Here is a 115,343-nt window from a genome sequence, read left to right as displayed (position 1 = left end):
CTTTCGCAGTCATCGCTTGGGGAGAGCGGCTGGCTGTTGTCCTCACTGCAATAACGCCAATTGAGAACTGCCCCGGAACTTCCCAGGGCATCGGCTTGACCTGATAAGTATTCCTCTCCACTGAATGGATCGAGTGCGGCAAACTTCAGTGAGGAGCTGCCACAGTTCAGAATTAGTACTAAGCCGGGGTTGGGCATAGGATGGGTGTCCCTGCGTATATACCCTAAGGCTAGCCAAGTTGGCGCAAAAGTCTTTTGAAAACATGGCTGGGGGTGAGAATAAAAAAGGGCCGCGATTGCGGCCCAAATTTAAAATGCAGAGATTAAAGCGCAGTTTGCTTCAACTGTACTTCTTCAGCAGAAACTTAACTCTCAGGCTGAGAGAAATCGTCAGCTTTTATCAGAAGAAGGCGGCTGGCGCCGCCTTAAACATACCTTTTGGGTATATAAAGAGGGCTTAGCCGAACTGGTTCATGGTGTTGTCTTTACCAGCAGCCTTCAGGGCAGCTTCACCAGCGAAGTACTCTTTGTGGTCGTCACCGATGTCAGAACCTGCCATGTTCTGGTGCTTAACACAGGCAATGCCCTGACGGATTTCTTTACGCTGAACGCCTTTCACGTAGCCCAGCATGCCTTGCTCACCGAAGTACTCCTTGGCCAGGTTGTCGGTAGACAGGGCTGCAGTGTGGTAAGTTGGCAGGGTGATCAGATGGTGGAAGATCCCTGCTTCGCGAGCCGCGTCGGCTTGGAAAGTACGGATCTTCTCATCAGCTGCTGCAGAAAGGTCAGAGTCGTCGTACTCGGCGCTCATCAGGTTGGCGCGGTCGTAAGCGGATACATCTTTGCCTTCTTCACTCCAGGTATCAAAAACCTGCTGACGGAAGTTCAGTGTCCAGTTAAAGGACGGGCTGTTGTTGTAAACCAGTTTCGCATCGGGAACGACTTTACGGATTTCATCCATCATGCCGCCAATCTGGCCGATATGGGGCTTCTCGGTTTCGATCCAAATCAGGTCAGCACCATTTTGCAAGGAAGTGATGCTGTCCAGGATGCAGCGAGCTTCGCCGGTACCTTTGCGGAACTGGAAAAGGTTGGAAGCCAGGCGCTTAGGACGCAAAAGTTTGCCTTCGCGGTTGATTACAACGTCACCGTTAGCCAGTTCAGAAGCGTCGATTTCTTCGCAGTCCAGGAAAGCGTTGTACTGATCGCCCAGGTCGCCAGGCTCTTTGGTCACAGCGATCTGCTTGGTAAGGCCGGCACCCAGGGAGTCGGTACGGGCAACAATAACTCCGTTATCTACGCCCAACTCCAGGAACGCGTAACGAACAGCCCGGATCTTGGCCAGGAAGTCCTCGTGAGGAACGGTCACTTTACCGTCCTGGTGGCCACATTGCTTTTCGTCGGAAACCTGGTTCTCGATCTGGATACAGCAAGCACCCGCTTCGATCATTTGCTTGGCCATCAGGTAAGTGGCTTCCGCGTTACCAAAACCGGCATCGATGTCAGCGATGATTGGTACAACGTGGGTTTTATGGTTGTCGATCTTGTCCTGTACAGCCTTCTCGGCAGCCTTGTTACCGGCCTCGCGGGCAGCATCCAATTCGCGAAACAGGTCGTTCAGCTCGCGAGCATCTGCTTGACGCAGGAAGGTGTACAGCTCATTGATCAGGTGTGCAACAGAGGTTTTCTCGTGCATGGACTGGTCGGGCAGCGGACCAAATTCACTGCGCAGTGCAGCTACCATCCAGCCGGACAGGTACAGATAGCGGCGGTCAGTATTGCCTTCGAAGTGCTTCTTTATAGAAATCATCTTCTGCTGGCCGATGAAACCGTGCCAGCAACCCAGAGACTGAGTGTACTTGGAGGTGTCCTTGTCGTAATTCTCCATGTCAGCGCGCATGATATTGGCAGTGTACTTGGCAATATCCAGGCCGTTCTTGAATTTGTTCTGGGCGCGCATACGGGCAACAGATTCGGGATTGATAGCGTCCCAAGTGCCGCTTTTGCTGTCACGGAGCTTAGCTACCGCGTCGATGTCTTGAGTGTAGGTGGACATGACAGTGTTTCCTTAAAACGGTGACTGCGATTAGGTGTTGAGTATCTTAGGAGGAGTGGCATAATTTGCCTAATTTATTGATTTTATTTTCACTATCGATCTGGCGAATGATGTATGCAACTGGAAAGAGCTGACCTGAACCTGCTGGTGTATCTTGATGTACTGCTGCGAGAACGTAATGTAACCCGTGCGGCAAACTATCTAGGCCTATCCCAGCCAGCTATGAGTAACGGCCTTAAGCGTCTGCGAGAGCTGTTCGATGACCCCCTTCTGGTACGCACTCGCGAGGGCATGATGCCCACCGAGCGTGCCCTGGAGTTGCAGCCGATGGTGCGAGAAGCCCTGTCCAGTATCGATCGGGTGATTCAGCCTAATCGGGATTTTGATCCGGCGAATACACGCCGAACATTTCGAATCATGGCCAGTGACTATGCAGAATCCACTTTGATTCCGCCGCTACTCAAGCAGCTGCGTGATGATGCTCCTGGAATCAGCCTGGATATCATGACCCCCAGTGATGTGAGTTTCGTTGATGTGGAGCAGGGCAAAGTGGATATGGTAATCAACCGCTTTGACAGCATGCCGCAGAGCTTCCATCAGGCTACTGTGTGGCGAGACAGTTTCTCCTGTGTGATGCGGGCAGATAACCCCATGCTTGAAGACTACAATCTGCAAAGCTATTTGAAGGCCCAGCACATCTGGGTCAGTAAAACGGGCATGGGGGTTGGGGTAGGGGTAAACCCAGAGGATGTTCAGAGGCTCGGCTGGGTGGATGAGGCTATTGGGCGCTTGGGGGAAAAGCGCGATATTTCCGTGTTTACACGCCACTATCAGGTAGCCATGCTATTGGCAGAACAGAGCGATTTGATAGTGACAGTTCCCACCCGGCTGGCGCAGCTGGCCAGCGATAATCCGAGGGTTGTGCGAAGGGATCCCCCCTGGATATTCCACCTCTGGAACTGAAAATGGCTTGGAGCCCCCTATTGCAGCAGAGTGCGCCGCACCGCTGGTTACGCCGCCTGATCTTGGATATCGGTCGGGCTCTGTAAGTGACTGGTGAGTAAGGAAGCATGCGCCTTGTAGGTGAATGCGTAGTTTTACTGGTAAGGTTTCACGCGCCAACCGCATTCATAAAAATTTGATCTATGAATAGTGGAAATTGCGCCTATAAATTAGCGGTATGTCGAAATGGCTGTTTAGAATGCCGTAATTCCAACAATTAGCGAGAGGCCCAGGGTATGACGGAACGAGTCCAAATCGGTAATCTGCAAATCGCACCGGAACTATACAATCTGGTTAGCGAGGAGGTGATTCCAGGAACCGGGGTCGATGCCGATAAATTCTGGGGTGGGCTCGATGCCATCGTCCGTGATCTGGCGCCAGTTAACCGCGAATTACTGCAAAAGCGTGATGAACTCCAGGAAACCCTGGATCGTTGGTACACAGAGAACCCCGAGGGTGTTCGCGACCTGGAAGGGTATCGTGAATACTTGCGTGAAATTGGCTACCTGGTAGATGAGCCTGCTGATTTTGCCGCTACTACCGAGAATGTCGACGAAGAGATTGCCACTCTTGCGGGGCCACAGTTGGTGGTGCCGGTGATGAATGCCCGTTACGCACTCAATGCAGCCAATGCCCGCTGGGGCAGCCTGTATGATGCCCTGTACGGAACTGACGTGATCAGCGAAGAGGGCGGTGCGGAAAAAGGCACCGAATACAACCCTGTACGGGGTGCCAAAGTTATTGAGTTTGCTCGCAACTTCCTGGATCAGTCTGCTCCACTTACCTGCGGCAGCCACAAAGATGCTGTGCAGTACCGCGTAAATGGCTCCCTGCTGGAAGTGGTACTGGCGAATGGTGATATCGCCACCGTCAAAGATGGTAAACAGTTTGTCGGTTATCGCGGTGACAGCGAAGAGCCCAGTTGTATTCTGCTTAAACAGCACGGCTTGCACTTTGAAGTTCAGGTAGATCGGGAAAGCCCTGTCGGTAAGACTGACGATGCTGGTGTAAAAGATGTGCTGCTGGAATCTGCTTTGACCACCATTATGGACTGCGAAGATTCCGTTGCCGCGGTCGATGCCGAGGATAAGGTTGTCGTTTATCGTAACTGGCTCGGCCTTATGCGAGGAGACCTGAAAGAAACCATTAATAAAGGTGGCAAGACCTTTGAGCGTAATTTGAATGCCGACCGTGAGTACACTACTCCAAATGGCAATCAGTTAACTTTGCCAGGTCGCAGCCTCATGTTTGTACGCAATGTCGGCCACCTGATGACTAATGATGCTGTTTTATTTGGTGATGGCCAGGAGATTCCTGAAGGCATCCTTGATGGCATGATTACCAGCCTGATCGCGCTACACGATCTACGCGGCGATGGAGAGATTAAGAACTCCCGTACCGGTAGTATCTATATCGTGAAACCAAAGATGCATGGTCCGGAAGAAGTGGCTTTTGCCAACATCCTGTTCAACCGTATTGAAGATGTCCTTGGCCTACCGCGTTTCACTGTAAAAATGGGCATTATGGATGAGGAGCGTCGTACCACGGTAAACCTGAAATCCTGTATTGCCGAAGCTAAAGAGCGTGTGGTATTTATCAATACCGGCTTCCTCGATCGCACTGGCGATGAAATCCATACCTCAATGCTTGCTGGTCCGATGATTCGTAAAGGCGATATGAAACAGTCTACCTGGATCAATGCCTATGAAGAGTGGAATGTAGATGTTGGTTTAAACTGCGGCTTAAAGGGCCGGGCTCAAATCGGTAAGGGAATGTGGCCAATACCTGACCAAATGTCAGCTATGATGCACGCCAAGCTTGCCCATCCCATGGCCGGTGCCAATACTGCCTGGGTTCCCTCTCCAACTGCCGCGACACTGCACGCATTGCATTACCACAAGGTAGATGTAAACCGCCGTCAAGAAGAAATCCAGCATCGCCATCACGCCAAGCTGGAAGATATCCTTACCGTACCCGTGGCTAATAATACCAATTGGAGCGCCAAAGAGATTCAGCTAGAGCTGGATAATAACGCCCAGGGGATACTTGGTTATGTTGTACGTTGGGTAGAACAGGGTGTAGGTTGTTCCAAAGTACCGGATATCAACGATGTTGGCCTGATGGAAGACCGCGCAACTCTGCGTATTTCCTCCCAACATATTGCCAACTGGTTGAAACATGGCATCGTGAGTGAGAAGCAGGTGCGAGAAACCATGGAGCGTATGGCAGCGATAGTAGATCGCCAAAATGCGGGTGATTCCAACTACAATAATATGGCCCCTGACTTCGATAAAAGCATTGCCTTTCAAGCTGCTTGTGAATTGGTTTTCGAGGGTTGTGCGCAGCCTAATGGTTATACTGAGCCGGTTCTGCATCGTCGCAGACGGGAATTTAAGGCTCTAAATGCATGATGATTTTGCTGCAGGACCCCTTAAGGGGTCTTTTTACTGGTCAAATCATTATGAAATCAAATCTAGCGCATACTTTAACGAGCTAAGGCGGTCGTCAGTACCCTCCTCTCTATGGGGAAGTTGATAAGAAATACCTACTAGACAAGGAAAGGGGTGCAGAGGTAACTGACGTAAGATTGTATATCCCGGGAATCTAGCAATTAGCCTTCCGGGAGACATTTACTAAAATACTGAATGAATTAGTATTTAATTTGACATATATAGATCTTGGAGACAGTGATTATAAGTTGGGAAAGATATAGTTATTCTATAATTTTGGGATAAAAACAGTTCCGTAATTTAAAAACACCCAAATAATAAGAGAGCCTTCAACTTATTTATTTGTAATATGTACATATAGAATACCTGCTAACCGAAAAAATCACATTTCATTAAGGTCAGCTGAATTCGAGTTACGAAATAGTTTCCAACAATATCAGTTTAAAAAATGATATCTATCAAAGTTGGTGTGTTGTTCAAGACACCAAGTAATCTTTAATGAAATGCTTTAAGCTATCAAGTATTATGAAAAGCTTAAGGAGCTACTTGTAGAGAATAATAACCAGGACTATATAATCTTTCACGTTGAATTCAGGTAGTTTTCTTTATAGTATATTTCAGTTTCTGTTGCAAAAAGAGGGGCGCCTCTATAAGTTGCACTTTCCTTAAATATAGTTTCCTCGTAATATTGGTTAGAGGATGCTCAAGCAATATTTTGTAGAGAAGCCAAGCCTTAAGGAAAGCTTTCGGAGTTCTTAGTGTTTTATTTTCCCTGCTTTATAGTTAGGTGTTTAATTAAACATGGAGGATGTTTTGATGATTCCTGGATTGATTCGGTGCTTAAGAACTGTATTTTTATTTAATTTTTTTCTGCATCTATTTTTTTCAATGTAGCAATTGCGGAGTCGATTATTGATCCACCGAAGAACCCATTCTTGGCTGATTCTCCCTGGCCCATGAGCCATAGAAATCCCTACAACCAGGGGTCTTCATATTTAAAAGGTATAGAGTTAGATGATATTGCAAGCCTTCAAAAGGAGCTCTCTGAAACAATACCTGTTCCAATTATCCTTGCTTACTCTCCAATCTATGAAGTAAATGGTAAGAGAGTGGTTTGGGGAAGTACACTTGGATCTGTTTTTAAAATGGACATGAGTGGAAACCAGATAAATAGGATTGATACAAAGTTAAAAGATGAAATGACAGGAGGGCTCTCTGGTGCTTATGTCCTTGTGGATAAAGATTACAAATTTTATGTGCCGGATGGCTCAAGTTTGTTGGTTTATGGGGATGCAATAAAGGGCGACCCAGGATCGGGTATAAATCTATATAAAAAGTTTGATATACCTGAGGAGCTTTTGACTGCTGAGAGTGAAGTAATTGTTGGGATGAATATGACTTACGATGGTTATATTTGTCTCGCAACCTCCAAAGGGTTGGTATTGGTAATCAATAGAAGTCTAGATAAGTTCTATCATACAAAGGTTGATGAAGGTGAGGAGGTATCAAACTCAATCTCTATAGATGAAGAAGGAGGTATCTATGTGGTTTCCAGTAAAAAGATGTATCGATTTCAGTGGTATGGAGATAGGGTGAGCGCCGACGAAGGAAAAGGAGCCTGGAAGGCAGCCTATGAAGCTGGGGGAGAGACACCTTGGCCGGGTCGACTGGGAATTGGTTCCGGCTCCACGCCCACATTAATGAATGCGGGTAATGATAAGCTGGTAGTGTTTACTGATGGTCAGGAGCTTATGAATCTGGTGGTGATGTGGCGAGACCAGATTCCGATGGATTGGAAACCGATTTCTGAAGAGAAAGATAGAAGAATTGCAGCGGAAATTCCTATTACTTTTGGTAATCCCAATGCGACAAGGAGTATATCTGAGCAATCGGTCTTGGTTCGAGGTGATCGAGCAGTTGTTGTTAATAATGACTATGGCTGGGATTTTTCGCGATTGCCGGGTGTTCCCCAAAGGCTTACGGTGTTGTTTTCTAATTTCCCTGAGAATGCCCCCTATGGTATCGAGCAATTTCATTGGAATTCTTACAGTCGCAGTTTGAGTAGTCTTTGGGCGAATAAAGAAATAAGCTGTCCTAATGGCGTGCCGACCATGAGCGAATCCTCTAATTTAGTTTACTGTTGGGGGCAGCGACAGGGTATGTGGACACTTGAAGCTGTGAATTGGGATACGGGTGACAGTGTGTTTCATATTCCGTTAGGATATCGAGAGAAATATAATAGTGTTTATTCGGCTGCTCAAATTGGGGGTAAGGGCGAAATAGTATCGGGTACTTTTGGAGGTGTAGTTCGTCTGCAAACTTCTAAATATTAAAGTGCTGATCAGCCCCACTTCCTCTTAAAATAAGTAGGGTTGATCTTATCTCGTAAATACACATTTATGTAAATAAAGCTGGCCTTAATATCATATTCCCATTAGGTATAGTGGTTTAGAGTTGATCTGACATTTATCGGTTTTTCAGGAAGTGCTCTGTCAGGCCAAATTCAGTTTACAGCCCTCTCCCCAGATGCTTTTCCACCTTCAAGTGTGGCTATCGGTATGCGGCCATTACACTTTTTACTCTGGTAGTGCAATCATTATAGTAATGTACTAGAGGCTGCTTCATAACTAGCAATCGACTATTCTCGCACACTCTCGGAGTAAAAAGACGAGTAGTTGTGAGCCGGTTCAAGTCAGAGTTGGCCCGACGATCAGTGGAAAGTGATTCATCCTTATTTAGCACTGCATCACCTATGGTGCTAAAAGTAGATGCAATCCCCAACGGTGCTAAATTGGCCTCTTTACACTTGCTAAATGAAGGGGATGTAGAAAGTGAAATACATTTAGATAAATTAATTAAGCTCCTATTATTAGAAGAACAAACACCTGAAGGCCAGCTTCGTGTAGTCGCAAGTATATATGAGTATCAAGAAAGTAATGGCTATTTGAATTTGGCGACTCCTACACTAATTACCGCTTATGATGGCCCGGCAGAAGTTAAGTTTATTGATTCTAGTGGCATGCCATTTAAGGTGGTGATTACGCCGGAGATCTGAGCTGAAAAAGGGGAATATATATTTTGAATGGGTTTAGTCGTCATTGTATTTTAATTTCTCTCATCCCATTGCCTAAGAGTTATATATCCAGTGCTTGCTCTCAGGATTGCATGTCATTATTTATATTGGCATACCTTTTCGCCAAGCGATCATGGAGTATTGGAGTATTGGAGTATTGGAGTATTGGAGTATTGGAGTATTGGAGTATAAAATTCTGACGTTCTTTGATGACAATCAACCCCCATTGACACTTTATAATACAGTCCATACTTACCATATCTATTTATAAATCCCTGATTTTATTGCTTCCTTATATGCCATACTTCTTCCTGTCAAATAAACAATCCCGTAGTTAATTAGTATTTTGGCGTCATTGAATAAAAAGACGTAACCGCTATATCGTGAAAATTCTCGGAGATAAAGTTGCACCTGTCTCGTAATGCGAAAGAGTCGATAAAAATTGCGCTGGCTCTGGTAATTGTTTATGCCATTGCAATGGGTATTAATTGGGAGAAACCTTTTTGGGGTGGATTTGCAGTTATTGTGTGTAGCCAAGCAAATCTCGGACAATCCTTAAATCGCGCCATTTTGTGGATCTTGGGGACTCTTTTTGCGCTATTAGGCGGCTGGATAATCGTTGCGTTGTTTCCCCAGGATCGCTGGCTCTTTATGATTGCCCTTTCTACTTGGGTTGCAAGCTGCGTATATTTTCTGCAGAGATCAAAGCATCAATATTTTTGGATGACTTGTGGCTATGTCATCTTATTGTTATGGGATGCGACAGGAGGTGACTTATCAATTTCCTATGAGGAAGGCATTTTACGTATCCAGGAGTCATTGCTTGGTATTATCGTCTATGGCCTAGTCGCTGTGCTGATATGGCCGAATTGTAGCCGTGAAGAACTACATCAAGCCGCGGTTTCCCTACTAGATGCTCACCGCGCATTTGCAGATAGGTGTTTTACAAGGATTCTAGATCGAAAAAAGGTGAAAATTCGTAGAGAAAAGAGAGTTGAACTGTTAAAAGCAGATGCACGCTTACGTACTGCAATTAATGATGCCAGTTCTGACAGTTACGAAATCTGGGAATGCCGTAGGCAGTGGAATCATTTGGGATGTCGTGCAACAGCGGTTACCCAGTCGTTGCTTAAATTAGAAGAAGGTCTGGCTCTATCCAGTGATCTGGGAATAATGAAGTTTCTTCTGGGAATGAAAGACTATTTGGAGGATATGAAGAGCCGATTTAAGAGGTTGCGCTTCGCCATTGCTGAAGACCAGTTAGCAGGCAGTGCTCAGGAGAGAGTGATTAGAGGAAATATTGATAAGGTAAAGGAGCTATCAACCTCAGAGACCGCGGCAATAGCCGTGACACGACGTTCATTAAATGATCTAGAGGTTGAAACTCGAGCACTAATAAGCTCTGTCAATGATATTAAAAGTTTAGGGAGTTCGTATTTGAAATTCCCTGGTGAAGAGGGCGCATATTGGTTTGGTTTGCTGATGCCTGATCCGGATAGGCTTGCCAATGTTGTTCGTGTGCTTGTTGGTATATGGATTTCCTATCTGGCCTATTTGTTTGTTCCGGATATGATTGGCGGATTGCTAGTTGTATTGTTGATTACAATCATAGCAATCATTGCTGCTGTTAGTCCACAAATTAGATTGTTTGAAACTTGTGCCTACACGATTCTAGTTTGTTTAATGTCTGCGCCATTGTACTTTTTTTAATGCCCAAGCTTCCTGGGTATTATGCTTTGGGGTCGATGATCTTTGTCTGGACTTTTGTTATCTCTTACTTTGCGAATAAGTATTTTGGCGCTCAATCTATGATAAGGACTTTGGTTCTTATTTTTCCGCAGATCATATTCAATTTTAATAATGATCAAGTTTATAGTTTTGTTGTATATACAAACTATATATTTGTCTTGGCGATAATTTTTTGCATACTAGCTATATCAAGAAATATTCCCTTTTCCTCACACCCAGAAAGAAACTTCAAGAAAAATATAGATAGGCTTCTTGATAGTGCTGCTCGTCTCGTGGTTGAGGGCGATATACAACGTTTAAAAGATCGGTCGATATTCCATCGGCTATATGTCTTATATCATCTTAATATCGTTATGATTTCACATAAGAATATCCTCTATTGGAAAGAGGGAATCAATGAAAAGGCTATTAAGGGTATGTCTACTGATCAAATGCGGAGGATTATTGATTTGCTTATGCTGGTCGCCAATCAAGTAAAAATTTTATATGGAATTGATAGGTCAAAAATGAATTTAGTGGCGACAAAAAGAATGCTCCGAGAAGCATTCATATGGCGGTGTCTAGCAGGAAAAATATTTTTTTATTTGTCAGGTAGAAAACGAAGGATTCATATCGACTCATTAAAGAGAGGGTATAGGCGGATATTTGATAGGGCCAACGTCGATGTCGGCGAACTAATGGAGCTTAGAGAGTGTAGCGAACAGTCAAAAGAAGGAGTGTCTAATTTCTTGTATTTTTTGGGTGTTACGCATTGTATTAATAACTATCTGGCTGAATTTTTTCGTTTGTCAGAATCAGTGGACTGGAAATACTTCTGTGAAGAGAGATGCCTCTGAACCGAATAGGTAAAAGTATGGAAAAGGTACCTCACGATGTATCTATAGGTGGGTTTTTTATTTCTCCTGTTCTGGTTGCAGGCGTACTTGGAGTTATGGCGGCATTACTTACTGCTAGGGTTCTGGATCGTTATCGTCTCTCTAGATACTTTGCAAATCCGCCAATTGTAGTTATTTCGTTAAGCATAATTTACTCAGTCTTTATTGGGTCGGTATTTGTGGGTATATGAGGGTGAAAAAGCATAGAAAATACATACTGACGGGAGGTATGGTTTTCCTTGCTCTATTTTCGTTGGTTCTCCAGTTCTGGAAATACGTTAATAATCCGTGGACAAGAGATGGGAAAGTCCAAGCGGATATAATTCAGGTTACTCCCAGAGTTTCTGGTCAAGTAGTAGAATTACCAATTCGAGATAACCAGTTTGTCAATGCAGGCGAGCTCCTATTCCAAATAGATCCAAGAATCTATGAGGCTGCCTTGGCGGAAGCCCGGGCTCAATATGAAGAGGCAATTGATACCTATAACGCACAAAGGGAAAATATTCTGGCTTATGAAGCCAGACTGCGGGAATCCTCTGCAGCAATAGACCTGGCTCAGAGTAATATCAATGCTCTGGATGCGGAAATCATGAAATCCAGAGCAGAGTTTGAGCGTCAACAGGAATTACTTCCTCAACGTGCCACTTCAGTGCGGTCCCTTCAGGCTGCGCAAGCTGATTATGAATCCTCTGTGGAGTATCGTGCGGGTGCAGAGGCCAGCCTCGCTGAGTCCTTAGCTGTTTTAGAGCAGTCACAGGCAGATTTGGCGAGAGTCCGGGCGCAACTTGGTGCTCTTGGAGCGGATAATCCAGGTGTGCGTGCAGCTCTTGCGATGGTGCGACAAGCTGAACTCAATCTTGAGTACACAACTGTTACTGCGCCAGTTTCAGGTTATGTAACAAATCTGGACTTTCGCTATGGTGATCAAGCTGTAGCGAACCAACCGGCACTATCAATAGTAGATGTTAGTACTTACCGAATAGAGGGCTATTTTCGAGAGACCTTTATCCGTCGAATTTCGCCAGGGGATAAGGCAATTGTAACATTGATGGCTTATCCCCATAGGCCCCTCAAGGGTTATGTAGAGAGTATTGGCTGGGGGATAGCGCAGGATGATGGAACTGCTGGTAATGACTTGCTGCCAAGGGTAAACCCAACATTTGAATGGATTCGTCTAGCACAGCGGATTCCTGTGAGAGTTCACTTAACGGAAAGGCCTGAGTCTGTTGATCTTCGTGTTGGGTTTACCAGTTCAGTGCTCATATTGAGCGATACTGCGAGCGCCGAACAAGATGAAGCGGCGCACTCTCCATAACTCCAGCTATATAAGCTCTATAGGCCAACGATTGGCTTTGGGCATTATTCATCTATTTATTGGCAGCGGCTGTATGCTGGGCCCAGACTATGTACCACCTCCCGTGACCATTGAGGATTCATGGGTTTACCAAAATGATAAACGCCTAGATATCCTGGAGGCGGTCAATCCCTTTTGGTGGCAATCGGCTTTCTCTGACCCGGTACTGGATGAGCTTGTAGCCCAAGCAATAGAAAATAATCTGGAGTTAAGATCTGCTGCTCTCAGGGCACTGCAAGCGCAACAGCTTTTGGCTATCGCAATTGGAGATCAATATCCACAAATACAGCAAATTGAAGGGCTTGTGGATCGTTCAAAATACGTTCGCTCGGGAATAACTGGAAACCTACAAAGTGAATATTATCTTAACTTTAATTTAACTTGGGAATTGGATATGTGGGGGCAGCTGAGGCGTTTGGTGAACTCGGCTGCAGCGGATCTTGAAGCTAGTATGGCTGAATATGATGGGCTACTCATTTCTATCATTGCGCAAGTAGCTCAGACATATATCAATATACGCACCGTCAAGCGTCGAATTGAAGTAGCAAGAGAAAATATTCGTATACAGAGAGAAGGTTTAAGAATTGCGGAAGTGAAATTTCAAGCAGGTGAAGTTAGTGCATTGGATGCTGAACAAGCACAAACTTTACTGAGTAATACAGAAGCTACTGTTCCCGGATTGGAAATTATTCTCCAGCAACTAAAAAATACCTTGGCAATACTGCTTGGTATGCCTCCGCATAGTCTGAACGATATACTTTCCGTATCGCCAACGGTACCTCATGTACCCGCAATCACAGCTATTGGTATGCCTCAAGATCTCTTAAGGCAGCGCCCGGATATCCGACAGGCAGAGCGCCTACTTGCTGCTCAGGGGGAACTGATTGGGGTTGCGAGAGCTGAGCTTTACCCAAACTTTTCGATTGGGGGGTTGATCGGAGCGATCGATATCAGAGGGGGCAGCTTAATGGTAGTAGCGATGCATGGGATATATTTTTGGAATTTGATTGGAATATCTTTAATTATGGACGACTGCGTAATAATGTCCGCTTACAGGATGCAACCTTCCAACAGCTTGTTTCAGACTACCAACAAGTTGTTTTACAAGCGCAGGTGGATGTAGAAAATGCAATAGTTGCTTATCTTAAATCACAAGAGCAACAGGTTTTCTATGAAACGGCTGCTCAGGCATCGAGGGAATCTGTAGACCTCTCATTTACACAATATATAGGTGGAGAAATAGAATTTAATACGGTCATTACAACCTTGGTTTCCAACCTTAATCAGCAGGATATACTTGTTGTCGCACAGGGTGCAGTGGCAACAAGTCTGGTGCAGGTATATTTGTCTCTTGGGGGAGGGTGGCAAATAAATGATGGACTTATGCCTTTAGAATTACTACCAGAGGAAACTATAGAGGATATGCTTAGACGTACTCATTACTGGGATAAGCTTTTAGATTAACTCATTACTATTAATCCAGATTCAGTTGTTTGATTATTCAATTGAGAATGGGCTCACTAACTTTAAAATATAAGATATGTATTCTTGATTATTAATTTAGAAATTTTTAAGCTTGGCTTTTCCGGGTAGTTCTGAGATTTTTTTTGCTCCGACCTGTTGCATTATCTGTGTTAGCTGTGCTTTCAATAGGTAAATTGCATGATCTGCTCCCTCTTTACCTAGTGCACAAACACTGTACATAAAAAAACGACCCAGAAAGCTGAATTGTGCTCCAAGAGAAAGGGCACTTGCTACATCTGCGCCCGACCTAAGCCCACTGTCTATAAGAAGTGGAATCTTACTCTGGTATGTCGTTTTAAGCTCCTGAACTAAGGGTAATGTAGCTTCTCCTTGGTCTAGTTGACGTGCGCCATGATTCGAAATAATCACTCCATCGGCACCTAATGCGATTGCTTTATCAACATCGGGTTTGCTCATAATACCTTTGATGATTAGTTTGTGTGGCCAACGATCTCGAATACTTTTTAAACTGTCAAAATCCAGTGGCCCCATAGTAGCTGTATTCATAAACTCAGTGAGTTCCAATTTCTTGCTCTCTTTGCTCATATATGGAGTAAGGTTCTTGAACTGGGGCAGCCCGTGCACGAGAGTGGCTAAACTCCAATGAGGCCGGATGGCTGCTTGATAGATGTTTTTTAGTGTAAGCTTTGGAGGCATAGCAAGACCATTGTAGAAGTCCCGCGGCCTTAAACCGAAGGTGGGTACATCAACGGTAATTGCTAGATTTTGATATTGAGCTCTCTCCAAGCGCTTGAGAAGATCGGTTAGGATGGAAGGTTCAGTGGGATTATATAGTTGGTACCACGCCATTCCCTGGGTTACTTCCGCTATGCGTTCTAGTGATTCAGAGGATACGGTACTGAGAATGTAAGGAATTTCATGTCTATAGGCAGCATCTGCCAGTATGACAGGAGCATCTGGCCACATTAGTCCCTGGAGACCTACGGGTGCAATTCCAAATGGTGCGCTGTAATGGTAATCAAACAGTTTGCAGCTTATATCCGGCTCAGTCGGCCGCTTGATGTATTGCGGTGTGAATTCGACAGATTTAAAGGGAATTCGATTTCGGCTAAGGCCTATATCATCCATACAGCCTTCAGTGAGGTAGTCATAGGCAAACTTCGGAATTTTCTTTTTAGCTTTCTTCCTTAATCTTTGGCTGCTTGCGAAGTGCCGATTAAATAGTTCATTGATTTGTACCATTTGGTATTTCCTGCCCGGTTATTTCCTTCAGGTTAGCAGTTGAAGTGTGAAGTATTAGTTCTTATTGAATTGCAGGAATCTTGGAGAGTATTAATTGTATCCAGGCTTCCTGTTCTGCTTTCGGTGAAAACATAGAGCATAACTTTAAATGTGCGACCTCAGTTTTCCAGTTTTATCTAACTCGAACCGTTTAAAGTCAGAAGCTAGCTGTAGATTGCCTCTGTATACAGATTGAGCTTCGAGGTATATGTCATTAATTGAGGGAGTTATATCAGCTCTTGATTGGTATCGCGGACTGAAATGGGTCAAAATCAGGTTGGGTACAGTTGCTTGCTCTGCAAAAGATGCCACCTGCTTGGCACAGCTGTGTCCGACCTTTACAGCTTTTTCAGCCATATCATCAGTAAAAGTAGACTCATGAACGAGAAGGTCACACTCTACGCAGGCTTTTTTTAACAATTCTGGGCTGTCATTATCTCCACAGATCACAATTTTTCTTGGCTTTTGCTTTCGGTGAAGAAACTCTGTAGAAGAGTATTCCCGGCCATTATAGATAATATTAATTCCGGCTCTCAGTTTGCCCCATAAGGGCCCTTGGGGGATGCCTGCTAGACACAATTTTTCGATATCTAAGGAAGCCCGTATTTTTCTCTCGGTAAAACTGTAAGCGTACGAGGGCACCCTGTGGGAAAGTTTAGTCAGGGAAATCATAAACTGTCCTTGGTCCAAGGTAGGTAATTTCTCCGAAGGAAAAAATTCAACTCAAATGGTAGGTAGAGTTCAGTGCATGCCTGCGTAGATATAAGCCAGTCACGTATAGCCTTTGGTGCTACTACAGTCAGTGGTTTAGCTCTGCCTTGCATCCCCGCACTTGCCAATAGTCCTGGTAGTCCATAGCAATGATCACCATGGACATGGGTGATGAAAATTGCGCTTAGAGAGTTTAAGGACAGGGGAGTATGAAGGATTTGATGTTGAGTTCCCTCACCGCAGTCGATCAGGTACCAGCTTTTACCTTGACTTTCTATTAATGCGACAGCGCTTACGTTTCTGTCCTTTGTGGGAGTACCGGACGATGTACCCAAAAACAATAGTTCCAATGAGCATTTACCTCTGTTGTTGCCCCCCAATCATACACACGATGTCAAGTCGGGAAGAGGGAATCATAGTTAGTATATTTGGCGATATCACAGTAACCAAGAAGCTGGGTAATCGGTGTTGACCTAAAGTAAAGTTGAGGTATTAAACTACTTTGCAAAATTGATTGGCAAAGAGGAAATGAGACAAATGACCGCAGAAACACAAAGAATCAACTTGCGAGGTTACTTGGAGCGTATCGGCTATAACCGCATGCCTGCTGTTGATTTACCGACGCTCAAGGGTCTCTTATCCCATCATGTGCGGACAATTCCTTTTGAGAATGTGACATCTTTTTTAGGGGGGCAGTAGATATTGAAATTTCCGCTATCGAGGATAAGCTCGTACGCCACTTGAGGGGGGATACTGTTTCGAGCAGAATGCTCTCTTGCGCGCTGCTTTGCAGCAGATAGGCTTTGCAGTTATCGGCCTTGCCGCGCGTGTCCTTTGGCAAACCCCAGTGGGACATCAACCTGCACAATCACACATGATACTGTTGGTAGAAGTAGATGAAGTCCCTTACTTGTTGGATGCAGGGTTTGGCAGTAATACACTCACTGCGCCGATGCGTTTGGATTCCACAGATCTCCAGACTACTCCCCACGGCACTTATCGTTTGACCCGAACAGATAATAGAGATTACCTGTTACAGGTAAAGGTCGAGGGGGTTTGGCAAGCTATGTATAGCTTTGATTTGAGTCCCCGTACGGCTGGTGATTATAAAATCGCCAATTGGTATTGCTGCACCCACCCGGAATCCCGCTTTGTAGAACACTTGATTGCAGCGCGGGCATTTTCCGAGGGGCGACATGCTTTGATCAATCGTCAATTGAGCTACCAGCCGATTATTGGCCCCAAAAGCGTAATAATGCTCGCCAATGTTAAGGAGCTTCGCCGAACTTTGTTGGATGTATTTGGTATTGAGGTGCCGACAGGTGCCGAAGTTGATCGGAGGCTGGCCAGTATTTTTCAGGGGCAGTCTTTCCATCAAGGTACAAAAAACGTCGGTGCAACAATCAGCAGAGTAGCCTCATGATTAAGGTGGGAGTTGTTTACCATTCAGTTTGCGGCACTACCAAGGCACTCGCAGAAGCTGTTGTAAAGGGGGTTAATAATCTAACCGGGTGTGAGGGGATAGCCTTGGCTGTTGAGGGACAGCATATACGGGCAGGGCGCTTCGATAACCAAAGAATAATGGCTCAGTTGGACGAGTGTGAGGCGATTGTGCTGGGTTCGCCAACTTTTATGGGGAATGTTTCAGCGCAATTTAAGTCATTTATAGATGCTGCCAGTGATCGTTACAGTGAGCTTAAATGGGCGGACAAGTTGGCTGCGGGATTTACTATTGGCAGCAACTACAGTGGAGATCAGCTTAATACCATCCAGGCCCTGCAGATATTTTCCTCCCAAATGGGAATGCTCTGGGTCCCTCTCGATATCTTACCTAGTCGGGATATACAGGGGAGAAATCGAGGTGGTTGCCAGTTGGGTTTGATTGCCGTAGAGGAGAGTGGGGGTGGTATTCATGAGCTGGATCGGCTAACTGCAGTATATTTGGGAGAGCGGGTCGGGCGTGTTGTCTCTAGAGGAAATTATACCGCCAGTATTTCTACGGTCGCTACCCTGCAAAGAGAGGAGGTGGAGAGAGTTTAGAGCCAATTAATTTGGCAGTCTTCTCCTGGGAGTAGTGCTTGAATTTTGGCTACTTGTTACTCATCTATCGACCTACCAAGTGCGAAGGGTTCGTAAATACCTGTGGCGCCATATGCAATTGCAAGTGAACAGCAACCTTTCGCTGCGGGATGCTTCTCCCGCAGCGAAAGGGCTGGGAATCGATTGACCCACCAATAGCATTAGCATCAAGTCTTTTATCTTTTGAATACAGCTTGGGGACTGCATATTTAGCCAACAGTAAATGTAAAAACTATACACTTACAAAGTCGTTATCATATATTTTAACTAATTAATTTAAAGATCCGAGTATTCGGTAATCAGAAGGTAAGGTTGAAGTTATATAGCGAACAAAGGGCGACTATTTGCGCTAGCAGCGGCTAAAAGAAGGGTTTGGACTTAACTTAGTAATAGCTAGCTTTGCGCGATAGAAATGATGCAACACAAGTCCTTTTTGTCTAGTCGTATCAATGCACTCAGTGATGGCGTTTTTGCTATCGCCATGACCCTGCTGGTGTTTAACATTCAAATTCCTGACTTGGTAGATATTAAGCCGGGCGAGGATTTTCAAACCAAAATGCAGCAACAGATTCCTCATATATTTTCCTGGCTATTGAGTGTTGCAATCCTTTGTCGTTTATGGCTCAACCACAATCACTTGATGGCTGATCATGAGTCTAAGTCTGTGGGCTTTACCAGCCTTAACTTTCTATTACTTGGTGCGGTTGCTTTTATTCCTTTTCCATCGGCTTTGTTGGGAGAGTATCCAGATCAAGCCTGGTCGGTAATTTTATTGTCCATCAGTTACGCAGTTGCTGCGCTGGCAATTGCAGGAATGTGGTTTATTGCTCCAAATAGAGCGAGTGTGAGTGGGAAAAGGGTGCTATTAGTGAGCATGGTCATGTTGCTGACCAGCATTTTGGCATGTCTCTTAACAATCTTTAATCCCTATTGGGGATTGGCGCTTTGGATAACGTACGTTGTGGGTATAGCTCCATTAGCTTACCTAATGGAGCGTTATGTCTTTGTCGAGGCTGATTAGTCTCTGATGGGAAAGGCCTGTACAGTGTAATACTACGGTTAACTCTTTTGTAAGGGGCAGCCGAACTCTTGCAACATTTTAATATGAGGGATTCCGGCTTCATAAAAAACAGGCCCCTCCGTTGTAAAACCAGCTTTAGCATAAAAGCCTTTGGCATGTTGTTGGGCGTGAAGGTAGACTTTGCGATAACCATGCTGTTTAGCATGATTACAGATTGCTATTAGTAGTTGAGCACCGAGTCCCAGGCCACGGGCAGCTTTGCTAATCGCCATGCGGCCAATCTTACCATCTGTTGTCAACCGACCAGTGCCAACTGGAATGCCTGTACGAAAAACCAGGAAGTGTTGTGCGCTTTCTTCTTGATCATCCCACTCCAATTCCATGGGAACATTTTGTTCTCGCACAAATACGGCTTCTCGAATTGCCCGAATTCTCTCCCTTTCACTATTCCATTCAGCTGGGCGAATGAGAGTGTCCATTTCAGAAGTCCTCAGGTGGATAGATCAATGTGCCCTGTGCAACCAGTTGATCGAGAAGGCCGCTGACTTCGGCTATTTCCGGGAAAGCTTCGATATCATTCCAGGTTACTTCATGGGAGTCAGCGAACTGTTCGGCAAATACCAGTGGGCAGGGGAAGGCCTCACCATCAACAAACAAAGTGGCTGGTTCGCGGCAAAAGGCAGCGCGGGAGGCGGGGTTTAATACCAGTTGTACTCCCTTGGGCATCTGCTCGCGCCAATCTACTGCGTCATCTGCATCCAATGCCACTGTGTCCGGGTATTTTGCTTCAGTCATAACCGCGCCAAACCACTGGGCGATTTTTTCCGGTTGCTGCAGCCACTCGCCGAGCTGTTGTTGCAGGCGGGCAACAGAGGCGGGATCAATTTCCGCTGGGTTTTTCGCCACTTCAGCACCGGCATCGGTGTAGCGCTGGCTGTCCGGTAAATCCATAGCGATTTCAGCGGCGAGATCTTCGAGGATCGCGGCGGCGGAAGGGGCGCGGAAACCAATGGAGATTGTGGTGCATCCGCCTTCGGCTATTCCCCAGTGGCTGTATTGGGGCGGCAAGTAAAGCATATCGCCGGGCTCTAGTACCCAGCTGTTTTCTGCTTCGAATTCTTTCAGGATATTGAGGGACGTTCCTTCAAGGCGAGGATTGCTTTCATCCACCTTGGGGCCTTGTTGCCACAAACGCTTGCCTTCGGCCTGGAGAAGAAACACATCGTAGTGATCGTAGTGGGGACCAACGCTGCCCTTATCGGCGGCATAACTGATCATCACATCATCCAGGCGCCAGTCGGGGATAAAGCGGAAGAAATCTTTCAGTTCAGCAATTTCTGACATCCACTGATCGACAGCTTGTACCAGCAGGGTCCAGTGGGTTTTAGGGAGGGAAAGAAAATCTTCTTCAGTGAATGGACCTGTGCGCAGCTCCCAGGGACTGCTCTTGCCATTCTCCAATACCAAGCGAGATTCGACCGCTTCCTCCAGGGCCATACCTGCGAGTTCTTCCCCGGAAATGGGCGACTCAAAATTGGCGAAAGCATTGCGTATCAGCAGGGGTTTCTGCTGCCAATAGTCACGCATAAAAACTTCGATGGGCATGTCGCCAAGATGGGTAAGGGGGCTGGCCACGGTAACTCTCACTGTCAGAAGGCTGGGGTTTGTGTCTGGATATTCTGAGGCTCGGAAACTATCCAGCGTACTGTTGTATTTTTTAAAGATGACCAGCCGCACCAGGTGCGGCTGGTAGCCGGACTCGTTTAAATTTTACGAGCCTGTTCCACGGCGTTACCGATATAGGATGCCGGAGTCATTTCCAGCAGATCGCTCTTGGCCTCTGCGGGAATCTCCAGGTTCTCGATAAATACTTTCAGGGTTTCACGGGTGATACCCTGGCCACGGGTGAGGGCCTTCAGTTTCTCGTAAGGCTCTTCAATGTTGTAGCGACGCATAACCGTTTGGATCGGCTCTGCCAATACTTCCCATGAATTATCCAGGTCTTCCGCCAGGCGCTCGCGGTTGATTTCCAGTTTGCTCAGGCCTTTCATGGTGGCGGCATAGGCAATGGCGGAATAGCCCGCACCCACCCCCATATTGCGCAGTACGGTGGAGTCTGTCAGGTCGCGCTGCCAGCGGGATACTGGAAGTTTGGCTGCCAGGTGCTGGAATACGGCGTTGGCGATACCCAGGTTGCCTTCGGAGTTTTCGAAGTCAATGGGGTTAACTTTGTGCGGCATGGTGGAGGAGCCAACTTCACCGGCAACGACTTTTTGCTTGAAGTAACCCAGGGAGATATAGCCCCACACATCGCGGTCAAAATCGATCAGGATGGTGTTAAAGCGGGCAACAGCGTCGAACAGCTCAGCAATGTAGTCGTGGGGCTCGATCTGGGTGGTGTAGGGGTTCCAGGTAAGGCCCAGGGAAGAAATGAATTCTTCAGCATTTTGCTCCCAATCAATATTGGGATAGGCGGACAGGTGAGCGTTGTAATTACCTACCGCGCCGTTAATTTTACCCAGTAGCGGTACCGCTTTAATCTGTGCTACCTGGCGGCGCAAGCGCGCGGCCACGTTGGCAAGTTCTTTACCAACAGTAGACGGGCTGGCTGTCTGGCCGTGAGTACGGGACAGCATGGGTACGTCGGCAAAGTCCTGGGCCAGGTCTACGATAGCGTCAATCAGGGCTTCCATCGCAGGCAACATGACGTTGTCGCGACCGGCGCGAAGCATCAGGGCGTGGGACAGGTTGTTGATGTCCTCAGAGGTGCAGGCAAAGTGTACGAATTCGCTCACTGTTGCCAGCTGGGCATTGCTGCTGATTTTATCCTTGAGGAAGTATTCAACCGCTTTTACATCGTGGTTGGTGGTGCGCTCGATTTCCTTGATGCGCTCAGCATCTTCCAGGGAGAAGTCGGCCACAATGCTATCGAGCAGCATGTTGGCAGCTTCGTCAAACTGCTCAACTTCGGCGATCTCTTTATGTGCGGAAAGTTTTTGCAGCCAGCGTACTTCCACTTCAACGCGGGCGCGGATCAGGCCGTATTCACTGAAAATTTCACGCAGGGGGGCAGTCTTGCTCTCGTAGCGACCATCAATTGGGGATACCGCTGTGAGTGCGGAAAGCTCAACTGTCATAGTAAATCTCCGGGATTAGTGTTCTATAGATTCGATATGTGCGATCCATTCGTCGGTCGCACGCAAAAGCTTTTTGCGTTGGAACAACAGGTGCAGGCGACGCCCACCCAGCTGTCGCCATAGTGTCGCCGAGCGAACACCGGCAAACAGCATTGAGCGAATTTGATTGGCGATACGTTGCTGTTGCAGGTAGTTAAAATCGCCGAGAACCTGAATACGAAAGCGGAAGGTGCCGAGGGTGTCACTATAGGTGCTGGCCAGATTGGAAAAGATATTTTCGTGCGTCAGTGAAAAGTGTTCGGCTTGACCCTTGGCTTTCTCCAGGCGGCTGCCGATAACGGAAAGCAGGTCCTTTTTCTTGCTCAATTGTCGTTGCAAGTAGAGGACGGAGAGTGTGTAGCGCAGGCAATCTGTGTACTCGGGATGTTGCCGGGACTGCAATATTTGTTTGGAGACCTTAAGGCCGGGCAGCAGGTGCTTTGCCCCTGCAAAAATATCCTCAGTGCGGTCGGGGTTAATCTGGAAGAGGCTGTACACCCCCGTTTCCAGTTGCGCCTGGGGCGCCGTGCCAGTTTTGGCAAGGCGCTCCACCAGAGTTGCGGATTGAAAAATTCCGGCCAGTGCCAATGCCTGATCCCGCCAGTTATTCAAAATTGCTCCTTAGTGCTTCTTGTATTTTTCCAGTATGGCGGAGCCGATGCCTGTGGCTCGCTCAATAACCGCGCCACCGAGGCAAACCTCGCCATCATACAGTACCAGGGATTGGCCTGGCGTGATGGCACGCTGTGGCTCATCAAACGCTACGACCAAGCTCCCATTTTCCTGTACATGCACTGTGCAGTCCTGGTCTGGTTGGCGGTAGCGGGTTTTAGCCTGGCAGCGGAATGTTTCACCTGGTGCGGCTGCGTTAATCCAGTGCGTCTGGCTAGCCTCTAAGCCAGTTGCGTATAGCAGGGGATGATGTGCGCCTTGTGCGACAATTAATACATTGCGCTCCAGGTCCTTACCCACAACATACCAGGGTTCTTCACCGGCGCCTTTTACGCCGCCGATACCCAGGCCTTGGCGCTGGCCAATGGTGTGGTACATCAGGCCCGCATGACGCCCCATTGTTTCACCTTCCGGCGTTTCCATATCCCCGGGTTGTGCGGGCAGATATTGCTCAAGAAAGTCCTTGAAGCGACGCTCACCGATAAAACAGATACCGGTGCTGTCCTTTTTATTGTGAGTAATAAAGCCATTTTCCTCGGCAATACGTCGGACTTCCGGTTTCTCCAGCTCCCCCAGCGGAAAAAGGGAGCGGGCAAACTCTTCTTCTCCAACGGCGTGCAGGAAATAGCTTTGATCCTTATTGCCATCGAGTCCTTTGAGTAGATAGGTGCGGCCATCTATATCACGGCGGCGAGTGTAGTGCCCGGTAGCAATCGCATCAGCCCCGAGAACCTCGGCATATTCAAGGAAAACCTTAAATTTGATCTCCCGGTTACAAAGGATATCCGGGTTGGGGGTGCGTCCTTCTTTATACTCTGCCAGGAAATATTCGAATACGTGGTCCCAGTACTCTGCGGCAAAGTTAGCGGTATGTAATTTGATACCAAGCTTTTCACAGACTGCCTGGGCATCCGCCAGGTCAGCCTTGGCGGTGCAGTATTCTGTGCCGTCATCTTCATCCCAGTTTTTCATGAACAGGCCTTCCACCTGGTAGCCCTGCTGGATCAGCAGGTGTGCGGCTACAGAGGAATCCACACCGCCGGACATACCGACGATGATGCGCTTTGGCTGTTTGTTGAGGGTGGAATCAGGCATAAGAAGAACAGTCACTACTTCACTGGCATGAAAGGGGGCGAATTTTACCTGCGAACGCCCCATTTGACCAAGACCGCTTTGATCTTCCGTTATAGATTATCGCTTTCGGCGCGGTCGATTGCGGTTGAGTGCTGGTTTTGTTCGGGGTTTGGGGGCGCCAAAAACCTCTTCTGTTCGATACTCGCCAGGCTTTAATGAGTCGAGCTTCCAGCGGCCTATCGCCACCCGGATTAGCCGCAGGGTAGGGAAGCCGACCGCTGCAGTCATCCGCCTTACCTGGCGATTCCGCCCCTCGGAAATAGTCAGCTCCAGCCAGCTGGTTGGAATCGACTTGCGTTCGCGAATTGGCGGTGTGCGGGGCCAGGGCTCCCTATCAGGCAGGCGCCTGGCCTTGGCCGGTGCGGTTCGGCCATCCTTCAGGTCTACCCCTTGCCTGAGCATATAAAGAGCATCATCAGTAATTTCACCCTCCACCTGGGCCCAATAGGTCTTGGGCATCTTCCGCTTGGGGTGGCTGATTTGATGTTGTAGCGCTCCATCATCAGTCAGCAGTAGTAAACCTTCAGAATCGTAGTCCAGGCGGCCCGCCGCATAGAATCCCTTGTGCTGGATATAGTTAGCCAGAGTGGCGCGATCCTGATCATCTGTAAATTGGCTTAATACGCCAAAAGGCTTGTTGAGGAGAATAATCTTTGCCATAAGAAAAATTGAGTATTGTAATCCAACTACAAAAATTAACCGAGGCTGCTATAATCCCGCCGTTTTTTATCCCCGCCCAATGGTCCCGGGGGAGCGGTGCAAGCAACGCTGGACCTAAAAAGTCATAGAATTTTGGGAGTTTACGCAATATGGGTCATATCCAAGTGCCGGCAGACGGCGAAAAAGTTACAGTCAATTCCGACGGTTCGCTGAATGTTCCGAATCGCCCGGTTATTCCTTTCATCGAGGGTGACGGCATCGGTGTGGATATCACCCCGGTAATGCGCAAGGTGATCGACGCGTCTGTAGAAAAAGCTTTCGGCGGCGAAAAGAAAATCGAGTGGATGGAAATCTACTGCGGTGAGAAAGCGGCAGAGACTTACGCTGGCGACTGGTTCCCGGCTGAAACCCTCGAAGCGATCAAAGACTACGTTGTTAGCATTAAAGGCCCTCTGACCACTCCAGTAGGTGGAGGTTTCCGTTCCCTGAACGTTGCCCTGCGTCAGGAGCTGGATCTGTACGTATGTCAGCGCCCGGTGCGCTGGTTCAGCGGTGTACCTTCTCCGGTTAAAGAGCCGAACAAGGTAGACATGGTTATCTTCCGTGAAAACTCCGAAGATATCTACGCTGGTATCGAGTGGAAAGCTGACACTGACGAAGCTAAGAAAGTTATCAAGTTCCTGCAGGACGAGATGGGTGTTAAGAAGATCCGTTTCCCTGAGAACTGTGGTATCGGTGTTAAGCCGGTTTCTGCAGAAGGTACCAAGCGTCTCGTGCGCAAGGCTATCCAGTACGCTGTGGACCAGGATCGCGATTCTGTAACCCTGGTACACAAAGGCAACATCATGAAGTTCACCGAAGGTGCCTTCGCTGATTGGGGTTACGAGCTGGCTCGCGACGAGTTTGGCGCTCAGCCGCTGGACGGCGGCCCCTGGCACAGCTTCAAGAATCCGAAGACTGGCAAGGAAATCGTTGTTAAGGACGTAATTGCTGACGCTATGCTGCAGCAGATCCTGCTGCGCCCGGCGGAGTATGACGTAATTGCTACCCTGAACCTGAACGGCGACTACTTGTCTGACGCACTGGCTGCACAGGTTGGTGGTATCGGTATCGCTCCGGGCGCAAACCTGTCCGACGACGTTGCCCTGTTCGAAGCAACCCACGGTACTGCGCCCAAGTACGCTGGCCAGGACAAGGTTAACCCGGGCTCCCTGATTCTTTCCGCTGAGATGATGCTGCGTCACCTGGGCTGGAACGAAGCTGCTGACTTAGTAATCAAAGGTATGGAAGGTGCTATCGAAGCCAAAACCGTAACCTACGATTTCGAGCGTCTGATGGACGGTGCTGAGCTGAAGTCCTGTTCTGCGTTTGGTGACGAAGTTATCAAGCACATGGCATAAGGTGCCAAATTGGATGCCGGGCTGTGAGGCTCGGCTCCGATAGTAAAAAGGCCCTTCACTGTGCTGTGAAGGGCCTTTTTTTGCGTGCGAACTTGCCGCAATAAGGCTAGTCGAGAGCCTCCGCTTCCTTTTCTCTCGCGCTCTCGGCATAGGCCGGTTCGGAGTTTGGAATGGAAGGTTTGCTGGCAGTGGGCATATCGCCCGAGGGCACAGTAGAAATATTGGCGGCGTGGTAGCCTTTATCGCCCCTGACGATATCAAAGGTGACTTGCTGACCAGCTTTCAGGGTTCGGTAGCCTTCCATCTGAATGGCGGAATAGTGCGCGAACAGATCCTCCCCTCCTTCATCTGCAAGAATAAACCCATATCCCTTTGCGTTGTTGAACCACTTCACGGTACCGGTAGGCATAACGAATTCCCTCTAATTGCCTGAGTGACCAGTTGGCCACCTTACAGAGTTTTTATATTTATTTGACCTGCGGATTAATCGACTGCGATCCTATCTGCGATTAACGGCTGTGAACGTGCAGGCACTAACTCTTGTAGTCAACTGGTATGGGAATGTCAAGAAACGCAGGTGGACTCTGTGATGTCTCTGTGTCGTTGGTCAAATAAGGTTACAATGGCAGGTTGTTGATGGTTGCGCAGGTTGCAACATCGAGGCTTTAAAAAATTCATTGATAATTGTTATGAGTATTCCGCAGATCATTACACTAAGCTCCGATATGTCAGAGGGAGACAGTTACGACTTGGAGGATTCCGATGGCGGGCTTGCACTGGAGGAGGCGCCACCCAAGTTAAAGCAGCCTCCCATGTATAAGGTCATTATGCTCAACGATGACTACACCCCCATGGACTTTGTTGTAGAGACTTTGGAACTGTTTTTTTCAGTCAACCGGGAGCGCGCCACGCAGTTGATGCTGCAAGTACACACGCGGGGAAAAGCAGTGTGCGGTGTCTATACTCGGGATATAGCGGAGACAAAGGCCGCGCAGGTCAATCAATTCGCCCAGGAGAATGAGCACCCCCTGTTATGCGAAATTGAGGCGGATGAAAGTAAAGAAGATTGATCTTGAATAGAGCTGCTTTTAAACAAGGGTCCCGTCACCTGAAGGGAATCAGCCAGGATATAGACGCCGGCAAAGGGTGCGCGCCTACCAGCGGAGTCGGCGGGAAATATTGGCGATTAGGGTTTGAGGTTTAGATGCTCAGCAAGGACTTAGAGGTAACGCTTAATCTGGCGTTCAAGGGTGCGCGCGCTAAACGGCACGAATTCATGACCGTAGAGCACCTATTGCTGGCGCTTTTGGACAATGAATCTGCGGCTGATGTGTTGCATGCCTGTGGAGCCGATCTAAGCGCGTTGCGACGTGAGTTGCTGGAGTTCGTAGACTCCACAACGCCATTAATCCCAGAGGCTGATACAGACCGTGAGACTCAGCCCACACTCGGGTTCCAGAGGGTCCTGCAAAGGGCCGTTTTCCATGTCCAGTCATCCGGTAAAAAGGAAGTCACAGGGGCTAATGTCCTCGTTGCTATTTTTTGTGAGCAGGAAAGTCAGGCTGTTTACTATCTGAAACAGCAGAGTGTTGCTCGTATTGATGTGGTGAATTACATCACCCATGGCATTTCCCGCGTAGGATCCAGTGGTAATAATCACCACCATGGCTCCGATACGACGCCTGAACAGGTTGATGAAGAGATCAGCGGGGGTGCAGAGCCAGGTGGCTCCGATCCACTGGAAAGTTATGCGACCAACCTGAACCAAGAGGCTATCCTCGGCCGCATTGACCCCCTGGTAGGGCGTGGGCCCGAAGTGGAACGGGTAACCCAGGTTCTGGCCAGGCGCCGCAAAAACAATCCGCTGCTTGTTGGTGAGTCTGGTGTTGGTAAGACCGCCATTGCTGAGGGGCTTGCTCGCCGTATAGTGGACGAAGATATTCCTGAACCGCTCAAAGACAGCACTATTTATTCCCTTGATCTTGGCTCCCTTCTGGCCGGGACAAAATACCGGGGAGATTTTGAAAAGCGCTTTAAAGCATTGTTGGCTGAATTAAAAAAGCGCGAGCACGCAGTACTGTTTATTGACGAAATTCACACGATTATCGGTGCGGGTGCGGCTTCCGGTGGAGTGATGGATGCCTCCAATCTGCTTAAGCCACTGCTTTCCAGTGGCCAGCTGCGCTGTATAGGCTCAACGACATTTACTGAGTACCGTGGGATTTTCGAAAAAGATCGGGCACTTTCCAGGCGCTTCCAGAAAATTGATGTCAGTGAGCCTTCGGTTGAAGAAACCATCCAAATCCTGCAGGGGTTACGGAGTTGTTTCGAAGACCACCACAAGGTGCGTTTTACCGATGCGGCCCTGGATGCCGCGGCACAGCTTTCCAGTCGCCATATCACCGAGCGATTCCTGCCGGATAAAGCAATTGACGTTATTGATGAGGCCGGCGCCTACCAATCCCTGCTACCTGCGGAGACTCGGAAGGAAGTAATTGGAGTTGGTGAAATTGAGTCCGTGATTGCGAAAATGGCCCGGATTCCAGCCAAGAGCGTATCGGCATCGGATAAGGAACAGTTATCCAAATTGGACGACAACCTGAAGATGGTTGTGTTTGGCCAGGATAGTGCCATTGAGGCGCTGAGTACGGCGATCAAGCTTAGCAGGGCGGGTCTCGGTGCGGAGGAGAAGCCCATAGGTTCCTTCCTCTTCTCTGGCCCAACCGGTGTCGGGAAGACTGAGCTGTGTCGCCAGTTGGCTAAAGTGATGGGAATCGAGTTGATTCGTTTCGATATGTCCGAGTATATGGAGCGCCATACGGTTTCCCGTCTGATTGGTGCTCCGCCGGGCTATGTCGGTTTTGATCAGGGCGGACTGCTGACTGATTCTGTGACCAAGCATCCCCACAGTGTTGTGTTACTGGATGAAATTGAGAAAGCACATCCAGAGGTGTTTAACCTGTTATTGCAGGTGATGGATCACGGTACTCTGACTGACAATAACGGCCGCAAGGCTGATTTCCGCAACGTTATTCTCATCATGACCACCAATGCAGGTGCTGAGCTGATGAGTCGGCGTTCTATTGGCTTTTCAAATCAGGATCACTCCACCGACGGCATGGAGGAGATCAAGAAAATGTTCACGCCGGAATTCCGCAATCGCTTGGATAGCATTATCCAGTTCGGGTCATTGCCGCTGGATGTGGTGAAGACGGTGGTGGACAAGTTTATTGTTGAGCTGCAGGCGCAACTTGATGATTCCCGCGTAACCTTGGCTGTAGATGATGAGGCCCGCGAGTGGCTGGCAATTCGTGGTTATGATGAAAAAATGGGTGCGCGTCCAATGTCGCGCCTGATTCGTGACAAGCTGCGCAAGCCCCTGGCCGAAGCTGTGTTGTTCGGTGAATTGGCAGAAGAGGGTGGGCGTGTTGCGGTCACTATCGAGGGTGATGAGCTGGCGATAAAAACTGCGGTTCCAGCCTGACTTTACCTCAGGTTCAACCGAAAAAAGCCACCTTGCGGTGGCTTTTTTTGTCTGGACAAGCGGCCCTTAAGGCACTTCCCCAGGCGAGCAGTTTAACGGGCGCGGTAGGTAATGCGGCCCTTGCTCAGGTCGTAAGGGGTGAGTTCCACCTTGACCTTATCGCCAGTGAGGATACGAATGTAGTTTTTGCGCATTTTTCCAGAGATGTGCGCAATTACCACGTGTCCGTTTTCCAGCTTTACGCGGAAAGTGGTATTTGGCAGGGTGTCAATCACCTCGCCTTCCATTTCAATATAATCGTCTTTTGCCATGCGGCAGCAACCTTCAAATAACTTGATCAGACCATTTACCCCGGTGGCGCTTTGGCCTAGCCGCGGCTTGACGGGCGAGCATTTTGCACGAAAAGGCTGAATAGAGCAAAGGGCGTGTGCTAGTGCTTTAGAGAGACTTCAGGCTCCAGCGGTTTTCCTTAAGCATTTCAATCGGTCGAAACTGGCTTTTGTAGGCCATTTTGTGGCACTGCTCTATCCAGTAACCCAGGTAGAGATTGGGGAGTCCGAGTCGCCTGGCCCATTCAATCTGGTAGAGAATGCAGTAACTGCCCAAGCTGCGCTTGTCCTCATCCGGGTCGAAGAAAGTATAGATGGCAGAGAGGCCAGCGGTGAGCAGGTCAGTAACAGCTACTGCAACCAGCTTGCCTCTAGCGCGCAACTCAATATAGCGGGTGGCTCCCCAAGCCTGGCTCAGGAAACTTCGGTATTGTTCCCGGCTGGGTGGATACATCTCTCCGTCGGCATGGCGTTGCTCAATGTAGCGAGCATACAACTCGTAGTGCTCGTCAGTATCAATAGACTCGATGTGGAAGATATCCAGGTCTCGATTGCGTTTCCAGCAGCGGCGCTGGTTGCGATCTGGTACAAACAGGTTCACCGGCACCCTTGCCGGAATGCAAGCCCTACATGTGGCACATTGTGGGCGGTATAGGTAGGCGCCACTGCGGCGGAAACCCAGCTCGGACAGACGGTTGTACAGGCGTTGGTCCACCTCTGTCTGGGGGTCCACAAAAACCGTGGTGGCCTCCCGGTCCGGCAGGTAGCCGCAGGGGTGGGGCAGCGTGGCCAGCAAGCGTACAGAATCCAGTTGCGAATATTTACCCATAAGTCCAACAAAGCTTCCAAGGCTGTGGAAATGCGGGCTGTCTAATTCCGCTTTCCAGCAATTGTTCGAAATCCCTACGGCACAATTCAATGGCCCCCAGGCTGGTCAGGTGCGGGTTACTAACCTGGCAGTCGACGAGCGGGCAGCCCCACAATTCTAATTGCCGAATGAGGTGGACAAAAGCGACTTTGGAAGCGTCTGTTTCTCTGTGAAACATCGACTCGCCAAAGAACACTTTGCCAATGGCCAGTCCATAGAGTCCTCCAACAAGCTTGCCCTCTCGCCACACCTCTACAGAGTGGGCATGGCCGAGATGATGCATATCTACGTAGGCCTGGCACATCTCATCAGTGATCCAGGTGCCATCTTCGCCGGACCTGGGCGCGCGGCAGGCATCGATGACCTCCTCGAATGCCTGGTCAAATGTAACCTGAAAGGCTCCGCGGCGCAGTACTTTGCGAAGGCTTCGCCCGATCTTAAAGTCGTGGGGAATAACTACACAGCGTGGTGAGGGGCTCCACCAGAGAATGGGTTGCTCGTCGGAGTACCAGGGGAATATCCCGCGTCGGTACGCTGCGAGCAGCCAGTCTGGTGATAGGTCACCGCCAACTGCGAGCAAACCGTTGGGATCATCCAATGCCGCTCTAGTAGGGGGAAGTCGATATGGTTTTCATCGAGCCACATCAAGCGGCTTTGGGTATTCCTTGCCACAAGCTGACTCCTGTCCGAGGAGATGGCGGGGGTCCGGGCGGAGAGATTCCACCCGGAGTGGGAGGGTGTTACTGGGCGTCCAGGAAGCGCTCGGCGTCCAGGGCCGCCATACAGCCGGTGCCGGCAGAAGTTACAGCCTGACGGTAGATATGATCAGAGACGTCACCGGCTGCAAATACGCCGGGAATGGATGTTTGGGTGGCATTACCCTCCAGGCCGCTTTGAACGATGATATAGCCACCATTCATTTCCAGCTGACCTTCAAAGATGCCGGTATTTGGCTTATGGCCAATGGCGATAAATACACCGGACACATCCAGCTCTTTGGTGGAGTCGTCCTGGGTGCTACGAACCCGCAGTCCCGTTACGCCGTTGTCATCGCCCAAAACCTCGTCCAGAGTGTGGTGCCAGCAAACCTTGATGTTGCCGTTTTCCACTTTTTCCATCAGGCGGTCCTGCAGAATTTTCTCCGCACGCAGTTCATTGCGGCGGTGAATCAGGGTTACTTCACCGGCGATATTGGACAGGTAAAGCGCCTCTTCAACGGCGGTGTTACCACCACCTACAACTGCTACTTTTTGATCGCGGTAGAAGAAACCATCGCAAGTTGCACAGGCGCTCACACCGCGCCCCTGAAAGGCTTCCTCGGACGGAAGACCTAAGTACTGGGCTGAGGCGCCAGTAGCGATGATCAGTGAGTCACAAGTGTAAGTCTCATTGCCCTTGAGGGTGAATGGGCGCTGGTTGAGGTCAACAGATTCAATGTGATCGAAAATGACCTGGGTGTCGAAACGCTCTGCGTGTTGCTGCATTTGTACCATCAAATCTGGGCCCTGCAGATCAGGGATGCCGCCCGGCCAGTTTTCAACTTCGGTTGTGGTGGTCAGCTGCCCACCTTGCTGCATACCGGTGATAACTACAGGATTCAGGTTAGCGCGGGCAGCGTAAATGGCGGCAGTGTAGCCTGCGGGGCCCGAGCCGAGAATGATCAGTCGATGATGATTGTTGCTCATGAAATTCTCTTTAAGACTGTCGGTGTGCAAAGTTTCCCCGGCGAACCGGGTTTCACAAGTCTGGCTACTTTTTGATCAGCCGGGACTATCAAGTTGGCGGATATAATAGGCGATAGTTACAAATGGGCGAAATAGTTTGCCTTAATTTGTTCCATTGGAAAGTGCTATCTGTGAGAGAGGTGTGTGACAGAGGCTCCCCCGACAATGGTTAAATGATGACAGATCATATGAATAAATTACCTTAGTAAGATAAGCTAATTGATTGATATATATGAAATTATACTTAATTAAAATTAATTCTTGGGACGGAACAAGGTTGTGCCTAAAGGTTAGGCGCCAGTCAGTTTTATGTTGGTTCAGATGTTGCCCTTGGATTTTAGATGGGAGGTAGGTGGAGGACCTGAGACTGTCAGCAGCAGGATAGGGCATCCCGCCCTTATTTCAGTTTGAATGAGGCAGTCCAGACCTTCGCAACAGAGATAGTGGATGGCGTTTTTTCTATCCGGCCACTTTTTGTTTTGAAGCCCCGTGGACATCATCGTGCAAGCCAGCACGACCTACCGGACTTGGCGGAGACCTTCGTATCGCTCAGCCGTAAAGCCAGGTGCGATATTGTTGCGGATGGGTACAATGTCCGCACTGTGGATGTTCTTGGCGCCACAAAGATTTCCCCGGAAGTATTGAAGTCTTCGTTAAAGACGCCAGGCATTGCCTTCCAAAAGGAATCTTTTGATGCGGTGGTGCACAAAATGGGTTTGCACTAGGTGATTAGTGTCGGTCAACCAATAGTCATTCAGGGGGCTTATTGAGATTGAAGCCTGGAGGACGGCTCATAGTTTGGGGGTTATTGCCTGGTACTGGCATTCTGCAGGCTGCTTTTATAGATTTTGTGCAAAAATTCAGCATGCCAGTTCATTGTGAGTCCCAGGCGTTTGATCGCTAATTTCTCTGAGAGGATCAGTTGCTATGGCACTTCAAGAGTGCTGATTTTGATGAAGTAGTACAAGTTTCTGTACTGTCTATCGTTTTAGTATGGAAGCCATACTGGGTGCTGAATTGGCCGAAGACCGCAGTAAACTGGTTGCTTTGAACCGGTTTGCGCGAAATAGGATACCGGTGAGCTTAAGACATGGGGCATCCTGGAAGGAAAGTGGGGAGGATCCATCTATCAAGGTATCTGACTGCTTCTTTCGCGCATATAAGCCAAGTTGGCGAAAAACAAATGTGCACAATCCGCGAGCGAACTAACTGAATGTTACTCATAAAAAGACTAGGGTAGAGAGCTGGATAGAAAACTGGGTCAAAGTTAGATGGTAAGGCTGGCCCCAGCTGAGCTGAAAAGCTTTATATTTAGCCAATCTTCAAAAAATCGGCATAAATTTTAGACAGGTGCCGGTTTTGCTAATCATTCTACAAACAACAAATTAGTATTGAGGTAAGCCATTGAAGGCCGAAAGTGCTACTGAAGAGACCTCTGACAAGAGCGGTGCTTTGCCGGATTCACTGATCGCCCGTTTGATTCGCGAAGGCGCATTGATCAGTTTACTAGCTGGGGCGTTATTACTCGCGATCAGTCTGCTGAGTTACGATTCTCAGGATCCCGGTTGGTCCCATACCGGGCAGTCCAGTCAAATTCACAATGCTATCGGCCCAGCTGGCGCTTGGCTTGCGGATGTATGTTTGTCACTGCTTGGTTGGATGGCTTACATATTTCCATTGCTGATCGGCTTGCGCGCATATCGTATTTTGCGTGACCGCAATGCTCGCTTCCATGGTCCTCTCTTTGCCCTCAGGGTTTTTGGATTAATCCTGGTGTTGGTCAGTGGCGCAGCGTTGGCGACATTATGTTTTGCTCCAGCGGACAACCCGTTACCGTTTTCCAATGGTGGAATTATAGGTGCAGCGCTTTCCAGTGCTACCGGTGCAAGCCTTGGTTATGTGGGAGCCACAATTTTATTACTGGCGATATTTGCTATTGGCATTACCGTGTTTACAGGCTTGTCCTGGCTAAAATTGGCGGAATCTATTGGGCGCAACGTGCTGGGATTGTTTGCTCTGCTCATTAGTTTTTATAAGCGCTGGCGCCAAAAACGAACCGAGGTGCGGGTAGCGCGTGAGGCCATAGTGGTGCGCAAAGCTGCGGTAGAAGAAGAAAAGCAACGTACAGCGAAGCGAATCCCGCCGAAGATTGAAGCCACAGCACCCAAGCCCAAGCAAAGCCCGCGTGCAGCCAAAGAGAAACAGGGAGAGCTTTTTAAAAGTGGTCCTGTTACCGGTACTTTGCCGCCTCTGGGATTATTGGACCCTGCCGACCAAAACAAGAAAGCAGGCTTCTCACGAGAGTCTTTGGAGGCCTTATCCCGGCTGCTTGAGTTAAAGCTAAAGGATTTCGGAGTGGTCGCTGAGGTGGTATCTGTTCTACCCGGTCCGGTGGTAACTCGCTTTGAAATCCAGCCAGCTCCAGGAGTGAAAGTCAGTAAAATTTCCAACCTGGCCAAAGACTTGGCGCGCTCCCTGGCGGTGATTAGTGTGCGCGTTGTGGAGGTAATTCCTGGCAAGTCAGTGGTGGGAATTGAGATTCCTAATGAGAATCGCCAGATGGTGCGTCTTAGTGAGGTGTTATCGGCAGATGTTTACGATAATGCCAAGTCGCCATTAACCCTGGCCCTGGGCCACGATATTTCCGGGCAGCCTGTAGTGGCTGATCTTGCGAAGATGCCACACCTTCTTGTAGCCGGGACTACCGGCTCCGGTAAGTCGGTCGGCATCAATGTAATGTTGCTCAGTCTGCTCTACAAGTCGACTCCTGAAGAGGTCCGCCTGATTTTGGTAGATCCAAAGATGTTGGAGTTGTCTGTTTATGAGGGCATCCCCCACCTTCTTACACCGGTTATTACTGATATGAATGATGCAGCCAATGGTCTGCGCTGGTGTGTTGGTGAAATGGAGCGCCGCTATAAGCTGATGGCTGCGATGGGTGTGCGCAACCTGGCAGGTTTTAACCGCAAGTTGAAGGAGGCGGAAGAAGCTGGGGAGCCACTTCTCGACCCATTGTGGCAACCGGATCCTGCTCTGAGCGTGCCCGAAGAGGATCAGACCGCTCCAGCGCTGAAATCGCTTCCCGCTATCGTGGTGGTTATCGATGAATTTGCCGACATGATGATGATCGTCGGTAAAAAAGTGGAGCAGTTGATTGCGCGCATCGCACAGAAGGCCCGTGCCGCAGGAATTCACTTGCTACTCGCGACCCAGCGCCCCTCAGTAGATGTGATTACTGGTTTGATCAAGGCAAATGTGCCTACCCGTATTGCTTTCCAGGTTTCTTCTAAAGTGGATTCTCGGACTATTCTCGATCAGGGTGGTGCTGAGCAGCTACTCGGGCACGGTGACATGTTGTACCTGCCCCCCGGCAGTGGTGTGCCTGTGCGGGTACATGGTGCTTTCGTGGATGACCATGAGGTGCATAAGGTAGTTGCAGATTGGGGGCGTCGCGGACAGCCAGATTATATTGATGGCATCATTGATGACAGCAATAACAGTATCCCAGTACCCGGCCTGCAATCTGAGGGAGGGGAGGATGAAGACCCAGAGGCTGATGCCCTCTATGATGAGGCAGTAGCCTTTGTAACAAAATCCCGGAAAGCCTCTATTTCTTCTGTGCAGCGCCAATTGCGTATCGGCTACAATCGGGCCGCGCGAATTATCGATGCCATGGAGGCTGCTGGTGTTGTTTCCCCTGCGGGGCATAATGGCAACCGCGAGGTATTGGCACCGCCTCCCGCTTAAGCTGAAGAGTCCGAAAAGGGGAGGTGGGGGTTAAGCTACAGTTCACTTGGCTGCGGCTAACCTTTAAGGAAATCAACACACTGGAATTCAATTATGAAAAGTGTTCTGCGCAACTTATTACTAAGTTTGACCGTTGCGACCAGTGCCGCCTGGGCCGATGCTACCGATGATCTCAGCAAACAGTTGCAACCACTGGCGGCGCTGTCTGGAAACTTCAAGCAGACCCTTATTGATGAGCGCGGGAAGGTAACCCAGGAGAGCAACGGTAACTTCTCTGTGCAACGGCCGGGAAAGCTCCGCTGGAAAACAGGGGAACCCTATGCGCAATTGTTGGTTACCAACAATAAAACCCTGTGGCTTTACGACCCGGACCTGGAGCAGGTAACCGTGCGGCCGGTTGACACCCGCATTAAGGAAACTCCGGCGTTGTTGCTTGGAGGCAAAGTAGAAGAGATCCGTAAATCCTTTGATGTAAATCTCAAAGATGGTGTTTATCACCTGACTCCCAAAAACCCCAAAGCCCCTTTTAAGGCAATGGAAATCCACTTTGCTAAGGATGGCTTGCCTGATTCCATGACTGTGCGTGATGGAATGGGGCAGACCACCAAAATTAAATTTAGCGGTATGAAGGCAAACCCGAAATTGTCCGACTCTATATTTAACTTTAAACCGCCCGCTGGTACCGACATTATCAAAGATGAGTGATCTGTTTCATTCCCCTCAAAGACACCAACCCCTGGCTGCTCGTATGCGGCCTAACTCTCTGGCCTCTTATGTGGGCCAGTCGCATTTATTGGGGGAGGGAAAACCGTTGCGCGAGGCGGTGGAGCGTGGTCAGCTGCACTCAATGATTCTTTGGGGGCCACCGGGAGTGGGTAAAACTACTTTCGCCCGATTACTCGCCCAGGAGTGTGATGCTCGCTTTGCCACACTTTCTGCCGTACTGGCTGGAGTAAAGGATATTCGCCAGGCAGTAGCGGAGGCCGAGCAACACAGGATGCAATCCAGCCGCGGCACTATCCTTTTTGTGGATGAGGTTCATCGTTTCAATAAGGCCCAGCAGGATGCGTTTCTTCCCTATGTGGAGGAGGGCACTGTAACTTTCGTTGGCGCCACCACCGAGAACCCCGCTTTCGAGTTAAATAATGCGCTCCTATCGAGGTGCCGAGTTTATCTGTTACGCAGCATTCCCGAAGATGATCTAGCGGGCCTTTTGCAGCGTGCATTGAGAACCGATCAACAGTTGCTCGACCGCAATACCTGTGTACCAGATGAGGTGTTGCTCAAGATTGCGCGTGCGGCCGATGGCGATGCGCGCAGTGCGCTCAATCTACTCGAGGTGGCCTGTGACCTCGCCAAAGAGCAGTCGGGACAGTTGGTTGTCGATGAAAGTGTACTTGCTGAAGTGCTCAGCGCTGATGTGCGTCGTTTCGATAAAGGTGGTGATTATTTTTACGATCAGATTTCTGCCATGCATAAGTCTGTACGTGGTTCCGATCCAGATGCTGCACTTTATTGGTTTGTACGGATGCTGGATGGTGGTTGTGATCCACTTTACGTCGCCCGCAGAGTGGTGCGTATGGCCAGTGAGGACATAGGCAACGCAGACCCGCGCGCATTACAGTTAGCTCTCAACGCCTGGGATGTGCAGGAGAGACTTGGCAGCCCAGAGGGGGAATTGGCAATCGCCCAGGCGATTACGTATCTCGCTGTGGCAGCGAAAAGCAATGCAGTCTATTCGGCTTATAAGCGCGCAGTTGCAGATGTACGTCGCGAGCCTAGCTACGATGTGCCGGTCCACTTGCGCAACGCGCCCACCAAGCTGGCAAAAAGCTTGTCCCATGGAGCTGAGTATCGCTATGCACATGACGAGCCCGATGCCTTTGCCGCGGGAGAAAACTATTTTCCAGAAGAAATTGCGGATCGCCAGTATTACCAGCCTGTCCCGCGGGGGCTGGAATTGAAGATCGCTGAAAAATTGCAGATGCTGCGCCGTCTCAATAGCGAGAGTGGCCAGCAGCGCTACAAATTCAAGCCATAGGTATTAGGGGAAGCAGTAATGCAGTGGCTGGCTATTGCCGTTGGCGGTGCTCTCGGGGCAATCTTTCGCCACTTGGTTACTATATGGTGCTATCCGGTATTCAACGGTAAATTCCCCCTGGGTACCTTGGTGGTTAACATTGTCGGTTCATTTTTAATCGGAATTGCCTATATATTGATCACTCACCGTGCAATGCTCGGGGAGGAATGGCGACTCCTGTTAATGACCGGGTTGTTTGGTGCCCTAACTACCTTTTCCACTTTCTCCCTAGAAAGCTTGATACTGTGGCACAATGGCCAGCCATTGGTGGCAATTGGCTATGTTGTCGGCAGCCTGGTGAGTTGTCTGTTAGCCACTGGAGCCGCTGTCGCCTTGGCGACACGCTATTTTTAACCCAAGTTTATTTAATTTTAAGTTGTAGGAGCCTGATAGCAGGCGAACTGGAAACGATGCTCGATCCCAAACTGATTCGCACGGATATGGACCAAGTGGCCGCAGCTCTAAAAAAGCGTGGTGTAGAACTGGATACTGCCAAACTGGAAGCCCTTGAGGAGCGCCGCAAAGAATTGCAGGTGCGCACTGAGAGCTTGCAAAGCGAGCGCAATAGTAAATCGAAAAATATTGGCCGTGCTAAGGCCAATGGTGAAGATATTGCGCCCTTGCTGAAAGAAGTGGAGTCCCTTGGGGGTGAGCTGCAAAATGCCAAGCATGCATTGACTGAGTTACAGGAAGAACTCGATGCGATCCTGTCGGCAATCCCGAACCTGCCAGATGCATCTGTGCCTGAGGGCGAGAACGAAGATGATAACGTTGAGGTTCGTCGCTGGGGGCAGCCACGCGCATTCGGCTTCGAAGTTAAGGATCATGTGGATCTTGGAACCCAGTTGGGTGGCTTAGATTTCGAAATGGCCGCAAAGCTGACAGGCTCACGTTTTGCCGTAATGTCTGGCGAGGTCGCACGTCTGCACCGAGCCTTGGCGCAATTCATGCTGGATACCCATATCGAAGAGCATGGTTACCAGGAAACTAATGTACCGGTAGTTGTGAACAGTGACTCCCTCTACGGTACTTCTCAGCTACCCAAGTTTGAAGAAGACCTGTTCAAGCTTAAAGATGAACGTGGTTTCTACCTGATTCCAACTGCGGAAGTCCCACTAACCAATATGTACAGAGATCATATTGTTGAGGATGCAGAAACCCTGCCGCACAAACTGGTTGCTCACACGACTTGTTTTCGGTCTGAAGCAGGCTCCCACGGTCGTGACACCCGCGGCATGATTCGCCAGCACCAGTTTGAAAAAGTGGAACTGGTTTGGGTAACACGTCCGGAACAATCTGAAGAGGCTCTGGAAACCCTTACACAGAATGCAGAAACCATTCTGCAAAAACTCAATCTGCCATATCGCACTGTAGTGTTGTGCGGTGGCGATATTGGCTTCGCCGCCCGCAAGACCTACGATATCGAAGTTTGGATACCTTCCCAGGATAAATACCGCGAGATTTCCTCCTGTTCTCTAGTAGGTGATTTTCAGGCCCGCCGTATGAAAGCCCGCTGGCGCAATCCGGAAACTGGTAAACCGGAGCTGGTGCATACCCTGAATGGATCAGGGCTCGCAGTGGGACGAACCCTGATCGCGGTTTTGGAAAACTACCAGCGCGAGGATGGCAGCATTGAGATTCCTGAAGTGCTGCGTCCCTATATGCGCGGCCAGGAAGTTATCTCAGCTTCCTAAGGGCAGTTATCTGAAAGGGTGGGCTTTGTGCTTGCCCTTTTTTGTTGCCGGAACTTATTTTGCTCCGCCTGCTATTTGATGGAATAAAAAGTTGCGCTATTTACCCCTCGCATTTGATGTCAGACAACGCCCCTGCCTAATAGTTGGCGGTGGTTCTATTGCCACCCGTAAAGCGCGTTTGCTCAGTAAAGCTGGTGCGCGCTTGCTAGTGGTTTCCCCGGATATTACCGATGAGCTTCGTCAACTGGTGACAGATTCAGCTGGGGAATGGTTTGAAGCTGGTTATTCTGCTGAATATTTGCAGCGAACAGAACTGGTTGTGGCGGCATCTGACAGTACGGAAGTCAATGCGCAGGTTTCTGCCGATGCGCAGGCCGTACGCTTACCCGTTAATGCAGTGGATGCTCCGGATCTGTGTACTTTCACTTTCCCGGCAATTGTGGAGCGCGGGGATCTATCTATAGGGATCAGCAGCGGAGGAGCTGCCCCGGTCCTGGCACGAAGAATTCGTGCCCAGCTTGAGGCCTTGCTATCGCCGAGTGTCGCGTCCTTGGTGGACTTAGCTTCCCGGATGCGCGCTAAAGTTAAAGCGGCACTGCCAGAAAGCCGGCGTAAGAATTTCTGGGAGTGGGTATTTGCCGGGCCCGTCGCCAGTCGAATGGAAGCAGGCCAGCTGGCAGATGCGGAGAGAGAGCTACTTGAAGCGTTACAAGAGTGGCAAGGCAGCCCCAACCCAGTAGGGGAAGTTTACTTAGTGGGTGGGGGACCAGGAGATCCCGATCTTCTTACTTTTCGTGCATTGCGCCTGATGCAGCAGGCGGATGTTGTACTTTACGATCGTTTAGTATCTCCAGAGGTACTTGAGTTGGTACGTCGGGACGCCGAACGCATTTACGTTGGAAAAAGGAAGGCGTTTCACTCGGTGCCCCAGGATGATATCAACCAGCTACTGGTTGACTTGGCGAGTAAGGGGAAAAAGGTGTTGCGCCTGAAAGGCGGGGACCCCTTTATCTTTGGTCGCGGCGGCGAAGAGATCGATAGGCTGGCTGGAGCGGGAATCCCATTCCAGGTAGTACCGGGTATTACTGCGGCTGCGGGTTGTGCGAGCTATGCGGGTATTCCCTTGACGCATCGAGATCATGCCCAGTCGGTACGATTTGTCACCGGACATTTAAAGGAGGGCAATCTCGACCTGCCTTGGAGTGATCTGGCGTCGCCAGGCCAAACATTGGTTTTCTACATGGGCCTGACAGGGCTGCAGACAATTTGTACCGAGCTGACCCGTCATGGGTTGCCACCTGAAACACCTGCAGCTCTGATTGAAAAGGGGACTACGCGGGCGCAGAGAGTGACTGTGGGAGACCTCTCCACATTGCCAGCGCTGGCAGAAGAAAAAGCTGTGCGCGCCCCAACCCTGACCATTATCGGTGGAGTCGTCAGTTTGCATGAGAAGCTGAACTGGTACCAGCCTGGCTGAGAAAGTAGCCTGGAAGACCTGCGTGGGTTAGGGTCCAGCTGAGTTTGGCACAGAACCTATACTGAGAGTAATTTTTCAGTGGGGTTTGTGGCATGCTGCTGGCGATCCTTTGCTTTTATTGCACTAATATTGTGCGCTTTTTCCTTCCGCAACAGCGGGAGTTTCCATTAGTTGATCCAGCTGACTACTATTCCCGCCGTTACACTTATCATTACCGGCAAAAGAAAGAGTTGGTGAAATGGTTGTGGATAGGGGTTTCACTGGTGATGCTATGTTTCCCACTATTGCCTTTGGTGCTTGGGCTCAGCTTCTTCACCCTTTTCCTGTCTTTTGCCATTCTCGATGAAACGGCGTGACACCCCTGTAAGAGGTGTCCTTGCAATTTTTACTTTAGTGAAGTGTGAGCTTGTAGTGGGTTTCCTGTTCAATCAGGGGGAAGGGTTTCCCTCTACCCAGTCACGATGTCCGCTGTCGAAAAATGGGGAGAGGGGATGGCCACTCTGCCCGGTTGCCATATGGAATATTCCCAAGTCCTCACGTCCAGGTGAAATCACCATGCGCTCAGATGCCCCATGAGTGGGCGACTGGAACCGGGGCATATGTGTATCCCCCGCCAGTGCATCGCTGGGCATTGCAGCAAACCAGTTTATGGCAGGGATAGCTCTTGCAAGTGGGTGGCGAATAGTAGCCGTATTTTGAGCGCCCCAGGTTTGCTGCTGTAAAGGGCTTCCTGTTGCAGCCATTTTATCCAAGACCTGGTTCAGTGCTGCGAGTTTGAGGGCTGTCCAGGATTCAAAATCTGGATTAAGCAATTGCTGTGGTTCCTGCTGAGCCAGTGCCCAGATAGGATACTCAAATTGTCTTTTTAATTGGCCAAAAGAAAACTTGGGGTCAAACTTGCGCATGTAGGCCAGGATAGGAGCAGTGCTAAGTTCCATAAATTTAAGGCGGTAATTGCGCACAATTCGGTAGCCCACTGAATCGGCACTGGCGCGAGCGCCCCAATCCTGAACCTGCTGGTAAACTTCGCTATAGCCCTCCTGATTTTTAAAAAACCAGCCAGGTGCTCTTGCCACCGTTGCAGGAATATAGCGCGGTCATCGAGTTGGATATTTAGTAAGCTTTGTTCGTCGAACTGCTCAAGAGCGAGCAACCCATCGCGAATTTGCTGCTGGCGGGCACCGAGGGCATAGCCGTGGTCACCCATCAATTTCAACCAGTCTCCGTCGGTTGTGCGGGCATTGGCGGTCCAGATACGGTGAGTGGGTGGATTGTAAATGCGTGGCTGCTCTTCGGTTGAAAGGTATCCATTCCAGTAGGCTTCTCCATCAGCCCAGCTGACTGAGCGACTACCATCAAAGCCAACACGACGGGGGATAGCCCCAGCCACAGTCCAGCCGATATTGCCATCCCGGTCACCGACAACAAAATTCTGGTGGGGAATGCCAATTTCTGGTCCAAGATCCAGAGCCTGTTGTGTGGTGGTGGCTGACTCAATGCGCAACAGGTTCATGTTGCCACCTCGAATATCATGGGCTATCCAGCGGTAGGCCAGCGGGACTCCACGATAGTTTTGGCCGATGACCGGCCCCCAGATTGTTTTGCGGACCTCTAGTGTCTCATCCTCTTTACCCTTAATTGCAATAGTTTCTTTCTCGAAGGTGAAGTCCCGCCAGCCATCCGGGGTTCGATATTTGGTAGCGCCCTCATTTAACTCCAGTGGGATAAGATCGCCCCAGTCACCGCCGGTATTGGTGAACCCCCAGGCTACCGCACCGTTACTGCCAGCCACAATAATTGGGCCGCCGGGTAGGGTGACGCCGCGTATTTTTCTATCGCTCCCGGGAATATTCCAACCGGCGCGATACCAGATGTTCGGAACACTTAACCCTAGATGCATATCATTGGCTAAGATGGCACTGCCATGCTCGGTCAATTTTCCACCAACTACCCAATTGTTACTGCCGTAAACTTTATCGTCGCTCTCCATCTCCTGATAAACAATAGGATCGTCCGCTTTCAGCAGTGTAGATATGGGGGTTTGGGGAACAGGGATCTCGGCTTCATTTGGGCCGAAAAGAGGGGCATCCCAAGTCCCGCCTGCAGGGAAAAAGAAAGCGTATAGGTCTTCAGGCAGGAGTTCGGCTAGCGCAGTATCGCGACGTTCAAAATTTCCTTCCTCACTTTGTAACGTCAAGTACATACTGTAAGTTGCCAGCAAGCTGTCGGCGGCATTCCAAGGGCGGGGTTCTTGTCCCAGTAATAAATACTCCCAAGGTTTTGCTCCGAGTTGAGTCAAGCCGAAATTGACCCCTTGTACATAGTGATCGAGCAACTCACGTTGATCAGAGGGCATGACAGCAATATTTCGCTCTGCCCGCTTGCGAAATTGGTGCCTTCTCACCTTTTTATCTTTTTTCAAGGCGGCTTGGCCCAGTAACTCGGATAGTTCACCTGCGGAGTTGCGGCGCAACAAGTCCATCTGGAAAAAGCGCTCCTGTGCATGCAGAAAACCCAGGGCGAAGGCGGAGCTGTTTCGGTCCTTGGACTGAATCATGACCACCCCTTGGGCATCGCGCTGGATTACGACGGGCTCCTCAAGTGAGCCAGTTTCAATTTCGCCACTCAGAATTGGCAGGCTTGATCGCCACCAGGCCCAAATGGAAACTGCAGCCAGAACAAAAATGACTGCCAAAATAATTGGTAAGCGGAACTTCCAGCTTTTTAGATAGGACGTGCGCGCCATAATTCTTCCTGCAAAATATTATTTTATTGGGTCTTGGCCATATCGGGTTAGATTACCATTCGACTTGTGCGAGTTACTACAGAACACACATTGGTAACTTTTCGTGACGTTACTTTGTACACAATTTCCCACATTAACCTGTCTTTTCGCACATTCCTTCGCAAAACTGACCAGTCACCAGAAAAAGGTCATATCGGGGTTTTAAATCCGAAAATGCGATCGTAAGATGGCGTGGAATAACAAAAATAATAAACCGAGATCATCACGCTGTATAACAATAAACGCGAGGACGCGATGATGCACGATGTTGGTAGAACCGCAAAAACCCGTCAATTTAATCTATCTATCCTCTCTGGAGCCGTTGCCTTCATTACCGCTGTCAGTGGTAATGTGCAGGCTGCTGAAATTGAAGAGGTAGTAGTTACTGCCCAGAAGCGCGCGGAAAATCTACAGGAAGTTCCAATCGCGATTACCGCTTTTACTGGAGATAATATAAAAGAGTCAGGTGTCAAAAATCTGACTGACCTGGGGAGATATACGCCAGGCGTTGAAATGCACAATGATACTGCGCTGCAGCCTACTTACAGTGTGCGTGGCATCCAAACCAATGACTGGACCGTGGGATCAGATCCCGCTGTTGCTGTTTATGTGGACGGAGTTTATACCGGTCGTGGAGCTGGTGCCGAAATACCCCTAACCGATATCGAGAGGGTTGAAGTACTTAAAGGGCCACAGGGTACTTTATTTGGTCGCAATGCAACCGGCGGTGCGATCCATATCATCACCACTAAGCCGCAGGCAGATGACTCCACACAATTGAGTCTCACTGCAGGTAATTATGGGCGCCAGTCATCGGACTTACTGGTGAACCGCCAATTTACAGATAATCTGTATGGGCGCTTTTCTGCGTCGACCAATCGCCGAGATCCTTTTGCAGACAACTTAGCTGGCGGCTTCTCCGTAGGTGACCAGGATACCCAGACCTACCGGGCTTCTGTGTTATGGGAGCCTACTCAAGATACTGAAGTGTTGTGGCGTGCTGACTATGGCGTGATGGATCAGGGCAGTGCTTTACGTACGACTATAGTGCCCAGTCTACAGGGTGAAACAGACGTATTTGGCGATTTTGCCCTGGATACACCAACTATTGAGGATCGTGACTCTTTTGGTACCTCGCTGACAGTCACAAGCGATTTCGACAACTTCACTTTTACTTCGATCACAGCATATCGTGAATTCGATGCGCACCTCCAGCAGGACGAAGATGGCACTGCAAACCCGGATTATATGTTTGGCTCGGCCAATACGGACGATCAGAGCCAGTTCTCCCAGGAATTCAGGTTGAATGGAGCCACAGACAACATTAAGTGGACTTTGGGTGCTTCTTATTCCCAGGAGGAGGTAGACCATACAACTTATGCTTACTTCACCACCGGTTCAGTAGAATCCTTTGCTGTGTATGAGGGCGTTAAGGCCGCTTATCCTGACCTCACTCAAACAGAGCAAGAGGATATGGCGGTTATTACACGTCAACTTCTTCAGCAAGCTGGTCGTGAAGGTGTTGCCAGTGCCACTTTTGTGTATGACTTGATGCTCCAAACTGGGCAAGTAGATGCTTTACTTGCCGCCCTAGGGGCACCGAGTACGGTAACGGGAAGTATGCTGCAGGCTGATGCCGTAGTGGCGCAAATGATGGCTGGCTTTCAGCCTTGGGTTGCTTCAGATACGCCATGGAATGAGAGTGTTCGTAACACGGGGGATTATCGCTCAAGTGCCATATATGGAGATATGACTTGGAGTATCACCGACAAAATGGACCTTACGGTAGGTGCACGTTATACCTACGATCAAAAGGATTTCACGATTGAAACAGCCTATGGCAACAGTATTCCACTGTCACTTTCTGGTGGGCCAGTGCCCCTAGTCGATGGTGATGGAAATGTTATCGATGTAATCACGTTCCCAGAAATAGACCTGGGGTCTCAGCTATTTGGTATCGCCTTCTTTAATAATGGCCAGCCAGTTCTAGACTCCAAGTTGAGTGATAGCTGGAGTGATATTTCCGGGCGTATCGTGCTGGATTATCGTTGGACTGAGGAGATGATGACCTATATCTCTCTGGCTGATGGCTTTAAGGCCGGTGGGTTTAACAGCCTCAATTTTGGACCGGGCGTTGAACCCTCTTTTGATCAGGAGGATGTTGTTAACCTGGAGGTGGGTCTTAAGAGCAGCCTGTTTGACAATCGGGTACGCCTGAATGCCTCACTGTATAGCTATGAATACAAAAACTTACAGGAACTGGACCTGGTCGGCACTCCCATTCCCAGTTATAACCTGAGGAACTCCGATGCGGAGGGTACAGGTGCTGAGATAGAAGTGCAGTGGGCTGCGACAGACAACCTGTTCATTGCCGGTAATTACTCTTACTTGGATACCGAATTCACTGATTATCAAATCATCGAGGCTATTGGTGAAACGGAAGAAGACTCAAAAGTGGGTCAGGCAAGGGTTTCCACTCCAGAGAATAAATTTAATCTAATGGCAGAGTACACCGTAAACCTTGCCAGCGGAGGAGAATTTATTTTCCGTGGTGATTACAACTGGACCGATGAGCGGATTGGTTCGATTACTGATCGCACTCGTATCGTTGATGATTACCAGTTGTTTAACTTGCGAGCCGCCTGGAATAGTGCTTCCGATAATTATTCTGTAGCTCTCTGGGTACAGAACCTTACTGATGAGGAGATTGCTGGAGGCTATGGCGGCACAGGTGCGGCCATTGGCGCCAGTCCAGCGTGGCGATTTATGCCGAGAATGTATGGGGCTGATTTCACTGCACGATTTTAATTGAATATTTAATGTTAACATGATGAGAGTGCGGGCCGGTTTTACCGGCCCTTTTTTTGCATAGTTCTGTTTCTGTAAACAAACTGGCGTGATTTTATTCATGTAGGCCTGCAAGCTCGTGGGAATGCACCTAAAACTGCGTATGATGATTTCAATAGAACAGAAATGTGGTGTAACCGATTATTGATATGGCAATTTTTGCAGGCGAAGTATCTTTAGAAGAAGTACAGCAGCAAATTCTTACAGCATATCGAAGAGTTCGGGGGAGACAGAGCGTCTTGCTGAGCCTTTGTCCGCTGAGGATATGCAGCTCCAATCCATGCCGGATGCCAGCCCTACAAAGTGGCATTTGGCCCATACCAGTTGGTTTTTTGAGACCTTTGTGCTTAATTCCCGCCTACCGGGATACAGGACTTTCGATCAACACTTTCATCATCTTTTTAACTCCTATTACAACAGCTTGGGAACACCATTCACGCGATCGCAGCGCGGCTTGATTTCCCGTCCGGATATTGATCGAGTTTACGCCTATCGCAAGTCTGTAGATACTGGGATTGAGAAGCTGTTAAAAGATTCCCCGTGCTCATCAAACTTGGCGTCACTCATAGCTCTGGGCCTCAATCATGAGCAGCAGCATCAGGAGCTTTTACTAACAGATATTAAGCACGCTCTGTCGCTGAATCCTTTGGCTCCTGCTTATAGTGATGGGATACCGGAAGAGGAATCTGCAACTGCTGAGCCACTGCGCTGGTTGGAGATTCCAGGTGGCTGCTATGGCATTGGTAGTGAGGGTGAGGACTTTTTCTTTGATAACGAGGGTCCTGCCCATCAGCAGCTTGTACAGGAATTTTCCATAGCATCCCGCCTGGTAACTAATGGAGAATACCTCGCATTTATTGAAGATGGTGGTTATCAGCAACATCGCTTGTGGTTGTCGGACGGCTGGGCTTTGGTTCAACAAAATCAGCACAGACATCCTTTGTATTGGAGGGAAACTGAGAACGGTTGGCAACAGTTTAGCTTACACGGATTACAGCCGTTGAATGAGGCAGAGCCTGTACATCATTTGTCGTTCTATGAGGCTGATGCTTTTGCCACATGGGCCGGTAAGCGCCTACCCACAGAATTTGAGTGGGAGGCTGCTGCTTGTCACTTGCGCCAGCTTGATCAACTGGCTACTGCCAATCTGCTGGAAAAACGCTTCCTCAAACCTCTGCCTGCCCGTCGAGGGCAAACCCAATTCCTGGGGGATCTATGGGAGTGGACTTCCAGCTCCTACCTGCCGTATCACGGTTTTAAGGCTCGTGAAGATGCTGTAGGTGAATATAACGGCAAGTTTATGTGTAATCAGAAAGTTCTTCGAGGCGGTTCATTTGCTACGCCATCGGATCATATCAGAATCAGCTATAGAAATTTCTTTTATCCACATCAAGCGTGGCAATTTACCGGGGTCCGTTTAGCAGGAGACTAAATGTGAAAGCAGCCTTATCGTCCGTTCCAGAAAAGCAGCAACAGGATAGCGAATTTCTCAGGGATGTTCTGGAGGGGTTGGGAGGAAAAAGAAAAACATTGCCCTGTAAGTATTTGTATGACGAAGTAGGCTCTCGCCTTTTCGAGGAGATCTGTGAGGTTTCGGATTATTACCTGACCCGTACAGAGGCAAGTATATTTGCCACTAATCTTAAGGATATAGCCGATAAAATTGGACCTGAAGCGCTGCTAATCGAACCCGGTGCAGGTAATTGTGAAAAAATCGAAGCACTACTTGCTCAATTGGAATCCCCAAAAGGTTACTACCCGATTGATATATCCCCAGAGATACTTCTAAATGCTGAGCGTAGAATCAAGGCGAATCAACCCGAGATGCAAGTCTGGAGTGCGGTTGGTGATTTCACTCAGCCGGATGTATGGGACCAGTTAACCCAGCTTCCCTCTCGCAAGAGAGTCGTCTTCTTCCCTGGGTCAACAATTGGTAACTTCGAGCCGGATAAGGCTGAGCAGCTACTGGAACTATTTGCTGCGAACTTAGGAGCCGGTGATGGGTTGCTTATTGGTACTGATTTGGTCAAGGATTCGGTGAGGCTTGAGCGAGCCTACCATGACAGCGAACATGTTACCGAGAGGTTCAATAAAAACCTTCTAAATCGTATCAATACAGAGCTTGAGGCAGATTTTGACCTTTCCCTGTTTGCCCACCGTGCTTTCTACCACCAACTTCGCAAACGGGTTGAAATGCACTTAGTTAGCCTGAAGGATCACAGTGTATCAGTAGCTGGAACGCGTGTGGACTTTTCCGAGGGGGAAACAATACATACGGAAAATAGCCACAAGTATTCCATCAGTGATTTTAACCAGCTGCTTGCCAGGGGTGGATTCAGGCCAATCTGTCACTGGAAAGATGCTGCTGCATCTTATGCGATTCACTATGCCCAGGCCATTTAACGTTCTGGTAAAGGTTTTTTCATTATTTGTAGTAACAGCCCTCTTTGTCAGTGCTGCTATCGCTGAGCAGGACGATGATAAAATCATCGTCTATAAGCATCCGCTCTGCTTTTGCTGCAAAAAGTGGGTTAGCCATCTGAGAGAGAATCAATTGCAGGCATCATCTGTCTTCAAAGTAGATATGCAAGCAGTAAAAAAGCAATGGGGAGTACCCAAAGGTATGGAGGGGTGTCATACGGCTGTGTGGCAAGGGCGGTATGTATTCGAGGGGCATGTGCCCGCGCAATTCATACAAAAGTTCCTGGCATCGCCCCCTAAAGATAGTGTTGGCCTGATGGTGCCGGGGATGCCGATAGGCAGCCCCGGTATGGAAGCCAAAGATAAATTTGAGCCTTACAACATCTACTTGTTGTTGCAAGATGGGGATTATCGGCTCTATGCGCGCATAGAGGACCCGAGAGCTATTCAGTTAATGGATAGTAAACCTGCAGAATAAATGTCTAGATGTTTTTCCTTGGTTGTTTAAAGCCTTTCCAGATATTTAATATAATTATTTTATTGCAGCTTACTTTATTTGGATGCGTACCATAGAATCCAAAAATAGCTAATCAGTACACTGGAAATGCTCACCGGCAGCATTAAGAAGAAGAACTGCCAAAAGTTAAATGCCTTGATGCCAAATTTCTCAGCCTGTTGCAGCACAATAATATTACTTGCGGCACTGATGATAAATAGATTGCCAGCTACAGTGGAAATTGCAGAAAGTATCATTAGTGTTTGGGTTTCATGTTTGTGCAATAAATTGAGGTATATCTCAACTACAGGTACATTGGAAAACAATTGGCTGGCAAAAAAGCAAACAAAAGCAACAGTTTCTGGTTCAGCCAGATTGATGCCGCTTTCTTTAAGGAAAAACTGTAGTGACCCTGATTTTAAAAGAGAGCCTGTAACCACAAACATCGAAATAAAGAAGAAGAGGGTGGGCCAGTCGACTTCGCGTAAGATTTGCCGTCTTTTCCTGCTGGTTATGTAAATAGGTAGGCATGCAGCCAATCCGATCTGGCCTATAGAGGGGTGGTAAATGCCTTCCACATTATGCAGTACACTTCCCAAAATAATAAATACTAATAGCAGCACAGCAGATAATAGAGCGGGCCACTTTTGAGTGATCTTATTCTCCTCCCGGTATTTCCTGCTTGCCTCATAGTTGGCGATATCACTGGTTCTAAGAAAGCGTTTAAGCCATAGCATAGAGGTTAACAGGGTTATAACTGCAGGGATCAATATCCATTGGGCAAAGACAATAAACATATTGTCGAAATTACCCGCACCGGCAATCAGTATATTTTGTGGATTTCCTACTGGCGAGATCATACTGCCAATCGTTACCGTAGCACATAGAATAATAAGCAGTGGAATCAACCCCCAGTTCATATTGCGTGCCAGCATAATTGCAATAGGAACACCGATCACTGCGGCTGCGTCGTTAGTGAGTATTGCTGCACATATCGCCATGGTGATGACATAAGCTGCTAGCACCATATTGGGACTCTGAAAAGACAGGATACGCTTGCTGATTTGGGTGGATATTCCGGTGTCGTACAAAGCGGAGGCAATTGAAAAAACTGAAAACAGGTAAAGAATAAGATCCCAATCTATGGCAAAAAAAGCTTCCCGTAAGGTGATTTGCCGCATCAATAGCAGTGCTACAGCGCCAAGGGTCATGATATGCCAAATGCGAATAATAGATGGAAGCCACTGACGTGCGGCAATCAATAGAAAAATGATTGCTGAGACAAAGAGGCTTATCGACATGAGTACGGGTCCGGGCTTAGCCCCTTATAGTTGCTACGCTGGAGTCGATGCTCGCCATTTCCGACAGTTCCAAAGCACCAGTCCAGGCGAAAGATTTATAAATAAGACTTAATTATGAGTTTAAACAAACCTCTTCTCTTTACGAATTTCTTCGCAGGAGATGTGGTTGCTGGTTATTTGCTTTCTGCCATACATTGGAAGGCTGATGAAACAGGTATTGTCCTAGAGATAGGCGGGATTACCATTGTACTTCTACAAACACCTGCTGGTGCTTTTATTGATAGCACTCGTTTCAAGTGTGGACTGATTGCTAGTTGCGGCATAATTATTACTGCTGTGTCAGTTTTAATTGTCATGTTGATCAGCCGTAAACCGATTATTTACACGTCCCAGATTTTGATGGGAGTCGCGATAGCTTTTGTTGCGCGCTCAACTGTGGCGATTACTTTGGGGGTTTGCACAGAAAAGACATTTGCCCTGCAAACCAGGCGGCCAATCATGCTGGTAATATTTGCGCTGCTGCAACTGCAGCTGTATAGGCATCGCCGCTGGCGCAGCTATTTTTTTGTAATTTTTGTTCCAGAAACCATGCGCAAATCAGCTAAGTGCTAGTGGGTGAATGACAGCCTTAACCTCATAGATTGTCTCAATGGTAGCCGAGTCTTGACGCGCAACACCACTCCTCAAGCAGTCGTCGGTAGTTATATACTGAAAGTACCCGTATAACCTTTGTACGATACCCAAGGCGCTCAAGGCCTGATCTGATGTCGGAGGCGGTGAATTCCCGCCAGGGCCAGGGTTAGCCACTATGGATAGTGAGTTAAAAGTGTGTGGGGGATTCATTCCGCCAGTTGGACCTGATGTATGACTGAAAAGTTTACGCCTGCAACAGGCCTTGGGAACTGCCACCTTCAAACTGTATTTGGCCGCCTGCACCGGCCTTCCCCGTGGATTAATACCAGCCGTCGCTGGTATGAAACCCCTGATGGCGACTGCCTCGCTATGCACTATCCTCGTCCACTGGTGGATGATCCAGATCTTCCTTTGGTTCTGATACTCCACGGCCTGGAGGGGTCAGTAGCCTCTCCTTATGTGCAGGGGCTGATGCAATCTTTGTTGGAGCGGCACTACCAGGTAGCGGTAATGCACTTTCGCGGTTGTGGAGGTATTCCTAATCGATTGCCTCGAGCCTATCACAGTGGTGATAGTGAAGATCCTCGTTGGATGGTAGAGCAGCTGAGAGGGCAGTTGCCATCTACCCCGATTCTTGTGGTCGGTTATTCACTTGGTGGTAATGTGTTGCTGAAGATGCTGGGGGAGGACGGTATCTGCAGTCCGGTGGTAGGTGCAGTAGCTGTATCTTCCCCAATGGATCTACATGCGTGTAGCCGCAGAATCAACACTGGCCTATCCAAGCTCTACCAGCGGCACTTGCTCAGTTGTCTGCGCCTCACTCTTAAGCAAAAGGCGGAAGACCCTGGTATGGCAGCTGCTTTACCCAATTTGGACGATGCTACTTACTTTGTGAACTTTCGCCGGTTTGACAATACATTTACCGCACCCCTACATGGCTTCCGTGATGTCGATGACTATTACACCCGAGCTTCCAGCAAACGGCTGCTCAAAGAAATCCGGGTGCCAACAATGATTATTAATGCTGTAGACGACCCATTTGTGTGTCCGACTGCAATCCCACAGCAGGGTGAAGTCAGTGCGATGGTCAATCTTGAAATCAGTGAGCACGGTGGGCATGTAGGGTTTGTCGGTGGGACACTATGGAATCCGAATTATTGGCTGGAGCAAAAAATTCCCGCCTTTTTGGACTCTGCCCTAGGGCGTGGCAGATCTGGCTAAGGTTGCCGGCCCCTATTCATTTTTAGATGTTTAGGAATACCGGCCAAATTCGGATTAGCGAATTAAGTACCCCTAGCAGCATTGTCCCTTGTTTTCGTTGCTTTGCAGCGCACGAGTAGAAAATGGCATCTCACGGCCACAGCCGGGAAATAGGCCGAAATGTTGGGAAAAGTCGCCAATATACTCAAAGTGGGGTGCCATTCGCGTCTCTGCCAGCATTCTCCATGTATTTCCACAGACAGGGAAAACACGGCCTTTCTCAATTACGTGATGCCCATCCAAGATAAATTCGTGTGGGCAACTTGGGATGGTGCCTTTGTATACAACTGCTTGGCCATAGTCTTCACAATCCTTTTCCAGCTGCGCCAGCTTGAACAGACGGTAGGTTGCGGAATAAAAGCGCACAGAACCACAGCGTGCGGAGAGGGTCGTATTTGTAACCTCCAGCGGGCGGCTTTCCATCAAGCGACTATCGCGAAATCCACTGCTTTGTGCCAGTTCCAGGAAGTCATTCCAGTAGAGGGCGCCACCGAGACACTCTCCCACTAGCTCGGGATCGGTGCGCAGGGTGTCTGGTACACGGCGGTCTGCGTAGACGTCGGAAAAATAAAACTCCCCGCCATCCTTGAGTAGCCGGTGGAGGCCGCGCAGTACGGCTCCTTTATCAGTGGACAGGTTCACAACACAGTTCGACACAATCACATCAAAACTGCCGGGCTCCAGATTAAGGTTTTCTAACTGCTCAATGTAACCATGCAGGAAGGTGACGTTGTCATAGCCAAATTTCTCCGAGTGGTAACTCTGGTGTTCGCGGGCAATTTGTAGTTGCTCATCAGTCATATCGACACCGACTACTTCGCCGCTTGGTCCAACCAATTGAGATAGTAGGTAGATATCGCGGCCGGAACCGCAGCCCAGGTCCAGCACCCGGCATCCCTCCAGCAGGGGTGGGCACACAAGCCCACAACCGTAATAGCGGGATAGGACCTCCGGGTGAATATTGGCCAGCAAAGGCTTCAACCACTCCGGGACAGCGCTGGCATCGCAGCAGGCATCAGTCTTCAAGTCCGATGAGCTTTTCAGTTGACGTCCGTAGTAGTCCTGTACAATGTCGTGCATCGGTTTTTTACCTTTCGCAGAGTTGCTTTCCTATATGGCACCAAAGCGCCTTCGCTGGGATCTTTTTACCTGTGTAAGAAGTCTGTAACAAGTGCAGGATTCGCGCGACCAAGTATTAGTAACTGGCAAACGGTTAAAGTTGCCTTTTGATGTCAGTGGGAGCTGGTTGTTAGATAATCTCTGCTTTTTGGTTAATATCCCCAGTTTCCGCGTTGACATTATGAGGGAACGTAATTGAGCGATTACCTTGTCCCGGGCGCCTCCACAGAAGAAGGTGCTGAAGACTCCCTGCAAAATTCACAGTTTCTTGTGGATTTGCGCCAGCAAATGCTTCGTTTTGCCAGTTTGCAGCTGCAGGATACCCAGCTAGCTGAAGATGCTGTACAGGAGGCCCTGATGGGGGCCCTGAAAAACTCTCGCAGTTTTAATGGCCGTTCAGCACTCAAGACCTGGGTTTTTGCCATCTTGAAAAACAAGATCGCCGATGTACTACGCCAGCGTCAGCGCTTTGTGGATGCAGACCAGCTTGTGCACGGCGACAGGGAGGAACATGATCATGATGAGTTATTCGATCAGACAGGTCACTGGCAGAAGGATGAGCGCCCCAAGAAGTGGGCTGATCCCGAGTCGGCGATTCACGATAAGCATTTCTGGCGAATCTTTGAAGCCTGCCTTAATTACCTGCCATCCCGCCAGGCCCAGCTATTTATGATGCGCGAGTTCATAGAGCTGGAAAGCCACGAGATTTGTGCCGCTGCCGAAGTGTCGGTGAGCAACTTGAATGTGACATTGCACCGAGCGCGCCTGCGCTTGCGTGAATGTCTGGAAGATCACTGGTTTGGCGTGGAGGGGTGAGCTGATGAAATCGTGCCGGGAAGCTACACGCCTGATGTCCGAATCCCAAGAGCGAAACCTGAATTTACGCGAGCAGGCGAGCCTAAAATTACACTTGGCAATGTGTGCGCCTTGCAGGAATTTTGGCAAGCAAATGCAAGTTCTTCGTCGTATTAGCAAATCTTATGCTGAAGGCGGGCCGGAGAAATCGGAAGATTAGCCCCACCATATGTTTATGGTGGGGCCCTTCCAAACTACCTGACAATTGCCCGCCTTGGGGGTGGTACATGTCGGTAGGCTATATGACCAGCCACAAAATGGGGCTGATACCAGTAGGCCCCGCAGTGCTCATAGGTCACATTACCAATTGTCACCCTTACACAGCTGGGTGGTAATGTGTACAGCCAGCCGCCTACTCCAACCGCAGTCACACCCCAATATGCCGGCCCTGGGTAGGGCCAGTGACGTGGCCGCCAGGGTGGAGGATAGGGCCGGTGATGAGGGTGTATCGGGCGTACTGGGTGAAATGGTGGATGATTGGGAAACCTGCGCTCAAATTCCCCGGCCCTGAAATCGCCGTGAAAGCGACCTTCAGGCATTGGTCTAAAGGCATTGAAATGCCCACCTACATTAAAATGAGCCCCAGCCCCACCATAGTGACCGCGCGCCTCTACTGGGGTGCTGAGTACCGACATGAACAACCCGCCCGATAGGAGTAGCAGTGCCGCCAGCCTCGCAAAGTTAACACTGATCATTGTGCACCCTCCATTTGCTTATTTGTCTCCGCCTTCTTCAGTGGGATCTTCTTAAGTTTCTCCGTAGCTGGCTTATACTTGCCTGTTGCCCCAGGCTTGGCCTCCATCCACTTTAAAGTGGCGAGGAAACGGGGCTTGGATGGGTCCCGGGTATTCACTGTGGAGATACGCAGGGGTAGAGGCTGATCTCCAACCTTTATCCAGATTTCCCAATCGAGGTTCTCCGACCGAAAAGCCCAGTGTTTGGTGCGCTGGCCATTTACCATAGGTGAGTTCACCAGAAATCCCTCTTTGATTCCGGCCCAGGCATCTGGCTTGCGTCCCCACTCAAGTAAATCGGCGAATGGTATTTCAATGCCGTAGTCCTTGGCTGCCTGGGTGAGCACCTCCGGTGTCGGTTGGGAGGCCTCTATTTCGGCAAAATAGCCATTACGAGGAGCCAGCATCGTGAACTTATTGTCGCTATGGAAGAATTGACGGGTTATTGAATCGGTGGTCAGGTCGACACGTAACTGATCGGGAGGTGTCGCCATATACATGACTTTACCGCCAATTAAGAGCTTCTGCTTATTATCCAGTACCACTTCAGTGAATATGCGGGCATTGAACATCAGCGTTTTCATACTTGCCAGGTATTTCCCCATTTGCTGCAAAGCCTCCATGGCTTTGGGGTCAATCGATTGGTTGGACTCGGCACTCTCCATTTGATTGGTTGGTGTCTGTGGCGAGTCTTTCTGACCTGGTGGCGGAGAGGGCTTGGGCACCGAGCCATTGGGTTCGGTTGTTTGGCTCTGGCTCTCTGCAGTTTCTGATGGCGGGGGGAGAGGGCTGGGCGGTTGCGGCAGGAACAGATATTACCAGCACTGCAAGGATCAGGGCACGAGTTAGGCCACCTAAAGGTTTCGGAGCGAGCATTTACCGGTACCTCTCAAGTCATACTCATGGCATTTAAATCAGTGTAGAGGACTTACCGGGTGGCGCAGAAAGGTGTGCTATGAGGCTGACAGGTGCAGGAGTAGCAGTGGCCTAATATGAAAAAACGTACCAGTCAGTTTGATGGGCAGCTTTAATAAAGTGACCCATTAGGCATTTTATCCTTAAAAATGAATAGCTTGGGACGAGCCTATTTGAGCTATCCTGACTTGTTTGCTAGAGTCGAGCGTAAGATTATCCAGTTTCTTTATGTCCATGAATGTTGTTCGACTGTCTTTTTTGCTGATTGCACTGCTGGTCTTCCAGACCGCAGGTGCTTTCTATGACAGTCACGATGAACTCCAGGATATCGCCAGTCACCTGCCTCTTCATCATAATGTGGACCATGAAGAGGCCTCAGGGAAGATTCCATTTCCCAGTGCTCCAAGCAACCCCGCTCTTGATAGAGATACCCTGGTATCTCAAGCTGGGGAAGAGCCTGACCAATCTGCTCCGCTGCTGGATTTTTGTAATCACTGTTGCCACTGCCATGGGAGCTCTATCACCGGGCTACTTGGCCAGGCATTCCAATCAATTTTAACGGGCAGTATCACATACCGGGAGTTGGCAAGCGCCGCGGTTCCCAGTGGTTACTTCTCACCTTTACTACGCCCACCTATAACCCAAGTCTGACCTTTCTATTGCTGCGCGAGTAAAGAGAGTCGAAAGACCCAACTCGCGTGTACGAGATGTGACTTGGGAGATATCCATGGATTTGTTTCACACGCTCATTGCGAGTGTGGTTTGTCGCCGTGCCGCCTGGCCATTGGCGGTGGCGATATTGTGTTTACCTACGCAGTCAGTATTTGCGCAGAAGGGGGAGTTGCTGACACTACCAAATGCGGTTGGGCTTACGCTCGCGCAGAACCCAGAACTTGCAATTTTTCCATTACAAAAAAGAGGGCTGGACGGTGCCGGGCAGACCGCAGCCCTAAAACCGGAGATGGAGCTGGGTGTCGAGACTGAGTACAAGCACTTCAATAATGGTGACTCGGATAATGCCCCAGATCCGGAAGACGATGCTGACAATGAGTTTGAACTGACGGTAACTCTCTCTTCTGTTGTGGAGCTGGGGAATAAGCGGCAGGCTCGAATAGATGTTGTCAATGCGCAGCGGGACCTGCTCATCGCTGATGAGCAGGCGATGGCCTTAGATCTGCTGGCGGAAGTTATCCGCCGCTATGCCCAGGTATTGGCTGCTCAGGAACTGGTGGTATTGGCGGAAGAGAAAGTCTCGCTTGCACGTGAGGCATTGAGTGCCGTTAGTGCGCGGGTCAGCGCTGCGGCCAGTCCTGTGTCAGAGCGAATGCGTGCGGAGTCCTCCCTGGAAAAAGCCATCCTCGCCGAACAGACCGATCAAAGCATGTTGGTGTATTACAAACATGCACTCTCGGCGCTATGGGGGCAGCCGACCCAGAACTATTGGGTGGATTCCGCCGAGCTTTATCGCTTTGAGCCGGGTGCCAGTTTTGAAGTGTTGTATGAAAGAGCCCAGGAAAACCCTGCGATTGCGCGCTTTGCCTCTGAAGAGCGTTTGCAGGCTTCAAGGCTACGGTTGACCCAGACTAACTCAAGGCCGGATGTTGGTTGGTATGCTGGCCTTCGTGTGAATCCGGCAGTGAACGAAACTGCTGTCCTGGCAGGCTTCAACGTTCCACTTTTAACAGCCAAGCGCAACCGTGGTGCCGAACTAGAGGCAGTGGCAGAGCTAGATCAAGTCATGCTGCGCCGTGAGGCTGCCCTGTTGCAGCTCTATCCTCAGCTTTTTCTTGCCGTGACCAGCCGTGAACAGGCTCTCGGCACTGTCTCCACATTGCAGGACTTTATTATTCCCAAACTTCGCCAGGCTTTGAATGAAGTGGATCGCGCTTACCGTCGCGGTAGGGATTCTTATGTAGACCTTATTTCCGCAAGAGAAGAATTGCTAAATGCCAAGCGTGCGCGAATTGAAGCAGCGCGATCTGTACTTCTTTTTGGCGCAGAGATCGAACAATTGACCGCCAGGCCCCTGGGGCCCATGGGCGCCGATAGCAGTAAATAATTTTGGATTGAGAAATGAGTAAATCAACTTATGTGATTCGGTTGGCAATACTATTCTTTTCCCTCATTTTTTCGGGGGTTTGGCTGGTATCCCAAAGCTATGCAAGCGGCAGTCATGGTGATAGCCATGGAGGACACGAAGAGCACGAAGAAGCAAAAGGCCCAAACGGAGGCCGATTATTAGAAAAGGGCGATCTCACAGTAGAGCTCCTGATTTACGAAAGCGGTGTTCATCCGGAATTCCGTGCTTGGGTTACCCGTAATGGTAACTCTCTGGAAAATGCCAGCCTTTCCGTTGAGCTGGAAAGGCTTGGCGGCCAAGTGGATCAAATCTCTTTTAGCTGGGACTCCAACACAGCGTTCTATCGTGGTGAGGGTATGGTAAAAGAACCGCACTCTTTCGATGTTTTAGTTTCTGTTTTCCTCAATGGTGAGCGTACCGAGTGGAAATATGAATCCCATGAAGGCCGCGTACAGATCTCTGAGCAAATAGCAAAAAAGGCTGGTATTAAAACCGCAGTTGCTGGTCCAGGCTCTATTAAAGAAAGCGTCACCTTATATGGTAAAACTGCGATTGATCATCGTAGCCTAAGCCATGTGCGGGCCCGCTATCCGGGAACCGTAATTACCATAAAAAAAGCGCTTGGTGACTTGGTAGAGAAAGGGGAAGAACTCGCTACTATCGAATCCAATGATAGCTTACAAACTTATCCATTGGTTGCACCGATTAGTGGCCAGATTATCGACAAGCAGGCCAGCCGCGGTGAATTCAGTGGTGAGCGAGTGCTGTTTACCATAGCAAACTATGATCAACTGTGGGCCGAGCTCCAGGTGTTTCCCACTCGTCGCGGCCAGATTAGCCGTGGCCAGAAAGTTTCCATTACTGCTGGTGACCGCACTTTCGAGTCAACGATTACCAGTCTTGCTCCCGGTGGTAATGGCCAGCCCTTCGCGATTGCAAGGGCAGTGATTGAAAACTCAAATGATCTCTGGACAACAGATCTGATGGTGCAGGGGCAAGTTGTAACCAGTGAAAATCCTGTGCCTCTAGTGGTTGAAAACCAGGCCTTGCAGCCTTTGCGCAATTGGACAGTGGTATTTGTCAAAGTAGGGCAAGCCTACGAAGTTCGTCCGCTCAAGCTTGGACGTACGGATGGCAAGGTGACAGAGGTGCTGAGTGGCCTCAATGTGGGTGATCGCTATGTCACGGAGAACAGCTACCTGATTAAAGCGGATATCGAAAAATCCGGTGCTGCGCATAACCACTAATTGAGGCGAGAAGATGATTGAAAGCATCCTGCGCTTCTCAATTGAGCGGCGCTACTTCATTCTATCCCTGATTTTTGTGTTGGTGGGGCTAGGGATTTGGAGTTACCAGAAGTTACCGATTGATGCGGTCCCCGACATTACCAATGTTCAGGTTCAGATTAATACCGAGGCTCCTGGTTACTCGCCATTGGAGGCAGAACAACGGATTACTTATCCTGTGGAGGCGGCACTCGCCGGCCTTCCCAACCTGGAATACACCCGTTCGATTTCCCGCTACGGACTTTCCCAGGTCACTGTAGTTTTTAGAGAGGGCACAGATCTCTATTTTGCGCGTAATTTAATTAACAGTCGCCTTGGTGCGATTAAAAGCAAATTACCACCTGAGCTGGAACCAGAGATGGGGCCCATTGCCACCGGGCTTGGTGAGATTTTTATGTACACCGTGGAGGCAATGCCCGGTGCCACCCAGCCAAATGGGCAGCCCTACGACGCCACAGCATTACGGGAAATCCAGGACTGGATTATTAAACCACAACTGTCTTTGGTGCCCGGTGTTACTGAAGTGAATACCATTGGCGGCTATAACAAGCAGTATCATGTCACTCCAGATCCTCGGCAGATGCTCAATTTCGGCGTATCCATGGAGGATATTGCTGAGGCCCTACGTCGCAATAACGAAAGTCGCGGTGCCGGCTACCTGGAGACTAACGGTCGCCAACTGCTGGTGCGCTCACCGGGGCAGCTGCAGAATATTGCCGAAATTGAAGGTGTGGTGATTACCAGCCGCGCTGGGGTGCCGGTCAAAATTTCGGATGTGGCCGAAGTAGCTATCGGTAAAGAACTGCGTACCGGTGCCGCCACTCGCGATGGCGAAGAAACCGTACTGGGCACCGCGATGATGCTGGTGGGGGAAAACTCCCGCGAAGTGGCCCTTAATGTTGCGGATGCTTTGGAGCGTGTAAAATCTACGGTGCCAGAAGGTATCAAGGTGGAGGCGGTTTACGATCGTACAACACTGGTAGATAAAGCCATCGCTACAGTGCAGAAAAACCTTATCGAAGGGGCTCTGCTGGTTATCGTCGTGCTGTTTCTTTTGCTGGGGAATATTCGAGCGGCCTTTATTACTGCAGCAGTGATTCCGCTTTCCATGCTTGCCACCATTTTCGGCATGGTGCAAACCGGTGTTTCTGCCAACCTGATGAGTCTCGGCGCACTCGATTTCGGCCTGATTGTCGATGGGGCCGTGATTATCGTGGAGAATGCCATTCGCAGGCTTGCGGAAGCTCAGAATCGCAAAGGTGGCAAGCTGCCCTTGCAGGAACGGCTGGAGCTGGTATTTCAAGCCACTAATGAAGTGATTCGCCCCAGCTTATTTGGTGTGCTGATTATCACTGTAGTGTATATACCGCTGTTCACACTGACCGGCGTGGAAGGCAAGATGTTCCACCCCATGGCTGCCACTGTGGTGATGGCCTTGCTGGCCGCATTGGTGCTTTCACTGACTGTTGTGCCCGCAGCGGTTGCTGTTTTCCTTACCGGCAAAATCAGTGAGAAAGAAAACAAGGTAATCGTTGCTACCAAGTCTCTGTATAAGCCACTGCTAATCGCTTCGATGAAAGTGCGCTGGCTGGTGCTTTCCGGTGCTCTTGCGCTGGTACTTTTTTGTAGCTGGCTCGCCACTACCTTGGGCTCGGAATTTATTCCTCAGTTGAATGAGGGAGACATCGCACTGCACGCTTTGCGGGTTCCTGGCACCGGTTTGGAGCAATCGATCGAGATGCAGCGCTTGCTGGAACAGCGGATTAAGGAGTTTCCCCAGGTAGATAAAGTATTTGCAAAAATTGGTACCCCGGAAGTGGCGACGGATCCAATGCCGCCTAATGTAGCCGATAATTTTGTAATCCTGAAATCCAGGGATCAATGGCCCAACCCGAAACTGTCCCAGGAACTATTGGTGGCGGAAATTGAGGAAGCTGTACGTGAGTTGCCGGGTAACAACTACGAGTTTACCCAGCCAATCCAGATGCGCTTTAATGAGCTGATCTCCGGTGTGCGTGCAGACTTAGGTATTAAAGTGTTCGGTGATGATTTGGATCAGCTGGTGACCTCCGCCAATGAAATCCTCGGCGTACTGAATGGGATAGAGGGTGTTGCCGATGCGCGAGTAGAGCAGGTGGAGGGGCTGCCAGTTCTCTCCATATTGCCGAAGCGTATTGCGCTAGCGCGCTACGGCATAGACCTACAAACCTTGCAGGATCTGGTTTCCACCGCTATTGGGGGTGAAGAGGCCGGATTGATTTACGAAGGCGACCGCCGTTTCCAATTGGTTGTACGCTTACCGGAAGAGCTACGCAGGGACTACAAGAATCTCGGTGATTTGCCTGTACCTTTACCTGCAGGCAGCCCATTGGGTAGTTACGTCCCCTTGTCTGAAGTCGCCAGTCTGGAAATGACTCCAGCCCCAAACCAGATCAGTCGTGAAAACGGCAAACGCCGTATAGTAGTAACAGCAAACGTACGTGACCGTGATCTGGGGTCTTTCGTCGAAGAGGCGAGGGCAGGTATTGAGCAGCAGGCCTCCCTGCCTGCGGGCTACTGGTTAGTATATGGAGGCACTTTCGAACAACTGGAGTCCGCGAGCACCCGTCTTTCTATCGTGGTCCCGTTAACACTCTTGGTAATCCTCGGTTTACTGGTAATGGCCTTCGGCTCGTTTAAGGATGCTTTGATTATCTTTACCGGAGTCCCTTTGGCATTGACTGGAGGTGTTTTGGCTCTATGGCTGCGGGATATGCCGTTGTCAATATCTGCCGGAGTCGGTTTTATCGCACTTTCCGGTGTGGCAGTCTTGAATGGCTTGGTAATGCTCTCCTTTATACGGCAACTGCGCCAGCAAGGAGGAGAGCTGCTTACCTCCATCATTGATGGCGCTATGATCAGACTACGCCCTGTTTTGATGACTGCACTGGTTGCTAGTCTTGGCTTTGTGCCTATGGCACTGAACGTGGGCACCGGGGCTGAAGTCCAAAGACCGCTAGCTACTGTGGTGATTGGGGGAATTATCTCTTCGACACTGCTAACTCTATTTGTATTGCCGTTACTTTATCGGATTGTGCATGGGAGAGAAGAGGTCATTAAAGAAAGTATAAAGTTGACTTAATTTTTCGTGTATCTGCCTACTTCACCCAATAAGTGGGAGGTAGGCAGAGCATTCTTGGAAGAATCTATTTTTCCTCCAAGGTTCTTCTCATGTGCCATTCTGATTAATACTTAGACTGGTATTGATATAGACTAGGAAATTGTGACCGGGATATACACTCTTAAACTGCATATAATCATTGATCATATTCTTCACAGATGTATTTATTAGAGTGTTAAAAATAAATTTGGGTATTTAACCCTATGTCTGATTGCTAAAATTCAGATATCATGTCTAATAAATACCATTAATAATTTTAAAAGTGGTTTAAATGTGAGGTGGTATATTAGACAGCTTTCTGTTGGTACTTATTGTTAGATGTAAAATGGCTTTCTGAGTGGTTTAATTTCTGGATCTCAGTGTCAAATATATTTTGGTGTGCTAAAAGTAGGCTTGTATCTTCTTTACTATGCCCCTCTAATCGATATTCTACTTCTTGTCATTGCGGTCGTTGATGTTAGAACTGCTGTAGCACCAACTTTCTTCTATAGTCTTACTGTAGCTTCTATTGGAGTTTTAGTTGTTTTGGTCATGATCTGATTCGCTGGGTGGATACTTAATTCGCTTATTATTTTACAGGTAGATTTAAGCCGGCCAATCCTGGCTTAATTTGAGATGTGGACTTATTGTGTTCTTAAAAGCGGTATTGGCCTGTGTTATTTCTCTGGTACGCGCTATTTGGGTGGTAGAGGATATGAAAAAAGCCTTGCCACTTTCTGTGGGAATATACTGTAAAAATATTGGCATCCTTTTGATCCTGGCTGGAGTTTATTAGTTTGTCAAAAGGGAAAGAAAATCCTGTCATTAGGATCGTTAGCCTATTTCCTAGTATTAAAATCAAAATAGTACCAGCCGCTCAAAGATGAAAAGGCACCACTTATAAAGCGGTGCCTTTTGCTTGTCTAAGGCGAAGCCATGCTTAACTTAGTAAGCTATACCTATTGTGCTTCATGCATAGTTTCAGTAACTTCAACTCGACTTTCAACAGCCAAGCCAGACTGTTTTATCGCATTGAAAGCTTCTACTAAGTCATTGCCTTCTTTAACTTTCAAGATGGCAATATCAGTACCGGGAAATACTGACAATACTTCCATGCCAGAAATTGACGCTACTTCTGATGCTTCAACATTCTTGCCTAATAATATTGTTATATTTCCGGTTAAAGTTGTCAGTTTGTTTGTGATTGTGTTTCGTACAATTGTACCTTTGCCAACAACATCTGATGCAGAATTATTGCCGATATTGACTATCGCCATTTCGCCTTTTGTCACAACAATAGATTCTGGTGCAGCAATGGATGCTGGGACAGTTTTCAAGGATCTTTCAACCTTAAAGATACCAAAATCAGCAGAATTCGTTCTTGCCGCAGCTATGGTGTTTAGCTTCTTAATCTCTATATCTTTCTTTTCCACAGCATCAATAGCGTTTGCCTGTGTAATACCTGATAAACACATTGCAGCAGTTAAGATCGTTAATTTATTTAGCTTCATTGTATTTCCCTTCTTATTGAACAGCACGACCAAACGCTCTAAGTGATACGCCTTCTAGAACACTCTCTACTGGGTTGTTCATCAGGCCTGTTGCATCCCAATAGTTATCTGGGTCTGTGAATACGATATTAGTCTCACCTGTATCTAATGCTTTGATAGTCCAAGTTCCTTTAGCATTTTCACCATAAAATGCATTAGAAAGGAATACGGCACCATTTAAAATATAACCCATGCTATACCCATCAGCAAAGCTATAAGAAGCATCTAATAATGCCTGCTTGGAAGAAAGTAGAACACTTCTTGTACCTGAGGGAGATACCACCTCCAGCGCCAAGTCATTACCAGCGGAGGTTAATAGACTATCATTTAAAATAGAACCCATGTGATCATTACGAATATCAAATTCGAACTGCATAGCTTCAATAATAATATCTTCTGTTACTTCGATTTGTTGGCTCACACCAGCCGCACTGTTATCTGGAATAACCGCCTCCATGGCTTCTTCATCAGCTGTTGAACCCAAACCTTGCCATTGGGTGATAATTTGTTCACCGAGACTCTCTGAGTAATCTAGAGCCATAGCAACAGCTGCACCTGCATCAACCCGACCAAAGCCATATAAGTTATTAAATTGATAACCAGCTGAGTTTTCAATCCAACCATCATGAGCAACAAAAGTACCCTCACCAATGGTGAGTTCAACCTTTTCATTTTCAGCATCAATCACAGTGCTAGTTGAAGCTAAGATGTGACGAACATCACGCCAGGTCAATTCTGGGTTTGCTGATAAGATTAGAGAGACAACACCTGATGCATTTGGCGCAGCGGAAGATGTACCATTAAAAGTTGAAGTATAGTTACAGCTCGCATTCTCAGGATGGCCTGGGTAATTAAATGGGAACTGGCTGGCTGCGAAGTCTTCGCCATAGGCCCCGCCCCAAGCACTTATTGTGCCGCCATTAAAGCCAGAGTAACCATTAATACAGGTCATCTGGTCAGTTGTTACCATCGCGGGAGCATAACGACCATACTCGCCCGCAGGGGCTGATACCATCATACTTGCACCAGCGGTTGAGTAACTTGTATGTTTACCGTTTGCGTTCACCGCTGCAACATTTAAGTAATATGGGTGACCATGGCTAGGCTGAAATGCCGAGTTATAGCACGTTAGGCCTAAATCATTTGCTCCGTTATCGGCACATAAAGAGCCTTCACCATTGCCGTCTTCAAAAGAATTACCGCTAGATTTCATGTTCAAAGCACCCTTACCGCCTCGAAGCATAAGATTAGGATAAGACTCAACAGCTTCATCTAGTGCAGAGTACGCAATAAATCCAGGATAGGTAATACCATAGCTACGGTTAAATGCCGAAATTTCTTCATCTGAAGAAATGCCACTTCCTGGGAATCCATGAACCAATAGATCTGTTTGCTCTATTTTTCCACTGCCTAAAAAGTTCATACCGATTAGCCCTGTGTCTGGAGAAACACCTCGGCTACCGATATTGTTCCAGCCTTTAGCCGCAATTAAGCCAGCTACACTGGTACCGTGATCACCACTATTAGAAAGACTTGTTGGATCTGTTCTGTCAGTTGCTGACTCATCCAAGTTGAGAGAGCGATTTATTAATACGTTATCTATTAAGTCTTCGTGGCGAATTTCTAAGCCTGAATCTACAACAACAGCAGTTACATTTGCACCGGTTACACCTTGAGCATAAGCCGCTACAACATTCATGTCTTCGCCAGCTACAAGCTCCTCGACTTCATTTTCCTCAAAGATGGAATTAATTTCCTCGGTTGTATAAATTCCGATATCGACAAGGCCTTGCTTCATTTCATCACTAAGAGCGTAAGCTTTTTGACCTGTGTTGCGTAAATGCCATTGTTGATAGGCTAAGGGATCATTTTCTACGTTCAGGATATCAACTTTTGCAGATGCTGAGGCACCGTTTGCGGTCACGGTATAAGTAATTGAAGCGTCCTGCCCCGAGATTGAAGTATATTCAAATAGATTGCCATCTAATGTTAACTGGCCATGGCTGAATGTATAAGTGCCATCAAGCGGACTAATAGTTTCATCATTTTCTGAGAAACTAAATGTTAAAGCATCGCCATTTTGATCAGTGCCCAATAGTTTTCCTGATACAGGAATCCATTGCTTTGCCCCATCTACAGTTACATCACTAGCAGTTGGCGGAATGTCAGTAGGAGTGGGAGCAGGAGCGGGAGAAGACGAGTTACTACTGCTATCACAGCCTGATAATGTCATTAAAAGAGCTGCTTGAATCACAGAAAGTCGAAACATTTTTTTATTCATTTAAATTCCCCATTATCCCCATTATAAGTATTTATCGGGTATTGGCATTATAAACCACCTCATTAGTCTTTAGCCAACTAAACTTGGTCAGCAAAATATTGCAACCTGACTTTAAGTGATGTTGTGACATTGAATTATCATATGGATTAAATAATGAACAACTTAAAAGAGGTGTTCGGCATTGAATTATGCTTGGAATTTCCATAGATGATAGTGGACTGGGGTTGTATGATAGGGGGCGTTTGTGAAGCATTGATAGTTATAAAATCTATAATGGGATTGTGGGCTAGACAGCTATGTGAAAAGGTAAGACTTTAGAGGGAATTTTTATTACCATGAATATGAAGAAATACTCACTAAAGCAATAACAAGGTTAGTAATGATGCTGTCAGAATATAGGACATGATTAGACGTCCTTACTATCAGACTGCTCGGTGAATGAAACTACTTGATAATCCAGTTATCAAAAAATATGGATGCGAGTAGCGTCCCAATTAGGTTTCATGAATGTTGGGATATATAGTTTTATGTAGATTGAAAGAGTTTAACTTAGATTTGATAAGTGTGAATTGTTCTGAACCGTTATCAAGTCTGGCTTATTTAGGTGTGCTCGCTTGGACTTGCTTCTACTTCAATAGGGTAGGTGAGGTCATCATTGGGCTACAAGTATGAGGTTTCCAAAAGTCAGAGGGCTTTTTTCTTGAGGTTTCAGTTAGCTAAATTTGGATAATAAATTGGTTGTCGTATTTAAAAGTGATTAAATTGAGTTAAGTAGGATTCTATTAGGTGGCCCAAGGCAAGGTAATCTGGAAAAGTTATGGAGATCAAGTTCTCATTTAAATCCATATGAGCCCTTGAATTTCTAGTGTTGATTGGGTGAAGTTGGGTTGGGCATTTAGCTTGAGGTATACAATCTTATCTATATATAGACGCACGGAGGATATCGCCGATGGCTTCTTAAACGTTTTCGATCGTGAAGTGCTCCTAATGTTAAGCTCCTCACTTCGAAGTTCATAAGTTCAAGCCTTTAGTGCTGTTTGAAATTAATAGTAAGTTTCTATCTAGGGCAAGGGTTATGGATGATGAAAGAAAAATTTATAGCAGAGTTTTATACTGCTTGATAGCGAGTTACTTATTTGTAGAAACTTTAACATTACCCTTAACGTATAAGCTCTACATGTAAGGTAATCTCAAAAATTCATCCTGTGTTAGCTGCCGTTTAAAGGGGCGCTCAGGATTTATTCGTTAGGTTAACGCTATGAAACCTACCACAATAGAAGAATTTAATGCGTCTCAGAATGATTGTGAAAGCCCTATTTGTGAAAAGCTGATGCATGAAATCAACCGAGGGCTACCTATGGCAGAAAGTAAAATCTGGCACGGACACCCCGTGTGGTTCTTGGATGGGAATCCAATAGTGGGTTATAACAAGCTGAAGGGTTCTATTAGGCTGATGTTTTGGAGCGGGGCTGACTTTGAGGAGCCGGATCTTAAGCCGGGGACAGGTAAGTTTAAGGATGCTTCTGTTTGTTATACAGGGGTTGAGCAATTAAATATAAAAGACCTGAAGCGTTGGCTGAAAAAATCTACAGAGATTCAGTGGGATTATAAGAATATCTACAAGAGAAAGGGTAAGTTGGTGCGACTTATCTAATAGGTCTTTTAAAGAAACGGCATGGTGCGCAGCTAGTATCCAAATGAGGTTGAAAATAAAGGTAGGTGGTAGTTGACGTCCTCATTATTTCCTCTCCAGATAAATCTGGAAGACACAAGGCTTGCATATTCTCGTTTTTGGGTGTTGTTGGCTCTTTCTGTGAGCTAATTGCCTAGTGAGATTGCCACTGTCTTTGGCACTTGAGTCGCTACAAACTTTGGGATAATTGCCCACCAATTTTTATTGATGATGATTGTAGTGTCAGAGTACAGTCTTTTACGGTTTTCTAATCTTGTCACAATGATTCAGCTGTAAGAAGCCGCTCTAATTTGTACGATTTCTCGAAATTTGGATTATTGTTCTAGGAAGAATATTCAGCGTTTTCAGGTGGATAATAGTGACTTCATCAGATAAAGCTTCCTCAAAAGAGAGCCTCAAACTAAAAATTAAGTCGAAAAAAGAATGCGACTCTTGCGCCGAACCAGTGGTCCATAAATATGGAAACAATAAAATTTGTGTCACTGATAAGGTTGGGTTTCCTACTTTAGGTAATAAGTCTCCATTAGATCTGGTGTTGCATAGTGGTGAGGGTTTTATACCGTTGTGGGAGAAGGGTACGACTTTAAGGTGGAAGTTTGATGATGAGTCTTTAAGGTATTTTAAAAATCCAGATGAGATAAAGGACTATATTCGAATTCTTTTGGGCGAGGCACTACTTCAGTGGGGAGATGCTTCCCCGGTGAGGTTCAATGAGAATCCAAATGTTTGGGATTTTAAAATTAGGGTAGAGCCTGTAGAAAACTGTAGTGTTATCGGTTGTACTCTAGCTCGTGCTTTTTTCCAAATCCTGGGCGGAATGAGCTAGTGCTTTTCCCCACAATGTTTGATCAAAGTCGGAAGGAGCAGGTTGACACTATGATTCATGAGTTGGGTCATATATTTGGGCTTAGACACTTCTTTGCCGATGTGAAAGAGAAGACCTGGCCAAGTGTAATTTATGGTGAACATAAGCCCTTCTCAATCATGAATTATGGGGAGCAAAGTGAACTTACAGAAGCTGATAAGAATGATTTGAAAAGCCTGTATTGCTTAGCATGGGCAGGGCAGCTTACAGAAATTGATGGTGCACGAATCAAATTTGTTATGCCATACCATGAGGCTATCCTTCTTGAGCCAATTAATTATGAAAGCTCACCAGTGTAAACGAGGGGTCTAAGCATAAATAGCTTTAATATATTAAAAGCTTTTTAAATTGCTGATATCAAATAATATTGAATAGTAAGTTTGTAGCCCGTTAAAATTGATTGATATAAGTCCAAAATTTTCATCTGTATGCCCTGTCAGGAATCTTACCCTTGATGAGCCCGCGCCGTAGTTTCCAGCAGATAGTAGAGTCAGGCCCCTTTTTTGCATTAGTTGACATTCCAGTGCCTTTCCACTAGTTTCGCGACCACGATAAGAGGTGCCTTCTGCCCTGTGCTGGCTGAGAAGGTTAAACGGGAAGTCCGGAATTCCGGCGCTGCCCCCGCAACGGTGATCCACCAGTATTTTGAGTGGTAAGCCCGATACCGGCCTCTACTCGAAACACGATGGAGCGGAGGGCTACCATCTCGCAATACGATCTTTCACGCTTCGTCGGCGTGCCGCATTGCTATTCCTCCCTCGATCCCATGAGCTTTTGTCCTTAGGGGTTGAAACTTGAAAAAATCTTTATTGAGCTTGACTGTGCTGTCAGCTGTGAGTGTGCCAGTACTTGGCGAATCTACCGATAGTGCATCTTCTATTCCCGACCTGGAAACTTTAGTTGTTGTGAGCTCCCGCCAAGATGAGCCTTTGCGCAGGATCGCCACTTCGGTAACCGTATTGGATGAAGAGCAACTCAAAGCACGAGGTTTGGCTTCCCTGGCCGATGTGCTGCGAAGCGTACCTTCGGTTTCTGTCAACAACAGCGGTGGTATTGGTAAGACAACCTCGCTACAGGTGCGGGGGGAATCTGGCTTTAGAACGCTGGTCCAAATAGATGGCATCGATATTTCTGATCCAACCGGTCTCCAGTCGGGTGCTCATATTGAGCATATTATGAGCAGTAATTTGCAGCGAGTAGAATTGCTACGCGGTCCGCAAGGCATGCTCTATGGGGCTGATGCTGGTGGTGTACTGGATATCTCGACCCGTCGAGAGGATGAAGGGCAGCGCTTTGAATTATCCGCTGAGGGTGGTAGCTACGATACTGAGCGCTACAATGCCAGTGCCAGTGGAGCCAATGAAACACTGGATTACTTCCTTTCAGCTGCGGCGTTGGAAACCGATGGTTTCAATACCAGCAGCGATGACACTGAATTGAGGGATGACGACGGTTATGATAACGAGACTTTACATGGTCGAGTAGGCTGGAATATCTCTGAGCTGTGGCGAGTGGAAGCTGTAGCGCGGGATACCGATGCCTCAGGTGAATATGATCGTTGCGGCTGGCCCTCTCAGGACGATTGTAACTTTGATTTCAGCCAGGAAAGTGCTCGTGTCAGCTTGGCTCACAATGGCGAAGATGGTCAACAAGAGTTGGCCTATTCACATTCTGATTTGAAGCGCATCTACATTGGAGGGGGAACTTCCTATGAGTATGAAGGTGATATTGAAAAATTGAACCTCACTGGTTCTCATGGGTTTAGTCGCGAACATGGGATGGTCTACGGGGTGGAGCACCGTGAAGATACTTCGGGAGACTTGGACCGGGATCAGTGGGCGGTTTATTCTGAATACCGGGGAAGCTATGCCGATCAAGCCTATGTCACCCTTGGTCTTCGCCATGACAACAACTCAGATTTTGGCCGCTTTAACAGTTTCCGCGTCAGCTCAGCGTACCTGTTTGAGGATGTTGCCAACGGTACTGTAAAGATAAAAAGCAGTTACGGTACCGGCTTCCGCGCTCCCAGTCTGTATGAAGTTAATCACAACGCTACCGCAACTGATCGGTTGACTTCTGAGCCACTAGAACTGCCAATACTATCGCCGGAAGAAAGTCGAGGCTTGGACCTTGGTGTTGAGTACTTTGGTGAAAATTCCCTCTATCTGGAATTCGTACTGTTTAAGCAGGTCATTGATAAGGAAATTGGCTGGAATAACGATGCGTATGGTTACCTGCAAAGCAAGGGAACAAGCAAATCCCGTGGAGTTGAATTGATAGCCGAAACTCAGGTCACTGATACTCTGCTGCTGTCAGCCAACTACACCTATACCGATGCCGAACAGGCTGATGATTCTCCACGCCCGCGAATCCCGAAGCATTTGGCTAACCTGGGCTTTACCTATAAACCGACCGGCGCTCTTAGTCTTCTGGTGAATCTACGCTCTAGTGCTGGAGCGGAAGATACAGATGGCTCCTCCATAGATGATTACCAAGTATTGGATGCTAGCGTACGTTACCAGTTGAATAACGCTACCACCGTTTACGTTCGTGGAGAAAACCTCGTGGATGAAGACTATGAGGAAGTGCCTGGGTATAACACCGCGGGTGCTGCTGCTTATGCCGGTGTGGAATTCAGCTTCTAAAGCACTCTCTATAATAGATTCTTGAACTGAGGTGACCATGTCGGAAGACCAGCAGAAAAAAATGCCAAACACAAACAGGCAATGCAAAAACATAAGGCGAAGGTTGATGCAAATATAGCAGCGGCCGATATCCAGCGTGGAGTTGCTGTATTGCTAACTGGTAATGGCAAGGGAAAATCCAGCTCTGCTTTCGGCATGGTTATACGTGCGCTAGGTTATGGCCAGAAGGTGGGGGTAGTGCAATTTATCAAAGGCGCACAGCAATCTGGAGAGGAACTCTTTCTCAAATACCATTGCCCTGAAGTAAACCTCTACCAAATGGGTACAGGCTTTACCTGGAATACACAGGATCGTAGCAGTGATATAGCAGCTGCAGAACGAACCTGGGAGGAAGCCGGGAAAATGCTCACCGATGCCAGCTATGATCTAGTGGTATTGGACGAGTTAACTTATATGCTCGCGTATAAATACCTGGATGAATTACAGATATTGAAAGCTTTGGCGGAACGCCCTCCAGAGCAGAGTGTGGTAGTGACCGGCCGCGGCGGTGGTAGTGCTCTGCAAGAGCTGATGGACACTGTGTCTGAAGTAAAAGATATAAAGCATGCCTTTAAAGCTGGGATCAAGGCCAGAAAAGGGGTCGACTACTAAGTTGTATTCGTTATGTCCGTATTGATGATCCAGGGCACCACCTCGGATGCTGGCAAAAGTACTCTAGTTGCGGCGCTTGCCCGCTATTTTGCCCGGCAGGGACTTTGTGTTGTTCCATTCAAACCACAAAATATGGCGCTCAATAGTGCAGTCACTACGGACGGTGGCGAAATAGGGCGGGCGCAGGCGCTACAGGCCCAAGCTTGCGGAATAGAACCGCATAGCGATATGAACCCTGTGCTGCTTAAACCTGCTTCAGACACTGGGGCTCAGGTGATTATCCAGGGCAGGGCGCTGGGAAATATGCAGGCCCTGAATTACCACCATTACAAATCCACTGCACAAAATGCCGTGCTGGATTCCTTTAAACGCCTTAATGATCAATATGAGCTGGTGCTTGTTGAAGGCGCGGGAAGTCCGGCGGAAATCAATTTGCGGGAAAATGATATTGCCAATATGGGTTTTGCTGAAGCGGTGGATTGCCCTGTGGTGTTAATTGCTGATATTGATCGCGGCGGTGTTTTCGCCCACTTGGTAGGCACCCTCGAATTACTGTCCCCAACTGAACGCGACCGCGTAGTTGGATTTGTGATCAACCGCTTTCGTGGCGACTTGCAGCTGCTAGAGCCGGGGCTCGAATGGTTGGAAAACTACACCGGTAAACCCGTTCTCGGGGTATTGCCATATCTCCACGACCTGTACCTGGATGCGGAAGATGCGATTAGCACCCAGCAGGCTGGTGCTGATGCTCGGCTAAAGGTAGTGGTACCGGTGCTGCCCCGAATTAGTAACCATACAGATTTTGACGCACTGAGGTTGAACCCGGATATTGACCTGCAATTTGTTAGCGTGCGTGAATCAATCCCCCTTGCGATTGGGTTATCCTTCCAGGAAGTAAAAATGTGCGGGCTGATTTGGCCTATTTAAAAGAAAATGACTGGCCTGCACAACTGGATCGGCACTTGCGTTATGGTGGAAAACTCATAGGTATTTGTGGCGGCCTGCAAATGCTGGGAAAAGAGGTGCAGGACCCAGATGGGGTAGAAGATGTCCCCGGCAGTGAGCTAGGCCTTGGTTATCTGGATTATATAACCAGGCTGCAGCCATATAAGGCATTAATAAATGTTACCGGGTTTCTATCTCTGGGAAATCAGGATAATGACCAGGGGGATATCGCCCTTCAAGGCTACGAAATACACTGCGGGATTACAGAAGGGCCAGCTTTGCAGATCCCCGCGGTATTTCTTCATGACGAAGCTGGAAACCTTAGGCCAGATGGGGCTATCAGTGCCGACGGGCAGGTGCTTGCTACTTATGTGCATGGGCTTTTCGATTCTCCGCAAGCCCAAAATGCGCTGTTTTCCTGGGGCGGCCTAACAGGGGCTACACCGCTGAACCTGAATGTCCATCGCGAGAAGCAGTTGGATAGGCTGGCTGATTCTATTGCCGAACATATGCAGAACTCTTGGCTTAGGCAATTCGGACGAGACCAAGGTGGGGCAACATTGGAAGAGGTAAGCCAATGACAATCGCCCGTGTCAAAGCTTTGAATCTTGCCTGGTGGGTATTGCCCGCAGGGCTCACAATGAGTTTTGTTGTCGCAGTGGCCGTCGGTGCTGTATATCTTTCGCCCTCTCAAGTTGTCTCTGCTCTCAGTGGGCAAGGGGAGGGAGGTCTGGCAAAAGATATCGTTCAGGCAATTCGCTTGCCACGGGCTTTATTGGCGGCAGGAGTAGGGGCAGTACTCGCCATCTGTGGTGCGATGTTACAGGGCTTATTTCGCAATCCACTGGCTGACCCGTCATTAATTGGGGTTACTGCGGGTGCTTCCCTTGGTGCCTGTCTGGCTATTTTACTTGGAGCAGAAGTAGCCGGTGGCTTTGGAAGTTTGCCGGTGGTATCAATTTCGGCATTTTTCAGTGGCTTGCTAGCAGTGACATTGGTTTATCGGGTGGCAAAAAGTATCAATGGAACCTCGGTGGCCACCATGCTGCTGATGGGTATCGCTGTGACTGCTCTATCAGCAAGTTTAATCGGGCTGATGGAATACTTTGCAGATAATGACACGTTGCGTCGTATGAGCCTCTGGCTAATGGGTGGGCTGGATGCGGCCAGCTATCCCCGTGCTTTTCTGATTTTGGCAGTATTGTGTGGGTTGCTTGCCAGCCTGCCCGGTTTTGGTTCTTCACTGAATGTTCTTTTGCTGGGGGAATCCCAGGCACGGCATCTCGGTGTCGATGTGGAGCGGGTAAAAACCAGCTTGATCGTGCTTGTCGCTGCAGGGGTGGGAACTTCAGTTGCCGTGGCCGGAAGTATTGCTTTTGTGGGTTTGGTGGTGCCGCATATAGTGCGGTTGTGGGTGGGGCCGGATCATCGCCAGCTGTTACCCCTATCGGCGCTGGCTGGTGCCAGCCTGTTATTGGTTTCTGATACCCTCGCACGCACAATTATTGCGCCCGTCGAGATACCGGTAGGGTTGATTACCGCCCTGATTGGGGTGCCATTTTTTATTTCCTTGTTACGCAAAAACAGGGGGTCCCTCTAATGGCTCTGTTACAGGCTGAGGGAGTCACGGTAAGTGTGGACAATCGACCGCTGCTTACCGATGTATGTCTTGACGTTGATGTCGGGGAGCTGGTTTGCGTGATTGGTCCCAACGGTGCCGGTAAGTCGACACTATTGCGCGCACTTTGCGGTGAATCTGCGATGGAGACTGGAAGAGTTCACTTTAAAGGTGAGTCGCTTGCTAGTTTGCCCGCTCGCAAGCGAGCCAGGCAGTTGGCAGTTCTGCCACAAAGCAATCCGCTTTCATTTGCCTTTACGGGCCTTGAACTGGTTGCCCTCAGCCGCACGCCACACTCCACAGGCACTGAGCGAGATAGAATTATTTGTTTGGAAGCTATGGCGGCACTGGACGTTTGCCATTTATCTGGGCGTCTCTATCCCACATTGTCGGGCGGTGAGCAGCAGCGCTTGCAACTGGCACGGGTAATGGCACAAATCTGGCGTGCTGAAGATGGAGGAGATCGTTTGCTTCTGCTGGATGAGCCGGCTACCAGCCTCGATATCGCTCATCAGTACGAAATGATGAGAGCGGTGCGCGACTTTGCGCGAAGTGGTGTGGCTGTTGTGATGACGGTGCATGATCTCGCTCACGCCAGTGGTTACAGTGACCGGATCCTCGCCCTTAAGCATGGACGTAGCATGGCCTATGGTTGCCCAGAAGCGGTACTGACCGCAGAAAATATGCAGCAACTCTATGGTTACAGCGTCACAGTGGTACCACACCCGGTAACTGGTAAATCCCTGGTGGTTGCCGATGTATAACAACAGTAATCTGCACCTGATTCTCGGTGGTGCGCGCAGCGGCAAGAGCCGACTGGCACAGCAGAGTGCCGAACAGTGGCTGCAAAGTAACAATGCCGGTGGACTTAGTTACCTGGCAACTGCTACAGCGGGGGACGAGGAAATGTCTTCTCGTATCGCTCGTCATCAAGGAGACAGGGGGCAACACTGGCAAACTATTGAAGAGCCTATCGCGTTGGCTGAGGCTTTAGATGCATCCCCTAAATCTCACTGTGTTTTGGTGGATTGCCTGACGTTGTGGCTCAGCAACTGCATTCATGAAGGCGTCTGGGCGCGTGAACGCGAAGCATTGATGCAGCGTGTTGATCAAAGGCGCAATAATTCAGAAAACAATGCCGCCCCCTGGATATTCGTCAGTAATGAAGTTGGCTCCGGGATAGTGCCTCTTGGGCAATTATCACGGGAATTTGTGGATGCTGCAGGCTGGTTGCACCAGGCGTTGGCGGAGCGGGCTGACAGCGTAACCCTGGCTATTGCCGGTTTACCTCTGACGGTAAAATAGATTGAGCACGAGAGGCGAAAGGTTATGTCTGATGAACTGAGCTGGCTCTATAATCCGGCACCTGCACCAGATCAATCGGCTCGAAATGCAGCTATTGCCCGGCAGAAACAATTGATAAAGCCAGAGGGCGCACTCGGCCGGTTGGAAACTATTGCTGTGGATTTTGCCGGGTTCCAGGGTAAAGGGCAGCCTCAACTTGAACGCCTATCTGTGCGTGTTTTTGGAGCTGATCACGGTATTGCAGCCCAGGGCACTTCGCAATTTCCCCAGGCCGTTACCTCAGTAATGCTTAATATTTTCTGTGAGGGTGGGGCGGCCATCAATGTATTGAGTCGAGAGCAGAATGCAGACTTTGCTGCTATTAATTTGGGTTGTGTGGTGCCCACTGAGCACCCTGAATTGATTGATGAGGTCATTGCGCCTTCTACAGCGGATTTTTCCCAAGGTAAACCCGCGATGACTTATGGGCAGCTCATAAGTGCGTTTAATGTGGGACGAAGGCACTCTACCGATAGTGATTGTTTTATCGGCGGGGATATGGGGATCGGTAATACCACCTCGGCAGCTGCAATTTTTGCTGCTTTGTTTGATTTGAAAGTTCCAGAAATCACAGGGAGAGGTACAGGTATCGGTGATGATGTACTCGCCCGAAAAATTGCACTGATTGAATCTGCTTTGGAGCAGCACAGCGCTGCTCTGGATTCCCCCGTGAGTATTCTGCAAATTCTCGGTGGTTTCGAAATTGCGGCCCTGGCCGGGGCATTTATCGCCTGCGCCCAGCGGGGAACCCCGGTTCTGGTTGACGGGTTTATGGCCACGGCTGCAGCTGCTGTTGCTGGAGCTATCAATCCCTCTGTAAAACCCTGGTTCTTATTTGCGCACCTGTCGGATGAACTTGGGCACAAACTGGCCCTAGAGTGTATGGGGGTTAGTCCTATGCTCAACTTCAATATGCGGTTGGGGGAGGGTACTGGTGCTGTTCTGGCTATAAGTATTATCAGGCAGGCGCTTAACCTGCATAACAAGATGTTCACATTTAGCGAAGCAGGTGTACCGATTGAGGATTGACCTGTTACGACATGGCGCATGTGCTGGCGGTAGTATATTTCGTGGTCAGATTGATGTCTCTTTAACTGAAGAAGGTTGGGAGCAAATGTGGCAAGGACTCAGGGATCTTACCGGCCCATGGGATAGAATTATCACTTCCCCACTGGGTCGTTGCCAAGCATTTGCTGCCCAGCTGGGCCACAAAAGAAAGTTGCCAGTAGATATTGTTCCCGGTATCCGCGAAATTAGTTTCGGTGAATGGGAAGGGCAAGCGATCGACAAAATCTGGACCGAGCACAAAACCTTGTGTAATGCATGGAGCCGCGAGCCAGAAAAGCACTGTCCCCCAGGCGGTGAGCCTTTCACATCTTTCCGGTCCCGGGTGCTACAGACTATTAGCGAGCTGTCTGTGCGCTACTCGGGAGAATCTCTGTTATTGGTAACCCATGGTGGCGTGATCAAGTTACTGCTGACCATTGCCAATGGTTGGGGGCCCAGTCAGATGATGTCGTTACAGGTAGGCTATGGATTTGCCGCGTCAATGGAATACGATTGCAATAGCGGCACTTTCGGGATTCCCTATCCGGGGCAGGATACCTATGTTTATTGTCCGTAAATTTTCAAGTCTTATCCAGGCATTCCTATATGCACTGGTCTTTCTTACCCGGCTGCCAGTCGCGGGGTTGTTGTACCGGGTCGATAAAGAAACAGTAGAGCGGTCAATATACTTCTATCCGTTTGTTGGAGTTGTTATTGGGCTTCTATTATCCGCCGCAGCATACCTGCTGGCCCTACTGGGAATTCAGCTACAGGCGGCAATATTGCTGGGGTTTTGGGTCATTTTAACTGGTGCCTTACATCTTGATGGTCTTGCCGATTGTACTGATGCCTACTTTGCCGGTCACAAATGTGCCGATCCTGAAGAGAGGCGCAATCGAATCCTCACTGTAATGCATGATCCACATTGTGGCTCAGTTGCGGTTGTTGCACTTGTTGTATTTCTACTGACTAAATTCGCAGCGATCGCAACTCTACTTGCAGCAGAACTGGATGCGATAGAAAACTGGATATACCTGCCGCTGGTGCTGTCGCCGATGTTGGCCAGGGCGGCAGCGTTATCTCTAATGAGTATTTCAGACTACGCCCGTGTGGAGGGTTTTGTTCCACCCTCTGGCTCAAAGAGAAGGTGGGAACTATTACCTGTGGTAGTTATCGTTATGGCCATCGCCTTCGCAGCAGCTCCTATAGCCATCGTAGTTGGAATGGCTATTGCTTTACCTGTGCTGATTCTTTGTTGGCGCCACTTATGGGAGAAAACTATCGGTGGCTATACCGGTGATTGTCTGGGTGGCCTGGTCGAAATTATCGAACTTACAGTACTAATTCTGTGGGTAGCTCTTGCCAGTGTTTGAAATTTGAGTGTTACAAAACAATAAATTTAGAGTTAGACGAGTTAAATGATGTCTCGGAGTATTTTCACAATCTTCATTACTACCCTGAGCCTTTTTTGGACAGGCTCTTGTTGGGCCGATAAACCAGTACGTGTACAGGATGCACGGGGGCACTGGATCGAATTGGCAGCGCCGGCAGAGCGTATTGTTGCCCTGGCTCCACATATTGTAGAAAATTTCTACAGCGCAGGTGCGGGAGAGAAGCTGGTTGCTGCTGTTAGCTACAGCGATTATCCCGAGCAGGCAAAGAAGTTACCAAAGATTGGCAATTACAAAGCACTAAGCTATGAATCTTTGCTGGCTCTGAAACCGGATCTGATTGTCGCCTGGGGGTCGGGAAATGGCGATGAAATGATCCAAAAGCTGGATGATCTCGGGTTTACGGTATTCGTCACTGAGTCCCGAACTCTGGAAGATATTGCAAAGAATGTAAGATTTTTTGGCGAACTTGCCGGCACAAGCGAGAATGCGGACCGCACTGCAAGCGAGTGGCTTAAGAGACTAAATGAACTCCAGCATAGCAACAAGAAAAAAACACCGGTAAGTGTATTCTACCAGGTATGGAATGATCCCCTCCAAACACTCAATGGCGAGCATTTGATCAGCGATGTGATCCAAACTTGTGGTGGCCGCAATGCATTTGCTGATGCGATGGTTTTGGCGCCCAAGATCAGTATCGAATCTGTTCTTAACCGGAATCCTGAAGTGATTATTTCCAGCGGCATGGGAAAAAGCCGGCCAGATTGGCTGGATGCCTGGAAAGCCTATCCGACACTCAATGCGGTGAAAAATGATAGTCTCTATTTTGTACCCCCAGATATTATCCAGAGACATACCTTTAGAGTGCTGGATGGGATGGAAATGGTTTGTGATCACCTGGACAATGCGCGAATAAAAGTTGGCGCAGGCTCCATATAGCTAAGAATGATCTGTATTCCTGAGCAAAAATAGTTTCTACTGTCCGCTAGATATGATTTTTATATCAAAGCAGTGACGAGGCTAGGTATTTATGTGGTATCTGGTACTGGAAACAATAACAACGATTATAGTTTTTGCAATGATTATTGGAGGATTGCTAGCTATTCCTTTTGGAGCGGCTAAATTAACTAATCTTGAAAAGGGTAGAAATAACCGATGGTCAATTTTTTGGCGTCATATCTCTAAAGATATAGCTGCTGGAAAGGTAGCCTTATTAAGCCCTTTTTTAGGATGGTTTGTCTATTATGGATTCTATCAGTTTGTAAAAGTTGGAGATGATTCCTCTGCGATTTTAGCCATTGTCTCGTGTGCTGCAATTGGCTTGTTCCTTGTTTTTCATATGGGTTTGCTTGACCGTAAATTTTTTGATTTTCATTTAGATAACATGAAATTGCTGGCTGTGAGTTTGATGTCACTTATTCTCGTTGCGCTAAATGTTTCATTTTGGTTTACAACATTTATTGGCGCTATAGCTACTATGATTTGTGCAATAAAGTATTCTGTAGAGCAGATCATTCTGGAGGCTGAGCGAGCTAGAGCCAGAGAAGAGGGGAAATCACGTAAAATCTAACTCAGCCCTCCTTTATGAAGGCTGTTAGGCTGTAGAAGCTATTGAGTTATTGAAAAAATAACTAGAGGCTGTTTCATAACTTGAAATCGGCTATTCTCACGCAATTACATAGAAAAAAGTCCAGCAATAGTGAGCCGATTCAAGTCAGAGTTAACCAATGATCAATGGAAATTGATTGAACCTTGTCTTCCTGAGTTAAAACTAGGAAAGGGAGGCCCAAAACCCATTGTTAATCGAGCTTGTTTTGAAGGCATCCTGTGGGTTTTGCGTTCTGGAGCGCGATGGAAAGATCTTCCTTCACACTATCCATCACCGAGTACATGCTGGAGAAGGCTTCAATTTTGGGAAGAGCAAGGAGCTTGGTTACAGGCATGGAGAAGATTTCTGAAGCTGTTGGATCAGCAGTCTTTGCTTAACTGGGAAGAGGTCTTTTCTGATGGCAGCTTTGCACCAGAAAAAAAGGGGCTTCGAAATCGGGAAAACCAAGCGGGGCAAGGGTTCAAAGTGGATGGTGGTGGTCGATGGCGAAGGTATTCCACTGGGAGGCACCATTACTTCGGCCTCACCAGCAGAAGTGAAGTTATTACACCCATTACTTGATGTTACGTATAAAAATACAAAGATTCATCGCTTAGTTTATGATAAAGCGGCGGACTCGGATCCTCTTAGAGATAGCCTGTTGAGTCGTGGAATCGACCTTATCTGTCCACACAGGAGAAATAGGAAAAAAGTCTCAAGGCAGGATGGCAGAAAGCTCAGAAGGTACGCTCGCCGTTGGAAAGTTGAGAGGACTTTTGCGTGGTTGGGAAATTACCGCCGTTTAGTTATTAGATGGGAGCGATATTTGTCCACTTATCGTGCTTTTTTCTATATTGCATGCATGTTAATTACGTTAAAGAAGTTATGAAGCAGCTTCTAGGTATTGAACCGAGCATGAACTATCCAGGATTTATGAATGATAATGTGTATGTAGAATCATTTTTTTAGGCATTAAAAACTGAGAAATTTAAATGGTTATTTTTGATTCGGTTGAGGACCTGAGAAGTAACTTATTTTGGTATCTTGATAGATACTATAACCTTATAATAAGACATAGTTCACTTGGGTTCAAAAGCCCTGATGAATATGAAAGAATGGCCGCATAAGATGGCGTCTACTTTAAGGGAGAGGCTTCTTGGTAAAATTTGATATTCAACCCTTCATAAAATTCATTTGCTATATTCTTTGGTGTGAATTCCTAATGTGCTGCTTAAAATTTTATACGCCAAATATGAAGTAAATTTCATTTGGGTAGGATATTTATGAAGAAGATGACAACTACGTTGAGGGCAATGATTAATCAGCCAGGCCTAATTGTTGCGCCAGGGGCCTATGATTGCCTTACTGCGAAAATCATTCAGGAAGAGGGTTTCAAGGCACTTTACATGACAGGAGGTGGAACCGCTGTTACTCATGTTGGTCGCCCTGATCTTGGGTTTATTACATTGACTGAAATGGCTGCGAATGCGCGTGCTATAGCTTCAACTGTAAATATACCAGTGATTGCGGATGCAGATACCGGTTTTGGCAGCGCATTAAATGCCTATAGGACAGTCCAGGAATATGAGCGGTCGGGAGTTGCAGGATTACATATAGAAGACCAGATATTACCGAAGCAATGTGGTCACTTAGCCGGAAAGCGAGTAGTGCCAATCTCAGAGATGGTTCATAAAATATACGGAGCACTGGAAGGTCGCACTGACGATGATTTCGTTATTATTGCCAGGACAGATGCCTTGGCGGTGACAGGTATCGATGACACCCTAAAACGATGTGTTGCTTATGCTGAAGCCGGTGTTGATGCATTATTTGTAGAGGCAATTACAAGCAGGGAAGAAGTCCTTCGTGTACAGAATGAGGTGGATATACCTCTAATGTATAATTTTGGCGAACACGGTAAGTCCCCATTATTTACACATAAAGAACTTGAGGAGTTGTCTTATAAATTGGTTATTTACCCAGGAAGCCTGATGTTTTCTATGTGTAAGCTTGCCCAACGAGTATTGAGGGAACTTAAAGCGAAGGGAACAACAGAGGCTCTTATGAATGATATGTACTCTCCAAAGGAATTTTTTGAAACCATGGACTCCCAGCATTTTCAGGACCTTGATAACAAATGGAAAGCAGCGGCAGATAAAAATTTTGGAGATGAGCAAAAAGGGGCAATAAAATAGCTGTTCTTTAATTAATACAATTTAATCTTTAGGTGAGCTTGGTTTCAGATAACAGGTGCAATTGGTAAGGGAGGGCTAAGCTGGTAGAGTCTGTAACTCTCCCGACCAAGAGAAAGGCACTGATGAGCTACTACCAACTGAGCGAGAACGAACGACACCAGATTTACAGCTTAAGAAAATCCGGACACTCTCAGAAAGCAATAGCAAAATTATTAGAAGCTGTTTCATAACTTCTTTAACGTAATTAACATGCATGCAATATAGAAAAAAGCACGATAAGTGGACAAATATCGCTCCCATCTAACAACTAAATGGCGGTAATTTCCCAACCACGCAAAAGTCCTCTCAACTTTCCAACGGCGAGCGTACCTTCTGAGCTTTCTGCCATCCTGCCTTGAGACTTTTTTCCTATTTCTCCTATGTGGACAGATAAGGTCGATTCCACGACTCAACAGGCTATCTCTAAGAGGATCTGAGTCCGCCGCTTTATCATAAACTAAGCGATGAATCTTTGTATTTTTATACGTAACATCAAGTAATGGGTGTAATAACTTCACTTCTGCTGGTGAGGCCGAAGTAATGGTGCCTCCCAGTGGAATACCTTCGCCATCGACCACCACCATCCACTTTGAACCCTTGCCCCGCTTGGTTTTCCCGATTTCAAAGCCCCTTTTTACGGGTGCAAAGCTGCCATCAGAAAAAACCTCCTCCTAGTTAAGCAAAGACTGCTGATCCAACAGCTCCAGAAATCTTCTCCATGCCTGTAACCAAGCTCCTTGCTCTTCCCAAAATTGAAGCCTTCTCCAGCATGTACTCGGTGATGGATAGTGTGAAGGAAGATCTTTCCATCGCGCTCCAGAACGCAAAACCCACAGGATGAAAGGTGGCCTTTTGCTCTCCGGAGGTGTCTACCCGCCAGGCGCCATAAAACTGGCTGTGTAAAAAAACATGTGCTTTTAAGTGGAAAACCCTGAGCAAATCACTTAACACGTCCATAACGGCGAACACCTAAAAACCATATAGTCATACGATCTGACATGAAATATATACTTTTAAGCATTTATCATACAGATTGTGAAGATATTATACGTTCCAGGTTAAGCGCTAGCAATGCCCTGCTTACTTACCCTACATAACTTAAGAGCTTTGGATAGGAAAATACCTGATGAACTTTTTAAATAATCTAGTAGCGCCAGTTGTAACACTAGGACTTATCTCTTTCTCACTGAATTGCTTTGCCGATCAAGCTGAACCTGGTATGAAAATTGATCCTGAGCGGACTGCAATCGTAATAACCGACCCGCAGAATGATTTCTTAAGCCCTACTGGTGTTACCTGGGGTGTGGTGGGAGAAAGTGTAGAAAAAAATACAGTTCAGAACCTTGAACGGTTAATGAAAGTTGCAGGGAAAAAGAATGTGCCTTTATTTATTTCTCCGCATTATTACTATCCTCATGATCACAAGTGGAAGTTTGAGGGGAGCCTCGAAGTGGTAATGCACAAACTTGGTATGTTCAACCGAGAGGACCCTCTAAGTTTAAACGGATTTGAAAACTCTGGAGCTGATTGGTTGGAGCAATATAAGCCATATATAAATAATGGTAAGACTGTTGTGACCGGCCCACATAAAATTTATGGCCCTGAAACAAATGATTTAGTACTTCAATTGAGAAAGCAGGGTATTGATAAAGTAATTCTTGCAGGGATGTCTGCAAATCTATGCACAGAATCTCATATGCGCGAACTGTTAGAACAAGGGTTTGAAGTGGCTGTTGTAAATGATGCAACAGCTGGTGCAAATTTGCCTGAGGGTGATGGCTACGAAGCGGCAATGATTAACTTCAAGTATATGGCTAATGATATATTAACCACAAAGGAAGCTGTTAAATTGATTAGAAAGGAATTCTAAGTAAGCGTAGGCATAATCAAGTCCATTGTTAATCTTGATTTTCAGTGAGTGATTATGCCTACAAAGGACATATATCAACATTTGATGGGTAGGCATTTTGACGAGCTGGGTTTAGGTCTGAAGTATAAAAAATCTCCTAGTTCATGAGTAGTACAGTCGATATGGACCAATTCTGCTTAAATTTCCCGAAGATTTGCCCTCTTATAAAGCATTAAGTGTCAGAGCTATTGACACATCGGGGAATACCATAAATATTGAGATCGCTTTCAGACAAAAGCGTATATACCCATGGTCTCTTCATGAGGTGATCAAATAATGTTCGTCCTGATTGCCTGTCATGATTATCTGTTCCGCTATGTATGATGTGCTTTGTATAGCGCTCCTTAAAGTATCTCCGTAATCAGAAGGAGATGGATTTTTTATGATGCATAAATAAATTGATAATTATATTTTAAATTGATTTCTGGGTTTTAATAAAAATTAGAGAGAAATGATGTTTACAATAGACGAAAATGACTTCAATCGAACGTATGATGAAAAGCGCGACACTCTAGTTTTAAAAGATGACTTGCCTGTTGCGGTTAGAGATGAGCAAGTCTTAAGGAGTCTTGGAACCGTTATATCAATCCCAGGAGTTACTTCAGGTAATGCTCTCCGCCTAAAAAATATTACAAACTCGACACTGAGGGATTATATTCCAGAGGAAGAGCATATTTGGGTCAACCCTAATTATACAAGTTATGGAACTGCGTGGGAGAAAGCTGGTTTCGAAAAGCCTGATAGAGGTCTGGGTGACTTGGATCACCTTCATTCCAAAGAATGGGCAAAAAAAGGGGGATATGGGTATGTTGTCCTGATTCCCGTCAGATCGGGCGTAAATAGAAGCGCGGGTACCCTCGAAAAGAGCCAGGTAAGTTTAACCTTAAGAAATCATAGCCTCAAAGAACCTATTTTCTACGGCAATCATATTCACTGGGGCAAAATATGGAAACTTAAAATCGATCTTAGACGTGATTGAATGCAGATTTTATAGTGTTAAATCTGATTTCAGGCTTGATTTCACAGTGACATTTTTTAGAGGGTGCTTGTCAGATGAATTCTAATCTAGTAAAGATAAACTAGGCATCATTGACCGTACTCTGGTTTCTCACTTATTGTTATCAAATAGATCTGAATCGTTCAATATCTCCTCCTGATTTTTCAATTTAAAGTCTATTCAATTGAATGTGACTTTACTCAAAATTTGTTAGCCTATCATTGCCTTTCCGTATCTTCCATGTTCCTATTTATTCGCTGCTAAGAGATCCTGCCGGGGAGAAATTGCGGTGTTGTCACCCTTGGCTTGTAGTAGTCCAAACTAAAATATCCAAATAAATTCCAGTATAAAAGGAAAATGGTTTTGAATAAGGTTATATTGACGGTTCTACTGATTGTATTCAGTTTTAAAGTGCTCGCATCTGACCCGAACGTAGAGCAAGCACGAGAGTCTTTGGATACCATCAAGGAGCTTACTCCCTGGTCTTGGGAAGAGCCCATTACCCCGATATTTGATAGCTACTTAGCAGCTGATTTCGATCAATACCAGGGAAGGTATAAATCTTTATACATGGTAGAAGATCTACTGATGCATAAGTGGGGCCAGTCTATTACTGAATTTATTGTACTGGCTGAACTATTGTACACTTTCCAGCCGGAAGATTATCAGCAAGAGAATCTGCCGGCATTTGAAGCAGCTATTCATGAATTGGATGAGTTCAGGTTAGCAATTAATGAATTTTTATTGCCCTATGTGCCGAGCTACAGTCTTAAACAGCAAAGTTTAGTTAGGCATTTTGATGGAGAAGGGATCGTTATAGCGGTATTCGATTTATTTGACCCTATACGATTGAAGGAGCAGCGTGAAATGTACCCAAATATTGAGGCTGAAGTTCAATTTGGTGACCCTATTACTTTTCTGCACGGAAATACTGTGATTGATATCATCCTGGATATCGCGCCTAAGGCCACTATTGTTCCAGTGAGTACAGAGAGTAAAACTTACAACGAAGCTATGGAATACATGCGTGCTCGTGAGGATATTAGTGTTATCAACATGAGCAGGGCATTTCACATTACCGACGATCAGTTAGATCAGGAGTTTGCCGATCATTTATCCAGTATCCTGCAGACAAAAATCTTTACAAAGTCCATTGGTAATACAGGAACAGACTTGGATGGAGTAAATACAGATGTTCGTGAGCGTTTAGATCTGCCGCCGCTTGGTAGCTTTTTCACTTACGACCTGGAGTTAATAAAATCATTTCTTGTGCGAAATGAGGGTCAGCCTGGTGATAAGAACTTAATGTTCGCGATTAATTTGCAGCCTTTTTCAAATGAGGTTTCACTGACAGCCACCGTGCCTGGGTACAATCAGTTGGCTAGTGATCGAAGCTTTGCAATCGCGGGTGATGCGGTCTACTCAGCTTCAAGCAACAATTTTGAGTCCGGTAGTTCCTTTTCCGCGCCACAACTGGCAGCAGTGAGCGTTCTTTTACTGGATGCTGCAGAACGCTATGGTTTCTCTGGGAGTGAGGCAACTCAAAGGGTAGTACAAGCACTTCAATCGACAGCAAGACACTCACATCTGGGGGCTAACAATACAGGTCTCGGTTTTGTTGATGCTCAAAGAGCGTGGCATAAGGTGAAAGGTAAGGGCAGATATAAGCCCCATCCACGTACTGCTGAAAAGTAGTCAGTAATTGATATTTAGAAGATTTCTAATCTGGCAGGGACTTCTCTGTCAGGTTAGATACTATTGGGTTCCTGCCTAGATCAAGTAATAAAGAGATAAGCTCAAAAGTGGCTCTCATCCCCAGTAATAATCGAAGATATCATTGCAAATTAATTAGTATACTATACCTTTAACCTCCCATCGAATATTCAAGTAAACGGCCTTGTCAATATTGATTGCCAAATATCCTGGCTGAATGACTTCTGGTGAATTTATATAAATGGAGAGTGTAATGGATAAGTGCTTTCTTTTTGATAATGACGGTACCTTAGTTGACAGTGAGTATCTCTGTAATATCGGTTTGGCCAAAATGTTCCATCGATACGCCATAAAGCTTGATCCGGAGGAGTTGGTTATACGCTTTAGAGGATGGAAATTGGCCAGTATTCTCGTGATTTTAGAGCGAGAGAATGAGGTGACTCTCCCGGACAATTTTGTTGATGAATATCGCTCGGTAGTATCAGACTTGTTCGATAGAGAGCTAAAGCCAGTGAATGGTGTGATCAATGCTCTTGAGGCACTGAATGGGCCTAAAGCTGTGGTTTCCAGTGGACCATTGTCTAAAATCAAGCATGCGCTAAAGCTATGTGGGTTATCTCATTATTTTGGCGATAACCTATACAGCTCATATGATGTGGGGATCTGGAAGCCTGATCCTGGTATCTATTTGCATGCTGCCAAAGAGATGGGTTATACGGCTGAACAGTGTGTCGTAGTAGATGATGGGCCCGTAGGTGTCGAAGCGGGTTCCAAAGCCGGTATGAGTACTTTCTTTTACAATCGATATAATGAAAAATGTGATATTGATGGTGTTATAAGTTTTACAACCATGAATTCACTACCAGCATTAATAAACGCAGGGATTTAATGAAGTTAAATTGGTCGCAAGACGTATATCTCAAAGCCTGGAATTTTGCAACCTTAGTACATAGTGGGCAAAGGTACGCTAGTTCGGTAGCTGGTCAAGATTTCCCGTACATTAATCATATCGGAAGTGTGGCTATGGAGTTGATCTTTGGATTAGCTTCAGATGTTAACCTTAACGGTAACCTCGCCATTCAGTGTGCTTTACTCCATGATACTTTGGAAGATACTGAGTTTGATTTTGAATTCATAAAGTTCACATTTGGTGGGGATGTAGCTGAGGGTGTTCAGGCACTCACTAAAGACGATACATTAGTTACAAAGCAGGAACAGATGCTTGATTCGCTGAAGCGTATTAAGCTTCAGCCTAAAGAAATTTGGATGGTAAAACTTGCGGATCGAATAACCAATTTATCTGAACCACCGGCACACTGGGATTCAGTGAGGAAATCTGCATACCTGCAAGAGGCAATGGTTATCTATCAACATTTACATGAAGCAAATGAGTTGTTGGGTGCCAGGCTCCAACAGCGTATTGAAAGCTATCGAAAGTATATCGGTTAGCAAATTCTTATACCATATTCCGATTTCGTACACATAGTTCCAAGATGAAGATAACTTCAGCTTCAATGAAGATTTGATTTTATTTGAGATGTCAGTCCATTGGATAACTGCTATGTTAGTGGTTTACTGGGCATTGACTGGCGGTGTTTTAGCTTGCTGACAGATTTTTAGTGCCTCAATCAAAAAAAGGTTTAGAAAATAATGAATGTCATTAAACGTTGCTTGAGAGTAGGCACTTTTTTTGCATTTTTGATTACCAGTCATGCTTGGGCTTCCGAGGATTTGATATGTGATGAGTCCTGTACATTTGTTCTTAAGAGTGAACGTGAATCCAAGTTTACAGTTATCAATCAAAGCAGAGCAGATACAAGGCTTTCACCTTTTTCCACCTTTAAAATACCCAATACCTTAATAGCCCTGGATTTGGGTGTTGTAAGTAGCTTGAATCAAGAGCTCACTTACGACCATGAGAAGTACCCAGCACAGAGGTGGTGGCCTACGGTTTGGTATGAAAAGCCACTCCCAATACGGGCTGCGTTCCAAAATTCTGCAGTTCCTATATACCAGCAAATCGCCTTTCAGGTTGGTGTGGAAAGAATGAATCAGTATTTGACAAGATTTAACTACGGAAATATGGATATTTCCTCTGGAGTGGATCGTTTCTGGTTAGATGGTAGTTTAAAGATTTCTGCTCGAGAACAGGTTAACTTCCTACATAAGTTATTTAGTGGGCAACTGCCGGTATCCTCAGATACATTGGTTTCTTTTAAAAAAATCATGCTGGTTGAGGAAACTGACAAATATAAATTCTATGCAAAAACGGGTGGAGGGCAAACCTCAAAAGGATACGCATTAGGCTGGTATATTGGTATTGTGGAATCCAAGGATAATGTGCATTACTTTGCGCTTAATATGGACGGGGATACGTTTGGTGAGGTTCAAAAGAATAGAGTTAAAATGGCTAAGCAGCAGTTAATAAAGCTTGGGATCCTTTAAATAACCCCTAATACTTCATATGCATACAATGAGTCAATATGCTAACGGACTCATTGTATTTCCTTTGTGAAGAGTTTGTGCTACAGGTTATGGATTTCGGTAGGTCAACCATTAAAAATAATTATATGTTAGTGATAAAATATATTATAATATAATTTTAATATAGGTTTGGATATCTTGACTTGAACTCCTTTATCGCTTCGGAATTGTAAGGGGTGGGGATATTCATCTTCCTTCCGAGTTCAACGATATGGCCATTTAAGGAGGCAATTTCAGTTTTTTTATTCTCTTTGATATCCTGGTAAGTGGATGGGTAATGATTCATATCCTTTACTCTATGATAAATGTTGTCCCAAAGAGTCTCTTTACTTTGATCAAATTCAATCTTTCTTGATAAAATATCATATGACTCAAAGTATGTATTTCTTATCCTTTTAGTTATTTTTTCGTCTTCGAATAAACCTTTATAGTTCTTTAAATAAATCGCAGAGAATATATTGGTTGAGCAGTTAAAGATGGCTTTTATAGCTCTCTGCTGAGAGATCTGTTTGGTTGTAGCTATCTCAATTTCTGCATCCTTAAATACGGAATATATTTTACATGTGTGCTCACTTTTTTCTATAAGAAAGCCTTTACCTCTAATGTAAGTGAGCTGATTGCCACGCAAATTAAATCCGTCATTAACAACAGCGATGAAAGTATTCTTTTCACTTGAGCCTATAAATTCGGATGTGTCAAAAATACAATTTTGCAGCAAAATATTGATTTTTGACTTGATCTTGCTTTTGGCTAAAAGGTCCAGATTTTCTTTTACATCAAAAAGCTTGGAAGTTAACAGTACAATGTCATAAGAGGTGCCGTTTTTTAATGCTTTAGAAACTGGAGGGAAATTATACTTTTTGTTATTGATGTAAAGTTGTCTTCCAACTTTTTCAGCTTTTCGGCCTATGACGTCTACATGGTACTGCGCATTGTAAAGTTTTGTAGCTAGATATGAGCCAACTGAACCTGCTCCAAGAACTAATATTTTCTCGTCTTTCATGGTAACTTTTCACATTTTATGATTGATAGCACAAATTAGCGCGGGCACTTTCTGTAGATGGGTACTTTAAGTGGAACAATCAATAAGTGTAGCGCAATTAAAAGACTTTCTTCCCTTAGGCACGATATTCATTATGTCTTTCTATATATGACCTGTTAACTATTCTGTACAGCGGTAATGGTTAAGTAAAGGTCAACAAGACTTGAGCTCATTTAAGTCATCAATTGTCAAAAATTTGATGTGTTTTATTTGGTATATCTCTAGGTTAAAATCGATGGTGTAAATCCTTAGTTACGTGCCGCTAAACCCCTTGGGCCATCATCTGAGTAACTTAACTATGATTGGATTTTTTTATTTCCACTTCCAGGTAAATTGAGTCAGTAATTAATGTATAAGCCAAGCCAGCTGGATAAAATAATGAGAGGCATAATGCTTGGTTTTATCCCTCCTACATTTGCTTTATTCGCATATATTGCATTTTTTGCCAGAGGAGCAAGAACTGCAGTGGGAGTAAGCGATGTTGGTGATTTGTTATTTCTATCTTATGGAGAAATATTAATTGCATCATATATTTTTCTTTATATTGTTTCAGCAGTACTAGGTTATTTTATTGGATGGGATGGCTTTAGGTTGGTGGCGAAAAAAACAGGTGGGATTGTTGAAAAGATAAAGTTCCCTAGGAAAGTATCGGATCGGGTATTTGGTCCCAAAGTAGATATGGATGCCAAGATAATCAGTCCGAGAGAGCGAGTGGAGATGATGCATGATAAATCGTAGTTGATATAGGTTTATACCATCAGAAAAACCTATTGACGATCGGTTTTTGACGTTCTACCATCACTTAAAGAATGATTTTCACTGTTGGAATAATGGTCTATGCGACTTGGCGATCTTGAGAAACAGGTGCTCCAATATCTCTGGGATAGAAAATCTGCGGATGCCAAACAGGTCCACTCGGACTTGAGCCGGGCCCGTGGAGGATCTCTCAATACCATCCAAAGCACGCTGGACCGCCTCTACAAGAAAGGTTTGCTGTCCCGGGAGAAGCAGGGGCATGCATTCCAATACAGCCCGGCAGTGGAGCGCTATGAGCTTGTCGGGCAGCTGATTCAAGACGTTACTCGTGAGTTTGTTGATGATGAGAACGGGCTGGTAGCCGCATTTACCTCTATCTCATCGGAACTGAGCGAAAGTCAATTAGAGCAACTGGAGCAGTTGATCGAAAGCCAGAAGGTAAAACGCCAGCAGGGTGATCGCGAATGATTTTGGGGCAGGTTGCACTCTGGCTAAACCTGCTGACTATTGCGGCGCTTGGCCTGTTTGTCGGCATTATACTGGTGTCAGCTGCCTGCCTTTCTGCTTCCCGGCATTCACTTCGCTTGTCTGCCAGTAGTCGGCGTTTACTGCTATGGAGCGCGGTATTGCTGCCGTGGTTCGCGGCTTTCTCTGCCGCTGTTATCCTGGCATTCCCAAACCTTTTAGGGGGCGTTGCATCTCTGGCGCACTGGCACCATATCAACGCTTTTAATCTCTACAGTTGGCATGGTGTTTTTACCATTGCGTTTCTTTTCCTTACCGGGTTTTTGGTGTTTCAAAGTTTTAAACGAGTTCATCGTCATTTGGCGCAGCTCCGATTGTTAATGCAACTTTGCGAAAGGGATAAGTCTGATCAGAGTATTATCCAGGCCCAGGGTCCCCAAGCTTTCACCAGTGGTCTGCTCCGTCCACAAGGGTTTTATACCAGCGGTCTGCGAGACCAGTTAACAGCGGAAGAGTTTGAGGTGGTGCGCCTACATGAGGAAGCCCATGCGCAAAAATTTGATCCTCTGAAGAAATTAATATTCGCTTTGTTTGCCAGCTTTTTCCCTACGCGTTTGGGGAATTATCTGAATCGGCAGATGGCGCTGTGTATGGAGCAGCGTGCAGACGCTTATGCCCATAGGCAGGGGTGGAGTGAGACCTTTATCGCCCAAACCCTGCTTAAGGTAACCCGTATCTCCAATGGGTTGCAGCCCAAAGAGAGAAGTTCAGCATTGGTCTGTTATTTCGCTCTTGACCAGTTGGATGCCCGTATACGTTACTTGCTGTCTGATAATAAGGGGCGCAACTTATCCCCTTTATTGTTAGCTGGATTGTTTGTAGTTCTCACTGGCACTTGCCTTGTGTCGGTGGATGCGCTCCACCACACCGTCGAAACCCTGTTCTCCCACTAAGGAAGCCGAAGTGTTTAATTGTTTGCGTTTAGTCATAACTAAAAAACCGACTATAGATCGGTTTTTTATGGCCGGGGCTGTGTTCATTTTAGTCGCATTGAGTGGGGCCCTTAGGGCAGAGCAGGGCGAGGAGTTATCGGGCCTCACTTATGAGCAGGCAATTCTTAAAAGCTTGCAAAATCACCCTGAACTGGCGGGTTACCGATATCAGTTTGAAGCTGTGGATGCTCTATCCGAGCACGCCAAGCTAGGACCACGACCGGAGCTTAGTGTTGCCGCTGAGGGGGTGGGAGAGGATAAGAGCAGCGATGGCAACGACAGTTCCCAGGTAACAGTCGGCATCAGTTGGCTATTACAGGGTGATCTCGCAGAAAAACGTGTATTGGCTGCACGCAGCAAGACTCCTGTGATTGAGGCCCAAAAGCAGGTTCTTGAATTGGAAATTGCCGCTAATACCGCGCGTTACTTTTTCCAGGTCCTGGCGCACCAGGAACGCCTGAAAATTGCTAAAACAGCTGTCGACCTGGCTCGCAATATGACCGCTGAAATTAATCGTCAGGTTAGTGTTGGCAGAACGAATGAAGCCGATGCTTTTCGGGCTGAAGTCGATTTGCAGCGTCGACTCTTAGCTGTGGAAGATGTCGAACACGAATTGGATATTGCCAGATATCAATTAGCTGCCCAGTGGGGCTCCAGAGAGCCCAGCTTTCTTGGGGTGGCGGGCTCTCTTTCCAGTGTCATTCCAGAAGTTGATTTATCTAGATTGCGAAGCTTGGTTGCGAGCAACCCAAATTTGGAAATATTCATGAGCCGCGAGCGCGTGAAGCAGGCGGAAATTGATTTGGCACGTGCAGAAGCGGGCATTCAGTGGCGGATTGATACAGGAATTCGTCGCAACGAAGCGAGCGGAGATTATGGATTGGTGGCCGGCTTCGCAATCCCACTAGGAAAGGGCGATCGCAATCGCGGCAAGGTATCTGCTTTGAGGGCGGAACAGAATCGTTTCCGAGCAGAAAGAAATGCGAAAGAGATTGCATTGGATACACAACTCTTTGTGATGACCCAAAGGCTACAGCATCACCGGCACGTGGCTGCCGCCTTGAATGAAAAGATGATTCCCAGTCTGGATAAGGCGCTCACCGCTACGCAAAAAGCCTATCGACGTGGCCGCTATAACTACTCGGAATTGGCACTAGCCCAACAGGGACTTACCGATGCGCAGCTTTCACTGCTCCAGGCACAGTACAACGCACACCTTAGCCTGATTGAAATTGAAAAACTCACCGGCCTGTCAGTGGCACAGATAAGCGAGAGCGAGATATGAGATCCGCAGTTTTTTCCAGCCTGATATTCAGTGCTTTACTTTCCTTGTTCCTTAGTGGCAGCGGCAGTGTCTATGCGGCCGGAGCTGTCGCTGGGGCGGAACCGGAAAAAGGGCCCAATCGTGGGCGCATGTTGCGTGAAGGTGATTTTGCCGTTGAGCTAAGTATTTATGAAACTGGTGTTCCCCCGGAGTTTCGGGTTTGGGTGAGTAATGATGGAGAGCTGGTTAATCCTCAGCAGGTTGATCTTAAAGTGGTTCTTACAAGGCTTGGAGATGGAGAGGATCACATCGAGTTCAGGCCCGAGGGGGATTATCTGCGTGGTGATATGGTGATCTATGAGCCCCACTCATTTGTTGTGACTCTAACAGCCAAGTACCAGGGGCAAGAACACCGTTGGCAATATGATAACTTTGAGGGGCGAACCCGTATTGAATCCGCTATTGCTGAATCCATGGAAATTGATACGGAAACCGTTGGCCCAGCCAGGATGAGTGAAACCAGCCGCGCTTACGGCAGGCTTATTGTAGACCCAGAGCAGGTACGTGAAATTAGTGCACGTTTCGACGGCTATGTAGAAGCTGTGCAGGTGGGATTGGGGGAGCGCGTTAAAAAAGGGCAACCCCTAATTGCCATTAACAGCAATCAAAACCTAAACACCTACACTATTCAATCACCAATTGCCGGTGTAGTTGTCCAGCGCAATGTAAACCCTGGTGAACAGACCGCAGGTCGAGTTTTATTAACGGTTGCCGATGATACTGCTTTGTTGGCAGAGCTGGATGTTTTTCCCTCGACACGCCCCCAGATTCGCCAGGGCGCGCCCGTTTCCGTCAATATCAAGTCCTTGGATACTCCTCTGCACGGGGTAGTGAAACAAATTGATACTTTGATGAAACCCAACCAGGCCACCGCCGTTCGAGTGTCACTGCAAGATATTCCCGCAGGCCTCGCACCGGGTTCTTTTGTAAGCGGCGATATCCAAGTTGCTGAATATGAGGTGCCTCTTGCCGTCAAGCGTTCCGGTTTACAGGCGTTCCGCGATTTTACTGTCGTTTATGCCAAGGTGGGCGACCAGTATGAAGTGCGTATGTTGGAGTTAGGGCGTGAAGCCGGTGATTGGGTTGAAGTGCTGGGGGGATTCGACCGGGAATCGAGTATGTCACCGGTAACAGCTACATCATTAAAGCGGACATTGAAAAGTCCGGTGCATCCCACGATCACTGAGGGTTCGACATGCTTGAGTACTTGATAAGAACCTCAATTCAAAATCGCGGGCTGGTTATTGCCCTTGTGCTACTACTGTGCGGTTTGGGCATTTGGAATTTCACCCGGCTGCCCATTGATGCGGTACCGGATATCACCAATATCCAGGTGGTTATTAATACGGAGGCACCGGGGTATACCCCTAAAGAAGTTGAGCAACGGGTTACATACCCAGTGGAAAATGCAATGGCTGGTTTGCCGAGCCTTGCTTATACACGCTCCGTTTCGCGGTATGGATTGTCGCAGGTTACGGTGATTTTTGAAGATGGCACCGATATTTATTTTGCCCGCCAGTTAGTGAATGAACGGCTCACTAGTGTACGTGGTGCACTGCCTGCTGGTTTGGAGCCGGAGCTTGGACCCATCGCCACGGGTCTTGGCGAAATCTTTATGTTCACAGTGGACTCTGAACCTGGAGCCACCAATGCTGATGGCAGTGCAGTAACACCTAAGGACTTGCGTTCGGTGCATGACTGGATTGTGCGCCCGCAGTTATTGCGTGTACCAGGTGTGGTGGAAGTCAATCCGATTGGCGGGTTCAAGAGAGAAATTCTGATTGCTATAGAGCCGGATAAACTGCTGGCATTTGGCCTGACGCAGGAAGACCTGATTCGCTCGATCGAGGAGAACAATCGTAACCGCGGTGTAGGCTTTATTGAACACAGTGGCGCCCAGTGGTTGTTGCGGGTTCCGGGGCAGGCAAGCTCGTTAGAGACACTGAAGGATTTCCTGGTTGCGGAAGTGAATGGCGTTGCTGTTCGCCTTGGCGACTTGGCCAAGATCGAAGAGGGGCGCGAAATGCGCACCGGAGCGGCTACTCAGAACGGCAGGGAAGTGGTGATGAGCACCGTTTTTATGCTGGTTGGCGAAAATAGTCGCACCGTTGCAGGTGCAGTTGGTGAAAAGCTAGAGGATATCAAACAGAGCCTACCGCCTGGTATCACATTGACTGCGGTTTATGATCGTACCGGTCTGGTTGACCAGACATTGCGCACGATCCAAACCAATCTTATGGAAGGTGCGCTGCTGGTTATCGCGGTTCTTTTCCTGCTGCTGGGGAATGTTCGCGCAGCAATTCTCACTGCGCTGGTCATTCCGGTAGCCATGTTAATGACTATCACCGGCATGGTTCAGGCCCGCGTAAGTGCAAACCTGATGAGTCTGGGGGCGCTGGACTTTGGCTTGTTGGTGGATGGGGCCATCATTATTGTCGAGAACTGTCTGCGACGTCTCAGCGAATCCGCCCGCGAGCGTGGCCAGTTGAGTCTTAAAGAGCGGCTTACCCTGGTATTTCAATCGACGCGGGAAGTGATTCGCCCGGCCATGTTTGGTGTTTTCATTATCACAGCCGTGTATTTACCCATTTTTGCCCTGACCGGAGTGGAGGGCAAGATGTTCCATCCGATGGCAATTACCGTGGTGATTGCGCTGCTTTCTGCGATGTTTCTTTCCATCACTTTGGTGCCAGCCGGCATAGCGCTGCTATTTCGCAAACCGGTGATCGAAAAGAAAAACCCTGCACTTGAGAAGCTGAATAGCTTTTATCGCCCGGCCTTGGAGTTTGCACTGCGCCAGCGTGGCATGGTTGTCGCTATTGCTGCGCTACTGGTGTTGGTTTCCTGTTATACGGCAAGCAGAATGGGTAGCGAATTTGTGCCGAATCTGGATGAAGGCGATATTGCCATGCACGCCTTGCGTATTCCCGGCACATCCCTGGAACAAGCGATTGCACTACAAAAATCCTTGGAGGAGCGGATTAAAGAGTTGCCCGAAGTGGAGCGTGTATTCGCCAAAATTGGTACTGCGGAAGTGGCTACCGATGCCGTTCCCCCAAGTGTTGCCGATAACTTTATTATCCTAAAACCCAGGTCTCAGTGGCCAGATCCGGATAAGCCGAAAGAGCAATTGGTAGAAGAGCTGGCAAAGCTGGTAGAGCCAATCCCCGGCAACCGCTATGAATTTCTCCAGCCAATCCAGATGCGCTTTAACGAGCTTTTAGCTGGGGTGCGTGCGGAATTGGCGATCAAAGTCTTTGGCGATGACTTTGAGCAATTAGAGCGTTTGGGCGGTGAAATTGAAGCGGCTATTGGCAGTGTAGAAGGCGTTGCTGATATACAGATGGAGCAAACCAGCGGTTTACCGGTTCTCGCCATTGTTCCTGACCAGGCCGCACTAACCCAGTATGGGCTGGCTATCAATCAGGTACAGGAGCAGCTGGCAACCGCCCTGGGAGGTACGGTTGCTGGCCGCTTTTATGAAGGAGACCGCCGCACCGATATTGTTGTGCGTTTGCCAGAGGTATTGCGCCAGGATTTGGATGCGCTAAAGAAACTGCCGATTCATCGACCCAATGGCAACTATGTGCCCCTGGAGGAAATTGCCAGCTTGGAACTCACTGCCGGTATCAATCAGGTTTTCCGCGAGAACGGTAAACGCAGGGTAGTGGTAACGGCCAATGTGCGGGGTAGGGATCTGGGTAGCTTTGTTGCTGATGTACAGCAGTCCGTTTCCGATAAAGTGGAAATACCACCCGGTTACTGGGTTGAATACGGCGGAACCTATCAAACCCTACAGTCTGCTACTGAACGCTTATCGATTGTAGTGCCGCTGACCCTTGTGTTGATTATGGGGCTTCTCCTGCTGGCACTTCGCTCCATAAAAGATGCGGCAATTATTTTTACCGGTATACCCCTCGCATTAACCGGCGGTGTGCTCTCTTTAATGTTGCGGGATATCCCTTTCTCCATTTCCGCAGCCGTTGGTTTTATCGCACTTTCCGGGATTGCCATCCTTAACGGCCTGGTAATGGTTTCCTTTATCCGGGACCTGCGTGACCAAGGTTACAGCATAGAAAAGGCCATTATTGAGGGCGCCCTGATCCGCTTACGTCCGGTCATTAGTACCGCACTGGTTGCCTCACTCGGTTTTGTGCCCATGGCCCTGAATACTGGTATTGGCTCTGAAGTACAGCGCCCACTGGCTACGGTGGTTATTGGCGGTATTGTCTCATCAACAATCCTGACGCTTTTAGTCTTACCGGCACTCTACAGAATTTTACATGGCAGGAATGCCAAGTCTGAGAGCTTACAAGATAACCCTGAAGTGGCTCTGGCTGGAGCCAGTTAACTGGGCCTGTGTGCGCTTTGGTTCACAAGAATTTAGAACTTTAAAAACGGGAGGTAGTAACGTTGCTCAATAGTTTAAAAACAGTTTTCGGCTTGATGACGCTGATAGCAGGTATGGTGATATCTATGCCGCTATTTGCCCATGGAGTGGACGATGCGACCAAGACTTTTCTTGCCGGCAACGAAGGGGTATCTATTATTCCCTTTCTATATATTGGCGCCAAGCATATGGTGACTGGCTATGACCACCTGCTGTTCCTGGTGGGAGTCATTTTCTTTTTATATCGATCAAAAGATGTTCTTATCTATGTAAGCTTCTTTACGCTCGGTCATAGCTTAACTTTGTTATTTGGAGTGCTTAACGACACCCATGTGAATGCCTATTTGATCGATGCCATTATTGGATTATCCATTGTCTATAAAGGCTTCGATAATCTCGGCGGCTTCAAACGGGTTTTTGGCTTCCAGCCTAATACCAAGGCTGCCGTACTGATTTTTGGACTCTTCCACGGTTTTGGTTTGGCAACCAAATTACAGGAATTCAAGCTGTCCAGCGATGGGTTGGTGGAGAATATCCTGGCCTTTAATGTCGGAGTAGAAATTGGTCAGTTTGTTGCGTTGCTGTTTATTCTTCTCGCCATCAATTATTGGCGTCGCTTTGACAGTTTTCTGCGCTTTTCCACCATGACAAATACCTTACTAATGAGTGGTGGACTGATGTTGGTGGGTTACCAGATGACAGGCTACTTCGTAGGTTAGATAGCCAGAAAGTGACTTTATAAAGTTAATTGAACAGAAAGAATATAGATTTAGAGCTTACAGAATGAATACAACTGAAATGCCAGTGCAGACTGCACAAACGCTGATTAAATCCACACTTGCTGCTGGCGTGCTTGCAGCCATTATGTTGACCACAGTAATCCTGCCAGCTGAATACAATATAGATCCTACTGGAATTGGCAGTGCACTGGGACTGACTGAATTAAACAGTCAAGAGCAGGAAATTGCTGCACCAGAAGTAGTGCAGCGTGGCGAGCAGTCCTTTGCTTATCGGACTGACACTACAACTATTGAAGTGCCCGCTGGCCGTGGAATTGAATACAAATTTCAATTGGATAAATACGGTCATTTGGAATATGAGTGGGTAACGGAGAGTGGTGAGCTTTACTTTGATTTTCACGGCGAACCCACAGGCGATACTACCGGCTACTTTGAGAGCTTTGCTATTGCTACCGCAAATAAAATGAGTGGCTCTCTCACCACGCCTTTTGATGGTTCCCATGGCTGGTATTGGAAGAATAACGGTCAGGAGTCTGTGAAAATCACTCTAAAAACAAAGGGGTTCTACGAGGTTATTGGACTCAAACAGTAACGCTTTTTTATCAACATTCGCTAAAACCGAGAAGAAAGAGAGTATTATGAACAAACTTATTCGAGTCATCTGTGTATCAGTTACCTTAGGCTTCGCAAATCTTGCTTTCGCCCATGGTGACCATGAGAGAGACAATTTTGCCACTGTATCTATGGTAGAAGCCAAAGGCATCGCCAGCCAGGAAGTAGCTCGCCTAATCAAAGAGGGTAAGCTTAACGAGTCCTGGTCTGGCAAGCCGCTCAATGCCGCCATGCAGCGTGTTGACAACCAGCGACAGTGGGTTGTCAGCACTCAGGGTAAGGATGGGGGCCTGGATAAAATACTGAAAGTGTTTTTATCAACGGAAGGGTACTTTCTTTCTTTTAAAGTGACTGATCGTTAAAAAATCAGTAATGTTCCTGCACTGCTGTCTGTAGGCATCGGCGCAGGAACATGACCTATAACTCTGATATGCCCAATGCGGCTATGAGGGTAATTATAGCTCTACATTTAGACCTCTTTTTTACTGAACTGGCTAGCTGCGTTTTCAAAGAATGTCTTGAGTAAAGTTGGTTTTCTGTCCAGAAGTTGCTCTACGTGATTGGAAAGCTCAATCGTGTGCCCCCACTCGCGGGTTACAGGCCAAAGCTGTGCCAACGCATCGGCAGCTCTCTCTGAAACCCCCAAACTTAATAATCCTGACCTTGCTGCTTCATCACTAATAGGTTGATAGGTTATCTTCCTCTGCAGGACTTCAGATAATATATTTGATATATCCGTATAAGTTAATTTTTCTGCCCCAGTAAGAATATACTTCTTACCAATATGCTCGCCCGGTTCTACTAGTATTTTGGCTGCTATATCACCGATATCCTGATGGTCAACAGTAACAATAGCTGCCCCCGGTGCAGAGCCAAATGGAGCACTAATTGTGCTTTGTTGAGCAATTTCTTCTGCAGAGGCAAAGAAATTGCTGTTAAAACTGGCGGGCTGAAGAATTGTCCAGTTTAACGTTGATTCGATAAGATGCTCTTCTGCCTCTCCCAACCATCTAGCTATGTCAATTGGTGAATCCTTATCAGCACCTAAGCCGGAGATTTGTACAATATGCTTTACTCCAGCTTGCTCCGCTATACGAATAAAAGCGGCATGCTTATTAGTAAATGAAGGTTCGAATGCTGTAACCAAAAAGGCAGTCTCGATACCTTGCATAGCTTCCAGTAGTGAGGATTCATTCTCATAGTCTCCTATTACATAGCTGATATTGTCAGCTACGATTGGAGCTCTAGAAAGATCCCGAAGCAGGGCCCTGACTGGTATATTGGTGTTAGCAAAGTTTTTCAGAACGGCTTTGCCGTTATTTCCGGTGCCGCCGGTAATTAAGATTTTTTCCATGATTACACCTAAGTGAAATTGATATATTTGTAAGTTAAGAGTTTTGTGTCACTAATGAGGGGTAGTCTAAATACCCGCGTTCATCGCCAGCGAAAAATGAAGACATATCCTCTTCGTTAAAGGGGCCATTATTTGCGAGGCGCTCTACGAGGTCCGGATTGGATATAAATAAACGGCCAAATGAAATGTAATCGGCAGAGCCATCGGCAATGGCATTGTTTGCGGATTTAAGATCATACATTCCATTGGCTACGTAAAGACCTTTATAGGTTTTGCGTAGCTGGGTGTGGTCAATGCTTGGTTGGTTCTCTCTGTCCCAGGCCCGTTCCATCATCTGTAGATAGGCAAGGTTATATCTGTTCAGTTGGTTGACAACATATAGATAGGTTTTTTGAGCATTACTGTCCGTCAAGCTGATTTCCGGAGATAGCTTGATTCCAACTCTATTTGATCCCCAGACCTCACATAATGCAGAAGTTACTTCGAAGATGAAGCGAGCTCTGTTTTCTACACTGCCGCCGTAGGCATCTGTACGATGATTGGTGCTGTCGTGAAGAAACTGAGCCGGAAGGTAAGGCCCTGCAGCGTGGAGTTCAACCCCATCAAAGCCGGCTATAAGCGCATTCTTAGCTGCCTGCTTATAATCTGCGATAATACTTTGAATCTCCTCATATGTTAGAGCCTTCGGAACTGCATAAGGCTTCTTTCCCGTATAAGTATGTGCTTCACCCTCAGCTGCAATCGGCGAGGGAGCAACAGGCGTTTGACCGCCGATAAGGTCTGGATGTACTTCTCGGCCCATGTGCCAGAGCTGGACAAAAATTTTTCCTCCCTGACGATGTACAGCATCGGTAACCTTTTCCAGCCCGCGATTTGCTCTTCTGTAAAAATGCCTGGGGTATTCACCCATCCAAGCCCTTGGGCTGAGATCGCGGTAGCTTCCGAGATAATCATCGCCGCACTGGCACGCTGGGCGTAATACTTGGCGTTAACGTCTGTTGGTACACCATCTCGACCGATCCTTGCACGTGTCAAGGCAGCCATAATGATACGGCTATCAGTTTCCATATGGCCGAGCTTTCCGTGGGAAAAAAGGCTCAGATCACTGTCTTTTTTAGTCATTTCTGTTGACTCTGCTTGTTTCGACAGGACGCAGATTATCCATACTCCCGATAAAATAATAATGGTATATTTGGATCAAAATGATAGATTCTATGAATCGAGTATTGATATGACCCAAGAGCAGCTCAAGATGTTTATTGCCGTTGTGGAGCAGGGAAGCTTTCGTGGAGCGGCCAAGGCGATTTTCAAAACCCAGCCGACGATTAGTAATGCGGTTAAGAAGCTTGAAGAAGAATTTGGCTTTCCCTTATTTGATAGGGATAGCTATAGACCGAACCTCACAAAACAGGGGCAGGCTTTTTATCAGCAGACTAAGAGAGTTATGCAAAGCCTCGAGCAGCTCTCTGTAATGGGGCACCAGCTTGGTGCGGGAATAGAACCCAAATTTACTGTGGTCATTAGTGGTATTGTCGAGCTAAGCCCACTTCTGGAACAGATCAAACCTATAGTGCTGTCTTTTCCTAATACGGATTTTAGTATTAGCACTGAACTATTGTCTGGCGTAATGGAGCGCATAGATGGCAATGAAGCTGATCTGGCATTTGCTACTTTGTTCGGCGTTGAGAGCAAGCATGAGTGGAAGAAAATAGGGCAGGTCGAATTAGTTAATGTTGTGGCTCCTGATGTTTTTCCTGGCGATGAAATTTCACAATTGGAGGCTGCACAACTACCCCAAATTGTCGTCAGGGATACGGGCCGCTCAGAAAATAAGGGAAATATCAACTTGCTGGAAGTTGGGCGCAGATGGTTTGTTAATGACTACCATACAAAAAAAGAGCTGACCCTTGCTGGACTTGGTTGGGGTCGAATACCAAGGCACTTCATAAAGAGTGAACTGGAGCGAGGTTTGCTTGTACCTATTAATGTTGAGGGGATTGAAGCATTTAGCAGTTTTGATCTATGTATTATTCGTAATAGAGAGCGCTCTTTGGGACCAATTGCTGGTAGATTTTGGGACTCTTTTTAAGGTTGGTATATTTTTAATACATTTACAACTATAAGGGGATTAAGCCCACCTTACAAATTTGAGTGGGGAAATTGTTCTTCAAATAAGATGTCTATTTTAACAAAATATGTTGATAAATTAGTGTGAGTGGGTTGAGACAGTTCAGACCTAAAATGAAGTTTTCTGAGTAACCGAGGCTGATCATATCAGGTCTGAACATCTACATTTTTTGCGTTATTCCCATCAATAATGGAGATTTGCGAGTTGAAATCTCTATTAGTCAGTCTTAGGGATCGATATTCACAACAACTTTCCCCATAGCTTGCCCACTTGCCAGCCGTTCATGGGCCTTGCCAATATCAGGCAAACTATAAGAAGTTTCATCAAGCACAGGTTTGAGATCGCCTGCTTCAGTAATGGCTTTTAGTGCTTTTAAAATATGCCCGTGTTCCTCACGGTGGTAATTGTGTAGCATTGGAATTAACATAAATATGACATGCAAAGACAAGCCTTTAAAGTGAGCAGGCGTCAGATCAAGTGCTACCATGGAAACGGTAGTAGCTACTTGGCCATTGAGTTTTGCTGCCTCAAAAGAGTTCGTTATATTTGCACCACCGACTGAGTCGAATACTATATCGAAGCCTGCTCCGTTGGTGTACTTCAGTACATAAGACTCAACTGATTCAGTCCGGTAGTTAATCGGCGCTGCCCCCAATTTTTCAATCATTGCCAGTTGAGGATCTCCGGAGCCTGTTGAGTAAACATCAGCACCAAAGTGACGAGCCAGCTGTACAGCTATATGACCCACACCGCCCGAGCCACCGTGAACAAGAACACTTTGTGCAGGCTTAACCCCCGCACGCTGTAACCCTTCGTAGGCGGTTATGCCTACTAAGGGCAAAGCTGCTGCTTCCCGCATGGTCAGGTTCTCGGGTTTCAGGGCAATTAAGTTCGCGTCTGCAACAATATATTCGGCTAATGTTCCCGGTGAGTCAGCCAGTCCACCTGCGCAGCCATAGACTTCATCGCCCACCTGATAATCGGTTACACCTTCGCCAATCTCTTCAACAACACCAGCGAAGTCCATACCCAATATTGCCGGGGCTTTCGGTGAAAGGGGTAATGCAGGTCCCATTTGGCGAATCATGGTATCTACGGTGTTGACGCTGGTTGCTGATATTTTAATCAGCACATGGCCAGCTTTGGTGGTCGGCTTGGGTACTTCAGCAGCTTCAAATACGTCTGGGCCGCCAAAGGTATTTACAATCATTGCTCTCATTTTGATTCCCAAAAAGTGTACTTTCTGTAGAGTTTTGTCTAAGTGTCCGAAGTAAGTAGGGTATCGCTGTCTGTAAATTGTCGGATGCCCAATTGCTACTGCTAGTTTATTTTTTGTACATCCATAACCAGTTGGTTCCAGTTCCGCTGATTTTCAATATCGTGTTCCAACCCTTGTTCATCTGCGTTAGAGAAGCGTTTTAGCGCAGGTGTTTTACTGGTTGCTTGATACAGCCAATAGGCTTCCGCTTTTAGCGCTTCACCGATAGGTTTATCGATTGACTCATAGACCGCCTGTTTACAGGCATTGATTGATTCTGCTGGAAATTGAGCGATTCTCTTCGCCAGGCTATCGACATACTCGCCAATTTCATCTGGGTCTAGTGCTTTGTTGATTGTGCCGAGCCTTTCCGCTTCGTCAGCATCGAAATCACGGGCGCTGAGAATAATCTCCAGCGCTTTACCCAGTCCTGTCTGGCGAGCCATCCTTGATGCACCTCCCCCGCAGGGGAGGATTCCCATACCCACTTCCATTTGCATGAATTTATATTTTCCTCGGGCTGCGAAACGCATATCGAGTGCCAAGGCCAGTTCATGGCCACCACCTCTAGCGAAACCCTCTAGTTTGGCGATCGTTGCTTGAGGTACTTTGCTGATGCGCTCACAGACAGCCTGTAAATCCAACAGTTGGGCTTCTTCGCGAGATACAGCTTCATCAGACATGTTTTTTAATAGCTCAGTGTCGTAATGACATACCCAAATCTCCGGATTGGCAGACTGAAATACAACGACTTTGGTTTCTCGATCCCGTTCCAGGCGCATAGCCAGGCTGTTTAAGTCGGCCAGCATTTCCTGCCCTTGGACATTCACGGGACCAAAGTCAAATGTCACAGTTAGGGTTCCGTCATCTTGCTCCGCCGTGAATGTGGTAAAACCTTCATATTTCATGGTGAATTCCTTTTAATTGATTGCGTTAACGTCTTAGGTATTTTTAATGCTGAGTTTGTCGAGAGTGTTCTCAATTTCTTCAATAAGTACCTTTCTCTTTTTCTCATCTAGCGCGTCTGGGTGCGGCTGGGACCAATTGCCTATGTCATTGTCAAAGTATTTACCGCTAGCGTTTGAGAACTCATCATCGAGTGCCGCTCGTACCAATATATTGGCGCCGATGCTTAAGTCTTTCCCTTGAGTTCCGTAAGCATCTTTTACCATTTTGCTACCCAGAAATGAGGCGGGATTGATTGCGATAAATTGCGGGGCCTTGTCGCCAAGTGAGCGGGCTAGTTGAAAGGTCCACATGGTGAGAGCTAATTTACTTTGGGCATAAGCGTCGCTGTCGGATAGTTGTTGGTGACCTTTGAGCGCTTCGAGGTTCACAGTTGCTTGCGCCGCAGAAGATAGATTAATAATGCGGCCATCGGCGCTAACCAGCGGCAATAGCCGTGTCGTTAACAAATAGGGGGCAATAACATTTATAATAAAACGAACATCGTAACCCGTGTCGGTTATTGGGTTCTGTACTTTAAATACGCCGGCATTATTGATAAGAACATCAATATTTGAATATTGATCTTTTACCATTGAGGCCAGTGCTAACACATCTGATAAATTGGATAAATCTGCTCGGAATGTATTTATGTGGCCCTTGGGATAGCTTTGCTTTATTGCTTCTTTCACACTTTCTAGTTTTGTATTGCTACGGCCATGTAAGAGCAGAGTATGACCCTTTGCTGCCAGTATTTTAGCAGTTTCTAATCCGATACCGTCAGTACCGCCTGTCAATAAAATGGTCTTACGCATTTGTTATTCCTTTTCATTAAAACGTGGGAGAATTATTTCCGAAATTGTTCCAAGCGTTTCTTCAATATTTGCCCGGTTAAATCGGAGGTTCAGAGCAACATGGTTAACCCCGATCTCTTCTTGCGACTTAAGGTATTGGTATAATTGGTTAATTCCCAGTCGATATCCCAAGTGTATGGGGTGTGGTAGGGCATCCGGGGTTTCAGTTATATCAATATAGAGTGGTTCCATCACTGGCTTGTTATTGGCAGGGTTATTTCTCAATTGGCTAATAAATTGATCTTGCGTGGCATGTAGACGGGGATAGGTGATCCAACCATCTCCGTTGTTAGAGAGCCAATCTGGGGGTTGCTGAGAGGAGCCCGTTATCAATAAAGGCAGCTTTGTTTTTTCTGGTTTGGGCAATATGTCCAGATCTCCAGAAATTGCCCCAAAGGAGCTTTGAAGTTGGGGGAGGGCTCTGCTACACGGCGAATATATTTATAGTTCTCCCGGAACAGTTTCCCTCGCTCCTGATACGAAACATTCATCGCAGGATATTCTTCCGGACGATCGCCGTTGGCGATCCCTAGAATTAAGCGCCCGCCTGAGATTTGATCAATAGAGGCAGCAGCTTTTGCGATCCTGACCCAAATCGTACTGAATCCCAATTTCTCCACAAACTGAACTGGCGTAATATGATCAAGCATGGTTTGAATTTATTGTATAATTTTTTATGGGGTCACAATTCCAATTGAATGTTTTCCCGGTTTGAATGTGGAGATATAATCTAAATTGATACTAGGGAAGTATTGATCTTTATCTTTGTGTTTAGGTTCTAAGATGACGACTCCTGTATTGTTCGAACAGGAGAGAATTGGTTGTCAAGTTTTATAAGATTAATTTTGGGTAGTGTTGAGCCAACTAATGATTGCTTTATGTTCGACTTCCCCTATTGTATTCATGCTCGGATGATATCTGTCATGAATTTTGATGATCTTGATATTGTCATTTCTCAACTGTTCGAAATCTGCGTAAGGCGAAATTTTGTCCGAATCTGAGAGTATTAGTAGTGTAGGGGCCTGGGAGGACTCAATAATAGGTAGTATTTTTGTATCATTCAAATTGATTTTGGCTTTTTTTAAGGCTAAAAGCGCACCCTTACGGAAGTCCTTCTCAGGAATAATTCTGCTTAGCAGGGGGTGGTCACGTTTTGCATAATTGTATACAGCTTCATCAAATGGCGGCATCGGAGCCAAAAGAATAATTCCACTGATATCTGTTCTTAAAGAGGAAATGTATGTGGCCGTTAAGGCGCCCATAGAATTTCCTACAATATAAATTCTCCCACTGTTGATAACCCCTTCCTCAATTAGGCTGCCAATAAGATTGTTGATATATTTACTGTCTTCTACCCCATATTTCCTCCTGCCACCCGAGCCACCATGGCCAAGTAGATCAGGAACAACAACCTGAAATCCTAGAAAGCGGAAATACAGAGCTGAATTAAGCATAAATTCTTTGGCGGTTCGAAATCCATGTAATAATATTACAGTGCCAGAGTAATGTCTTTCTAAAGAATTTCTACTTAAGTTAATCCCTACAACATTCTTCCTGTCTCCCTCTCCAAATTTCACAGAGTACTGTAGGTTGTTGCTGGTTAAAGGTGGTCCGTAATAATAACTAATGCAGTTGTTTTTTTTGATTGGGCAATATTTATCTTTTTTGAAACCTAAGTCTTCAACTTTAATATTGCTTGTTTCTTCATCAAGGGCGAAGTTTTCAGCTTCCTCTATAAATCTGGCAATTCTTTTAGAACAAGCCGAGGTGGCTAGGCATATTAAGGCGACAATGGTCGTTCTAATTAAAGTTTCTTTTAATGTCATCATGCTTGGTTTAATTGATAACTGTAATTAATTTATTCGACGCTTAGATCATCATGATACCGAATGAATAATTCATTCGAAGATCTTCCACTGCTGCTCGCTCTTGGTCTACAGATCTAGTCGATCTGATTCAAATTGGATCTACATGTCCGTTACCTTGTTAAAAGTAGTATTCATTGGCGAATGAAAACAGGTGAGACCGTTGGTGATTTATGAATGGATCCCTCCCAGGATGCGTAAGCGGAGTAAAAAAGTATCTGGCTCTCTTGCCCCGCGGACTCAGGACCATAATCCAACATGATCTGACCTTATCTTTGAGGTATATTATATGAGTAATCTTCGCTTCGGCCGGCAGGACAACAACGTGAGGCGTTTCGATCTACATTTGGGTCTCTTATAATTCCACCCGCTATGCTCTGTGATGTTAGGCTGCTTTTGTAGAGTTGACTAAGTTCTGAATTTCCGCCATCTCTGGATTGTCTCCTGTAGACTTTTTCAATGAGGGGTAATCTCTCAACGTGTATAGTATGTTACTGGTTAACAAATTTTTTGGCTTTAGAGCTTGTAGCTACGTAATTTTTGTTACTTTGATTTTTATCAAAATTTATCGAAACAAAATAAATAAATTACAGAAATTAAAGTACCCTAAAGGGCCCGCTGTCAACATTGACAGCTCAGGCTCTTCCCGATATTCCTGGTCGCCGTCAAGAATATCAGCCTCAAAAAAGCTGAGTATCTCTAGTGTTTCCTCGGAGACTTGTGTTGTTTTCGTAGCCTTATTAGCGATAAGGAAGGCTTTGATGTCCATGTAGTAAGGATAATTGCTTTTCATTCATATAGTCTGAGGTGGGCATCCCCAGCAGTTCCTGCTCATTGATTCGCGGCATTGCATGAACCTTTAGTCACACTGCTCTGTTTGACTTGAAATATTTTACATATGATATAACATATCATTTTGTTGGCTGAAGTGTGGCTATCTGTCTTAATTACTCGAAGATTAAAAGGATTGTTGTGAGAGATACTTTAGGGATTTTGGCTTCTGGAGTTTGCCTGGTGCACTGTCTTTTGACCCCTTTATTACCGTTATTGGGTGGTTTGGGGGTATTGGGTGCACTGCAGGGCGACCAGTTTCTCCACTTGCTTTTACTCGTGCCGGTAGTGACCCTGGCTTTGGCCAGCTTCCCGGCCTCCTGTCGACGCCATCAACGCTATGCGGTAATGGTCGTGGGCTTCTCTGGGGCACTGCTATTGGTTGGGGCGCTTTACTTGGAGGGAGTATGGGAGCTAGTCGCCAGTATCCTCGGTGCTGGCTTGTTAATCATTGCCCACGGGGTAAACCAGCGCTTGATATATCGGGTGGCTTAGGTTGATTAGGTGAGGATAATGAATTTTGCACGGGTTCCGTTGGTTGCTTTGTTTGTTGCCGGTCCAGTTGCCGGAGATATGGGGGGGCATACTCACGGTGAGGCAGTAATGTACCTGGTGGCCGAGGCAGATAGAGTCCGTATCGAGCTGGAGTCACCTTCAGTCAATCTGGTGGGGTTTGAGCACGCGCCACGTAGCCATGCTCAACAACAATTGTTGGATCAGGTGTCCCTCGAACTTGCTAAGCCTGATCTTTTCCTGGAGTTTGTTGGAACCAATTGTAAGCCCCGAAGCGTGGATGTTGAGGTGCCTTATAGCGCGGAAGTTAGCAGTGATAGTTCGGTACATAGCGGTTTCCATGCTAGCTATGAATTCAAGTGTGATAATCTGGCACAGTTCAACAGCGTTATTGTTACCCTGTTCGAGAGATTTCCCGGTATTCATGGGATTGCAGTGCAATGGGTCAGCTCCGGTCGACAGGGGGCTGAGCTGCTCACTGTTAAAGACAACAAACTGCAAATGAAATAGCTATGAAAGCATCCCAAATCAGACAGACCCTGAGTGTGGCAGAACAAGCCTGCCGTAGCTCAGGGGCGCGCCTGACTGAAAAGCGCAAGAATGTTCTTACCGTTTTGCTGCGGTCTAAAACCCCGCTCTCAGCCTACGAAATAGCGGAGCATTACAATAGTGACGTCGGCGACTCAATTCCTGCCATGTCAGTCTATCGAATGCTGGACTTCCTGGCCGCAGAGAACTTGGTTCACAAGCTTAATTCAGAGAACAAGTATCTGGCATGTGCTCATATTGCCTGTGATCACAGCCACCAAACCCCACAGTTTTTAATTTGCAACCGGTGTAGCAAAGTAAGGGAAATTGGCATCAGACCGGAAGTCATCACCGCGCTGCGCGATACGGTTGAAAGTGCTGGGTTTCATCTTCAAACGTCGCAACTAGAGTTGGATTGTGTCTGTGATGAATGTAGCCGGGAAGCAGCTTAGTGGCGGCTAGTCAGTTGATACGCGGGGTACCTGCCAACGTTATCACCGGTTTTCTGGGTGTTGGCAAGACGACCGCAATCCGCCACCTTCTGGAATGTAAGCCCGATGATGAACGCTGGGCTGTTCTGGTCAATGAGTTTGGAGAGGTGGGTGTTGACGGCGCACTTTTTGAACCGGGCCAGGAAGATAGCATTTATATCCGAGAGGTACCCGGAGGCTGTATGTGCTGTGCGGCGGGCTTACCAATGCAGGTTGCTTTAAACCAGTTACTGGCCAAAGCCAAGCCCCATCGTTTATTGATCGAGCCCACGGGTCTGGGGCATCCGCGAGAGGTGCTCGAAGCGCTGTCCGACGCTGTACGCGGCGGTGTTTTGAACCTTCGTGGTACGCTTACTTTAGTGGATGCCCGCTGTATAGAGGACGACCGCTATTTGCGTAGTGAGACTTTTCGGCAGCAATTAGAAGTTGCCGATCTGGTGGTTGCCAACAAGTCTGACCTCTATGGTCCTGAGGACTTGCAAAACCTTCAGCGTTTTCTCTCATTTTTAGGTGAAGCCACAGAAAAACCTCTTCAAGTGGTGGAGCAGGGGCGGATCGAACTAGACTGGCTTCTACTTTCAAGTGGTTTCCAGGTTTCTACAGGGAATGATCACCAGCATCCGGTAAATCAGTCGGTGGATGAAGTTGAGCTATTACCGGAGTGTGGTTATCTCCGCTCAGAGAATAGTGGAGAGGGCTACTACAGCTGTGGCTGGCGTTTTAGCCCTGAATTTATATTTGACTATGATGCGCTCTTTTCACTATTCAGCGGCGCTGAAGCTGAGAGGATCAAGGGTGTATTTATTACCGAGCAAGGTGTATTTGGATTTAACAAGGCTGACAAAGTGCTCACAGTATTGGAGCTGGATGACACTTTGGAAAGCCGGGTGGAGGTGATTAACCAGGTACCCTTGGGCTGGGATGAGATGGAGAAGTCCTGGATCGATGCTCTGGTAGATAATCAGGATGCAGAAACAAAAGTGTTTTATGAATCCAAATAGCTGTTAGGCCGGATATTCAAATCTGGCCTGGCTTATCGCAAATGCTTGCAAAGACCCTGATCATTTTTTGGGGACCGTGTTCTATAAAATTGTAATCTGACGTAAACCTCTGAAGTAAACCAATGAATATAAAATTACTCGGCCGCTTAACAGTGGCATGGCTTGCTATGTCCGGCTTTTCGGGCAGCTTTGCCGCAGACCCCCTAAATGTAACCGGTGATAAGTTCCGCCAGCTGGAGGAGCTGCTGCCGACACCTAATAGCTATCGCACTGCGTCGGGAGCTCCGGGTCATGCCTATTGGCAGCAGCAAGCGGACTACGATATCAAGGTTTCACTGGATGATGATAAGCAACTGATAACCGCTTCAGAGACCATCACTTACACCAATAATTCGCCAGATACACTGCGTTATTTGTGGGTGCAACTGGATCAAAATCGCTTCAAGCCTAACTCCTCTGGTAATTTGGCGAGGCCGGTTAACCTGGAAGCCATTGCCCCGGATACCATCCCGTTTAATAGTTTTCGTCATGCGGTGGTATCTGGGGAGTTTCCAGGGGGATACCAGATTACTAAAGTGGTTGACACACGGGGGAGGGAGCTTAGACATACTATTGTTGATACTGGTATGCGAATTGACCTGCCCCAGCCACTGGCCTCCGGTTCCAGTGTGAGCTTCCAGATTGGTTGGGCTTACAAAGTTGTTGAGCAAAAAGTGCTGGGTGGTCGCTCCGGTTTTGAATATTTCAAGCGCGATGATAACTACCTGTACGAAATAGCCCAATGGTTCCCGCGTATGGCCGCCTATAACGATGTTAGCGGCTGGCAAAACAAGCAGTTCCTGGGGAGCGGCGAATTTGCGCTTGAGTTTGGAAATTATCGTGTCGCTATCGAGGTGCCGGCAGATCATATCGTTGCCGCCACCGGCGTTCTTCAAAATCCGAGGGATGTGCTGACTTCCAAGCAGCGTGAGCGTTTGCGAAAGGCCCGTACTGCGAATAAGCCCGTGATGATTGTCACTAAGGACGAGGCCCTGGAAAATGAGAAAAGTCGTTCAACTAAGCGCAAAACCTGGGTTTTTGAAGCGGAAAATGTCCGTGACTTTTCCTGGGCATCTTCGCGTAAGTTCTTGTGGGATGCACAGGGTTATAAAAAGGGCGGTACCGACACTATGGCAATGTCCTTCTATCCAGAAGAGGGCACTCCTCTGTGGGATAAGTACTCTACAGAGTCCATTATTCATACAATAGACGTCTATAACCGCTACAGTTTTGATTATCCCTATCCGGTATCTATTTCAGTCAACGGCCCTGTGGGGGGAATGGAATACCCCATGATCACCTTTAATGGTCCGCGGCCAGAAATTGATGAGGAGGACCGCAGTAAGCGTACTTACTCCCGCCGCACCAAGTATGGGCTTATCTCGGTCATCATTCATGAGGTAGGGCATAACTACTACCCGATGATTATTAATTCTGATGAGCGCCAGTGGACCTGGATGGATGAGGGGCTAAACACCTTCGTACAGTTCCTGGCTGAGCAGGAGTGGGAGGAAAAGTATCCATCTCGCCGCGGAGATGCGCGAAAAATTGTCGAGTATATGAAGAGCGAGAACCAGGTTCCGATTATGACGAACTCGGAATCAGTACTTCAACTCGGTAACAATGCCTACGGAAAGCCGGCAACTGCACTGAATATCCTGCGTGAATCCGTTATGGGACGTGAGCTGTTCGACTTCGCTTTCCGAGAGTACGCCCAGCGTTGGAAGTTCAAGCGTCCTATGCCTGCAGATTTTTTCCGTACTATGGAAGATGCATCAGGTATGGATCTGGATTGGTTCTGGCGCGGCTGGTTCTACACTACTGATAATGTTGATATCAGCCTTGATGCCGTACACCACTACACCGTTGGTACACAAAACCCTGAAGTGGAAGGACCTTGGAAGCGCGCTCAGCATGAACGGGAACCAGAGACTATCACTGTTATTGAGAACCGCGCGAGAAAGTTGACCCGTATCGTTGATGGTAAACCGGAATTGGAAGACTTCTATAACAAGCACGACGAGTTTGATGTTTCCAATGCAGATCGCAATAGCTACCGAAGTAAGCTGGAGGGTCTGGAGGACTGGGAAAAAGATTTACTCAAGGTTGAGAGTAATGTCTACGTGCTGGACTTTAGCAATATTGGTGGCTTGGTAATGCCCCTGTTCCTGCGATTGGAATATGAAGATGGAAGTGTTGAGGATTTGCGTATCCCCGCTGAAATCTGGACTCGCAATGCTAAGAAGACCTCCAAGATGCTGGTGAGGGATAAGAGCAAGGTGCTCAAGTCAGTAGTGCTTGATCCCCACTGGGAAACAGCAGATGTCAATGTAGAGAACAACTTCTACCCACGCCGCATTATCAAGTCGCGCCTGGAGCTATTTAAGGATGAAAAGCAGCGTAATTTGATGAAGGATTGGGATGTAGAACTTAAAGAGGCAGGTTAAATCTTGGAGAAAAGTGCAGCTCACTGATAATTGGTTTGGGGAGCTGCAACTTGTGTTTTTGACGCAAAATATCTATCTGAAACATTCATTATGTATTGGTAGTAATTGATGAAAGTTTTATTTTCCTTTTTGCTGGTAGTAACGACCTCAGTAATTGCACTCCAGGCAAATGCACATCGCTATCATTTTGGTTTGACTAGCCTCTCAGTAAATGAACGCACTCAAACACTGGAGATTTCCCACCGATTTTTTGTTGCTGATATTGAAAAAGCTTTGTCAATAAGTGCCGGTAAAGAGTTGAATGAAGCACAACAACAGATGGAGAACTATGTCAATTCAAGATTCCAGGTTAGCCAGAAAAA

The 115,343-nt window shown here is 47.4% G+C and carries 101 protein-coding genes, 10 pseudogenes and 1 riboswitch (2 of these 112 only partly in view); of the genes and pseudogenes, 78 read left to right on the top strand and 33 right to left on the bottom strand.

Going from position 1 to position 115,343, the window contains the following annotated elements; genetic code table 11:
- On the bottom strand, positions 1–197 hold the start of the coding sequence (locus P3339_RS12860; RefSeq protein WP_282950731.1) for an acetate kinase. The gene continues 1,012 nt to the left of window position 1, outside the view; 197 of the gene's 1,209 nt are visible here — the first part of the coding sequence; the start codon lies at positions 195–197; its stop codon lies beyond the left edge, outside the window.
- A 259-nt stretch (positions 198–456) separates the two neighbouring features.
- Positions 457–2,055 carry an isocitrate lyase gene (locus tag P3339_RS12855; RefSeq protein ID WP_020415239.1) on the bottom strand — a complete coding sequence of 533 codons (1,599 nt, stop codon included), beginning with the start codon at positions 2,053–2,055 and terminating at the stop codon, positions 457–459.
- 114 nt (positions 2,056–2,169) lie between these two features.
- Between P3339_RS12855 and P3339_RS12850 the strand changes: the two are divergent.
- From P3339_RS12850 to P3339_RS12810, 10 genes and pseudogenes are all read left to right on the top strand, one after another.
- A pseudogene (locus tag P3339_RS12850) lies at positions 2,170–3,104 on the top strand (LysR family transcriptional regulator).
- A 189-nt stretch (positions 3,105–3,293) separates the two neighbouring features.
- Positions 3,294–5,468 (top strand): malate synthase G, encoded by a 2,175-nt coding sequence (locus P3339_RS12845; RefSeq protein WP_020415241.1) that lies wholly within the window; start codon positions 3,294–3,296, stop codon positions 5,466–5,468.
- A 974-nt stretch (positions 5,469–6,442) separates the two neighbouring features.
- Complete coding sequence (locus P3339_RS12840; protein WP_282950730.1) at positions 6,443–7,840, top strand: hypothetical protein; 1,398 nt, start codon at positions 6,443–6,445, stop codon at positions 7,838–7,840.
- Between the two features lie 380 nt (positions 7,841–8,220).
- Entirely contained in the window at positions 8,221–8,562 is a 342-nt protein-coding gene (locus P3339_RS12835; RefSeq protein ID WP_282950729.1) for a hypothetical protein, read from the top strand.
- A gap of 423 nt (positions 8,563–8,985) precedes the next feature.
- A complete protein-coding gene (locus tag P3339_RS12830; protein ID WP_282950728.1) occupies positions 8,986–10,290 on the top strand; it encodes an FUSC family protein in 1,305 nt (434 codons plus the stop codon).
- 35 nt (positions 10,291–10,325) lie between these two features.
- A complete protein-coding gene (locus P3339_RS12825; protein WP_282950727.1) occupies positions 10,326–11,165 on the top strand; it encodes a hypothetical protein in 840 nt (279 codons plus the stop codon).
- Positions 11,156–11,395, top strand: a complete 240-nt coding sequence (locus P3339_RS23505) for a DUF1656 domain-containing protein (RefSeq protein WP_026305314.1) — start codon at positions 11,156–11,158, stop codon at positions 11,393–11,395. Before P3339_RS12825 ends, P3339_RS23505 begins: the two co-directional genes overlap by 10 nt.
- Positions 11,392–12,519, top strand: a complete 1,128-nt coding sequence (locus P3339_RS12820; protein ID WP_353056826.1) for an HlyD family secretion protein — start codon at positions 11,392–11,394, stop codon at positions 12,517–12,519. Before P3339_RS23505 ends, P3339_RS12820 begins: the two co-directional genes overlap by 4 nt.
- Positions 12,497–13,504 (top strand): annotated as a pseudogene (locus tag P3339_RS12815) (efflux transporter outer membrane subunit); the annotation flags it as partial. The gene P3339_RS12820 and the pseudogene P3339_RS12815, both read left to right, overlap by 23 nt.
- 50 nt (positions 13,505–13,554) lie before the next feature.
- The gene (locus P3339_RS12810; protein WP_502867304.1) at positions 13,555–14,022 is read left to right on the top strand and encodes a TolC family protein; all 468 of its coding nucleotides are present in this window, start codon (positions 13,555–13,557) and stop codon (positions 14,020–14,022) included.
- Between the two features lie 96 nt (positions 14,023–14,118).
- On the opposite strand, the gene P3339_RS12805 is transcribed toward P3339_RS12810, so the two are convergent.
- The 3 genes from P3339_RS12805 to P3339_RS23500 all read right to left on the bottom strand — a co-directional run bounded on the left by P3339_RS12805 (position 14,119) and on the right by P3339_RS23500 (position 16,376).
- The gene (locus tag P3339_RS12805; protein ID WP_282950725.1) at positions 14,119–15,285 is read right to left on the bottom strand and encodes an alpha-hydroxy acid oxidase; all 1,167 of its coding nucleotides are present in this window, start codon (positions 15,283–15,285) and stop codon (positions 14,119–14,121) included.
- Positions 15,286–15,429: 144 nt separating this feature from the next.
- Entirely contained in the window at positions 15,430–15,996 is a 567-nt protein-coding gene (locus tag P3339_RS12800; protein WP_282950724.1) for an MBL fold metallo-hydrolase, read from the bottom strand.
- Positions 15,993–16,376, bottom strand: coding sequence for an MBL fold metallo-hydrolase (locus P3339_RS23500; RefSeq protein WP_502867332.1), 384 nt, complete (start codon positions 16,374–16,376; stop codon positions 15,993–15,995). The genes P3339_RS12800 and P3339_RS23500 overlap by 4 nt, the downstream gene beginning before the upstream one ends.
- Positions 16,377–16,572: 196 nt before the next feature.
- On the opposite strand from P3339_RS23500, the gene P3339_RS12795 reads away from it, so the two are divergent.
- The 4 genes and pseudogenes from P3339_RS12795 (at position 16,573) to P3339_RS12780 (ending at position 19,135) form a co-directional block, all read left to right on the top strand.
- Positions 16,573–16,734 carry a hypothetical protein gene (locus P3339_RS12795; protein ID WP_282950723.1) on the top strand — a complete coding sequence of 54 codons (162 nt, stop codon included), beginning with the start codon at positions 16,573–16,575 and terminating at the stop codon, positions 16,732–16,734.
- 58 nt (positions 16,735–16,792) lie between these two features.
- A pseudogene (locus tag P3339_RS12790) lies at positions 16,793–17,458 on the top strand (arylamine N-acetyltransferase family protein); the annotation flags it as partial.
- Positions 17,455–18,075 (top strand): flavodoxin family protein, encoded by a 621-nt coding sequence (locus P3339_RS12785; protein WP_282950722.1) that lies wholly within the window; start codon positions 17,455–17,457, stop codon positions 18,073–18,075. The pseudogene P3339_RS12790 and the gene P3339_RS12785, both read left to right, overlap by 4 nt.
- A 451-nt stretch (positions 18,076–18,526) precedes the next feature.
- The gene (locus tag P3339_RS12780; RefSeq protein ID WP_083922847.1) at positions 18,527–19,135 is read left to right on the top strand and encodes a TMEM175 family protein; all 609 of its coding nucleotides are present in this window, start codon (positions 18,527–18,529) and stop codon (positions 19,133–19,135) included.
- A gap of 38 nt (positions 19,136–19,173) precedes the next feature.
- Here P3339_RS12780 and P3339_RS12775 read toward each other — a convergent pair whose 3' ends face one another.
- The 6 genes from P3339_RS12775 to P3339_RS12750 form a co-directional block, all read right to left on the bottom strand.
- Positions 19,174–19,614: a GNAT family N-acetyltransferase gene (locus P3339_RS12775; protein WP_020415253.1), complete on the bottom strand. Its 441-nt coding sequence runs from the start codon at positions 19,612–19,614 to the stop codon at positions 19,174–19,176.
- A 1-nt stretch (position 19,615) separates the two neighbouring features.
- Positions 19,616–20,770 carry a cupin domain-containing protein gene (locus P3339_RS12770; RefSeq protein ID WP_282950721.1) on the bottom strand — a complete coding sequence of 385 codons (1,155 nt, stop codon included), beginning with the start codon at positions 20,768–20,770 and terminating at the stop codon, positions 19,616–19,618.
- Between the two features lie 128 nt (positions 20,771–20,898).
- The gene (gene purB, locus P3339_RS12765; RefSeq protein WP_282950720.1) at positions 20,899–22,272 is read right to left on the bottom strand and encodes an adenylosuccinate lyase; all 1,374 of its coding nucleotides are present in this window, start codon (positions 22,270–22,272) and stop codon (positions 20,899–20,901) included.
- A 15-nt stretch (positions 22,273–22,287) separates the two neighbouring features.
- Complete coding sequence (hflD, locus tag P3339_RS12760; protein WP_020415256.1) at positions 22,288–22,923, bottom strand: high frequency lysogenization protein HflD; 636 nt, start codon at positions 22,921–22,923, stop codon at positions 22,288–22,290.
- 9 nt (positions 22,924–22,932) lie between these two features.
- Positions 22,933–24,078 (bottom strand): tRNA 2-thiouridine(34) synthase MnmA, encoded by a 1,146-nt coding sequence (gene mnmA / locus P3339_RS12755; protein WP_282953588.1) that lies wholly within the window; start codon positions 24,076–24,078, stop codon positions 22,933–22,935.
- Positions 24,079–24,174: 96 nt separating this feature from the next.
- On the bottom strand, positions 24,175–24,777 hold the full coding sequence (locus P3339_RS12750; RefSeq protein WP_282950719.1) for a pseudouridine synthase: 603 nt from the start codon (positions 24,775–24,777) through the stop codon (positions 24,175–24,177).
- Between the two features lie 149 nt (positions 24,778–24,926).
- Here P3339_RS12750 and icd point away from each other — a divergent pair, with 149 nt between their 5' ends.
- Positions 24,927–26,177, top strand: coding sequence for an NADP-dependent isocitrate dehydrogenase (icd, locus tag P3339_RS12745; protein WP_020415259.1), 1,251 nt, complete (start codon positions 24,927–24,929; stop codon positions 26,175–26,177).
- Between the two features lie 106 nt (positions 26,178–26,283).
- Here icd and cspD read toward each other — a convergent pair whose 3' ends face one another.
- A complete protein-coding gene (gene cspD, locus P3339_RS12740; RefSeq protein ID WP_020415260.1) occupies positions 26,284–26,586 on the bottom strand; it encodes a cold shock domain-containing protein CspD in 303 nt (100 codons plus the stop codon).
- 280 nt (positions 26,587–26,866) lie between these two features.
- On the opposite strand from cspD, the gene clpS reads away from it, so the two are divergent.
- Both clpS and clpA read left to right on the top strand, forming a co-directional pair.
- Entirely contained in the window at positions 26,867–27,247 is a 381-nt protein-coding gene (clpS, locus tag P3339_RS12735) for an ATP-dependent Clp protease adapter ClpS (RefSeq protein ID WP_020415261.1), read from the top strand.
- Between the two features lie 134 nt (positions 27,248–27,381).
- Positions 27,382–29,661, top strand: a complete 2,280-nt coding sequence (gene clpA / locus P3339_RS12730) for an ATP-dependent Clp protease ATP-binding subunit ClpA (RefSeq protein ID WP_020415262.1) — start codon at positions 27,382–27,384, stop codon at positions 29,659–29,661.
- 92 nt (positions 29,662–29,753) lie between these two features.
- Here clpA and infA read toward each other — a convergent pair whose 3' ends face one another.
- The 4 genes and pseudogenes from infA to trxB form a co-directional block, all read right to left on the bottom strand.
- A complete protein-coding gene (gene infA / locus P3339_RS12725) occupies positions 29,754–29,972 on the bottom strand; it encodes a translation initiation factor IF-1 (protein WP_010130378.1) in 219 nt (72 codons plus the stop codon).
- Between the two features lie 127 nt (positions 29,973–30,099).
- A complete protein-coding gene (locus P3339_RS12720; protein WP_020415263.1) occupies positions 30,100–30,819 on the bottom strand; it encodes an arginyltransferase in 720 nt (239 codons plus the stop codon).
- Positions 30,812–31,503, bottom strand: a pseudogene (gene aat / locus P3339_RS12715) (leucyl/phenylalanyl-tRNA--protein transferase). The gene P3339_RS12720 and the pseudogene aat overlap by 8 nt, the downstream one beginning before the upstream one ends.
- 95 nt (positions 31,504–31,598) lie before the next feature.
- On the bottom strand, positions 31,599–32,543 hold the full coding sequence (gene trxB, locus P3339_RS12710; RefSeq protein WP_282950717.1) for a thioredoxin-disulfide reductase: 945 nt from the start codon (positions 32,541–32,543) through the stop codon (positions 31,599–31,601).
- Between the two features lie 446 nt (positions 32,544–32,989).
- Between trxB and P3339_RS12705 the strand changes: the two genes are divergently transcribed.
- The 8 genes from P3339_RS12705 (at position 32,990) to P3339_RS12670 (ending at position 41,936) form a co-directional block, all read left to right on the top strand.
- A complete protein-coding gene (locus P3339_RS12705) occupies positions 32,990–33,307 on the top strand; it encodes a hypothetical protein (RefSeq protein WP_282950716.1) in 318 nt (105 codons plus the stop codon).
- 679 nt (positions 33,308–33,986) lie between these two features.
- Positions 33,987–36,329 carry a DNA translocase FtsK gene (locus P3339_RS12700; RefSeq protein ID WP_444901665.1) on the top strand — a complete coding sequence of 781 codons (2,343 nt, stop codon included), beginning with the start codon at positions 33,987–33,989 and terminating at the stop codon, positions 36,327–36,329.
- 93 nt (positions 36,330–36,422) lie between these two features.
- On the top strand, positions 36,423–37,034 hold the full coding sequence (lolA, locus tag P3339_RS12695) for an outer membrane lipoprotein periplasmic chaperone LolA (protein WP_020415268.1): 612 nt from the start codon (positions 36,423–36,425) through the stop codon (positions 37,032–37,034).
- Entirely contained in the window at positions 37,027–38,370 is a 1,344-nt protein-coding gene (locus tag P3339_RS12690; protein ID WP_282950715.1) for a replication-associated recombination protein A, read from the top strand. The genes lolA and P3339_RS12690 overlap by 8 nt, the downstream gene beginning before the upstream one ends.
- An 18-nt stretch (positions 38,371–38,388) precedes the next feature.
- Positions 38,389–38,763: a fluoride efflux transporter CrcB gene (gene crcB / locus P3339_RS12685; RefSeq protein WP_020415270.1), complete on the top strand. Its 375-nt coding sequence runs from the start codon at positions 38,389–38,391 to the stop codon at positions 38,761–38,763.
- A gap of 56 nt (positions 38,764–38,819) precedes the next feature.
- Complete coding sequence (gene serS / locus P3339_RS12680; protein WP_282950714.1) at positions 38,820–40,103, top strand: serine--tRNA ligase; 1,284 nt, start codon at positions 38,820–38,822, stop codon at positions 40,101–40,103.
- Between the two features lie 91 nt (positions 40,104–40,194).
- Positions 40,195–41,580, top strand: coding sequence for a siroheme synthase CysG (cysG, locus tag P3339_RS12675; protein WP_020415272.1), 1,386 nt, complete (start codon positions 40,195–40,197; stop codon positions 41,578–41,580).
- 92 nt (positions 41,581–41,672) lie between these two features.
- Positions 41,673–41,936 carry a hypothetical protein gene (locus P3339_RS12670; RefSeq protein WP_020415273.1) on the top strand — a complete coding sequence of 88 codons (264 nt, stop codon included), beginning with the start codon at positions 41,673–41,675 and terminating at the stop codon, positions 41,934–41,936.
- Between the two features lie 72 nt (positions 41,937–42,008).
- Here the strand turns inward: P3339_RS12670 and P3339_RS12665 are convergent.
- Positions 42,009–44,137, bottom strand: a pseudogene (locus P3339_RS12665) (penicillin acylase family protein).
- A 483-nt stretch (positions 44,138–44,620) separates the two neighbouring features.
- Here P3339_RS12665 and P3339_RS12660 point away from each other — a divergent pair.
- From P3339_RS12660 to P3339_RS12645, 4 genes are all read left to right on the top strand, one after another.
- The gene (locus P3339_RS12660; RefSeq protein WP_020415275.1) at positions 44,621–47,173 is read left to right on the top strand and encodes a TonB-dependent receptor; all 2,553 of its coding nucleotides are present in this window, start codon (positions 44,621–44,623) and stop codon (positions 47,171–47,173) included.
- Between the two features lie 304 nt (positions 47,174–47,477).
- On the top strand, positions 47,478–48,644 hold the full coding sequence (gene egtB, locus P3339_RS12655; RefSeq protein WP_282950713.1) for an ergothioneine biosynthesis protein EgtB: 1,167 nt from the start codon (positions 47,478–47,480) through the stop codon (positions 48,642–48,644).
- A 2-nt stretch (positions 48,645–48,646) separates the two neighbouring features.
- Positions 48,647–49,615 (top strand): L-histidine N(alpha)-methyltransferase, encoded by a 969-nt coding sequence (gene egtD / locus P3339_RS12650; RefSeq protein ID WP_282950712.1) that lies wholly within the window; start codon positions 48,647–48,649, stop codon positions 49,613–49,615.
- Complete coding sequence (locus tag P3339_RS12645; RefSeq protein ID WP_020415278.1) at positions 49,599–50,111, top strand: DUF411 domain-containing protein; 513 nt, start codon at positions 49,599–49,601, stop codon at positions 50,109–50,111. Before egtD ends, P3339_RS12645 begins: the two co-directional genes overlap by 17 nt.
- 74 nt (positions 50,112–50,185) lie before the next feature.
- On the opposite strand, the gene P3339_RS12640 is transcribed toward P3339_RS12645, so the two are convergent.
- The gene (locus tag P3339_RS12640) at positions 50,186–51,430 is read right to left on the bottom strand and encodes an ArsB/NhaD family transporter (RefSeq protein WP_282950711.1); all 1,245 of its coding nucleotides are present in this window, start codon (positions 51,428–51,430) and stop codon (positions 50,186–50,188) included.
- A gap of 114 nt (positions 51,431–51,544) precedes the next feature.
- On the opposite strand from P3339_RS12640, the gene P3339_RS12635 reads away from it, so the two are divergent.
- On the top strand, positions 51,545–52,042 hold the full coding sequence (locus tag P3339_RS12635) for a hypothetical protein (RefSeq protein ID WP_282950710.1): 498 nt from the start codon (positions 51,545–51,547) through the stop codon (positions 52,040–52,042).
- 252 nt (positions 52,043–52,294) lie between these two features.
- The gene (locus P3339_RS12630; RefSeq protein WP_282950709.1) at positions 52,295–53,284 is read left to right on the top strand and encodes a hydrolase; all 990 of its coding nucleotides are present in this window, start codon (positions 52,295–52,297) and stop codon (positions 53,282–53,284) included.
- A gap of 72 nt (positions 53,285–53,356) precedes the next feature.
- Here P3339_RS12630 and P3339_RS12625 read toward each other — a convergent pair whose 3' ends face one another.
- The gene (locus P3339_RS12625; protein WP_282950708.1) at positions 53,357–54,403 is read right to left on the bottom strand and encodes a methyltransferase domain-containing protein; all 1,047 of its coding nucleotides are present in this window, start codon (positions 54,401–54,403) and stop codon (positions 53,357–53,359) included.
- Positions 54,404–54,637: 234 nt separating this feature from the next.
- Here P3339_RS12625 and P3339_RS12620 point away from each other — a divergent pair, with 234 nt between their 5' ends.
- From P3339_RS12620 to P3339_RS12610, 3 genes are all read left to right on the top strand, one after another.
- Positions 54,638–55,258, top strand: coding sequence for an RNA polymerase factor sigma-70 (locus P3339_RS12620; protein ID WP_020415282.1), 621 nt, complete (start codon positions 54,638–54,640; stop codon positions 55,256–55,258).
- Positions 55,259–55,262: 4 nt separating this feature from the next.
- Entirely contained in the window at positions 55,263–55,457 is a 195-nt protein-coding gene (locus tag P3339_RS12615; protein WP_282950707.1) for a zf-HC2 domain-containing protein, read from the top strand.
- Between the two features lie 174 nt (positions 55,458–55,631).
- Positions 55,632–55,808 carry a hypothetical protein gene (locus tag P3339_RS12610; protein WP_282950706.1) on the top strand — a complete coding sequence of 59 codons (177 nt, stop codon included), beginning with the start codon at positions 55,632–55,634 and terminating at the stop codon, positions 55,806–55,808.
- Positions 55,809–55,988: 180 nt separating this feature from the next.
- On the opposite strand, the gene P3339_RS12605 is transcribed toward P3339_RS12610, so the two are convergent.
- Positions 55,989–56,756 (bottom strand): DUF2092 domain-containing protein, encoded by a 768-nt coding sequence (locus P3339_RS12605; RefSeq protein ID WP_282950705.1) that lies wholly within the window; start codon positions 56,754–56,756, stop codon positions 55,989–55,991.
- Positions 56,757–57,174: 418 nt separating this feature from the next.
- Here P3339_RS12605 and P3339_RS12600 point away from each other — a divergent pair, with 418 nt between their 5' ends.
- The 4 genes from P3339_RS12600 to P3339_RS12585 all read left to right on the top strand — a co-directional run bounded on the left by P3339_RS12600 (position 57,175) and on the right by P3339_RS12585 (position 63,433).
- Positions 57,175–57,597 carry a hypothetical protein gene (locus P3339_RS12600; protein ID WP_282950704.1) on the top strand — a complete coding sequence of 141 codons (423 nt, stop codon included), beginning with the start codon at positions 57,175–57,177 and terminating at the stop codon, positions 57,595–57,597.
- 76 nt (positions 57,598–57,673) lie between these two features.
- The gene (locus P3339_RS12595; RefSeq protein WP_282950703.1) at positions 57,674–59,005 is read left to right on the top strand and encodes a TolC family protein; all 1,332 of its coding nucleotides are present in this window, start codon (positions 57,674–57,676) and stop codon (positions 59,003–59,005) included.
- A 14-nt stretch (positions 59,006–59,019) separates the two neighbouring features.
- Positions 59,020–60,273: an efflux RND transporter periplasmic adaptor subunit gene (locus P3339_RS12590; RefSeq protein WP_282950702.1), complete on the top strand. Its 1,254-nt coding sequence runs from the start codon at positions 59,020–59,022 to the stop codon at positions 60,271–60,273.
- Between the two features lie 13 nt (positions 60,274–60,286).
- Positions 60,287–63,433, top strand: coding sequence for an efflux RND transporter permease subunit (locus tag P3339_RS12585; protein ID WP_282950701.1), 3,147 nt, complete (start codon positions 60,287–60,289; stop codon positions 63,431–63,433).
- Between the two features lie 977 nt (positions 63,434–64,410).
- On the opposite strand, the gene P3339_RS12580 is transcribed toward P3339_RS12585, so the two are convergent.
- On the bottom strand, positions 64,411–64,962 hold the full coding sequence (locus tag P3339_RS12580; protein WP_282950700.1) for a serine protease external chaperone: 552 nt from the start codon (positions 64,960–64,962) through the stop codon (positions 64,411–64,413).
- Positions 64,963–64,975: 13 nt separating this feature from the next.
- A complete protein-coding gene (locus P3339_RS12575) occupies positions 64,976–67,282 on the bottom strand; it encodes a S8 family serine peptidase (protein ID WP_282950699.1) in 2,307 nt (768 codons plus the stop codon).
- 1,258 nt (positions 67,283–68,540) lie between these two features.
- Between P3339_RS12575 and P3339_RS12570 the strand changes: the two genes are divergently transcribed.
- The 18 genes and pseudogenes from P3339_RS12570 to P3339_RS23490 form a co-directional block, all read left to right on the top strand.
- Positions 68,541–68,936: a DUF1801 domain-containing protein gene (locus P3339_RS12570; protein WP_020415293.1), complete on the top strand. Its 396-nt coding sequence runs from the start codon at positions 68,541–68,543 to the stop codon at positions 68,934–68,936.
- Between the two features lie 397 nt (positions 68,937–69,333).
- Positions 69,334–69,801 carry a hypothetical protein gene (locus P3339_RS12565; RefSeq protein ID WP_282950698.1) on the top strand — a complete coding sequence of 156 codons (468 nt, stop codon included), beginning with the start codon at positions 69,334–69,336 and terminating at the stop codon, positions 69,799–69,801.
- Between the two features lie 50 nt (positions 69,802–69,851).
- On the top strand, positions 69,852–70,139 hold the full coding sequence (locus tag P3339_RS12560) for a zinc metalloprotease (RefSeq protein ID WP_282950697.1): 288 nt from the start codon (positions 69,852–69,854) through the stop codon (positions 70,137–70,139).
- A gap of 240 nt (positions 70,140–70,379) precedes the next feature.
- Positions 70,380–70,527: riboswitch (cobalamin riboswitch) on the top strand.
- Positions 70,528–70,634: 107 nt separating this feature from the next.
- A complete protein-coding gene (locus P3339_RS12555; RefSeq protein ID WP_282950696.1) occupies positions 70,635–72,485 on the top strand; it encodes a TonB-dependent receptor plug domain-containing protein in 1,851 nt (616 codons plus the stop codon).
- 81 nt (positions 72,486–72,566) lie between these two features.
- On the top strand, positions 72,567–73,136 hold the full coding sequence (gene cobO, locus P3339_RS12550; protein ID WP_282950695.1) for a cob(I)yrinic acid a,c-diamide adenosyltransferase: 570 nt from the start codon (positions 72,567–72,569) through the stop codon (positions 73,134–73,136).
- Between the two features lie 12 nt (positions 73,137–73,148).
- Positions 73,149–74,662, top strand: a pseudogene (locus P3339_RS12545) (cobyric acid synthase).
- Positions 74,659–75,681: a FecCD family ABC transporter permease gene (locus tag P3339_RS12540; RefSeq protein ID WP_020415298.1), complete on the top strand. Its 1,023-nt coding sequence runs from the start codon at positions 74,659–74,661 to the stop codon at positions 75,679–75,681. Before P3339_RS12545 ends, P3339_RS12540 begins: the two are co-directional and overlap by 4 nt.
- A complete protein-coding gene (locus P3339_RS12535) occupies positions 75,681–76,463 on the top strand; it encodes a heme ABC transporter ATP-binding protein (RefSeq protein ID WP_282950694.1) in 783 nt (260 codons plus the stop codon). Before P3339_RS12540 ends, P3339_RS12535 begins: the two co-directional genes overlap by 1 nt.
- The gene (gene cobU, locus P3339_RS12530) at positions 76,456–77,004 is read left to right on the top strand and encodes a bifunctional adenosylcobinamide kinase/adenosylcobinamide-phosphate guanylyltransferase (RefSeq protein WP_282950693.1); all 549 of its coding nucleotides are present in this window, start codon (positions 76,456–76,458) and stop codon (positions 77,002–77,004) included. Before P3339_RS12535 ends, cobU begins: the two co-directional genes overlap by 8 nt.
- 24 nt (positions 77,005–77,028) lie before the next feature.
- Entirely contained in the window at positions 77,029–78,072 is a 1,044-nt protein-coding gene (gene cobT, locus P3339_RS12525) for a nicotinate-nucleotide--dimethylbenzimidazole phosphoribosyltransferase (protein WP_282950692.1), read from the top strand.
- The gene (locus P3339_RS12520) at positions 78,062–78,667 is read left to right on the top strand and encodes a histidine phosphatase family protein (RefSeq protein ID WP_282950691.1); all 606 of its coding nucleotides are present in this window, start codon (positions 78,062–78,064) and stop codon (positions 78,665–78,667) included. Before cobT ends, P3339_RS12520 begins: the two co-directional genes overlap by 11 nt.
- Complete coding sequence (gene cobS, locus P3339_RS12515) at positions 78,651–79,463, top strand: adenosylcobinamide-GDP ribazoletransferase (RefSeq protein WP_282950690.1); 813 nt, start codon at positions 78,651–78,653, stop codon at positions 79,461–79,463. Before P3339_RS12520 ends, cobS begins: the two co-directional genes overlap by 17 nt.
- Positions 79,464–79,508: 45 nt before the next feature.
- Positions 79,509–80,420, top strand: coding sequence for a cobalamin-binding protein (locus P3339_RS12510; RefSeq protein ID WP_282950689.1), 912 nt, complete (start codon positions 79,509–79,511; stop codon positions 80,418–80,420).
- Positions 80,421–80,511: 91 nt separating this feature from the next.
- Positions 80,512–81,051 (top strand): hypothetical protein, encoded by a 540-nt coding sequence (locus P3339_RS12505; RefSeq protein ID WP_282950688.1) that lies wholly within the window; start codon positions 80,512–80,514, stop codon positions 81,049–81,051.
- Positions 81,052–81,180: 129 nt separating this feature from the next.
- A pseudogene (locus tag P3339_RS23495) lies at positions 81,181–81,408 on the top strand (transposase); the annotation flags it as partial.
- A gap of 79 nt (positions 81,409–81,487) precedes the next feature.
- The gene (locus P3339_RS12500; RefSeq protein ID WP_282950687.1) at positions 81,488–81,958 is read left to right on the top strand and encodes an IS5 family transposase; all 471 of its coding nucleotides are present in this window, start codon (positions 81,488–81,490) and stop codon (positions 81,956–81,958) included.
- A 394-nt stretch (positions 81,959–82,352) separates the two neighbouring features.
- Entirely contained in the window at positions 82,353–83,264 is a 912-nt protein-coding gene (locus P3339_RS12495; RefSeq protein WP_282950686.1) for an isocitrate lyase/PEP mutase family protein, read from the top strand.
- Positions 83,265–83,386: 122 nt separating this feature from the next.
- Positions 83,387–83,482: pseudogene (locus P3339_RS23490) on the top strand (helix-turn-helix domain-containing protein); the annotation flags it as partial.
- A 6-nt stretch (positions 83,483–83,488) separates the two neighbouring features.
- Here P3339_RS23490 and P3339_RS12490 read toward each other — a convergent pair.
- A pseudogene (locus P3339_RS12490) lies at positions 83,489–83,947 on the bottom strand (IS5 family transposase); the annotation flags it as partial.
- A 27-nt stretch (positions 83,948–83,974) separates the two neighbouring features.
- The gene (locus tag P3339_RS23485) at positions 83,975–84,130 is read right to left on the bottom strand and encodes a transposase (protein ID WP_353056824.1); all 156 of its coding nucleotides are present in this window, start codon (positions 84,128–84,130) and stop codon (positions 83,975–83,977) included.
- 299 nt (positions 84,131–84,429) lie between these two features.
- Here P3339_RS23485 and P3339_RS12480 point away from each other — a divergent pair, with 299 nt between their 5' ends.
- The 6 genes from P3339_RS12480 (at position 84,430) to P3339_RS12455 (ending at position 90,367) form a co-directional block, all read left to right on the top strand.
- Positions 84,430–85,173, top strand: coding sequence for a cysteine hydrolase family protein (locus tag P3339_RS12480; protein ID WP_282950684.1), 744 nt, complete (start codon positions 84,430–84,432; stop codon positions 85,171–85,173).
- Between the two features lie 490 nt (positions 85,174–85,663).
- Complete coding sequence (locus P3339_RS12475; protein WP_282950683.1) at positions 85,664–86,191, top strand: hypothetical protein; 528 nt, start codon at positions 85,664–85,666, stop codon at positions 86,189–86,191.
- A 381-nt stretch (positions 86,192–86,572) separates the two neighbouring features.
- On the top strand, positions 86,573–87,904 hold the full coding sequence (locus P3339_RS12470) for a S8/S53 family peptidase (RefSeq protein ID WP_282950682.1): 1,332 nt from the start codon (positions 86,573–86,575) through the stop codon (positions 87,902–87,904).
- A gap of 271 nt (positions 87,905–88,175) precedes the next feature.
- Complete coding sequence (locus P3339_RS12465) at positions 88,176–88,811, top strand: HAD-IA family hydrolase (protein WP_282950681.1); 636 nt, start codon at positions 88,176–88,178, stop codon at positions 88,809–88,811.
- A complete protein-coding gene (locus tag P3339_RS12460) occupies positions 88,811–89,371 on the top strand; it encodes an HD domain-containing protein (protein ID WP_282950680.1) in 561 nt (186 codons plus the stop codon). The genes P3339_RS12465 and P3339_RS12460 overlap by 1 nt, the downstream gene beginning before the upstream one ends.
- 201 nt (positions 89,372–89,572) lie before the next feature.
- Positions 89,573–90,367, top strand: coding sequence for a penicillin-binding transpeptidase domain-containing protein (locus P3339_RS12455; protein WP_020415312.1), 795 nt, complete (start codon positions 89,573–89,575; stop codon positions 90,365–90,367).
- A 157-nt stretch (positions 90,368–90,524) separates the two neighbouring features.
- Here the strand turns inward: P3339_RS12455 and P3339_RS12450 are convergent, their stop codons facing one another.
- A complete protein-coding gene (locus P3339_RS12450; RefSeq protein ID WP_282950679.1) occupies positions 90,525–91,409 on the bottom strand; it encodes a ketopantoate reductase family protein in 885 nt (294 codons plus the stop codon).
- Positions 91,410–91,838: 429 nt separating this feature from the next.
- Here P3339_RS12450 and P3339_RS12445 point away from each other — a divergent pair, with 429 nt between their 5' ends.
- The 9 genes from P3339_RS12445 (at position 91,839) to P3339_RS12405 (ending at position 101,089) form a co-directional block, all read left to right on the top strand.
- A complete protein-coding gene (locus tag P3339_RS12445) occupies positions 91,839–92,186 on the top strand; it encodes a hypothetical protein (RefSeq protein WP_282950678.1) in 348 nt (115 codons plus the stop codon).
- Positions 92,187–92,285: 99 nt separating this feature from the next.
- Positions 92,286–92,672 (top strand): BlaI/MecI/CopY family transcriptional regulator, encoded by a 387-nt coding sequence (locus P3339_RS12440; protein ID WP_282950677.1) that lies wholly within the window; start codon positions 92,286–92,288, stop codon positions 92,670–92,672.
- Positions 92,669–93,622 carry a M56 family metallopeptidase gene (locus P3339_RS12435; RefSeq protein WP_020415316.1) on the top strand — a complete coding sequence of 318 codons (954 nt, stop codon included), beginning with the start codon at positions 92,669–92,671 and terminating at the stop codon, positions 93,620–93,622. The genes P3339_RS12440 and P3339_RS12435 overlap by 4 nt, the downstream gene beginning before the upstream one ends.
- 79 nt (positions 93,623–93,701) lie before the next feature.
- The gene (locus tag P3339_RS12430; protein ID WP_282950676.1) at positions 93,702–94,946 is read left to right on the top strand and encodes a TolC family protein; all 1,245 of its coding nucleotides are present in this window, start codon (positions 93,702–93,704) and stop codon (positions 94,944–94,946) included.
- Entirely contained in the window at positions 94,943–96,196 is a 1,254-nt protein-coding gene (locus tag P3339_RS12425) for an efflux RND transporter periplasmic adaptor subunit (RefSeq protein WP_282950675.1), read from the top strand. Before P3339_RS12430 ends, P3339_RS12425 begins: the two co-directional genes overlap by 4 nt.
- The gene (locus P3339_RS12420; RefSeq protein WP_282950674.1) at positions 96,181–99,336 is read left to right on the top strand and encodes an efflux RND transporter permease subunit; all 3,156 of its coding nucleotides are present in this window, start codon (positions 96,181–96,183) and stop codon (positions 99,334–99,336) included. Before P3339_RS12425 ends, P3339_RS12420 begins: the two co-directional genes overlap by 16 nt.
- 62 nt (positions 99,337–99,398) lie before the next feature.
- Complete coding sequence (locus tag P3339_RS12415; protein WP_425411211.1) at positions 99,399–100,094, top strand: HupE/UreJ family protein; 696 nt, start codon at positions 99,399–99,401, stop codon at positions 100,092–100,094.
- A gap of 64 nt (positions 100,095–100,158) precedes the next feature.
- Positions 100,159–100,707 (top strand): hypothetical protein, encoded by a 549-nt coding sequence (locus tag P3339_RS12410; protein WP_020415321.1) that lies wholly within the window; start codon positions 100,159–100,161, stop codon positions 100,705–100,707.
- A 46-nt stretch (positions 100,708–100,753) separates the two neighbouring features.
- The gene (locus P3339_RS12405) at positions 100,754–101,089 is read left to right on the top strand and encodes a DUF6488 family protein (protein WP_020415322.1); all 336 of its coding nucleotides are present in this window, start codon (positions 100,754–100,756) and stop codon (positions 101,087–101,089) included.
- Positions 101,090–101,196: 107 nt separating this feature from the next.
- On the opposite strand, the gene P3339_RS12400 is transcribed toward P3339_RS12405, so the two are convergent.
- On the bottom strand, positions 101,197–102,081 hold the full coding sequence (locus tag P3339_RS12400) for an SDR family oxidoreductase (protein WP_020415323.1): 885 nt from the start codon (positions 102,079–102,081) through the stop codon (positions 101,197–101,199).
- 34 nt (positions 102,082–102,115) lie between these two features.
- A pseudogene (locus tag P3339_RS12395) lies at positions 102,116–103,125 on the bottom strand (alkene reductase).
- On the opposite strand from P3339_RS12395, the gene P3339_RS12390 reads away from it, so the two are divergent.
- On the top strand, positions 103,064–104,170 hold the full coding sequence (locus tag P3339_RS12390) for a LysR family transcriptional regulator (protein WP_282950673.1): 1,107 nt from the start codon (positions 103,064–103,066) through the stop codon (positions 104,168–104,170). The pseudogene P3339_RS12395 and the gene P3339_RS12390 sit on opposite strands and share 62 nt — an antisense overlap.
- A 265-nt stretch (positions 104,171–104,435) precedes the next feature.
- Here P3339_RS12390 and P3339_RS12385 read toward each other — a convergent pair whose 3' ends face one another.
- The 6 genes from P3339_RS12385 to P3339_RS12360 all read right to left on the bottom strand — a co-directional run bounded on the left by P3339_RS12385 (position 104,436) and on the right by P3339_RS12360 (position 109,095).
- Positions 104,436–105,428, bottom strand: a complete 993-nt coding sequence (locus P3339_RS12385) for a zinc-dependent alcohol dehydrogenase family protein (protein WP_020415326.1) — start codon at positions 105,426–105,428, stop codon at positions 104,436–104,438.
- A gap of 101 nt (positions 105,429–105,529) precedes the next feature.
- Positions 105,530–106,375 carry an enoyl-CoA hydratase/isomerase family protein gene (locus P3339_RS12380; protein ID WP_282950672.1) on the bottom strand — a complete coding sequence of 282 codons (846 nt, stop codon included), beginning with the start codon at positions 106,373–106,375 and terminating at the stop codon, positions 105,530–105,532.
- 33 nt (positions 106,376–106,408) lie between these two features.
- The gene (locus P3339_RS12375) at positions 106,409–107,227 is read right to left on the bottom strand and encodes an SDR family NAD(P)-dependent oxidoreductase (protein WP_282950671.1); all 819 of its coding nucleotides are present in this window, start codon (positions 107,225–107,227) and stop codon (positions 106,409–106,411) included.
- Between the two features lie 3 nt (positions 107,228–107,230).
- Positions 107,231–107,632, bottom strand: coding sequence for an LLM class oxidoreductase (locus tag P3339_RS12370; protein ID WP_282950670.1), 402 nt, complete (start codon positions 107,630–107,632; stop codon positions 107,231–107,233).
- Complete coding sequence (locus tag P3339_RS12365) at positions 107,596–107,916, bottom strand: LLM class flavin-dependent oxidoreductase (RefSeq protein ID WP_282950669.1); 321 nt, start codon at positions 107,914–107,916, stop codon at positions 107,596–107,598. The genes P3339_RS12370 and P3339_RS12365 overlap by 37 nt, the downstream gene beginning before the upstream one ends.
- A 189-nt stretch (positions 107,917–108,105) precedes the next feature.
- Entirely contained in the window at positions 108,106–109,095 is a 990-nt protein-coding gene (locus tag P3339_RS12360) for an alpha/beta hydrolase (RefSeq protein WP_282950668.1), read from the bottom strand.
- Positions 109,096–110,061: 966 nt separating this feature from the next.
- Between P3339_RS12360 and P3339_RS12355 the strand changes: the two genes are divergently transcribed.
- From P3339_RS12355 to P3339_RS12330, 6 genes are all read left to right on the top strand, one after another.
- Positions 110,062–110,457: a MerC domain-containing protein gene (locus P3339_RS12355; RefSeq protein ID WP_353056823.1), complete on the top strand. Its 396-nt coding sequence runs from the start codon at positions 110,062–110,064 to the stop codon at positions 110,455–110,457.
- Between the two features lie 18 nt (positions 110,458–110,475).
- Positions 110,476–110,985, top strand: coding sequence for a ZrgA family zinc uptake protein (locus tag P3339_RS12350; RefSeq protein ID WP_282950666.1), 510 nt, complete (start codon positions 110,476–110,478; stop codon positions 110,983–110,985).
- 2 nt (positions 110,986–110,987) lie between these two features.
- A complete protein-coding gene (locus P3339_RS12345) occupies positions 110,988–111,455 on the top strand; it encodes a Fur family transcriptional regulator (RefSeq protein ID WP_020415334.1) in 468 nt (155 codons plus the stop codon).
- A complete protein-coding gene (locus P3339_RS12340; RefSeq protein WP_282950665.1) occupies positions 111,455–112,495 on the top strand; it encodes a CobW family GTP-binding protein in 1,041 nt (346 codons plus the stop codon). The genes P3339_RS12345 and P3339_RS12340 overlap by 1 nt, the downstream gene beginning before the upstream one ends.
- Before the next feature lie 122 nt (positions 112,496–112,617).
- Complete coding sequence (locus P3339_RS12335; protein ID WP_282950664.1) at positions 112,618–114,981, top strand: M1 family metallopeptidase; 2,364 nt, start codon at positions 112,618–112,620, stop codon at positions 114,979–114,981.
- A gap of 108 nt (positions 114,982–115,089) precedes the next feature.
- Positions 115,090–115,343 carry the 5' portion of a DUF6702 family protein gene (locus P3339_RS12330; RefSeq protein ID WP_282950663.1) on the top strand. Its footprint extends 232 nt past the window's final position, so the window shows 254 of its 486 coding nt (coding positions 1–254); the start codon lies at positions 115,090–115,092; its stop codon lies beyond the right edge, outside the window.

The organism is Microbulbifer sp. MLAF003, assembly GCF_030012965.1.
GTDB classification, from domain to species: Bacteria; Pseudomonadota; Gammaproteobacteria; order Pseudomonadales; family Cellvibrionaceae; genus Microbulbifer; species Microbulbifer variabilis.
Note: the sequence above shows the minus strand (reverse complement) of the source record. Positions and strands in the feature narration are given on the sequence as shown.

Coding starts and splice junctions, on each gene's coding strand:
- P3339_RS12855 (WP_020415239.1), bottom strand. CDS start 2,055: ATGTCCACCTACACTCAAGACATCGACGCGGTAGCTAAGCTCCGTGAC.
- P3339_RS12845 (WP_020415241.1), top strand. CDS start 3,294: ATGACGGAACGAGTCCAAATCGGTAATCTGCAAATCGCACCGGAACTA.
- P3339_RS12825 (WP_282950727.1), top strand. CDS start 10,326: ATGATCTTTGTCTGGACTTTTGTTATCTCTTACTTTGCGAATAAGTAT.
- P3339_RS23505 (WP_026305314.1), top strand. CDS start 11,156: ATGCCTCTGAACCGAATAGGTAAAAGTATGGAAAAGGTACCTCACGAT.
- P3339_RS12820 (WP_353056826.1), top strand. CDS start 11,392: ATGAGGGTGAAAAAGCATAGAAAATACATACTGACGGGAGGTATGGTT.
- P3339_RS12805 (WP_282950725.1), bottom strand. CDS start 15,285: ATGGTACAAATCAATGAACTATTTAATCGGCACTTCGCAAGCAGCCAA.
- P3339_RS12800 (WP_282950724.1), bottom strand. CDS start 15,996: ATGATTTCCCTGACTAAACTTTCCCACAGGGTGCCCTCGTACGCTTAC.
- P3339_RS12795 (WP_282950723.1), top strand. CDS start 16,573: ATGACCGCAGAAACACAAAGAATCAACTTGCGAGGTTACTTGGAGCGT.
- P3339_RS12785 (WP_282950722.1), top strand. CDS start 17,455: ATGATTAAGGTGGGAGTTGTTTACCATTCAGTTTGCGGCACTACCAAG.
- P3339_RS12780 (WP_083922847.1), top strand. CDS start 18,527: ATGATGCAACACAAGTCCTTTTTGTCTAGTCGTATCAATGCACTCAGT.
- P3339_RS12775 (WP_020415253.1), bottom strand. CDS start 19,614: ATGGACACTCTCATTCGCCCAGCTGAATGGAATAGTGAAAGGGAGAGA.
- purB (WP_282950720.1), bottom strand. CDS start 22,272: ATGACAGTTGAGCTTTCCGCACTCACAGCGGTATCCCCAATTGATGGT.
- mnmA (WP_282953588.1), bottom strand. CDS start 24,078: ATGCCTGATTCCACCCTCAACAAACAGCCAAAGCGCATCATCGTCGGT.
- P3339_RS12750 (WP_282950719.1), bottom strand. CDS start 24,777: ATGGCAAAGATTATTCTCCTCAACAAGCCTTTTGGCGTATTAAGCCAA.
- icd (WP_020415259.1), top strand. CDS start 24,927: ATGGGTCATATCCAAGTGCCGGCAGACGGCGAAAAAGTTACAGTCAAT.
- cspD (WP_020415260.1), bottom strand. CDS start 26,586: ATGCCTACCGGTACCGTGAAGTGGTTCAACAACGCAAAGGGATATGGG.
- clpS (WP_020415261.1), top strand. CDS start 26,867: ATGAGTATTCCGCAGATCATTACACTAAGCTCCGATATGTCAGAGGGA.
- clpA (WP_020415262.1), top strand. CDS start 27,382: ATGCTCAGCAAGGACTTAGAGGTAACGCTTAATCTGGCGTTCAAGGGT.
- infA (WP_010130378.1), bottom strand. CDS start 29,972: ATGGCAAAAGACGATTATATTGAAATGGAAGGCGAGGTGATTGACACC.
- P3339_RS12720 (WP_020415263.1), bottom strand. CDS start 30,819: ATGGGTAAATATTCGCAACTGGATTCTGTACGCTTGCTGGCCACGCTG.
- trxB (WP_282950717.1), bottom strand. CDS start 32,543: ATGAGCAACAATCATCATCGACTGATCATTCTCGGCTCGGGCCCCGCA.
- lolA (WP_020415268.1), top strand. CDS start 36,423: ATGAAAAGTGTTCTGCGCAACTTATTACTAAGTTTGACCGTTGCGACC.
- P3339_RS12690 (WP_282950715.1), top strand. CDS start 37,027: ATGAGTGATCTGTTTCATTCCCCTCAAAGACACCAACCCCTGGCTGCT.
- crcB (WP_020415270.1), top strand. CDS start 38,389: ATGCAGTGGCTGGCTATTGCCGTTGGCGGTGCTCTCGGGGCAATCTTT.
- serS (WP_282950714.1), top strand. CDS start 38,820: ATGCTCGATCCCAAACTGATTCGCACGGATATGGACCAAGTGGCCGCA.
- P3339_RS12670 (WP_020415273.1), top strand. CDS start 41,673: ATGCTGCTGGCGATCCTTTGCTTTTATTGCACTAATATTGTGCGCTTT.
- P3339_RS12660 (WP_020415275.1), top strand. CDS start 44,621: ATGATGCACGATGTTGGTAGAACCGCAAAAACCCGTCAATTTAATCTA.
- egtB (WP_282950713.1), top strand. CDS start 47,478: ATGCAGCTCCAATCCATGCCGGATGCCAGCCCTACAAAGTGGCATTTG.
- P3339_RS12645 (WP_020415278.1), top strand. CDS start 49,599: ATGCCCAGGCCATTTAACGTTCTGGTAAAGGTTTTTTCATTATTTGTA.
- P3339_RS12640 (WP_282950711.1), bottom strand. CDS start 51,430: ATGTCGATAAGCCTCTTTGTCTCAGCAATCATTTTTCTATTGATTGCC.
- P3339_RS12635 (WP_282950710.1), top strand. CDS start 51,545: ATGAGTTTAAACAAACCTCTTCTCTTTACGAATTTCTTCGCAGGAGAT.
- P3339_RS12630 (WP_282950709.1), top strand. CDS start 52,295: ATGACTGAAAAGTTTACGCCTGCAACAGGCCTTGGGAACTGCCACCTT.
- P3339_RS12625 (WP_282950708.1), bottom strand. CDS start 54,403: ATGCACGACATTGTACAGGACTACTACGGACGTCAACTGAAAAGCTCA.
- P3339_RS12615 (WP_282950707.1), top strand. CDS start 55,263: ATGAAATCGTGCCGGGAAGCTACACGCCTGATGTCCGAATCCCAAGAG.
- P3339_RS12610 (WP_282950706.1), top strand. CDS start 55,632: ATGTGTACAGCCAGCCGCCTACTCCAACCGCAGTCACACCCCAATATG.
- P3339_RS12600 (WP_282950704.1), top strand. CDS start 57,175: ATGTCCATGAATGTTGTTCGACTGTCTTTTTTGCTGATTGCACTGCTG.
- P3339_RS12595 (WP_282950703.1), top strand. CDS start 57,674: ATGGATTTGTTTCACACGCTCATTGCGAGTGTGGTTTGTCGCCGTGCC.
- P3339_RS12590 (WP_282950702.1), top strand. CDS start 59,020: ATGAGTAAATCAACTTATGTGATTCGGTTGGCAATACTATTCTTTTCC.
- P3339_RS12585 (WP_282950701.1), top strand. CDS start 60,287: ATGATTGAAAGCATCCTGCGCTTCTCAATTGAGCGGCGCTACTTCATT.
- P3339_RS12580 (WP_282950700.1), bottom strand. CDS start 64,962: ATGAAGCTAAATAAATTAACGATCTTAACTGCTGCAATGTGTTTATCA.
- P3339_RS12575 (WP_282950699.1), bottom strand. CDS start 67,282: ATGAATAAAAAAATGTTTCGACTTTCTGTGATTCAAGCAGCTCTTTTA.
- P3339_RS12570 (WP_020415293.1), top strand. CDS start 68,541: ATGAAACCTACCACAATAGAAGAATTTAATGCGTCTCAGAATGATTGT.
- P3339_RS12560 (WP_282950697.1), top strand. CDS start 69,852: ATGATTCATGAGTTGGGTCATATATTTGGGCTTAGACACTTCTTTGCC.
- cobO (WP_282950695.1), top strand. CDS start 72,567: ATGCAAAAACATAAGGCGAAGGTTGATGCAAATATAGCAGCGGCCGAT.
- P3339_RS12540 (WP_020415298.1), top strand. CDS start 74,659: ATGACAATCGCCCGTGTCAAAGCTTTGAATCTTGCCTGGTGGGTATTG.
- P3339_RS12535 (WP_282950694.1), top strand. CDS start 75,681: ATGGCTCTGTTACAGGCTGAGGGAGTCACGGTAAGTGTGGACAATCGA.
- cobU (WP_282950693.1), top strand. CDS start 76,456: ATGTATAACAACAGTAATCTGCACCTGATTCTCGGTGGTGCGCGCAGC.
- cobT (WP_282950692.1), top strand. CDS start 77,029: ATGTCTGATGAACTGAGCTGGCTCTATAATCCGGCACCTGCACCAGAT.
- cobS (WP_282950690.1), top strand. CDS start 78,651: ATGTTTATTGTCCGTAAATTTTCAAGTCTTATCCAGGCATTCCTATAT.
- P3339_RS12510 (WP_282950689.1), top strand. CDS start 79,509: ATGATGTCTCGGAGTATTTTCACAATCTTCATTACTACCCTGAGCCTT.
- P3339_RS12505 (WP_282950688.1), top strand. CDS start 80,512: ATGTGGTATCTGGTACTGGAAACAATAACAACGATTATAGTTTTTGCA.
- P3339_RS12500 (WP_282950687.1), top strand. CDS start 81,488: ATGGCAGCTTTGCACCAGAAAAAAAGGGGCTTCGAAATCGGGAAAACC.
- P3339_RS12495 (WP_282950686.1), top strand. CDS start 82,353: ATGAAGAAGATGACAACTACGTTGAGGGCAATGATTAATCAGCCAGGC.
- P3339_RS12480 (WP_282950684.1), top strand. CDS start 84,430: ATGAACTTTTTAAATAATCTAGTAGCGCCAGTTGTAACACTAGGACTT.
- P3339_RS12475 (WP_282950683.1), top strand. CDS start 85,664: ATGATGTTTACAATAGACGAAAATGACTTCAATCGAACGTATGATGAA.
- P3339_RS12465 (WP_282950681.1), top strand. CDS start 88,176: ATGGATAAGTGCTTTCTTTTTGATAATGACGGTACCTTAGTTGACAGT.
- P3339_RS12460 (WP_282950680.1), top strand. CDS start 88,811: ATGAAGTTAAATTGGTCGCAAGACGTATATCTCAAAGCCTGGAATTTT.
- P3339_RS12455 (WP_020415312.1), top strand. CDS start 89,573: ATGAATGTCATTAAACGTTGCTTGAGAGTAGGCACTTTTTTTGCATTT.
- P3339_RS12450 (WP_282950679.1), bottom strand. CDS start 91,409: ATGAAAGACGAGAAAATATTAGTTCTTGGAGCAGGTTCAGTTGGCTCA.
- P3339_RS12445 (WP_282950678.1), top strand. CDS start 91,839: ATGCTTGGTTTTATCCCTCCTACATTTGCTTTATTCGCATATATTGCA.
- P3339_RS12440 (WP_282950677.1), top strand. CDS start 92,286: ATGCGACTTGGCGATCTTGAGAAACAGGTGCTCCAATATCTCTGGGAT.
- P3339_RS12435 (WP_020415316.1), top strand. CDS start 92,669: ATGATTTTGGGGCAGGTTGCACTCTGGCTAAACCTGCTGACTATTGCG.
- P3339_RS12425 (WP_282950675.1), top strand. CDS start 94,943: ATGAGATCCGCAGTTTTTTCCAGCCTGATATTCAGTGCTTTACTTTCC.
- P3339_RS12420 (WP_282950674.1), top strand. CDS start 96,181: ATGCTTGAGTACTTGATAAGAACCTCAATTCAAAATCGCGGGCTGGTT.
- P3339_RS12410 (WP_020415321.1), top strand. CDS start 100,159: ATGAATACAACTGAAATGCCAGTGCAGACTGCACAAACGCTGATTAAA.
- P3339_RS12405 (WP_020415322.1), top strand. CDS start 100,754: ATGAACAAACTTATTCGAGTCATCTGTGTATCAGTTACCTTAGGCTTC.
- P3339_RS12400 (WP_020415323.1), bottom strand. CDS start 102,081: ATGGAAAAAATCTTAATTACCGGCGGCACCGGAAATAACGGCAAAGCC.
- P3339_RS12385 (WP_020415326.1), bottom strand. CDS start 105,428: ATGAGAGCAATGATTGTAAATACCTTTGGCGGCCCAGACGTATTTGAA.
- P3339_RS12380 (WP_282950672.1), bottom strand. CDS start 106,375: ATGAAATATGAAGGTTTTACCACATTCACGGCGGAGCAAGATGACGGA.
- P3339_RS12375 (WP_282950671.1), bottom strand. CDS start 107,227: ATGCGTAAGACCATTTTATTGACAGGCGGTACTGACGGTATCGGATTA.
- P3339_RS12365 (WP_282950669.1), bottom strand. CDS start 107,916: ATGCTTGATCATATTACGCCAGTTCAGTTTGTGGAGAAATTGGGATTC.
- P3339_RS12360 (WP_282950668.1), bottom strand. CDS start 109,095: ATGATGACATTAAAAGAAACTTTAATTAGAACGACCATTGTCGCCTTA.
- P3339_RS12350 (WP_282950666.1), top strand. CDS start 110,476: ATGAATTTTGCACGGGTTCCGTTGGTTGCTTTGTTTGTTGCCGGTCCA.
- P3339_RS12345 (WP_020415334.1), top strand. CDS start 110,988: ATGAAAGCATCCCAAATCAGACAGACCCTGAGTGTGGCAGAACAAGCC.
- P3339_RS12335 (WP_282950664.1), top strand. CDS start 112,618: ATGAATATAAAATTACTCGGCCGCTTAACAGTGGCATGGCTTGCTATG.